This window comes from Pseudomonas sp. XS1P51 (assembly GCF_054897845.1).
On sequence record NZ_CM142707.1, the window covers coordinates 2,046,672 to 2,162,014 of the forward strand.

93 protein-coding genes, 1 tRNA gene, 1 pseudogene and 2 riboswitches (2 of these 97 cut by a window edge) are annotated in these 115,343 nt (G+C 60.0%); of the genes and pseudogenes, 47 read left to right on the plus strand and 48 right to left on the minus strand.

Going from position 1 to position 115,343, the window contains the following annotated elements; translation table 11 throughout:
* Positions 1-559: the 5' portion of a GntR family transcriptional regulator gene (locus ACYZUD_RS09390; RefSeq protein ID WP_462023731.1), read on the minus strand. Its footprint begins 113 nt before the window's first position; the window shows 559 of its 672 coding nt (coding positions 1-559); its start codon is at positions 557-559; its stop codon lies beyond the left edge, outside the window.
* Positions 560-828: 269 nt separating this feature from the next.
* Here ACYZUD_RS09390 and ACYZUD_RS09395 point away from each other — a divergent pair, with 269 nt between their 5' ends.
* The 4 genes and pseudogenes from ACYZUD_RS09395 to ACYZUD_RS09410 all read left to right on the plus strand — a co-directional run.
* A complete protein-coding gene (locus ACYZUD_RS09395; protein ID WP_462023733.1) occupies positions 829-3,015 on the plus strand; it encodes a N,N-dimethylformamidase beta subunit family domain-containing protein in 2,187 nt (728 codons plus the stop codon).
* A 49-nt stretch (positions 3,016-3,064) separates the two neighbouring features.
* Positions 3,065-4,096 carry an Ldh family oxidoreductase gene (locus ACYZUD_RS09400; RefSeq protein ID WP_462025209.1) on the plus strand — a complete coding sequence of 344 codons (1,032 nt, stop codon included), beginning with the start codon at positions 3,065-3,067 and terminating at the stop codon, positions 4,094-4,096.
* 48 nt (positions 4,097-4,144) lie between these two features.
* On the plus strand, positions 4,145-4,582 hold the full coding sequence (locus tag ACYZUD_RS09405; RefSeq protein ID WP_462023735.1) for a GNAT family N-acetyltransferase: 438 nt from the start codon (positions 4,145-4,147) through the stop codon (positions 4,580-4,582).
* Between the two features lie 286 nt (positions 4,583-4,868).
* Positions 4,869-5,291 (plus strand): annotated as a pseudogene (locus ACYZUD_RS09410) (MFS transporter); the annotation flags it as partial.
* Positions 5,292-5,471: 180 nt separating this feature from the next.
* On the opposite strand, the gene ACYZUD_RS09415 reads toward ACYZUD_RS09410, so the two are convergent.
* The 6 genes from ACYZUD_RS09415 to ACYZUD_RS09440 form a co-directional block, all read right to left on the minus strand.
* Positions 5,472-5,547: transfer RNA gene (locus ACYZUD_RS09415), tRNA-Gly, on the minus strand.
* A gap of 62 nt (positions 5,548-5,609) precedes the next feature.
* Complete coding sequence (gene pgsA, locus ACYZUD_RS09420) at positions 5,610-6,170, minus strand: CDP-diacylglycerol--glycerol-3-phosphate 3-phosphatidyltransferase (protein ID WP_008150904.1); 561 nt, start codon at positions 6,168-6,170, stop codon at positions 5,610-5,612.
* Between the two features lie 32 nt (positions 6,171-6,202).
* Positions 6,203-8,026 (minus strand): excinuclease ABC subunit UvrC, encoded by a 1,824-nt coding sequence (gene uvrC / locus ACYZUD_RS09425; RefSeq protein WP_462023736.1) that lies wholly within the window; start codon positions 8,024-8,026, stop codon positions 6,203-6,205.
* Between the two features lie 2 nt (positions 8,027-8,028).
* The gene (gene gacA, locus ACYZUD_RS09430) at positions 8,029-8,670 is read right to left on the minus strand and encodes a response regulator transcription factor GacA (protein WP_008015884.1); all 642 of its coding nucleotides are present in this window, start codon (positions 8,668-8,670) and stop codon (positions 8,029-8,031) included.
* Positions 8,671-8,796: 126 nt separating this feature from the next.
* Complete coding sequence (locus ACYZUD_RS09435) at positions 8,797-9,240, minus strand: GNAT family N-acetyltransferase (RefSeq protein ID WP_462023738.1); 444 nt, start codon at positions 9,238-9,240, stop codon at positions 8,797-8,799.
* Positions 9,240-9,998 carry a carbon-nitrogen hydrolase family protein gene (locus ACYZUD_RS09440; protein WP_462023740.1) on the minus strand — a complete coding sequence of 253 codons (759 nt, stop codon included), beginning with the start codon at positions 9,996-9,998 and terminating at the stop codon, positions 9,240-9,242. Before ACYZUD_RS09440 ends, ACYZUD_RS09435 begins: the two co-directional genes overlap by 1 nt.
* Before the next feature lie 151 nt (positions 9,999-10,149).
* On the opposite strand from ACYZUD_RS09440, the gene ACYZUD_RS09445 reads away from it, so the two are divergent.
* From ACYZUD_RS09445 to ACYZUD_RS09455, 3 genes are all read left to right on the plus strand, one after another.
* Entirely contained in the window at positions 10,150-10,278 is a 129-nt protein-coding gene (locus ACYZUD_RS09445) for a hypothetical protein (protein WP_462023742.1), read from the plus strand.
* A 335-nt stretch (positions 10,279-10,613) separates the two neighbouring features.
* On the plus strand, positions 10,614-11,699 hold the full coding sequence (locus tag ACYZUD_RS09450; RefSeq protein WP_462023744.1) for a 3-deoxy-7-phosphoheptulonate synthase: 1,086 nt from the start codon (positions 10,614-10,616) through the stop codon (positions 11,697-11,699).
* Positions 11,700-12,043: 344 nt separating this feature from the next.
* A complete protein-coding gene (locus tag ACYZUD_RS09455; protein ID WP_462023746.1) occupies positions 12,044-12,268 on the plus strand; it encodes a colicin E1 family microcin immunity protein in 225 nt (74 codons plus the stop codon).
* A gap of 2 nt (positions 12,269-12,270) precedes the next feature.
* Here the strand turns inward: ACYZUD_RS09455 and ACYZUD_RS09460 are convergent, their stop codons facing one another.
* On the minus strand, positions 12,271-13,353 hold the full coding sequence (locus tag ACYZUD_RS09460) for a colicin-like pore-forming protein (RefSeq protein ID WP_462025210.1): 1,083 nt from the start codon (positions 13,351-13,353) through the stop codon (positions 12,271-12,273).
* Between the two features lie 352 nt (positions 13,354-13,705).
* A complete protein-coding gene (locus tag ACYZUD_RS09465) occupies positions 13,706-13,963 on the minus strand; it encodes a hypothetical protein (RefSeq protein WP_462023748.1) in 258 nt (85 codons plus the stop codon).
* A gap of 346 nt (positions 13,964-14,309) precedes the next feature.
* On the opposite strand from ACYZUD_RS09465, the gene ACYZUD_RS09470 reads away from it, so the two are divergent.
* From ACYZUD_RS09470 to ACYZUD_RS09515, 10 genes are all read left to right on the plus strand, one after another.
* Positions 14,310-15,191 (plus strand): lipase family alpha/beta hydrolase, encoded by an 882-nt coding sequence (locus ACYZUD_RS09470; RefSeq protein ID WP_462023750.1) that lies wholly within the window; start codon positions 14,310-14,312, stop codon positions 15,189-15,191.
* An 83-nt stretch (positions 15,192-15,274) separates the two neighbouring features.
* The gene (locus tag ACYZUD_RS09475; RefSeq protein ID WP_262164802.1) at positions 15,275-15,556 is read left to right on the plus strand and encodes a peptidylprolyl isomerase; all 282 of its coding nucleotides are present in this window, start codon (positions 15,275-15,277) and stop codon (positions 15,554-15,556) included.
* A 135-nt stretch (positions 15,557-15,691) separates the two neighbouring features.
* On the plus strand, positions 15,692-17,560 hold the full coding sequence (locus tag ACYZUD_RS09480) for an extracellular solute-binding protein (RefSeq protein WP_462023753.1): 1,869 nt from the start codon (positions 15,692-15,694) through the stop codon (positions 17,558-17,560).
* Positions 17,560-18,621, plus strand: coding sequence for a microcin C ABC transporter permease YejB (locus ACYZUD_RS09485; protein WP_462023755.1), 1,062 nt, complete (start codon positions 17,560-17,562; stop codon positions 18,619-18,621). Before ACYZUD_RS09480 ends, ACYZUD_RS09485 begins: the two co-directional genes overlap by 1 nt.
* Positions 18,621-19,643: an ABC transporter permease gene (locus ACYZUD_RS09490; RefSeq protein WP_462023757.1), complete on the plus strand. Its 1,023-nt coding sequence runs from the start codon at positions 18,621-18,623 to the stop codon at positions 19,641-19,643. Before ACYZUD_RS09485 ends, ACYZUD_RS09490 begins: the two co-directional genes overlap by 1 nt.
* Before the next feature lie 14 nt (positions 19,644-19,657).
* Complete coding sequence (locus ACYZUD_RS09495) at positions 19,658-21,232, plus strand: ABC transporter ATP-binding protein (protein WP_462023759.1); 1,575 nt, start codon at positions 19,658-19,660, stop codon at positions 21,230-21,232.
* Positions 21,233-21,378: 146 nt separating this feature from the next.
* Positions 21,379-22,794, plus strand: a complete 1,416-nt coding sequence (locus ACYZUD_RS09500; protein WP_462023761.1) for a sigma-54 interaction domain-containing protein — start codon at positions 21,379-21,381, stop codon at positions 22,792-22,794.
* 287 nt (positions 22,795-23,081) lie between these two features.
* Positions 23,082-24,473, plus strand: a complete 1,392-nt coding sequence (locus ACYZUD_RS09505; protein WP_462023763.1) for a GntP family permease — start codon at positions 23,082-23,084, stop codon at positions 24,471-24,473.
* 7 nt (positions 24,474-24,480) lie between these two features.
* Complete coding sequence (locus ACYZUD_RS09510) at positions 24,481-25,254, plus strand: 3-hydroxybutyrate dehydrogenase (protein WP_462023765.1); 774 nt, start codon at positions 24,481-24,483, stop codon at positions 25,252-25,254.
* 120 nt (positions 25,255-25,374) lie between these two features.
* Positions 25,375-27,330 carry an acetoacetate--CoA ligase gene (locus ACYZUD_RS09515; RefSeq protein WP_462023767.1) on the plus strand — a complete coding sequence of 652 codons (1,956 nt, stop codon included), beginning with the start codon at positions 25,375-25,377 and terminating at the stop codon, positions 27,328-27,330.
* Between the two features lie 113 nt (positions 27,331-27,443).
* Here the strand turns inward: ACYZUD_RS09515 and ACYZUD_RS09520 are convergent, their stop codons facing one another.
* Positions 27,444-28,553, minus strand: a complete 1,110-nt coding sequence (locus ACYZUD_RS09520; protein ID WP_462023769.1) for a PilT/PilU family type 4a pilus ATPase — start codon at positions 28,551-28,553, stop codon at positions 27,444-27,446.
* A gap of 118 nt (positions 28,554-28,671) precedes the next feature.
* On the opposite strand from ACYZUD_RS09520, the gene ACYZUD_RS09525 reads away from it, so the two are divergent.
* On the plus strand, positions 28,672-31,209 hold the full coding sequence (locus tag ACYZUD_RS09525; protein WP_462023771.1) for a PAS domain-containing hybrid sensor histidine kinase/response regulator: 2,538 nt from the start codon (positions 28,672-28,674) through the stop codon (positions 31,207-31,209).
* A 55-nt stretch (positions 31,210-31,264) separates the two neighbouring features.
* A complete protein-coding gene (locus ACYZUD_RS09530) occupies positions 31,265-31,540 on the plus strand; it encodes a peptidylprolyl isomerase (protein WP_007898282.1) in 276 nt (91 codons plus the stop codon).
* Positions 31,541-31,676: 136 nt separating this feature from the next.
* On the opposite strand, the gene ACYZUD_RS09535 is transcribed toward ACYZUD_RS09530, so the two are convergent.
* The 8 genes from ACYZUD_RS09535 to ACYZUD_RS09570 all read right to left on the minus strand — a co-directional run bounded on the left by ACYZUD_RS09535 (position 31,677) and on the right by ACYZUD_RS09570 (position 38,337).
* Complete coding sequence (locus tag ACYZUD_RS09535) at positions 31,677-32,612, minus strand: sugar kinase (RefSeq protein ID WP_462023773.1); 936 nt, start codon at positions 32,610-32,612, stop codon at positions 31,677-31,679.
* 130 nt (positions 32,613-32,742) lie between these two features.
* Positions 32,743-33,960, minus strand: a complete 1,218-nt coding sequence (locus tag ACYZUD_RS09540) for an amino acid deaminase (protein ID WP_462023775.1) — start codon at positions 33,958-33,960, stop codon at positions 32,743-32,745.
* 39 nt (positions 33,961-33,999) lie between these two features.
* On the minus strand, positions 34,000-34,764 hold the full coding sequence (locus ACYZUD_RS09545; protein WP_462023776.1) for an IclR family transcriptional regulator: 765 nt from the start codon (positions 34,762-34,764) through the stop codon (positions 34,000-34,002).
* Positions 34,765-34,898: 134 nt separating this feature from the next.
* The gene (locus ACYZUD_RS09550; protein WP_007898265.1) at positions 34,899-35,288 is read right to left on the minus strand and encodes a RidA family protein; all 390 of its coding nucleotides are present in this window, start codon (positions 35,286-35,288) and stop codon (positions 34,899-34,901) included.
* 30 nt (positions 35,289-35,318) lie between these two features.
* Positions 35,319-36,110 carry an amino acid ABC transporter ATP-binding protein gene (locus tag ACYZUD_RS09555; RefSeq protein ID WP_462023777.1) on the minus strand — a complete coding sequence of 264 codons (792 nt, stop codon included), beginning with the start codon at positions 36,108-36,110 and terminating at the stop codon, positions 35,319-35,321.
* Positions 36,107-36,769 carry an amino acid ABC transporter permease gene (locus tag ACYZUD_RS09560; protein ID WP_462023778.1) on the minus strand — a complete coding sequence of 221 codons (663 nt, stop codon included), beginning with the start codon at positions 36,767-36,769 and terminating at the stop codon, positions 36,107-36,109. The genes ACYZUD_RS09555 and ACYZUD_RS09560 overlap by 4 nt, the downstream gene beginning before the upstream one ends.
* Before the next feature lie 9 nt (positions 36,770-36,778).
* Positions 36,779-37,441: an amino acid ABC transporter permease gene (locus tag ACYZUD_RS09565; protein ID WP_007941741.1), complete on the minus strand. Its 663-nt coding sequence runs from the start codon at positions 37,439-37,441 to the stop codon at positions 36,779-36,781.
* Positions 37,442-37,488: 47 nt separating this feature from the next.
* Positions 37,489-38,337: a transporter substrate-binding domain-containing protein gene (locus tag ACYZUD_RS09570; RefSeq protein ID WP_462023779.1), complete on the minus strand. Its 849-nt coding sequence runs from the start codon at positions 38,335-38,337 to the stop codon at positions 37,489-37,491.
* A gap of 442 nt (positions 38,338-38,779) precedes the next feature.
* On the opposite strand from ACYZUD_RS09570, the gene wecB reads away from it, so the two are divergent.
* The 4 genes from wecB to ACYZUD_RS09590 are packed head-to-tail and all read left to right on the plus strand — an operon-like array spanning position 38,780 to position 46,174.
* Positions 38,780-39,931 carry a non-hydrolyzing UDP-N-acetylglucosamine 2-epimerase gene (gene wecB / locus ACYZUD_RS09575; protein ID WP_462023780.1) on the plus strand — a complete coding sequence of 384 codons (1,152 nt, stop codon included), beginning with the start codon at positions 38,780-38,782 and terminating at the stop codon, positions 39,929-39,931.
* Positions 39,928-42,102 (plus strand): cyclic di-3',5'-guanylate-activated glycosyltransferase NfrB, encoded by a 2,175-nt coding sequence (gene nfrB, locus ACYZUD_RS09580; RefSeq protein ID WP_462023781.1) that lies wholly within the window; start codon positions 39,928-39,930, stop codon positions 42,100-42,102. Before wecB ends, nfrB begins: the two co-directional genes overlap by 4 nt.
* Positions 42,099-45,266, plus strand: coding sequence for an NfrA family protein (locus ACYZUD_RS09585; protein ID WP_462023782.1), 3,168 nt, complete (start codon positions 42,099-42,101; stop codon positions 45,264-45,266). The genes nfrB and ACYZUD_RS09585 overlap by 4 nt, the downstream gene beginning before the upstream one ends.
* Complete coding sequence (locus tag ACYZUD_RS09590) at positions 45,266-46,174, plus strand: DUF4434 family protein (protein WP_462023783.1); 909 nt, start codon at positions 45,266-45,268, stop codon at positions 46,172-46,174. The genes ACYZUD_RS09585 and ACYZUD_RS09590 overlap by 1 nt, the downstream gene beginning before the upstream one ends.
* 128 nt (positions 46,175-46,302) lie before the next feature.
* On the opposite strand, the gene ACYZUD_RS09595 is transcribed toward ACYZUD_RS09590, so the two are convergent.
* Positions 46,303-47,862, minus strand: coding sequence for a TerC family protein (locus tag ACYZUD_RS09595; protein WP_462023784.1), 1,560 nt, complete (start codon positions 47,860-47,862; stop codon positions 46,303-46,305).
* Between the two features lie 536 nt (positions 47,863-48,398).
* Between ACYZUD_RS09595 and ACYZUD_RS09600 the strand changes: the two genes are divergently transcribed.
* Positions 48,399-49,370: an IS110 family RNA-guided transposase gene (locus ACYZUD_RS09600; RefSeq protein ID WP_462019512.1), complete on the plus strand. Its 972-nt coding sequence runs from the start codon at positions 48,399-48,401 to the stop codon at positions 49,368-49,370.
* Between the two features lie 64 nt (positions 49,371-49,434).
* Here ACYZUD_RS09600 and ACYZUD_RS09605 read toward each other — a convergent pair whose 3' ends face one another.
* Positions 49,435-50,301: a LysR family transcriptional regulator gene (locus tag ACYZUD_RS09605; protein ID WP_462023785.1), complete on the minus strand. Its 867-nt coding sequence runs from the start codon at positions 50,299-50,301 to the stop codon at positions 49,435-49,437.
* Positions 50,302-50,465: 164 nt separating this feature from the next.
* On the opposite strand from ACYZUD_RS09605, the gene ACYZUD_RS09610 reads away from it, so the two are divergent.
* Positions 50,466-52,010 (plus strand): MFS transporter, encoded by a 1,545-nt coding sequence (locus ACYZUD_RS09610; protein WP_462023786.1) that lies wholly within the window; start codon positions 50,466-50,468, stop codon positions 52,008-52,010.
* Here ACYZUD_RS09610 and ACYZUD_RS09615 read toward each other — a convergent pair.
* Complete coding sequence (locus ACYZUD_RS09615; RefSeq protein ID WP_462023787.1) at positions 52,000-52,404, minus strand: MerR family transcriptional regulator; 405 nt, start codon at positions 52,402-52,404, stop codon at positions 52,000-52,002. The two genes, ACYZUD_RS09610 and ACYZUD_RS09615, sit on opposite strands and share 11 nt — an antisense overlap.
* 77 nt (positions 52,405-52,481) lie before the next feature.
* Here ACYZUD_RS09615 and ACYZUD_RS09620 point away from each other — a divergent pair, with 77 nt between their 5' ends.
* Positions 52,482-53,708: an NADH:flavin oxidoreductase/NADH oxidase family protein gene (locus tag ACYZUD_RS09620; protein ID WP_462023788.1), complete on the plus strand. Its 1,227-nt coding sequence runs from the start codon at positions 52,482-52,484 to the stop codon at positions 53,706-53,708.
* A 68-nt stretch (positions 53,709-53,776) separates the two neighbouring features.
* On the opposite strand, the gene ACYZUD_RS09625 is transcribed toward ACYZUD_RS09620, so the two are convergent.
* From ACYZUD_RS09625 to cobW, 4 genes are all read right to left on the minus strand, one after another.
* Positions 53,777-54,322 carry a vWA domain-containing protein gene (locus ACYZUD_RS09625; RefSeq protein WP_462023789.1) on the minus strand — a complete coding sequence of 182 codons (546 nt, stop codon included), beginning with the start codon at positions 54,320-54,322 and terminating at the stop codon, positions 53,777-53,779.
* Positions 54,323-54,441: 119 nt separating this feature from the next.
* Positions 54,442-55,440 carry an ATP-binding protein gene (locus ACYZUD_RS09630; RefSeq protein WP_462023790.1) on the minus strand — a complete coding sequence of 333 codons (999 nt, stop codon included), beginning with the start codon at positions 55,438-55,440 and terminating at the stop codon, positions 54,442-54,444.
* A 150-nt stretch (positions 55,441-55,590) separates the two neighbouring features.
* Complete coding sequence (gene cobN / locus ACYZUD_RS09635; protein ID WP_462023791.1) at positions 55,591-59,457, minus strand: cobaltochelatase subunit CobN; 3,867 nt, start codon at positions 59,455-59,457, stop codon at positions 55,591-55,593.
* 3 nt (positions 59,458-59,460) lie between these two features.
* Positions 59,461-60,522 carry a cobalamin biosynthesis protein CobW gene (gene cobW, locus ACYZUD_RS09640; protein WP_150634481.1) on the minus strand — a complete coding sequence of 354 codons (1,062 nt, stop codon included), beginning with the start codon at positions 60,520-60,522 and terminating at the stop codon, positions 59,461-59,463.
* A 100-nt stretch (positions 60,523-60,622) separates the two neighbouring features.
* Positions 60,623-60,835: riboswitch (cobalamin riboswitch) on the minus strand.
* Positions 60,836-61,011: 176 nt separating this feature from the next.
* Positions 61,012-61,239, plus strand: a riboswitch (cobalamin riboswitch).
* A 120-nt stretch (positions 61,240-61,359) separates the two neighbouring features.
* Here cobW and ACYZUD_RS09645 point away from each other — a divergent pair.
* From ACYZUD_RS09645 to cobM, 4 genes are all read left to right on the plus strand, one after another.
* Positions 61,360-61,566, plus strand: coding sequence for a CbtB domain-containing protein (locus ACYZUD_RS09645; RefSeq protein WP_462023792.1), 207 nt, complete (start codon positions 61,360-61,362; stop codon positions 61,564-61,566).
* An 11-nt stretch (positions 61,567-61,577) separates the two neighbouring features.
* Positions 61,578-62,285, plus strand: a complete 708-nt coding sequence (locus ACYZUD_RS09650; RefSeq protein WP_462023793.1) for a CbtA family protein — start codon at positions 61,578-61,580, stop codon at positions 62,283-62,285.
* Entirely contained in the window at positions 62,282-62,695 is a 414-nt protein-coding gene (locus tag ACYZUD_RS09655; RefSeq protein ID WP_462023794.1) for a cobalamin biosynthesis protein, read from the plus strand. Before ACYZUD_RS09650 ends, ACYZUD_RS09655 begins: the two co-directional genes overlap by 4 nt.
* 84 nt (positions 62,696-62,779) lie before the next feature.
* Positions 62,780-63,526, plus strand: coding sequence for a precorrin-4 C(11)-methyltransferase (gene cobM, locus ACYZUD_RS09660; RefSeq protein ID WP_462023795.1), 747 nt, complete (start codon positions 62,780-62,782; stop codon positions 63,524-63,526).
* Positions 63,527-63,678: 152 nt separating this feature from the next.
* On the opposite strand, the gene nfuA is transcribed toward cobM, so the two are convergent.
* The 3 genes from nfuA to ACYZUD_RS09675 form a co-directional block, all read right to left on the minus strand.
* On the minus strand, positions 63,679-64,263 hold the full coding sequence (gene nfuA, locus ACYZUD_RS09665; protein WP_007898222.1) for a Fe-S biogenesis protein NfuA: 585 nt from the start codon (positions 64,261-64,263) through the stop codon (positions 63,679-63,681).
* A gap of 57 nt (positions 64,264-64,320) precedes the next feature.
* Positions 64,321-65,355, minus strand: coding sequence for an acyltransferase family protein (locus ACYZUD_RS09670; protein ID WP_462023796.1), 1,035 nt, complete (start codon positions 65,353-65,355; stop codon positions 64,321-64,323).
* 187 nt (positions 65,356-65,542) lie between these two features.
* Positions 65,543-67,837, minus strand: a complete 2,295-nt coding sequence (locus ACYZUD_RS09675) for a fatty acid cis/trans isomerase (protein ID WP_462023797.1) — start codon at positions 67,835-67,837, stop codon at positions 65,543-65,545.
* A gap of 155 nt (positions 67,838-67,992) precedes the next feature.
* On the opposite strand from ACYZUD_RS09675, the gene metH reads away from it, so the two are divergent.
* Positions 67,993-71,703 carry a methionine synthase gene (metH, locus tag ACYZUD_RS09680; protein WP_462023798.1) on the plus strand — a complete coding sequence of 1,237 codons (3,711 nt, stop codon included), beginning with the start codon at positions 67,993-67,995 and terminating at the stop codon, positions 71,701-71,703.
* A 195-nt stretch (positions 71,704-71,898) separates the two neighbouring features.
* Positions 71,899-72,117 carry a DUF2970 domain-containing protein gene (locus tag ACYZUD_RS09685; protein WP_462023799.1) on the plus strand — a complete coding sequence of 73 codons (219 nt, stop codon included), beginning with the start codon at positions 71,899-71,901 and terminating at the stop codon, positions 72,115-72,117.
* Positions 72,118-72,124: 7 nt separating this feature from the next.
* On the opposite strand, the gene ACYZUD_RS09690 is transcribed toward ACYZUD_RS09685, so the two are convergent.
* The gene (locus tag ACYZUD_RS09690) at positions 72,125-73,210 is read right to left on the minus strand and encodes an ABC transporter substrate-binding protein (RefSeq protein WP_462023800.1); all 1,086 of its coding nucleotides are present in this window, start codon (positions 73,208-73,210) and stop codon (positions 72,125-72,127) included.
* A gap of 522 nt (positions 73,211-73,732) precedes the next feature.
* Between ACYZUD_RS09690 and ACYZUD_RS09695 the strand changes: the two genes are divergently transcribed.
* Positions 73,733-75,391: a nitrite/sulfite reductase gene (locus tag ACYZUD_RS09695; protein ID WP_462023801.1), complete on the plus strand. Its 1,659-nt coding sequence runs from the start codon at positions 73,733-73,735 to the stop codon at positions 75,389-75,391.
* Complete coding sequence (locus ACYZUD_RS09700; RefSeq protein ID WP_462023802.1) at positions 75,375-75,869, plus strand: DUF934 domain-containing protein; 495 nt, start codon at positions 75,375-75,377, stop codon at positions 75,867-75,869. The genes ACYZUD_RS09695 and ACYZUD_RS09700 overlap by 17 nt, the downstream gene beginning before the upstream one ends.
* 73 nt (positions 75,870-75,942) lie before the next feature.
* On the opposite strand, the gene ACYZUD_RS09705 is transcribed toward ACYZUD_RS09700, so the two are convergent.
* The 3 genes from ACYZUD_RS09705 to sohB all read right to left on the minus strand — a co-directional run bounded on the left by ACYZUD_RS09705 (position 75,943) and on the right by sohB (position 85,790).
* Positions 75,943-79,770 (minus strand): dermonecrotic toxin domain-containing protein, encoded by a 3,828-nt coding sequence (locus ACYZUD_RS09705; protein WP_462023803.1) that lies wholly within the window; start codon positions 79,768-79,770, stop codon positions 75,943-75,945.
* The gene (locus ACYZUD_RS09710; protein ID WP_462023804.1) at positions 79,767-84,632 is read right to left on the minus strand and encodes an NEL-type E3 ubiquitin ligase domain-containing protein; all 4,866 of its coding nucleotides are present in this window, start codon (positions 84,630-84,632) and stop codon (positions 79,767-79,769) included. Before ACYZUD_RS09710 ends, ACYZUD_RS09705 begins: the two co-directional genes overlap by 4 nt.
* 135 nt (positions 84,633-84,767) lie before the next feature.
* Entirely contained in the window at positions 84,768-85,790 is a 1,023-nt protein-coding gene (gene sohB / locus ACYZUD_RS09715; protein ID WP_462023805.1) for a protease SohB, read from the minus strand.
* A gap of 203 nt (positions 85,791-85,993) precedes the next feature.
* Between sohB and ACYZUD_RS09720 the strand changes: the two genes are divergently transcribed.
* From ACYZUD_RS09720 to ACYZUD_RS09745, 6 genes are all read left to right on the plus strand, one after another.
* Entirely contained in the window at positions 85,994-86,704 is a 711-nt protein-coding gene (locus ACYZUD_RS09720; RefSeq protein ID WP_462023806.1) for a histidine phosphatase family protein, read from the plus strand.
* A 64-nt stretch (positions 86,705-86,768) separates the two neighbouring features.
* Positions 86,769-87,083, plus strand: a complete 315-nt coding sequence (locus ACYZUD_RS09725; protein ID WP_462023807.1) for an SCP2 sterol-binding domain-containing protein — start codon at positions 86,769-86,771, stop codon at positions 87,081-87,083.
* A 294-nt stretch (positions 87,084-87,377) separates the two neighbouring features.
* The gene (locus tag ACYZUD_RS09730) at positions 87,378-89,225 is read left to right on the plus strand and encodes an amidohydrolase (protein WP_462025013.1); all 1,848 of its coding nucleotides are present in this window, start codon (positions 87,378-87,380) and stop codon (positions 89,223-89,225) included.
* 97 nt (positions 89,226-89,322) lie between these two features.
* Entirely contained in the window at positions 89,323-90,186 is an 864-nt protein-coding gene (locus ACYZUD_RS09735; protein WP_462023808.1) for a LysR family transcriptional regulator, read from the plus strand.
* A gap of 106 nt (positions 90,187-90,292) precedes the next feature.
* Complete coding sequence (locus tag ACYZUD_RS09740) at positions 90,293-91,438, plus strand: sterol desaturase/SRPBCC family protein (protein ID WP_462023809.1); 1,146 nt, start codon at positions 90,293-90,295, stop codon at positions 91,436-91,438.
* Positions 91,435-92,526: an SMP-30/gluconolactonase/LRE family protein gene (locus tag ACYZUD_RS09745; protein WP_462023810.1), complete on the plus strand. Its 1,092-nt coding sequence runs from the start codon at positions 91,435-91,437 to the stop codon at positions 92,524-92,526. Before ACYZUD_RS09740 ends, ACYZUD_RS09745 begins: the two co-directional genes overlap by 4 nt.
* A gap of 120 nt (positions 92,527-92,646) precedes the next feature.
* Here the strand turns inward: ACYZUD_RS09745 and ACYZUD_RS09750 are convergent, their stop codons facing one another.
* Complete coding sequence (locus ACYZUD_RS09750) at positions 92,647-92,889, minus strand: hypothetical protein (RefSeq protein ID WP_462023811.1); 243 nt, start codon at positions 92,887-92,889, stop codon at positions 92,647-92,649.
* A gap of 109 nt (positions 92,890-92,998) precedes the next feature.
* The gene (locus ACYZUD_RS09755; RefSeq protein WP_462023812.1) at positions 92,999-93,241 is read right to left on the minus strand and encodes a hypothetical protein; all 243 of its coding nucleotides are present in this window, start codon (positions 93,239-93,241) and stop codon (positions 92,999-93,001) included.
* A gap of 217 nt (positions 93,242-93,458) precedes the next feature.
* Here ACYZUD_RS09755 and ACYZUD_RS09760 point away from each other — a divergent pair, with 217 nt between their 5' ends.
* The gene (locus tag ACYZUD_RS09760) at positions 93,459-93,980 is read left to right on the plus strand and encodes a DUF4142 domain-containing protein (RefSeq protein WP_462023813.1); all 522 of its coding nucleotides are present in this window, start codon (positions 93,459-93,461) and stop codon (positions 93,978-93,980) included.
* 56 nt (positions 93,981-94,036) lie between these two features.
* Here ACYZUD_RS09760 and ACYZUD_RS09765 read toward each other — a convergent pair whose 3' ends face one another.
* Entirely contained in the window at positions 94,037-94,225 is a 189-nt protein-coding gene (locus ACYZUD_RS09765) for a hypothetical protein (protein WP_462025214.1), read from the minus strand.
* A 312-nt stretch (positions 94,226-94,537) separates the two neighbouring features.
* Between ACYZUD_RS09765 and ACYZUD_RS09770 the strand changes: the two genes are divergently transcribed.
* From ACYZUD_RS09770 to ACYZUD_RS09795, 6 genes are read left to right on the plus strand one after another with little or no spacing between them, the layout of a single operon-like run.
* The gene (locus ACYZUD_RS09770; protein WP_462023814.1) at positions 94,538-95,389 is read left to right on the plus strand and encodes an STAS domain-containing protein; all 852 of its coding nucleotides are present in this window, start codon (positions 94,538-94,540) and stop codon (positions 95,387-95,389) included.
* 4 nt (positions 95,390-95,393) lie between these two features.
* Entirely contained in the window at positions 95,394-95,756 is a 363-nt protein-coding gene (locus tag ACYZUD_RS09775) for an STAS domain-containing protein (protein WP_056852837.1), read from the plus strand.
* Positions 95,753-96,157 carry an anti-sigma regulatory factor gene (locus ACYZUD_RS09780; RefSeq protein WP_462023815.1) on the plus strand — a complete coding sequence of 135 codons (405 nt, stop codon included), beginning with the start codon at positions 95,753-95,755 and terminating at the stop codon, positions 96,155-96,157. Before ACYZUD_RS09775 ends, ACYZUD_RS09780 begins: the two co-directional genes overlap by 4 nt.
* Entirely contained in the window at positions 96,148-97,164 is a 1,017-nt protein-coding gene (locus ACYZUD_RS09785) for an ATP-binding protein (RefSeq protein ID WP_462023816.1), read from the plus strand. Before ACYZUD_RS09780 ends, ACYZUD_RS09785 begins: the two co-directional genes overlap by 10 nt.
* Positions 97,157-98,032 carry a sensor histidine kinase gene (locus ACYZUD_RS09790; RefSeq protein ID WP_462023817.1) on the plus strand — a complete coding sequence of 292 codons (876 nt, stop codon included), beginning with the start codon at positions 97,157-97,159 and terminating at the stop codon, positions 98,030-98,032. The genes ACYZUD_RS09785 and ACYZUD_RS09790 overlap by 8 nt, the downstream gene beginning before the upstream one ends.
* Complete coding sequence (locus ACYZUD_RS09795; RefSeq protein ID WP_462023818.1) at positions 98,022-99,965, plus strand: response regulator; 1,944 nt, start codon at positions 98,022-98,024, stop codon at positions 99,963-99,965. The genes ACYZUD_RS09790 and ACYZUD_RS09795 overlap by 11 nt, the downstream gene beginning before the upstream one ends.
* Positions 99,966-100,009: 44 nt before the next feature.
* On the opposite strand, the gene ACYZUD_RS09800 is transcribed toward ACYZUD_RS09795, so the two are convergent.
* From ACYZUD_RS09800 to ACYZUD_RS09860, 13 genes are all read right to left on the minus strand, one after another.
* The gene (locus ACYZUD_RS09800; protein WP_462023819.1) at positions 100,010-102,637 is read right to left on the minus strand and encodes an excinuclease ABC subunit UvrA; all 2,628 of its coding nucleotides are present in this window, start codon (positions 102,635-102,637) and stop codon (positions 100,010-100,012) included.
* Positions 102,638-102,789: 152 nt separating this feature from the next.
* Positions 102,790-104,901, minus strand: coding sequence for a hybrid sensor histidine kinase/response regulator (locus ACYZUD_RS09805; RefSeq protein WP_462023820.1), 2,112 nt, complete (start codon positions 104,899-104,901; stop codon positions 102,790-102,792).
* 277 nt (positions 104,902-105,178) lie between these two features.
* The gene (locus tag ACYZUD_RS09810) at positions 105,179-105,838 is read right to left on the minus strand and encodes a DUF799 domain-containing protein (RefSeq protein WP_462023821.1); all 660 of its coding nucleotides are present in this window, start codon (positions 105,836-105,838) and stop codon (positions 105,179-105,181) included.
* Positions 105,835-106,179: a DUF4810 domain-containing protein gene (locus ACYZUD_RS09815; RefSeq protein WP_462025014.1), complete on the minus strand. Its 345-nt coding sequence runs from the start codon at positions 106,177-106,179 to the stop codon at positions 105,835-105,837. The genes ACYZUD_RS09810 and ACYZUD_RS09815 overlap by 4 nt, the downstream gene beginning before the upstream one ends.
* 60 nt (positions 106,180-106,239) lie before the next feature.
* Positions 106,240-106,914 (minus strand): CsgG/HfaB family protein, encoded by a 675-nt coding sequence (locus tag ACYZUD_RS09820; RefSeq protein ID WP_462025015.1) that lies wholly within the window; start codon positions 106,912-106,914, stop codon positions 106,240-106,242.
* Between the two features lie 312 nt (positions 106,915-107,226).
* Positions 107,227-110,325 carry an error-prone DNA polymerase gene (locus ACYZUD_RS09825; RefSeq protein WP_462023822.1) on the minus strand — a complete coding sequence of 1,033 codons (3,099 nt, stop codon included), beginning with the start codon at positions 110,323-110,325 and terminating at the stop codon, positions 107,227-107,229.
* Positions 110,301-111,716, minus strand: a complete 1,416-nt coding sequence (locus tag ACYZUD_RS09830) for a Y-family DNA polymerase (RefSeq protein ID WP_462023823.1) — start codon at positions 111,714-111,716, stop codon at positions 110,301-110,303. The genes ACYZUD_RS09825 and ACYZUD_RS09830 overlap by 25 nt, the downstream gene beginning before the upstream one ends.
* 7 nt (positions 111,717-111,723) lie before the next feature.
* Positions 111,724-112,341, minus strand: coding sequence for a translesion DNA synthesis-associated protein ImuA (imuA, locus tag ACYZUD_RS09835; RefSeq protein ID WP_462023824.1), 618 nt, complete (start codon positions 112,339-112,341; stop codon positions 111,724-111,726).
* Entirely contained in the window at positions 112,341-112,958 is a 618-nt protein-coding gene (gene lexA / locus ACYZUD_RS09840; RefSeq protein ID WP_462023825.1) for a transcriptional repressor LexA, read from the minus strand. The genes imuA and lexA overlap by 1 nt, the downstream gene beginning before the upstream one ends.
* A gap of 149 nt (positions 112,959-113,107) precedes the next feature.
* Positions 113,108-113,383: a DUF971 domain-containing protein gene (locus ACYZUD_RS09845; RefSeq protein ID WP_462023826.1), complete on the minus strand. Its 276-nt coding sequence runs from the start codon at positions 113,381-113,383 to the stop codon at positions 113,108-113,110.
* Complete coding sequence (locus ACYZUD_RS09850; protein ID WP_462023827.1) at positions 113,380-114,342, minus strand: HEAT repeat domain-containing protein; 963 nt, start codon at positions 114,340-114,342, stop codon at positions 113,380-113,382. Before ACYZUD_RS09850 ends, ACYZUD_RS09845 begins: the two co-directional genes overlap by 4 nt.
* Positions 114,339-115,187, minus strand: a complete 849-nt coding sequence (locus ACYZUD_RS09855) for an ABC transporter ATP-binding protein (protein WP_462023828.1) — start codon at positions 115,185-115,187, stop codon at positions 114,339-114,341. The genes ACYZUD_RS09850 and ACYZUD_RS09855 overlap by 4 nt, the downstream gene beginning before the upstream one ends.
* Positions 115,187-115,343: the final stretch of an ABC transporter permease gene (locus tag ACYZUD_RS09860; protein WP_462023829.1), read on the minus strand. The gene runs 650 nt beyond the window's last position; the window shows 157 of its 807 coding nt (coding positions 651-807); its start codon lies off the right edge, out of view; it ends in the stop codon at positions 115,187-115,189. Before ACYZUD_RS09860 ends, ACYZUD_RS09855 begins: the two co-directional genes overlap by 1 nt.

Here is a 115,343-nt window from a genome sequence, read left to right on the forward strand (position 1 = left end):
GCTCTTTGACGTCATCGCCCGTTCCACCGGAAAGCGTGAGCTGGATTCTCAGATAGCGCTCCACCCGATCGTTCACGGAGCGTATGAGACCCAGTAGGAAAGGCCTGTTCGCGTCTTCAAAAAGGCAAGAATGAAACTGCCAATTGAGTTCCGCGTAGCGTGCTGCATCGGTTTCGTTCGCGAAGGCCTTGCAGTATTCTTCTGCTTTTCGAAATGTCTCTTCAGTCATCAAGGGTACGGAGAACTTGATCGCACTGGCCTCAAGCATCGCCCGGACCTCAAAAATTTGCGCAATTTCGGGTTCCGAAACACTTTTTACGATTGCTCCCCGGTTGCGCTGAAATTCTACTAACCCCTCAGCTTCAAGACGTTTGAGGGCTTCTCGTACAGGGATCTTGCTTACGTCAAAAAGCTTTGCGACATCATCTTGGCGAATGGGTTCGCCTTCATCAAAGTCACCCGAGATGATCGCTTCGCGAATGTGTTTGGCGATGATATCCGAGGCAGTTGGAGCGGATCCAAGAGACGGCAGGTCTACAGGGTTAAGTGGCAATTTCATCTCCAGGCGAGATCAAGATCGAATACCATATTCTATATCAGTTAGCGGTATGGCGGCATAGTCCTGTGTTCTCCCGGCTGGCCCTGGCGATCATTAGGACAGCGGAGGGCACATTCCACACTTGACAACGCCCAGATACGTATACGATATTCAATATAGATTGCGGTTTAAGGCGTGTCAAGCGCTAGCCATGGGCGGAAGGTGCGTAGATTTCGACCCGGCGGCGATACCGTCAAACCATGGCCCAACGCTATTTTGGAGGGTGAGGAATGCCAGTATCAAAAACTAAAGTGCCTGCGGTAATTGGCTATGTTTCTCCGCTCAGTGCGAAAGGGGGGCAACTGCTTGAGTTCAAGATCTCATCAGTTGGCGGGCAGGATATCAAGGCTACCGTAGCCAGACTGGACTGCTGCGACCCCAGCCCTTCAGGCCCTGGTCCAAAGCATATAGAAGTCGATTTCGGCCTAGAGAAACAGTATCCAGCGTCCGAACAAGAAGCTCATTTAGGCTCGTGCTTATTCGGACCGATATCACCTCTCCCTGAATCTGGTGACCTGCAGGTAACACTCAAGGTTAAGCCGACCTTTTTCGGGACTGCTGACCAAACCATCTTCTCGCTGCAGGATGCTGATGGCTCGAATGGCATTACGTTGCTCCATCAGGAAGGAATGCTGCTCGTCCGCAGCCTTGGCAACATCACTTTCAGCCACATCACGAATCTGAAGTTGTGCCTCAACGAATGGACCGATCTTGAACTGGTTATTGGTTCAACAGGGCTACACATCCAAACCCGCAACGAATTATCTCTGGGAAACTCAGAGTCATTTTTCGAACAAAGCGGGCTTGGGGAGGTGCTTCAGATTGTTGATCACATATGCTTTGCAGCCACCTGGAAGGGCTATCCAGTCGAGTCTTTCAACGGGCTGATTGAAGCGCCGTGCTTGAGCAGCAGTTCTCGATCAGAGAAGAATGGCAAGTCGCAGGTGCTTGCACAATGGAACTTCGGGACGGGTGCAACCAACGAGTGGGTCACGGATGAGATTGATGGCTCTCGGCGTCTTGCGCTCATAAATCTGCCTATGCGAGCCGTACGATCTTCCTCTTGGTCAGGTCGGAACATGGACTGGAAGCATGCGCCGCAAGAGTACTCAGCCATAGCATTTCACACCGATGATTTAAGTGACTGCCAATGGGATACCACCATTGCGGTGAAAGTCCCTTCGGATATGCCATCGGGTGTCTACGGCCTCAAGATCGATAATGAGGCAGGGTCAGACACCATTCCGTTTTACGTCCTTCCCAGCGGCAACCTACCCCGAAAAAGAATTATCTTCCTGGCGCCCACATTCACCTACATGGCCTATGCAAACCATGCACGCGGAAACTTTACCGGCCCACTTGAAGCTCGGGTCAAAGAATGGGGGGCCTACCCCAACAATCCCGACGTCATCGGGTCTTATGGGTATTCGACCTATAACTGCCATCCGGACGGGACAGGCGTAACATTATCGTCTCACTTGCGTCCGATTATGACGATGCGTCCTGAATATCTGGTCTATCTCGACGAAAACGGATCGGGCATGCGTGGCTTCTCAGCCGACTCCCACTTAACGGATTGGCTGACAACCAAAGGTTTTGAGTTCGATGTACTGACTGACGAAGACCTGGATCGCGAGGGTGTGAGTGCATTGACACCATACGACGTCGTTCTAACGGGCTCGCACCCTGAATACCACACCCGCAGTACCCTTGAAGCCCTGATCGCCTATAGGGATGGAGGCGGGAAACTGATGTACATGGGCGGTAACGGTTTCTATTGGAAAATAGGACGCAGTGACGAACACCCCCACTTGATCGAAGTACGTCGAGCTGAAGGCGGCATGAGGGTATGGGCAAGCCAGCCCGGCGAATATTACAACCAACTGGACGGTGAGTACGGTGGGCTATGGCGCCGCAACGGCATTACACCGCAAAGAGTTGCCGGCGTAGGGTTCACAGCCGAAGGCACGTTTGAAGGGACCTATTACCTGCGAACGCAAGAGTCCTTCCGTAGCGACTTGGCGTTCCTGTTCGAGGGCATTCCCGGCGATCAACGAATCGGTGACTTCGGACTTTCAGGGGGCGGTGCCGCTGGCTTTGAGATCGACCAAGCCTGTCCCGGTCTGGGTACTCAGGATTTCGTGACAGTGGTTGCGGTCTCAGAAGGACACGGCCCGACATTTGTTCACACCTATGAAGAGCTTCTGTTACCCGATGTCTTTGAGGGCGGTCCACGACCTTACGGCGGCATGCGCTCCAACATTGTCTTTGGTCTGGCCGAGAATGGTGGCGGTTTGTTCTCCGTCGGATCCATCACGTTTTGCGGCAGCCTCTCACACGACGACTATCGCAACAACGTTTCCAAGCTTGTGGAAAATTGCCTTCGCAAATTTCTGGAGCTATCCGGCAGTCATTAGCCTGCCCAGTCACCCATTCAATGCAATTCTAAACTCTAACTGAACTGGTATTAGTGCAATGACAGCCGAAAAAGCTGAAGTCCGTGTTGACTTCGACGAACTGAAATCCTTACTTAAAGATATTTTTGTCAGCCATGGCACCTCAGAGTTTGCCGCCGAAATCCTGGCATCAAACTGCGCGGGGTGCGAGCAGGATGGTGCATTGAGCCATGGCATATTTCGCATGCCGGGTTACATAGCTTCGTTGAAGTCGGGCTGGGTTGATGGGCACGCAGAACCGATCGTCACTTCGGTAAGTCCTTCATTTATCCGCATCGATGCACAGAATGGTTTTGCACAGCCTGCCATGGCGGCCGCTGTAGACGCGATTGAAACAGCCATTGAGACAACCGGTATTGCGGTCGTGGCGACCCGTAACTCCCATCACTTCAGCGCGCTCTGGCCTGATGTCGAACCGTTTGCTCGCAGAGGTTTGTTAGCCATTAGTTTTGTAAACGGACTAGCGAATGTCGTACCTCATGGGGGGCACACCGCTGTTTATGGCACAAACCCAATTGCTTTCGCGACACCGATAGCCAATTCGGAACCTTTTGTTGTTGATCAGGCTACTAGCGTAATGGCCAACGGTGAGGTGAAGCTTCACGCATTGGCTAACAAGCTACTACCTCCGGGCACTGGGGTAGACAAAGCAGGCAATCCGTCAATTGATCCTCATGCAGTTCTGGACGGCGGTGCTCTAAATACCTTCGGTGGTTACAAGGGCTCTTCGATCGCATTCATGGTCGAGCTGATGGCCGGGGCGCTTACCGGCGGGCAGCTGTCGTTTGAAAACGATTTTGGGGAATGCGTCGGTGCGCAGACGCCTAAAGCTGGGCAGCTCCTGATCGTTATCGATCCCATGCGAGGAGGCACCACCGATTTCGCTCAGCGTGTTGCCCTGCTATGTGACCGTCTCACGGAAGCCGGCCAGGACCGCCTTCCCGGCGAACGGCGTTACGCCAACCGTGCCGATACTCAGCGCTTTGGCATCCCTGTTCTGGAAGACACTCTTTTTAACCTGAAGGCTTTGATTGCAGGGTAAGAGCTCGTTTTCTGAAATGAGTATGGAAATATCAGTATTGGAGTCCTCATGAGTGACTATCTGCGCGACAAAAATAAGCTTGAGCTCCACAGGTCATTGCCCCCCCCACAAATTGACCAATTAGTGGACCTTTTCCAGGCCGAGTGGTGGACAAAGGGTCGCACCAAAAAGGACGTTGAAAAAGCTCTAAAATCTGGTGGGCCCGTGTTTGCCTACATAGATCCCGAGAGGGATGAGCTAGTGGCATTCGCCCGCGCGATGACGGATGGCGTTTACAAGGCCATGATCTTTGACATCATCGTCAAAATCGAATGGCGTAATACGGGTTTTGGTACAGTTTTGATGGATGCGGTGTTAAATGATCCGACTCTGATCGATATAAAACATCGTGAGTTGTACTGTCTCGAAGAAATGGTCCCCTTCTACGAAAAGTGGGGATTTACGTCAGCGTTGACAGGGCTGCATTTCATGAGGAAATCTGTTTAAACGGACTGTCGAGGTACTCGTTGATTAAACCTATCTCGGGTTACCTCGAACTGATTCGGTAATGTCTGTACCACTACCATCTCCGCTTTACCCATGCTTTTGGAGCCTGTCGCTGCTTGTCGATTAAGACCTTCGCATTTCACCGCAGCCGAGTAGCTACGGGCCTTCAACGTCTGACGCTCAATTATTTCGTGATTTGAGCGCAAATATCATTTGCTCAGTACTGTATTTTCAGCACAGATTAAAACCTCACACTCTGCTCCACACAAACATTGGAGCGGCAGCCATGCCCCTAGCCCTATTAGCTTTGACTTTAAGTGCGTTCGCCATCGATACCACCGAATTCGTGATTGTCGGACTGTTGCCGACAATAGCCAATGACCTTGGCATGAACCTTCCTTCTGCCGGTCTACTGGTAAGCCTTTACGCCCTCGGTGTCGCCATCGGCGCCCCCCTTCTCACAGCCCTTACCGGGAGAGTGCCTCGCAAGTTGTTGCTTCTGTCGCTGATGGTTCTGTTTACCCTTGGCAACCTACTTGCTTGGAAAGCGCCTAGCTACGACTCGCTGATCATCGCGCGAATCGTTACCGGTCTGGCTCTCGGAGTGTTCTTCTCGATTGGATCAACCATCGCCACAAGTCTGGTATCGAAGGAGAAGGCCGCGAGCGCCATTGCCATCATGTTCACCGGCCTCACTGTGGCCCTGGTTATCCAAGCTGCTCCAGCAACAAACCGATTCAGTGCGCATCCGAATTCAAGACTCTCATTCAGGACTTAAAAACACTGGATGGTGCTGGATTTCAGTGGTTCCCGTCGGAACGAAAAAAGGACCCGAAGGTCCTTATTTCAATCACTTACAGAATTCAGTGGAACTCTGCAGCGCAATATTTGGAGCGGGAAACGAGACTCGAACTCGCGACCCCGACCTTGGCAAGGTCGTGCTCTACCAACTGAGCTATTCCCGCGTCTTGGTGTGGCGCATTCTATAGAATCCAGATGCTCCGTCAACCCTTTGATTCAAAAAAGTTTATTTCTTTTCCACATCAGTCTTCAGATGCGGCCAGGCAGCCCGCAGGTATTGAACCATGGACCACAATGTCAGGCCTGCGGAGATGAGCAGCAAGGCATACCCCAACAGGACCCAGAACGTGAAATCCGACGGATTGGCCAGCAGGATCACCAGCGCCAGCATTTGCGCGGCGGTTTTCCATTTGCCCAGGTTGGACACGGCGACATGCGCACGAGCGCCGAGCTCGGCCATCCACTCCCGCAGTGCCGAGACGACAATCTCGCGACCGATGATCACGGCGGCCGGCAGCGTAAGCCACAGGTTGCCATGCTCCTGCACCAGCAATACCAGCGCAACCGCGACCATCAGCTTGTCGGCAACGGGATCGAGAAAAGCCCCGAACGGCGTACTTTGCTCCAGACGGCGGGCCAGGTACCCATCCAGCCAGTCTGTGGCGGCGGCAAATGCGAAGACCGAGGCGGACGCCAGGTAGCTCCATTGGTAAGGCAGGTAGAACAGTAAAATAAAGATCGGGATGAGCAGGACGCGTAGAACGGTAATCAGATTAGGGATATTCATCGGCACAACTGGCTACGAGGTGAGGTGGCATTCTACTCGCTGTGCAGATTTGCATAAATCAACTCTGCGAGCTTTTTACTGATCCCGGGTGCTTTGGCGATCTCTTCGATGCTGGCACGAGACAGCTCCTGCAATCCACCAAAATGTTTCAACAAATCGCGTCGACGTGTCGGTCCGACGCCGGCAACGCCTTCAAGTGTGGACGTTCGGCGGGTTTTCCCACGACGGGCGCGGTGCCCGGTAATCGCGAAACGGTGGGCTTCGTCGCGTATCTGCTGGATCAAATGCAGCGCGGGGGAATCGCCGCGCAAGGTGAATTCGTGGGCGGCATCGTTGAGGTACAAAGTTTCGAAACCGGCCTTGCGGGTCGCGCCCTTGGCCACGCCGAGCAAAATCAGGTCGGGCACCGACAGCTCATTGAGCACATCGCGGGCCATGGACAGCTGCCCCTTACCGCCGTCCACCAGCAGAATGTCCGGCAGCTTGCCCTCCCCGTCCTTCAGTTTGCTGAAGCGTCGGGTCAGGGCCTGGTGCATCGCGGCGTAGTCATCGCCAGGGGTGACGCCTTCGATATTGTAACGGCGGTAGTCGGACTTGATCGGGCCTTCGGGGCCGAATACCACGCAGGACGCCACGGTCGCTTCACCGCTGGAGTGACTGATGTCGTAACACTCCAGACGCTGCGGCGGCTCATCCAGGTTCAGCACTTCGGCCAGGGCATCGAAACGTGCTGCAACATGTTGACGGTTGGCCAGGCGTGCGCCCAGTGCCTGTTCGGCATTGGTGACTGCCAATTGCTGCCAGCGTGCTCGCGTACCACGGACGCGATGACTGATGGTCAGTTCACGACCGCGCAGCTCTTCAATGGCCGCGATCAGTGTCGGGAAGTCTTCGTGAACCACGTTGACGATCAGTTCGCTCGGCAAGTCGCGTTCAGGGCTACTGACGAAATATTGGCCGAGGAACGCCGCCATGACTTCGGAAACGTCTTCTTCAATACCCACCTGTGGGAAAAAGTTCTTGCTCCCCAGCACCCGACCACCGCGCACGCTGATCAAATGAACGCAGGCACCGCCCGGGTTGACGAACGCGGCGATCACGTCGACATCGCCCGTCCCACCTTCCATACTCTGCTGGTCCTGGACCCGACGCAGCAATGAAATCTGGTCCCGCAACTCGGCAGCACGCTCGAACTCGAGATTGATCGCCGCCTCTTCCATACCGGCGGACAACTCGTCCGTCAGCGCATTGCTGCGTCCCTCGAGGAACATCACCGAGTGCCGTACATCTTCGGCATACACCTCGGGTTCCACCAGGCCGACGCAGGGGGCCTTGCAGCGTTTGATCTGATATTGCAGGCACGGCCGCGTGCGGTTCTTATAATAGCTGTCTTCACATTGGCGAACGAAAAAGGTCTTTTGCAGCAGGCTCAGGCTTTCGCGAATCGCACCGGCGCTGGGGTAAGGGCCGAAATACTTCCCTTTGGCCTTTTTCGCACCGCGATGGATGCTCAGGCGTGGGAATTGGCCATCCGAGAGAAAAACGTACGGGTAGGATTTGTCGTCGCGCAGCAGGATGTTGTAAGGCGGACGCCATTCCTTGATCAGCGTCTGCTCAAGCAACAGGGCTTCGGTTTCGTTGGCCGTAATCGTCGTTTCGACCTGGGCGATACGAGCCACCAACGCAGCGGTCTTGGGCGCAAGACCGGATTTGCGAAAGTAGCTGGACAGGCGACTCTTGAGGTTTTTGGCCTTACCGACGTAAAGCAGGCGCGCCTCGCTGTCGAACATGCGGTAAACGCCGGGGCGTCCACTGACCGTCGACAGAAAAGCGCTTGGATCAAAGGCTTCAGTCATTTTCAGAGGCTGGCATCAACCATGCCGTGCCGGACCGCCAACAGCGTCAACTCGACATCGCTGCTGATCGAAAGCTTTTCGAAAATGCGGTAACGGTAGGTGTTCACGGTTTTTGGCGACAGGCACAGCTTGTCGGAAATGATCTGGACTTTCTGACAGCCGACAATCATCAGCGCGATCTGGATTTCACGCTCCGACAGGGCGTCGAAGGGCGAATCATTGGTCGGCTGGAAGGATTTGATCGCCAGTTGCTGCGCAATCTGCGGGCTGATGTAGCGTTGCCCGGCAAACACCAGGCGGATGGCCTGGACCATTTCCGGCAATCCGGCCCCCTTGGTCAGATAACCCGCGGCACCGGCCTGCAACAACCGTGTTGGAAACGGATCTTCTTCGCACACGGTGACCGCGACGACTTTGATATCAGGATGACTGCGCAACAGTTTACGCGTGGCCTCAAGACCGCCGATACCGGGCATCTTGACGTCCATCAACACCACATCGGGTTTCAACTCACGCGCCTTGAGCAAGGATTCTTCCCCTGACTCAGCCTGGCCAACTACTTGCAGGCCATCGATGTCAGCCAGCATTCGTGTAATACCTGTACGAACGAGATCATGGTCATCGACTACTAGCACCCTAATCAAGCAGACACCTCGCGATATGGTCTTATTGAGTTGTCGACACCTTAGCAAAAAGCAACTGGCAGACCTAGCGGCAAGCGTCATATAAAAAGTATCAATACTTCTTGAAAGGCTTGTCTTATGCGTGTTTCAGCGATCCGTGTCGTCAATGTCGCGCTGCATTCTCAGAAAACACTCGTCTTCGCCGACCACCTTCAGGCCCATTTTCTCGTATAGCGCCTGCGCCGGGTTGTTCTCAAAAACCGTCAAGCGCAATGCCGGGCGTCGCTCCTTGCACGCCATGGTGAATACCTGATCGATCGCCCAGGAACCGGCGCCCTGCCCCTGAAATGCGTCGAGCACGTGCAACTCACGGATGTACAAGGCCCTTGCGTCTCGACTCAGGCTCACATAACCCAGCGGCACATCATCACGCACAATCAACCAGTTCTCACGGCCCGCCCAGGCCACATCGAACGCTTCGTCCAGCCACAACAGATCGTGCTGAATATAATAGCGGAGCATGTTTTTGCGGGTCAGTTCACGAGCGAAGTCAAGGTCCTGGAACGTCGCCGGGCGTAGTTCAAATGCCATCAAGCCTCCGCAACAGCCACTACTTGCCCCTTCCAACCGCCCGCATCGCGGCGAGCAACGACCATCAGGTTGCCGGTACCCTCTGCGGCTGCAATCAGCGAACCGTCCGACGCCCAGATGGCGCTGCGCCCTGCCGACTCCCAGCCACCCGTCGCACCGCCATGGTTGGCCATCAGGACAGCCATCGAGTGAGTGCTGGCATAGCCTTGCAACAATGCGGTATCCGGGGCGTAGCCGTTTTCGGTAATCAGTACGCCGGCGGCATAAAGGTTCGCACCTTGCTGCGCCGCAGCGGCGGCATGACTGGCGTGAGAAAAGTCGGCACATACCGCCAGCGCGACCGCGTCGTCGCCGATGATCAGGGTCGAGCCGCCGGTTCCCGGTGCAAACGCCACCTCCTCGCCCGGATGCAGGTGCTGTTTGCTGTACACCCCCAGTGAACCATCGGCGCCCAACACCAGCGCCCCGATCAATACCGGCGAATCCTCCGACAGACGAATCGGCATTCCGACGACAGTCGTCACGGCAACTTCCCGCGCGAAATCCCGCAGCGGTTGCAAAACTTCAGCCTCCGGCGCAATGGCCAGCTCAGCCGCCAGCCCCCGTTCATACCCGGTCAGCGATAGTTCCGGAAACACCAGTAACTGCACGCCCTGCTCCGCGGCCACCTGCATGAAGCGTTGATGCCAGGCAACATTGGCGGCCAGGTCACCTGCGATGGAGATCGATTGAGCGGCGGCGATGGTCAGTGGCATCATGTTTCGTCCGTGTTTTTGATTAAGCTTGAAGTGTGTCACAACCTTCGACGTACTCAAGCGATAGAAAACGCCGCCGGTGATCGATAGCATTTTCTGATTGAAACCGCGTACCGGCCTCTAGTAAGCTCGGCGCATCCATCGGAGACAGACCATGTTCAACACCCTCTTACCGCTTCATACCGCCAGCGCCTTGCGCTCGGTAGCGGCTGCCCGGGTGAATGACGTTTGTGCTTCGGTCAGCTTTTATTTTGGGTATTGGTTTAGCCACTGGCGCGCCTGATACCCATACGGCGCCCACATTAAACGGGTCGCCACCAGAGAATTCTCAACCCCCGGTCGGCTTCCCGACCGGGGGTTTTGTTTTTTCAGCCCTGCACACTTTTAGCGACACCAGACAACTTGAGGATTCACAACATGAACTACGCCACTTATTACCGTTACGACAGTTTTACCGCCTGGCGATTTACCAGCCTCCGCTCGGGACAGCCTGCCGCCTCCGATCGGTCACCCACAGGTGGCAAGCACACACACGCAGCCAATCCGGCCAATTGTCGAACACCCCAGTAGGGCCGAGCGCGCGGGAACGAACCCGCCGCCAGCCCAGGAAGCCTGAATATGAACTCGTCCGTCTCTGCTTTGCCGCTGTCCACCCTGAGCCCTGCCAATGAAGCACTGACCCTGCGTCTGCCCAGCTCATTGCAACTCAAACAGCAATTGCCCCTCACCAACGCCCTGACCCGGCAAGTCGATGCCCACCGCCAGGCGGTTCGCGCGATCCTCAACGGTGAAGACTCCCGTTTGCTCGTCATCGTCGGCCCTTGCTCGATTCACGACCCAGAATCAGCCCTCGAATACGCCAGCAACCTCGCCCGACTCGCCGCCGAAGTCAGCGATGAAATGCTGCTGGTCATGCGCGCCTACGTCGAAAAACCCCGCACCACGGTCGGCTGGAAAGGCCTGGCCTACGACCCGCACCTGGATGGCAGCGATGACATGGTCGGCGGCCTGACCCTGTCCCGCGAATTAATGCGCGAAATGCTCCGCCTAGGCCTGCCGATTGCCACCGAATTGCTGCAACCGATGGCCGCCGGCTACTTCGACGACCTGCTCAGTTGGGTCGCCATTGGCGCCCGCACCACCGAATCGCAGATCCACCGGGAAATGGCCAGCGGCCTGAGCATGCCGGTCGGCTTCAAGAACGGCACCGATGGCGGCGTCGGCGTTGCCAGCGACGCCATGCGCTCGGCTGCTCATCCGCATCGGCATTTCGGTGTCGACAGCCAGGGGCATCCCGCAATTATTCAGACCCAGGGCAACCCTGATACCCATCTGGTATTGCGCGGCGGCCATCGCGGGCCGAACTACGACCGCGACAGCGTCGCCAAGGTAAACAGCGATTTGACCAGACTGAAGATCCCGGCACGGATCATGGTCGATTGCAGCCACGCCAACAGCGGTAAAGACCCGTTGCGTCAACCGGCGGTGTTCAACGATGTGCTTGAGCAGCGTCTGCAGGGCGATCGATCGTTGACCGGCATGATGATCGAGAGTCATTTGTTCGAGGGTTGCCAACCGTTGAGCTCGACGCTGCGGTATGGCGTATCGGTAACCGACGGCTGCCTTGGCTGGAGCGGGACAGAACAATTGCTAAGTCAGGCAGCGGAGCGCTTGCGAGCGCACACCAACGCTGGAAACGTTTAGACGCGGTTTACCGGAGACTTTTGGGGGCAGATTGACACACCAAGGTTTGATCGTGCTCTCAAGTCTGAAATCATGGCTACTGACTGCACAGAGTGCCTGAGCGATAAGTCGCGGGGGCGTCTGGATGATTTGCATGGATGCAAATCAGCAGACTGAGAGCAAGCGGCGCTGGCTTGATAGGAGCAGGTGCTACACCGTCGTCATTTGGTAGCAATGAGGTCAAGGATGGACAAAAAATATTTTATGAAAAACTCACGGACAGGCTTTCTGTTCCTGATTATTGCCATTGTTGCTTTCTATAACGGTGATGAGTTTTTTACCAGGATTACGCCCTAGTTATTTTCATGGTGTTAAGCACGCTTCTGTACCCGTTTTCCAGGTATTTGATATCAGTGACTGCCTACAGAATGAAACCCCGAGAATTTTGGAGAAAAGTATTCCCGGAAGGCGATATTTCTGGCACTGACGCATTGTTTATATTCGCTTGTGTCGTTCTAGCCATCCCATTGGGCGGCAGTTACTTGATGTACATAATCTGCAAAAATGGGGTGACGAAGTCACCCCAATAACATCAGAGACTCAAGATGAAGTCGTTGAACTTGCTCACTAGCGCATCATCAATGAGCGAACTTGTGACAGCCATCAGCAAAGCGAATCCCAAGATGCCCAGAGGCGTCGCTACCGTCATGCCAAACGTGAATGCCAGCAGGCCACCAACCGCACGACCAGCCATGACGCTTTCGGTCTTCACAAAAAACGGTTTCCAATCTCCGCTTTTCATCGATTTTTGAGCTTCGGTGAGTATGTTGAAAGCGTCCACGCCGATACCAACAAGACCGAAGCCTTTGCTGAACTTGTCAAGACTTTTAGCCATCATGTCCTTATCAAGGGAGTCGATAGCTTTGGCAATCGCCTCTCCATCCTTGATGCTAAACCTTTTGTTCAGTACATCTTTATATTGATCAAAGGCTTTAATTGCCTCTTCGGCACTTCTGATTTTCTTACCTTTGGCATTTTCCGAAAGCTCCTTCGCTAACGCTGAAGCTTTCTCACCAAATTTTTCAGTCACTTCCTTGTAAAAGTCCGCTGTGAATTTGATCGCACCGATGATCTGTTCTGCTTCGTCCGCACGCTCTACCAAACCACTAAACGCATTTGAAGTAGCTGTCAGATGCCGTGCTGATTCAGCTTTCAATAATGCATCGTGATAACTGAGCCACTTGGTCCCTAACCGAGTATTGTTTTGCAGGTACACCAGCTCGTTCAGCGCCTCCAACTCTGGCTTGCTTAAGGGCGCTTTGATGTTCGGGTTATCCAAGGTGAAGTTGATGGTCAGCCCATTACGCCTAAAAGGCTCGGTCGGCTGCACAGGCCTCATCTCAGCGATTTTGGTCGCTGCCATGCGGTCCAGTGTCACTTTGTAATGGGCCAAGGTTTGACTGAGTGTCAGATCCGCCAGAGAACCTGCTGCTGCAATCAATTCTGTTTGAAGAAACGCTGGAAGTTGCTGAGCGTGGATATCCCGTTCCAAACCGATGATGCCAATACGCTGGTCCTGCGCAGCCAGCTCTGCCGCATCATCTAACGGAACCTCCGACTCCGCTTCGTTTCTTTTACTGGCCAGATCTGCAAGCTTGCCGGCCAGAATATTCATCAAGAGAGAGAGAGTCTCTTGAGCTCCATTGCCGACTTATAGACATTATTGAACACGGCATACAGGTTGTAGACCCCATTCGGATCGTGACCAAGGTTATTCAAAGCCTCACGCATTTTCTGGCGCGGCAATACATTCATCAGAAAATAAGGGCTCTGTCCGTACAATCCATAGATGGATGGCGCAGTGGAGATGTACTGTGTTTTTTTGAATCGATAAGATCCAGAGCGGCCTTTTGGTCTACAGCCGCAGATTCAGCGACTGAAAGAACTTCTCCATCTTTGGCAGCCAGTTTTTTCTCCTCCAGTTCACGCTCGGTATCCGTGAAGAGCGTGTTGAATCGTGCATTGTATTAGTTATCAATCTCCATCTGGCCGTCGGTCTGTATCCCCATAAACTCAGACATGACGTTAGGCCCCGCGATGTCATGAATTCCGCTGGGCCCGCCCTCTCCTCTACGCGGCCCTTCCTGAAGCCCCCAACCGCTGCCATTTCCGATGTAACCCCCGCCACCGCCCGAGCCAAATGTCTGCTTGCGATCTGCTTCGATCCACAAGGGTTTGATGTTGTACGGCTCGCCGCGAACGAATCCTTCGTCTTTGTCAGACATGTGTAAATTCCCTTTATCTCAGTCCTTTGAAAAGACGCCACCCCGCAGGTCGGCATCGAACGAAACCCATTCAATCTCATAAAGGAAATCCGTGATGTCAGCAGAGCGCTTCGAACTGCCCGGCTAAATACACTCTGCGTGGTAGGTCATCGATCAAAACAACTACGAACCAGATAAAAAGATGTCGAAACACTCCGATTAAAGCCTCGTTCACATACGAGCTTTCGTACATTTCCTATACCGTTTTCATCAGATCACAGCGGCTTTTTCATACATCGCGCAAACGTCGGAGTGCTTTAGAGTGAGCCCCGAACACACCCACGAACTCCCGCGAAAAGGTATGAACATGCAACGGAATGCAACGACGCACTATCCCATCCTGCTGGTCCACGGGCTCTTCGGCTTCGATCGCATCGGCCCGTTCGAACTCTTCCACGACATCAAACAAGCCCTCAGAAGCGAGGGCGCCAGGGTGTTCGTCCCACACTTGTCGGCCACCCATAGCAACGAAGCACGCGGTGAGCAGCTTCTGGCACAGATCGACCGGGTTCTGGAAGGCACCGCTGCGGACAAAGTCAATCTGATCGGTCATAGCCAGGGGGCGTTAGCCGCACGCTATGCCGCAGCGATAGCGCCAGAAGCCGTGGCTTCGGTGACCTCTGTCAGCGGACCGAACCACGGCTCGGAACTGGCCGATTTCCTGCGCAAAGCCCTGACCCCCGGACGGCTGCCGGAACAGGTCGCCGAAACAGTCGTCACCTTGTTCGCCGATTTCCTGTCGTTGCTCAGTGGCGATCCTCACCTGCCACAGAACGCCATCGCGGCACTCAATGCCCTGACCACTGAAGGCGTCGGCGCGTTTAATGACAAGTACCCCCAAGGACTGCCGAAAACCTGGGGTGGCAAGGGCAGCGAGCGAGTCAACGGTGTTCACTACTATTCCTGGAGCGGCACTTTGCAGGGGAACATCCTCAATGAAGGGCTCAATGCACTCGATCCGCTGCACGGCCTGTCCCGCGCGTTTTCCCGCTATTTCACCATCGAAGCCGATCAGAACGATGGCATGGTCGGCCGCTACAGCTCCCATCTGGGCAAAGTGATCCGTTCCGACTATCCGCTGGATCATCTGGACAGCATCAGCCAGACAGCCGGTCGGGTCCGAATAGGCATCGACCCGATTGACCTGTATGTGCAACATGCCGAACGCCTGCGAAAGGCCGGTCTGTAAGCCGGACGGAACTTTGAGGAGAAATAGACTACTGAATCCGGTAGGCTCAGCACTTTACTGAACATTGAAAGGAGTATTTTTCCATGGCTAAAGCCACTGCCCGTCACATCCTGGTTGCCAGCGAAGACAAGTGCAACGAACTCAAAGCCCAAATCGAGGCTGGCGCCGATTTCGCCGACGTTGCCAAAGCCAACTCCACATGCCCTTCCAGCCGCCAGGGCGGTGACCTGGGTTCGTTCGGTCCGGGTCAAATGGTCAAGGAATTCGACACCGTGGTCTTCAGCGCACCGATCAACGTGGTGCAAGGCCCGGTCAAGACTCAGTTCGGTTACCACCTGCTGGAAGTGACCAGCCGTCAGGACTGATCGATCCGCGTAGTTTCCGCACAACGGCCCGCCTTTTGGTGGGCCGTTGTGTTTCGGTTACGTGATACGGCTGGCGAGGGACGCGCCGCTAGCGTACAAATTGCGGTTATCGACCACCCGGCTTTAAGGCTGACAATGCGACTGGCTTTCCCTACTTTGTTGTTCACTGCCGTGGCCCTGTTGTTGGGCGCCACCGGTGTGAATGCAGCACCGCAACATGCGCTGACCGTGTACGGCGAACCGGCGAAGTACCCTGCCGGCTTCGGTCATTTTGCCTACACCAACCCGCAAGCCCCCAAGGGCGGGACGATGCGTCGCTCGGCCATCGAAATCGGCCACTTCGACCATATCCTTCCTTATATAGACAAGGGCATTGGCGTTACGCAGATCGACGGCCTGATCTATTCGCCCCTGGCCCAGCGCTCGCTGGACGAGCCTTACACCGTGTACGGTCTGGTGGCGCAGCAGATGGAGCGCTCCGATGACGGCTTGTCCCTGCGCTTCTACCTCAACCCCAAGGCCCGTTTTGCCGATGGCAAGCCGATCACCGCCGAAGACGTGCGCTACACCTTCAACCTGTTGATGACCCAGGGCAGCCTGCGTTACCGCACCCAATTCGCCGACGTCAAAGGTGTCGAAGTGGAGTCGCTACGCACGGTCCGTTTTGACTTCAAGAACAACGAAAACCGCACCCTGCCCCTGGACATCGCCACCTTGCCGGTGTTTCCCGAGCACTGGTGGAAAACCCGCGACTTCGCCGGTGGCGGCGGTTACGAGCCGCCGCTGGGCAGCGGCCCGTACAAGGTGGGCAAGGTCGACTCCGGGCGCAGCATCACCTTCGAGCGCAACCCCGACTGGTGGGGCAAGGATTTGCCGGTCAGTCGCGGCCTCTACAATTTCGACCATTTCAGCATCGAATACTTCGGCGATACCGACGTGGCGCGCCAGGTGCTGCGCGGCGGTGCCTACGACTACAACCGCGAATTTTCCGCCACCGGTTATTCCATCGGGTACGAAAGCCCGGCCCTGAGCGACGGCCGCCTGCAAAAAGCCCACCTGGCCAAAGAGGCGCCGCAATCGGCCCAGGGCTTCGTGTTCAATCTGCAAAACCCGATGTTCCAGGACCGCCGCGTACGCCAGGCCCTGGTCATGCTCTGGGATTTCGAATGGAGCAACCGGCAGATGATGCGCGACCTCTATATTCGCCAGCAGAGTTTTTTCTCCAACACCGACCTCGCCGCCCGCAACCTTCCCGATGCCGCCGAACTGGCCATTCTCCAGCCCCTGCGCGGGCAGATCCCCGACGAGGTGTTCACCACAGTCTTCGAAGCACCGAAGACCGATGGCAGCGGTGTGATTCGCGACAAGCAGTTGCAGGCCCTGGGTTTGCTTGAGCAGGCCGGGTGGAAACCCGATGGCGATCAACTGGTGAACGCCGATGGCAAACCGCTGAGCTTCACGTTCCTGGTCAGCCAGAACGGCATGGACCGCTTGCTGCTGCCGTACAAGCGCACGCTGAAGCAGATCGGCATTGACCTGAACATCCGCCGCATCGACTCGTCCCAGTACGTCAATCGCCTGATGTCCCGGGACTACGACATGATCGTGACGGGCTATCCGGTCACCACGTCGCCGGGCAACGAGCTGTACAACTACTTTGGCTCGGTGGCGGCCAATGATCCGGGCTCCAACAACTACATGGTGCTGAAGAACCCGGCGGTCGATACGCTGCTTAATGGCCTGGTCCGCGCCACCACCCAGGCCGACATGTTGCGCTACGCCCATGCCCTGGACCGTGTGCTGCAATGGAACTACTACTGGATTCCCAACTATTACCCGCCAGGCAGTTCGACCGTGTGGTGGAACCGCTTTGGCATTCCCAGCGTGCAAGCCGCCAATGACGAAGCCATTGAGAGTTGGTGGGAAGTGAGTTCCGTCCCGCTGACCAACCAGCAGATGACCGCCGAGCTGATCAAGCGCGGCAAACCCGGAGGGCCGCACTGATGTGGGCTTACATTCTGCGGCGCCTGCTGCTGATCATTCCGACGCTGGTCATTATTCTTCTGGTCAATTTCGTCATCGTCCAGGCCGCGCCGGGCGGCCCGGTGGAGCAGGCGATTGCGCACCTTCAAGGCATCGGCGGCGCCAATGTCGGTGGCGGTTCCAGCGAGGTCATGAGTGGCAGCTCACGTGCCAGCCGTGGCCTTGATCCGCAGTTGATCAAGGAAATCGAAAAGCAATACGGTTTCGACAAACCGGCCCCGGAACGCCTGTGGCTGATGCTCACCAGTTACGCCCGGCTGGACTTCGGCAAGAGCTTTTTCCGCGGCGCGACGGTCACCGACCTGATCCTGGAAAAGATGCCGGTAACCATATCCCTCGGGCTCTGGGCGACGCTGATCACGTACCTGGTGTCGATCCCGCTGGGCATCCGCAAGGCCGTGCATCACGGCAGCCACTTCGATATCTGGAGCAGCACCGCGATCATCATCGGCTACGCCATGCCGGCATTCCTGTTCGCGATGTTCCTGATCGTGGTGTTCGCCGGCGGCACTTCCCTGAACTGGTTTCCGGTGCGTGGCCTGGTCTCGGACAACTTCGAGTCGCTGTCGACCGTGGGCAAAATCGCCGACTACTTCTGGCACCTGGTGTTGCCGGTGACGGCGCTGGTGATCGGCGGCTTCGCCACACTGACCATCCTGACCAAAAACTCCTTCCTCAATGAAATCACCCGCCAATACGTGGTCACCGCCCGCGCCAAGGGCATGAGTGAACGCCGTGTGCTCTACGGCCATGTGTTTCGCAACGCCATGCTGCTGGTGGTGTCGGGCATTCCCCAGGCGTTTATCAGCGTATTTTTTGCCGGCTCGCTGCTGATCGAAGTGATCTTCTCCCTCGATGGCCTGGGCCGCATGAGTTACGAAGCCGCGGTGTCACGGGACTATCCGGTGGTGTTCGGCTCGCTGTTCATCTTCACCCTGTTCGGCCTCTTGATAAAACTCGTCGGCGACCTCTGCTACACCCTGGTCGACCCGCGTATCGACTTCGCCGCGAGGAACGCCTGATGTTCAAGCTCTCGCCGTTGGGCCGTCGTCGTTTCGAACGCTTCAAGAAGAACCGTCGCGGCTGGTGGTCGCTGTGGTTGTTTGTCGGCCTGTTCCTGCTGACCCTCGGTGGCGAGCTGATCGCCAACGACAAACCGCTGATGGTCAGCTATCAGGGTTCGCTGTACTTCCCGGCGTTCAAGCGCTACACCGAGCAGGAATTCGGTGGGCAACTGCCATTCCAGGCCGACTACCGCAGTGACTATGTGCAGAAGCTGATCAAAAAGGAGGGCGGCTGGTTGCTGTTCCCGCCGATCCCGTTCAGTGACGACACGCCCAACTATGACCTGAACAAACCGGCGCCGAGCCCGCCCTCGAATGTGAATTGGCTGGGGACGGACGACCAGGCCCGCGACGTGCTGGCCAGGGTGATTTTCGGCGCTCGGGTGTCGATTCTGTTTGCGCTGATGCTGACGTTTGTCAGTGCGCTGATCGGCATCGCGGCCGGTGCCCTTCAAGGCTATTACGGCGGTTGGGTCGACCTGATCGGTCAGCGTTTGCTGGAGGTCTGGTCGGGTCTGCCGGTGCTGTATCTGCTGATCATCCTGTCGGGTTTCGTCGAGCCGAATTTCTGGTGGCTGCTGGGGATCATGGCGTTGTTTTCCTGGCTGGCCCTGGTGGACGTGGTACGTGCCGAGTTCCTGCGCGGGCGCAACCTGGAGTACGTCAAGGCCGCCCGGGCACTGGGCCTGACCGACCGCAAAGTCATCGTGCGGCACATCCTGCCCAACGCGATGAATGCGACCCTGAGTTATCTGCCGTTCATTCTCACCGGTGCGATTTCAACCCTCACGGCGCTGGATTTTCTCGGTTTCGGCATGCCGGCCGGCAGTGCATCGCTGGGCGAACTGATCGGCCAGGGCAAGCAGAACCTGCAAGCGCCATGGTTGGGGCTGACAGCATTTTTCACCCTGGCGCTGATTCTTTCTTTACTGGTGTTTATCGGCGAGGCATTGCGTGATGCCTTTGATCCCAGATCCTGACGCGGACTGTTGACATGACTAGCAACCTGATCGAAATCCGTGACCTCAGCGTGGCCTTCAGCGGCCAGACCGTGGTGTGCAATCTGTGCCTGGACATCCGCCCCGGTGAATGCCTGGCACTGGTGGGCGAGTCGGGTTCCGGTAAATCGGTGACCGCCCATTCGATTCTGCAACTGCTGCCCGAGACCGGCACTGAAACCACGGGCAGCATCCGTTATCGCGGCAAGGAACTGCTCGGTGCCTCGTCCAAGGTGCTGCGTGAGTTGCGCGGAAACCGCATCGCGATGATCTTCCAGGAGCCGATGACCTCGCTCAACCCGCTGCACAGCATCGAAAAGCAGATCGGCGAAACCTTGCTGCTGCACAAGGGATTGACCGGCAAGCCGGCGCAAGCACGAATTCTGGAACTGCTGCATCTGGTTGGCATCCAGAAACCCAAAGAGCGGCTCAAGGCCTATCCCCATCAGTTGTCCGGTGGCCAACGACAACGGGTGATGATCGCCATGGCCCTGGCCTGCGAGCCGCAGTTGCTGATCGCGGATGAACCGACGACAGCGCTGGACGTGACGGTGCAGCGCAAGATCCTGCTGCTGCTCAAATCCCTGCAGCAACGGCTCGGCATGTCGCTGCTGTTGATCAGCCACGACCTCAATCTGGTGCGCAGCATTGCCCAGCGCGTGTGCGTGATGAAGGCCGGGGAAATCGTCGAACAGGCGCCCTGCGAGACGCTGTTCACTGACCCCAAGCATCCCTACAGCTGCGTGTTGCTGAACGCCGAACCGGAAGGTGAAGCCCTGGCCCGGGACGAACGCGAAAAAGTGTTGGAAGTGGACAATCTGTGCGTACGCTTCGCCCTGAGTGGCGGGCTGTTTCAGCGCAAGACGTATTTACACGCAGTGGACGGCATCAGCTTGAATGTCCAGCGCGGCAAGACGCTGGGTATTGTCGGCGAATCCGGTTCGGGCAAGTCGACACTGGGTCAGGCGATCTTGCGCTTGCTCGACTCCGAGGGCAGCATTCGCTTTCAGGGTCAGGCGCTGGACGGTCTGACGCAAAAGCAGTTGCGGCCGTGGCGCAAGAAAATGCAGGTGGTGTTCCAGGACCCCTTCGGCAGCCTCAGCCCGCGGATGTCCGTGGCGCAGATCATCAGTGAAGGCCTTGAAGTTCACAGCCAGTCGACCGCCGATGAATGCGAGGCCCAGGTGATCCAGGCGCTGGTAGAAGTCGGTCTCGACCCGCAAAGCCGCCATCGCTATCCCCACGAATTTTCCGGCGGCCAACGCCAGCGCATCGCCATTGCCCGGGCGCTGGTGCTGAAACCGGCGCTGATCCTGCTGGACGAACCGACCTCGGCGCTCGATCGCACCGTGCAAAAGCAAGTGGTCGCCCTGCTTCGCCAGCTTCAGGAAAAACACGGGCTGACGTATCTGTTTATCAGCCACGACCTGGCGGTGGTGCGCGCCCTGGCTCACGACATGATCGTGATCAAGGACGGCAAAGTCGTGGAAAGCGGCGCCAGCCACGACGTGTTCGAGTCACCGCAGCATCCGTATACCAAAGAGCTGTTGGCGGCGGCGCATCCGCGATAGGCATATCCTGTCGTTGAACCGCGTTGCGGCCATCGCGAGCAGGCTCGCTCCCACAGGGGATTTGTGAACAACACAGATCGACTGTGGGAGCGAGCCTGCTCGCGAAGAGGCCCGCACAGACACCACACATTCTGGATATGACACCCATGAACACCACCGAAAGCCTAAAGGACTACCAGCGCGTTCGCCTGCTGGCGATCCGTTCGTTGTTCGAGATCATCGAGCAGTCGAGTGAAGGCACGGTGATTGTCGACCGCGACGCGAACATCGTCTGGATGAACGAGCGTTATGCCCGACGCTTTGGCCTGGCATCGGCGGAAGTGGCGATCGGCAAGGCCTGCGAAAGCGTGATCCCCGGCAGCCTGTTGCGCGAGGTGGTGCGCACCGGCCGGCCGATTTTGCTCGACATGCAGGACACCCCCAAAGAACCGCTGGTGGTCATGCGCCTGCCGATTCATGACGATGCCGGCGTGGTGATCGGCGCCATCGGTTTTGCGCTGTTCGACGAATTGCGCAGCCTGTCGCCGATGCTCAAGCGCTACATGAGCATGCAGGAAGAACTGGCGTCCACCCGTTCGCTGTTGCGGGCGCGGCAGACCAAGTACAACTTCGCCCATTTCATCGGCACCAGTGCGGCCAGCCTGGAGGTCAAGCGCCGTGCCCGGCGCAGCGCCAGCGCTGATTCGCCGGTGTTGCTGCTCGGCGAAACCGGTACCGGCAAGGAACTGCTGGCCCAGGCGATCCACAGTGCTTCGCCCCGTGCGCACAAAGCCTTCGTCAGCATCAACAGCGCGGCGATTCCCGAGTCGCTGCTGGAAGCCGAGTTCTTCGGCACCGCCCCCGGCGCGTTTACCGGCGCCGACCGCAAGGGCCGCGCCGGCAAGTTACAGATTGCCCAGGGTGGCACGCTGTTCCTCGATGAAATCGGCGACATGCCGCTGCCCTTGCAAAGCAAACTGCTGCGCGTGTTGCAGGAAAAGGAATTCGAGCCGGTGGGCTCCAACGAAGTGATCCAGAGCGATGTGCGAGTGATTGCCGCGACGTCTACCGATCTGGAGGCAGCGATCAAACGCGGCGAGTTTCGCGCCGACTTGTATTACCGCCTCAATGTCCTGCCGATTCAGGTTCCGCCCCTGCGCGATCGTCTCGACGACTTGCCGGCGCTCAGTGAAGCAATCCTTGAGGAACTGCGCAGCCAGCACGAGCTGAACCGCGAGGCGCTGGGGCTGCTGGGTCAACACGCCTGGCCGGGGAATATTCGCGAACTGCGCAACGTGCTGGAACGGGCGGCATTGCTCAGTGATGACCTGATGTTGAATGCCGAGGATATTCGCGCGGCGATTGGCACGTTCACGCCGGTGGAGCGTGTAGCGCCCTTGGACATCGAGCCGGTTGCCCATGAGACCTTCAGCGAGGCTCGCGAGCGGTTTGACCGGCAGTTGATTGAATCGGCCCTTGCGCAATGCGGGGGCAAGGTGATTGAAGCGGCGGCTCGGTTGGGGCTGGGGCGGTCGACGTTGTACAAGAAGATGGTGGCGTTGGGGATTGTCGAGTCTCAATAAAGAGACATTGATCTCCATAGTTAGACAGGCCATCGCGAGCAGTCTCGCTCCCACAATTGACCGCGCCCTGCATGACAACCCGATCAACCTGTGAGAGCGAGCCTGCTCGCGATGAGGCCGGTACTGTCAATGCAAGTCTCACATTGGAGACGATCAAGCAATATCCCGCCTACAAATTTTAAACTTATCCTTATATTTCAATATGTTGCATACGTGGCACAAAACTCGCTATAGCCCTCTCCCACAAAAGTTCCACCCTACAAAAATAACAATCCAGGAGACACACCATGAGTGTGATCATTGCCTTGGCAGCCCTCGCGCTGCTGATGCTCGCGGCCTACCGTGGCTACAGCGTTATCCTCTTTGCCCCGATTGCCGCCCTCGGCGCCGTTCTGCTCACCGACCCTTCCGCCGTCGCCCCTGCCTTCACCGGGGTGTTCATGGAGAAAATGGTCGGCTTCATCAAACTGTATTTCCCGGTGTTCCTGCTCGGTGCGGTGTTTGGCAAGCTGATCGAGTTGTCCGGCTTCTCGCGCTCCATCGTCGCGGCGGCGATCCGTCTGCTCGGCACCCGTCAGGCGATGCTGGTGATCGTGCTGGTCTGCGCCCTGCTCACGTACGGCGGCGTGTCGCTGTTTGTGGTGGTGTTCGCGGTCTACCCGTTTGCCGCTGAAATGTTCCGCCAAAGCAACATCCCCAAGCGCCTGATCCCGGCGACCATCGCCCTCGGTGCATTCTCGTTCACCATGGACGCCCTGCCCGGCACGCCGCAGATCCAGAACATCATCCCCAGCACCTTCTTCAACACCACCGCCTGGGCCGCGCCGTGGCTGGGTTTGATCGGCTCGATCTTCGTGGTCTTCGCCGGCATGCTGTTTCTGCAGCGCCAGCGCAACAAGGCTCAGCTTTGCGGTGAAGGCTATGGCACCGACCTGCGCAACGAGCCGGAAACCGCTGCCGACATCAAACTCCCCAATCCGTGGATCGCGCTGTCACCGCTGCTGGCCGTCGGCATCATGAACCTGTTGTTTACCCAGTGGATTCCGCAGTGGTACGGCAAGACCCACAGCCTCGCGCTGCCGGGCATGGCTGCGCCGGTGACCACCGAAATCGCCAAGCTCACGGCGATCTGGGCGGTTCAGGCTGCCTTGCTGGTCGGCATCATCATGGTGTTGGTGTTCGGCTTCCAGGCGATTCGCGGCAAGTTGGCCGAAGGCAGTCGAAGTGCGGTCGGGGGTTCGTTGCTGGCAGCGATGAACACCGCCTCGGAATACGGCTTCGGTGCGGTGATCGCCTCCTTGCCGGGCTTCCTGGTGCTGGCCGACTGGCTCAAGAGCATTCCCAACCCGCTGGTCAACGAAGCGATTACCGTGACCCTGCTGGCCGGCATCACCGGTTCTGCGTCGGGCGGCATGAGCATTGCGCTGGCAGCCATGGCCAATGACTTCATCGCCGCGGCCCACGCGGCCAACATCCCACTGGAAGTGATGCACCGCGTGGCCGCAATGGCCAGTGGCGGCATGGACACGCTGCCGCACAACGGCGCGGTGATCACCTTGCTGGCGGTCACCGGCCTGACCCACCGCGAAGCCTACAAAGACATTTTCTGTATTACGCTGATCAAGACCCTGGCGGTTTTTGTGGTGATCGGTACTTTCTACGCCACTGGCATTGTGTGAGGTATTCATGACGACTCTTTCGGGCAAGACCGCACTGGTCACCGGTTCCACCAGCGGCATCGGCCTGGGGATCGCCCTCAGTCTGGCCAAGGCAGGCGCCAACCTGATCCTCAACGGTTTCGGCGATGCCTCCAAAGTGATTGCCGAAGTCGAACAGTTCGGTGGCAAGGTCGGCCATCATCCGGCCGATGTCAGCGACCCGGCGCAGATTGCCGAGATGATCGCCTACGCCGAGCGCGAGTTTGGCGGCGTGGACATCCTGGTCAACAACGCCGGCATTCAGCACGTGGCGCCGGTGGAAGCGTTCCCGGTGGAGCGCTGGGATTCGATCATTGCGATCAACCTGTCGTCGGTGTTTCACAGCACCCGTTTGAGCCTGCCGGGCATGCGCACCAAAGGCTGGGGGCGGGTCATCAACATCGCGTCGGTGCACGGCATAGTCGGCTCGGTGGGCAAGGCGGCGTACGTCGCCGCCAAGCACGGGGTGATCGGTTTGACCAAGGTGGTCGGCCTGGAAACCGCGACCACCAACATTACCTGCAACGCCATTTGCCCGGGCTGGGTACTGACACCGCTGGTGCAAAAGCAGATCGATGACCGCATCGCGACCGGCGTCGAGCCGCAAAAGGCGCAGCATGATTTGCTGGCCGAGAAGCAGCCGTCCGGGGAGTTCGTGACACCGCCGCAACTGGGCGAACTGGTACTGTTTTTGTGCAGCGAAGCCGGTAGCCAGGTAAGGGGCGCGGCGTGGAATATTGATGGTGGGTGGTTGGCGCAGTAACCCTCCACTAGACCGCGTTATCGTTCTTCGCGAGCAGGCTCGCTCCCACATTGAAACGCGATTCCCTGTGGGAGCGAGCCTGCTCGCGAATGGATCTGCAGATAGAAGAAGAGGCAAATCATGTCCGACATCCTCTGGCAACCCGGCGCCGAGCGCATCGGCAAGACTCGCATGGACGCCTTCCGGCGCTTCATCAATCAGCGACACAGCCTCAACGTTGCCGACTACCCCGCCCTGCACCAATGGTCCATCGATCATCGGGTCGACTTCTGGCAGGCGATCATCGATTTCTTCGACATCCGTTTTCACGATCAACCGGACGCCGTGCTGATCGAAGGCGCGCAAATGCCCAGCGCCCAATGGTTCCCCGGCGCCACGTTGAACTTCGCCGAACACTTGCTGCGCCGTCGCGACGATGCCGTGGCGGTGGTCACCATCGGTGAAAACGGCCAGCGCGAACAACTGACCTGGGCCGAACTGGCGGAGCATGTCGCCGGTTTTCAACACAGCTTGCAAGCCGCCGGTGTCGGCCTCGGCGACCGGGTCGCCGCGTGCATGCCGAACACCTGGCAAACCCTGGTGGCCATGCTCGGCACCACCAGCCTCGGCGCGATCTGGTCCTGTTCGTCGCCGGACTTCGGCACCCAGGGGGTGATCGACCGCTTCGGTCAGATCGAACCGACAGTGCTGATCACCTGCGCCGGTTACCGCTATGCCGGCAAAGAGATCGACCAGCGCGCCAAGGTCAACGAAATCCTTGAGCGCCTGCCGTCGCTCAAACAGTTGATCGTGGTGCCCTACGCACGCCCACAGACGCGCATCGAAGATTTCCGCACCCAGGCCAACGTAACGCTCTGGGATGACTTCTACGACCCTGGCGGCGAGCCGGATTTCGTCCCCGTGCCCTTCGCCCATCCGCTGTACATCCTCTATTCCAGCGGCACCACCGGCGTGCCCAAATGCATCATCCACAGCACCGGCGGCGTGTTGCTGCAACACGTCAAGGAACACGGCCTGCATTGCGATCTCGGCCCCGGCGACCGGTTGTTCTACTACACCACCTGTGGCTGGATGATGTGGAACTGGCTGGTCTCGGCCCTGGCCGTGGACAGCGCCGTGGTGCTGTACGACGGCTCGCCCTTCCACCCCGGCCCCGAACGCTTGATCGACCTGATCGACGACGAGCGCATCAGCGTCTTCGGCACCAGCCCCAAGTACCTTGCGACCCTGGAAAGCAGTGGCGTGAAACCTCGGGACAGCCATGATCTGGGCAGCCTGAAAATCCTGCTGTGCACCGGTTCTGCGCTGTCGCCGCAAAGCTACGACTACGTCTACCGCGACCTCAAGGCCGATCTGTGCCTGGCGTCGATGTCCGGCGGCACCGACATCGTCTCCTGTTTTGTGAACGGCAATCCGCTGTTGCCGGTACGACGCGGGGAAATACAGGGCAAGAGCCTGGGCATGGCCGTCGAGGTCTGGAACGACGCCGGCCTTACCGTCATTGGCGAAAAAGGCGAACTGGTCTGCACCCGGCACTTCCCGGCGATGCCCATCGGCCTGTGGAACGACCCCAGCGGAGAAAAACTGCACGCCTCCTACTTCAGCCAGTTTCCCGGCGTCTGGGCCCAGGGTGATTACGCCGAACAGTTGGCGCACGGCACCATGATGATCCACGGGCGCTCGGACGCGGTACTCAACCCCGGTGGCGTGCGCATCGGCACCGCGGAAATCTACCGTCAGGTGGAGAAAGTCCCGCAGGTGCTCGACAGCGTAGCCATCGGTCAGCAATGGCTGGATGACGTGCGGGTGGTGCTGTTCGTACGTTTACGCGACGGTGTCGAACTGGATGACGCCCTGCAGCAGCAGATTCGCCAGGTCATTCGCGCCAACACCACGCCACGGCATGTGCCGGCGAAGATCGTCGCCGTGACAGACATTCCACGGACGATCAGCGGCAAGGTGGTCGAGTTGGCGGTGCGCAATGTGGTGCATGGTGAAAAGGTCAAAAACACCGATGCGCTGGCCAATCCCGAGGCGCTCGAACAGTTCCGCGACCGCCCCGAACTCAAGGATTGAAATGCGACCTGTGTAGGAGCTGCCGCAGGCTGCGATCTTTTGATCTTATGGCGTCAATGACATTGCTGAAGATCAAAAAATCGCAGCCTTCGGCAGCTCCTACGGGGAATGCGTCAGTCCATGAGTCCCCATTCACCCGGCGGTGCGTGGGACCCCGATGATGCTTCGGCATACAACTTGAGCCGCAAGCGCAAATTGTTCACCGAATCCGCATGCTTCAACGCCTCTTGCTCTTCAATCGCCCCCTCGACGACCAGCGCGTAAAGCGCACCGTCGAACGTCTGCATCCCCTGCTCTACCGACTTCTCCATAATTCCCTTGAGTTCGGCAAACTCATTGCGCTGGATCAGGTCACCAATCGTCGGCGTCCCCAGCATCACTTCCACTGCCGCCCGACGCTGACCATCGCGGGTGCGCACCAACCGCTGGGACACAAAGGCCTTCAGATTATTGCCCAAATCATTGAGCAGCTGCGGCCGGCGTTCTTCGGGGAAGAAGTTGATGATCCGGTCCAGCGCCTGATTGGCGTTATGGGCATGCAGGGTGGAAATCACCAGATGCCCGGTATCGGCAAACGCCAGTGCGTGCTCCATGGTTTCGCGATCGCGAATCTCACCAATCAGCACCACGTCCGGCGCCTGGCGCAGGGTATTTTTCAACGCGGCATGAAAACTGCGGGTATCGACGCCGACTTCGCGCTGGTTGATGATCGACTGCTTGTGCCGATGAATGTACTCGACCGGATCTTCGATGGTGATGATGTGGCCGCTGCTGTGACGGTTGCGGTAATCGATCAGCGCCGCCAGTGAGGTGGACTTGCCCGAGTCGGTGGCGCCGACGAACAGCATCAGCCCTTGTTTGAGCATCACCGTTTCGAGCAGCACCGGCGGCAACTTGAGGTCTTCGAAGCGTGGAATGTCGAGTTTGATATTGCGCGCCACGATCGACACATCGTTGCGCTGCTTGAAGATATTGACCCGAAAGCGCCCGACCCCGGCCAACGAGATCGCCAGGTTCATCTCCAGCTCCCGATCGAACTCCAGACGCTGTTCGGCGTCCATGATGGACGCCGCGATGACCGCGATTTCCCCGGGCTTGAACGGCTCAGCGGCCAGGGGTTTGAGCACACCCTCAAACCGCGCGACGGGCGGTGCGCCCGTGGACAGGTATAGATCAGAGCCGTCCTGATTGGCCAGGAGCCTCAACAGCGCATCGATTTCCATGGCAAAAAGCACCCGCGAAGCATTCAATGAACAAAATGACCCGAAAAACGGGTCATCCAGCGTCTACCGCCCTAGGATAGTAGACGCCGCCACACCGACTTAAGCGCAGGACAATTTGATGAACGCATCACCGACCGGCAGCGATGCTCAGGCCTTGATCGCCCGACTGGACTGGACACGCACCCCGCTGGGCGCTGCCAGTACCTGGCCGCAGAGCCTGCGCACCGCGGTGGACATCGTGATTCATTCACCGATGCCGATGCTGTTGCTGTGGGGCCCGCAGTTGACGCAGATCTACAACGATGGCTTCGCCTTCCTCGCCGGCAGCAAGCATCCACACGCTTTCGGACAGCCAACACACGAAATCTGGCCAGAACTCGAAGACTTTACCGACCCGATTTACAGCGCCGTCCTACAGGGCCAAGTGCGTACCTACAGCGAACAGCGCTTTACCCTGCAGCGCAACGATCATGATTCCGACTTCTGGCTGGACCTGACCTACAGTCCGATCCGCGATGAAAGCGCCGAGGTCGCCGGGATTCTGGTCACGGCCATCGAAACCAACGAACGCCGACGCATCGCCCTCGAACTCGAACAGCGCTCCGCCGCCAGCCTCAAGGCCCAGCAGGAAACCGAGGAACGCCTGCAACTGGCCCTCGCCGCCACTGACGCCGTCGGTACCTGGGACTGGGACATTGGCGAGGACCGCTTCATCGCCGACGCCCACTTCGCTCAATTGCACGGCATCGACCCGCAATTCGCCGGCCAGTTGCCCATCAGTGACTACCTGGAGGCGGTGCACCCGGAAGACCGCTCGATGGTCACCCGTGCCATCAAGCACTGCATCGCCGACGGCACCGAATACGCCGAGGAATACCGCCTGCTGCAAGCCGATGGACAGCTGCGCTGGGTGTTTGCCCGTGGTCGTTGCTATAAGGACCATCATGGCCGGCCGATCCGTTTCCTCGGTGCCGCCCTGGACCTGACCGAACGCAAACACACCGAGCAAGCCTTGCGCCAGAGCCAGACCGAGCTGCAACTGATCATCAACGCGATGCCGATCCTGATCAGCTACGTCGACAGCGAGGAACGCTTTCGCCTGAATAACGCCGCGTACCTGGACTGGTACGGCCTGACGCCTCAGGAGCTTTACGGCCGGACCATTCGTGAAGTAGTGGGCGAAGAAGCCTATGCCCTGCGCGCCGGGCACATCGCCGAAGCGCTGGCGGGCAGGCCTTGCTGTTTCAGCATCGACACACCGCACCGCGATGGCAGCATCCGCCATGCACTGATGAATTACCTGCCACGTCACGGCCCGGATGGTGCGGTGAATGGTTTCTACATTTTCGTCATCGATGAAACCGAGCGTAGAGAGACTGAAGAAGCGCTGCGCAATCTCAACGAAACCCTTGAAGAGCGGGTCGCCGCCCGCACCCAGCAGTTGGCCGAAGCCAACCAGCGGCTGCAAAACGAGATGTTCGAGCGCGAGCGTGCTGAAGACGCCTTGCGCCATGCGCAAAAAATGGAAGCGGTCGGCCAGCTCACCGGCGGTATCGCCCATGACTTCAACAACATGCTCACCGGGATCATTGGCAGTCTGGATTTGATGCAACGCTACATTGCCGACGGGCGTGCCGCCGAAATCGGCCGTTTCACCGAAGCCGCCGTGTCCTCGGCCAACCGCGCAGCCGCCCTGACTCATCGCCTGCTGGCGTTCTCCCGGCGGCAGTCACTGGATCGCAAGCCGCTGAACGCCAACGATCTGATCCACTCCCTGGAAGATCTGCTCAGCCGCACCAAGGGCGACCACATTGAGTTGAAACTGCAACTGGCCGATGAGGTGTGGCCGGTCAGCACCGACGTCAGCCAACTGGAAAACGCGCTGCTCAACCTGGTGATCAACGCCCGGGATGCGATGCCCGATGGAGGCGAACTGCTGATCGAGACCGCCAACGTTTATCTCGACGGCAATGACATCACGACCCTGGAACCGGTCAAGGCCGGTGATTACCTGATGATTGCCGTCAGCGACAACGGCACCGGCATGACGCCGTCGGTGCTGGCCAAGGCTTTCGACCCGTTTTTCACCACCAAACCCATCGGCCAGGGCACCGGCCTGGGGTTGTCGATGATCTACGGTTTCGCCCAGCAATCGGGTGGTCACGTCAGCCTATACAGCTTGCCGGGCCAGGGCACCAGCGTTCGTCTGTACCTGCCACGGCTGCACGTCGCGCCACCGGAAAATACATTGATGCCCGTCACCAGCGAGGCGCCGGCGGCGATTGCCGGTGAAACCGTGGTGTTGGTGGAAGACGATCCGGCAGTTCGCATGCTGGTGCTCGACCTGCTCAACGAACTGGGTTATCACGCCCATGAAGCCGAAGACGCGAAGACCGCCCTGCCGTTGCTGGAATCTGATCTGCGGGTCGATCTGCTGGTGACCGATGTCGGCCTGCCGGGCATGAACGGTCGTCAACTGGCAGAAATCGCGCGTCAGCATCGCCCCGATCTCAAAGTGTTGTTCATGACCGGTTATGCGGAAAAAGCCGCCGAACGTCAGGGTTTCCTCGAAGAAGGCATGGACATGGTGGCCAAACCCTTTTCCATCGACCTGTTGGCCAACAAGATTCGCACGATGATCGGCCAACCGGAATGACTTAAGGCATAATCGCGCGCCCCGCTGTCACCACCGTTGCAAGGTACCTGCCCCAATGAAAGCTCAAGCCCGCCATATTCTGGTGAAAACCTCGGAAGAAGCCGAGCAGCTCAAACAACGCATCGCCAAGGGTGAAGCCTTCGATGTGCTGGCCAAGAAGTACTCCACCTGCCCGTCCGGCAAGCGCGGCGGCGACCTTGGTGAAGTGCGGCCAGGGCAGATGGTCGGTGTGATCGATGCCGTGATCTTCAAAAAACCGCTGCGGGTGGTGCATGGGCCGATCAAGAGCAAGTTTGGCTATCACCTGGTGCAGGTGTTTTACCGGGATTGAGTAAATTGGAAAGTGTGAATGGCTCCCTGTAGGAGCTGCCGAAGGCTGCGATCTTTTGATCTTGCTCTTTTCGGTACCGCTGAAAATCAAGATCAAAAGATCGCAGCCTTCGGCAGCTCCTACAGGGTATTGCATTTCAGTTTTTCGGGATCAGTGCCCCCGGCACCTGAATCACCCGGCCCGCCAACCGATGCCCGGCCTCAGCGGCCTCGACCGGGCTTGCGCCCTTGAGCCGACTGGCGAGATAAGCCGCGCTGAACGAATCCCCCGCCGCCGTGGTGTCCACCACTCGCTCAACGACCTGGGCCGGCACTTCAAACGACTCCCCATCACAGCGAATCAGGCACGCCTCGGCACCCCGCTTGAGCACAACCTCAGGCGTGCCGATCTGCTCATAAGCCGTAAACACAGCCTCACAATCCGAGAAATGAAACAACGCCTGCTCGTCATCAACGGTCAGCAACGCCAGATCGACATACGGCAGAACACTGCGATAAGCCGCCCGCGCGTCCTCAATCGAGGCCCACAAGCGTGGCCGATAGTTGTTGTCGAACACGATTCGCGCATCCCGCTGCCGGGCCTCGATCAGGGCTTCCAGCAATGTCTCCCGCCCCTGCACACCGAGCACCGCCAGGGTGATGCCGCTGAAATACAGCACGTCGTAATCCGGCAGCGCAGCCAGGATCGGCGCGGCGGCCGGGGTGGTGAAGCAATCGCGGACCGCCGCCTCATTGCGCCAGTAGAGAAAACGCCGCTCACCGGCAGCGTCCGTCTGGATGCAATACAAACCGGGCAACCGGCCGGGCAAGCGCTGGACCATGCCCAGGCCGATGTTTTCGTCGGCCCAGCTCTGGCACATGGCATCGCTGAAACTGTCGTCGCCCAGGGCGGTAACGTAATCCACCGCGCCACCCTCGCCCAGCTCCCGGGACAGGTAGACCGCCGTGTTCAAGGTATCGCCACCGAAGCTCTGTTGCAGGCTGCCGTCGGCGCGTTGCTGCAACTCGATCATGCATTCGCCGATCAGGGCGATGCGCGGGGTGTTGGGGCCGAGGGTGCTGATGGTGTTCATGTTGTGGGGTCTCTGGTGTTTCTGTGTTGTCTGGCAGGGCCCTATCGCGAGCAGGCTCGCTCCCACAGTGGAATCGATTCCCCTGTGGGAGACCGGCTTGCCGGCGATGGCCGCGCCGCGGTCTCAAACCTTAGAAACAGGTTTCCATGGTTTCGATGACGTTCAGTTGCTCATCCACCAGGCACCCCGTGCGCCACTTGTCGAACGTCAGGCACGGGTGCGAAGTACCGAACGAAATGATGTCGCCCACCCGCAATTCAACCCCCGGCGCGACGGTCATGAACGCGTGTTGGTCCATCACCGCCGTCACCTTGCAGGCACTCACGTCGTCGCCCGTCGCCGGCACCACACCGGCCTTGTAACGCAGCAACGGCACGGGCAAACCGGCGTCATAGGCCACGTCGCGTTTACCGAGGGCGATCACCGCAAAACCCGGCTCCGGCAACGATTGCACGTGAGCCCAGACTTCCAGCGCCGGGCGCAGGCCTTCGTGCAGGTCGCTGCGGCGGTCGAGCACACAGCATTGCGCTTCTTTATAGATGCCATGGTCGTGGGCGACATAGCTGCCCGGACGCAGCACGCTGAGGAAGCGCCCTGCTGCGTTCTGCGCTTCGAACTCCTCGGCGATCAAGTCGTACCAGGCCGATCCCGACGCGGTGATGATCGGTTTGGGGATGGCGAACGCGCCGCTGTCCTGCAACTGCACCGCCAAACGCACCAACGACCCGGCAAATGCTCGGATGCCAGTAACCGCATGATCACCGTGGATCACGCCTTCGTAGCCTTCGATCCCGGTCAGCGCCAGGGCCGGTTGCGCGGTGATGGCCTTGGCCAGTGCGAGCACTTCCTCTTCCGTGCGGCAACCGCAACGACCGCCGACCACGCCGTACTCGATCATCACGTTCAGCCGCACGCCGCGCGAGGCGAAATACGCCCCCAGGTCAGCGACGTTGTCCGGGTGATCGACCATGCAATGGAAATCGAACGTCGGGTCCGCCAGCAGATCGGCAATCAGCGCCATGTTCGGCGTACCGACCAATTGGTTGGCCATCAGCACCCGATGCACGCCATGGGCATACGCCGCGCGGGTCTGCGTGGCGCTGGCCAGGGTGATGCCCCAGGCACCGGCGTCCAGTTGGCGACGGAACAGCGCCGGTGTCATGCTGGTTTTGCCGTGGGGCGCCAGTTCCGCGCCGCTGTTGCTGACAAAGTCCTGCATCCAGCGAATGTTATGTTCCAGCGCCTCGCGATGCAGCACCAGCGCAGGCAGGCTGACGTCGCGCACCAGGTTGGCGCCCGTGTGGGCAAAGCCCTTTTCCACGGCAGCAGTATTCTTGGCAGAAGACATGGTCGAACTCCTCACATTCGCGGCCGCAGGCAGCCGCTGTTATTCGTTGATACGACGGGCCAGGCTGTTGGCGTTATCAATCAGCACCCGGCGATAGTCGTTGTAGTTTTTCTTGGCATCGGCCCGTGGGGCGACGATGCACAGCGTCGCAATGGCCACGCCGTTCGGGTCTTTGACCGGGGCGGCAAAGCAATGGGTAAAGGTGTCGGCGACGCTATCGAAGGAAAAGAACCCATCGATACCGGCCTGACGGATTTCCTTGAGAAACTGCTCCAGCGGCAAGCGTTCGCCATTGGGCAGGATGAAGTCGTCGTGGTCGATCAGGTCGACGATTTCCTCGTCGCTCAAATGCGCCAGCAAGAGGCGCCCGGAAGCGGTCCAGGGAATTGGCGCGTTCTCACCGATGTCCGACGAAATGCGGAAATGCCGCTCGCCCTCCTTCATCAAGGCCACAGTGTATTTGCGTCCGTTGAGCAGGCACATCTGCGCGGTTTCGTGGGTCTGGCTGACGATGTCCTGCAAGGCATGATCGGCCTCGCGTGTCAGGTCGAAATGACGCAAATGCGCCTGTCCCAGGAAGTACAGCTGCCGGCCAAGGTAGACGTGACCTTCCTTGCCCACGGGTTCGAGAATCCGTCGTTCCAGCAGCGAGGCCACCAGTTCGTAGACCGTGGATTTCGGGCTGCCGATGCCGCTGGCGATTTCATTCGGGCGCAGGGGCTGGCCGATTTCCTTGAGGAAATCGAGGATATCGAACGCCCGGTCCAGACCGCGAGCCCGGCGTTTGATGGTGTCTTCGGTCATGTCAGTGGTTCCCATACAAATTCGACCTGTAGGAGCTGCCGCAGGCTGCGATCTTTTGATCTTGCCCTTGCGGCATGTCCAAAAAACGGCAAAAGATCGCAGCCTTCGGCAGCTCCTACAAGAGCCATCGAGAATCAGGCCTTTTTCTTGTACGCGATGCAGTCGATCTCGACCTTGCAGTCGACCATCATGTTCGCCTGCACACAGGCCCGCGCCGGTGCGTGTTCGCTTTTGAAGTACTCGGAAAATACCTTGTTGAAACTCCAGAAATCCCGCGGGTCTTCCAGCCATACGCCAGTGCGTACCACGTCTTCCAGGCCATAACCGGCCTCTTCGAGAATCGCGATCAGGTTCTTCATGGTCTGGTGGGTCTGCTCGACGATGCCACCGACGATGATCTCGCCATCCAGCGCCGGCACCTGGCCGGACACGTGCAGCCAGCCATCGGCTTCAACGGCGCGGGCGAAAGGACGGGGCTGACCGCCACCGGCGGTGCTGCCGGTGCCGTAACGAGTAATGCTCATGAGTGTTTCTCCTGATTGAAAAGTGAAAGGTCAAAAACGAGTGTTCTTGAGAAATTCCGCCAGACGCGGCGATTGCGGACGCTCGAAGAGTTCCTTGGGTGGCCCCTGCTCTTCGATCCGCCCCTGATTCATGAAAACAATCTTGTCCGAAACCTCGAAGGCAAAACGCATTTCGTGGGTCACCAGCAGCATGGTCATGCCTTCGTCGGCCAGGCCCTTGATCACGTTCAGCACTTCGCCCACCAGTTCCGGGTCGAGGGCCGAGGTGACTTCGTCGAACAACATCAGGCTCGGGTTCATCGCAATGGCACGGGCAATCGCCACGCGCTGTTGCTGACCGCCGGACAACTGGCCGGGGTAGTGATCGCGCCGCTCCAGCAGGCCGACCCGCTCCAGCCATTTTTCCGCCAGCGCCACGGCCTCGTCCTTATGCAGCTTCTTGACCTTGAGCAAACCGAGGGTGACGTTCTGCAACGCCGTGAGATGCGGGAACAGGTTGAACTGCTGGAACGCCATGCCGGTCATGGCGCGGTGGCGAGCGATGACTTTTTCCGCGTGCCGTACGCGCTTGCCGTTGACCTCGTCATAGCCGATGGATTCGCCATCGAGCATGATCTGCCCGCCCTGGAACTCTTCGAGCATGTTCACGCAACGCAGCAGCGTGGTCTTGCCCGAACCGCTGGAGCCGATCAGCGTGACCACGTTGCCGCGCTGCATCGTCAGGTCGACGCCCTTGAGCACTTCGAGCTGACCGTACTTTTTGTGCAACCCGCGAATGTCCAGCAGGGGCTGACCGTTTTGAGCGTTGTTAGATTGAGTCATGGCAAGGCCACCCGCTTTTCAATGTGCCGGCCGAGTAATTCGATGGCGTAGTTGATGACGAAAAACAGAAATCCGGCGAACAGGTAAAACTCCAGGGTCATGAACGTCCGGGCGATGATCTGCTGGGTGCTGAGCAGCAACTCGGCGACACCGATCACCGACAACAACGTCGAGGCCTTGACGATCTCCGTGGAGGAATTGACCCAGGTCGGCAGGATCTGCCGCAACGCCTGGGGCAACAACACGTAACCGAGCGATTGGAAAAACGTCAGGCCAATGGCCTTGCTCGCTTCCATCTGGCCACTGGGCAGCGCTTGCAGCGCGCCGCGGACGATCTCGGCCACATGGGAGCCGCAAAACAGCGTCAACCCCAGGGCACCGGCCTGGAACGCACTGATCTGCCAACCCAGCGCCGGCGCCATGTAGAAGCACGCCAACACCAATACAAACACCGGCGTGCCGCGAATCAGGTCAACGTAAAAACGAAACGGCGCGCGCATCCAGAACTTGCCGTAGGTCAGCACCAGACCGGCGACAATGCCAACCATCGTGCCCAATAGAATCGCCAGGGCCGAGACCTGCACACTGGTCAAGAAGCCTTGCCACAACATTTCGCGGGCGACCCACAATTCATGCAACCAACTGGGTGATTCGTACATGTGGGCCTCCTATCGGCGAATCGCCAGACGCTGCTCGAGGTAACGCAGCATCATGGCAATGAGGTAACAGGCCGCAACATAAAGCGCTGTGGTCACCAGCCAGGTTTCAATCACCCGGTAGCTCTCGACATTGATCTTGCGCGCGTAATAGGTCAGCTCCGGCACGGCAATCGCCGCCGCCAGCGAGGTGTCCTTGAACAGCGAAATGAAGTTGTTCGACAAGGCCGGCAGCACATTGCGCAGCATCACCGGCACGGTGACATACGCCTTGACCTGCCACTCACCGAGCCCGATGGCCAGGCCGGCTTCGCGCTGCCCCTTGGGAATGCTCAACAGGCCGCCGCGGAACACTTCGGTCAGGTACGCCCCGGCGTATAGCGACAGGGTGATGATGAACGACGGGATCTTGTCCAGACGAATCCCCAGACTCGGCAGGGCGAAATAGATCAACAGAATCAACACCAGAATCGGCGTGTTACGGATCACCGTCACATACACCGACGCCAGCACCCGCAACGCGCGGTGCTTTGACAGCAAGGCAAACGCCATCAGCAGGCCGATCACGCAGCCGATGGCGATCGACACCAGCGCCAGCTCAAGGCCCAGACCGAGCCCCGCCAGCAAGGTGTCGAAATCGCGCCACACGGCGGCAAAGTTCAACTGATAGTTCATGGTCAGCAGTACCTTGAACGGGGCGCGAACGCCCCGCTCTCACGGGATCATTTGAATTCGACAGGGAAGCCGATGGCGGGTGTTGGCAAGTCGACACCGAACCACTGCTTGAACGACGCCGCGTAAGTCGGGAACTCAACGCCGGTCATGGCTTCATGCAGGGTGGTGTTGACGAAGTTCAGCCAGTCCTGATCGCCACGTTTGACGGCGCAGGCGTAGGTCTGCGGGCTCCACGCGTAGGCCGGGCTGCGATAGCGGCCAGCGTTCTGCACCATCAGGTATTTCACCGAAGACTGGTCGGTGGCTGCGGCGTCGGCACGGCCGGAGTTCACCGCCTGATACATCAGGTCCACGCTGTCGTACTGATCGACCTTGGCTTTAGGCAACGCCTGATGCACCAACTCTTCGGCGTACACGTTCTGCAGCACGGCCACGGTCACGCTGTCGCCAGCGGCCTTGAGGTCTTCGATTTCCTTGTACTTGCTGTTGGCCGGCAGCAACAAGCCGACACCTTCGCGGTAGTACGGCAGCGTGAACGCCACCTGCTGGGCACGGCTGGCGGTCACGGTGATGAACTGGCAGCTCATGTCGACTTTGTCGGTCAGCAGGTTGGGAATCCGCGCATCGGACGACTGCACCACGAACTCGACTTTGCTCGGGTCGTTGAACAACCCTTTGGCAACCATGCGCGCGATATCGATATCGAACCCCTGCAACTTGCCATCCGCACCCTGGAAGTGCCACGGCGCATTGGTACTGCCCGTGCCCACGATCAATTTCCCGCGGGCCAGCACGCTATCGAGCTTGCTGTCCGCGGCTTGGGCGACACCCATGGCAGCAGCCGAAGCCGCGAAGAGAAAAACACACGCTTTAAACAAGGAAGGTCGGCGATGCATGGCAAGCACTCCAGGATGATGTGTATTCCGTTATATCGGAATCAAGTATGTAACAACGGAATAGACAGCAGAAAGTGTGCCACAGGTTGCGAAGGAAATGCTGGGGAAATTGAAAAGTGTTTTGAATCAGAGGGATGCGCAATTCGGCGCAGAGGGTGTTACGAAAGGTGCAGATGAAGAAACGCTACCGTTGGCTACGGGGCGCGGGTATCAGGTTCACAAACGGTGCGCTTTTGCCGAGAAATGAAACATCTTGTGCAGCCGCGCCGTATCAGCGCTCGACGGTGTCTTGGTAAACTTATCCATCGTCTTTGATCGACATCAATCAGGCGTTAAACCGTATTGGACAACCCTCGATGCGGCTGCTTTGATTCACATTCCAGCAACAGAAGTAACGCTACCGGCCTTGAGCCAGAACCTTGCAGCACCCCAGGAGAGGTCAATGTCTTTCAACGTCATGATGGTTTTCGGTACTCGGCCGGAGGCCATCAAGATGGCCCCACTCGCCAGGGTGCTGCGTCAATGGCCCGGGGTCGAATTGAACATCTGCTCCACCGGTCAACACCGGGAGATGCTCAAGCAAGTGCTGGACGCCTTCGAACTGACGGTCGACCAGGACCTGCAGGTGATGACTCAGGGCCAGACTCTCAATGGTCTGTCACAGCAACTGCTGCTCCACCTCGACCAGGCCTACGAACGGGTGAAACCTGACATCGTGCTGGTCCACGGTGATACCACCACCAGCTTCATCGCCGCCCTCGCCGCCTTCAATCGCCAGTTGCCCATCGGTCACGTCGAGGCAGGCCTGCGTACCGGCAACCTGCGTGCGCCCTGGCCGGAAGAAGCCAACCGACGCTTGACCTGCGTCCTCGCCGACCTGCATTTCACACCGACCACCAAGGGCGAAAACAACCTGCTGCGTGAAGGCGTGCCCATGGCCACTATTGAAGTCACCGGCAATACGGTGATCGACGCGCTGCTGTGGATGCGCACTCACCAAGAGGAGATCAACTGGCATCCGGCCGCCGACTCGCCGCTGGCGGTGCTCGACGATAATCGACGCATGGTGCTGATCACCGGCCATCGCCGGGAGAACTTCGGCGACGGTTTTCGCAACATCTGCCTGGCCCTCGCCGACCTCGCGCTGCGTTACCCCGATGTGCAATTCGTCTACCCGGTGCACCTCAATCCGCAGGTGCAGAAAGCGGTGTATGGCGTGCTCTCGGACAAGCCGAATATTTACCTGGTGGCGCCGCAGGACTATCAGCATTTCGTCTGGCTGATGGGCCGCGCACATTTCATCCTCACCGATTCCGGCGGTGTCCAGGAAGAAGCGCCGGCCATCGGCAAACCGGTGCTGGTGCTGCGGGACGTCACCGAGCGGCCGTCCGTGCTCGAAGGTGGGACCGTGTTGCTGGTGGGCACCGACACCGACCGTATCGTCAAGGAGTCCAGCCAGTTGCTGGATGACCCGGCGCACTTCGAGCGTATGAGTCGTGTCCACAGCCCCTACGGCGACGGCCACGCCAGCGAACGCATTGCCACCCGTCTCTGCGAATGGCTGGGTCAACGCTCGGCGGTCAAAGCTGTATGACTCTGGACCTGGTCGATTTCTTTGCCTATGTGCTGTTCGGTCTCAAATACCTCGCGATCACCCTGGCCCTGTTGATGTTCATCCTCGGGCTCGATGATCTGTTCATCGACATCGTGTACTGGGGTCGCAAGCTGATCCGTCGCTGGCGGATCTACGAAAAATTCAAGCGCGCCGATGAAGAACGCCTGTACGCCATCGCCGAAAAACCACTGGCGATCATGGTCCCGGCGTGGAACGAAGTCGGTGTGGTCGGTGAGATGGCGCGCCTTGCGGCGTCGACCCTCGATTACGAGAACTATCAGATTTTCGTCGGCACTTACCCCAACGACGCCGAGACCCAGGCCGACGTCGATGCAGTCTGCCGGCACTATCCCAACGTGCACAAAGTGGTCTGCGCCCGCCCCGGCCCCACCAGCAAGGCCGACTGCCTGAACAACATCATCGACGCGATCCTGCGTTTTGAAAGCGAAGCGAAAATCCAGTTTGCCGGGTTCATTCTGCACGACGCCGAAGACGTGATTTCGCCGATGGAGTTGCGCCTCTTCAACTACCTGCTGCCGGCCAAGGACCTGATCCAGATTCCGGTCTACCCCTATGCGCCGGAATGGCGAGGCTTCACCGCCGGGCACTACGTCGATGAGTTCGCCGAGAACCACGGCAAGGACGTGATCGTGCGCGAAGCCATGACCGGCCAGGTGCCCAGCGCCGGCGTCGGCACCTGCTTCAGCCGTAAAGCCATCAGCGCCCTGCTGGAAGACGGCGACGGCATCGCCTTCGACGTGCAGAGCCTGACCGAAGACTACGACATCGGTTTTCGCCTCAAGCAAAAAGGCATGAAGTGCATCTTCGCCCGTTACTCGGTGACCGACCCGAAACTGGCGCTCGAACAACCCTGGGCGTTCGGCATGGACCGCGTGTTTTCCCAGGTGATTTGCGTTCGTGAGCATTTCCCTCGGGACTTGAAGCACGCGATCCGGCAGAAATCCCGCTGGATCGTCGGTATCGTTTTCCAGGGCACCAAGAACCTCGGCTGGAGCCCCACGGGCGTGCTCAACTATTTCCTGTGGCGTGACCGTCGCGGCATGATCGCTTACCTGCTGAGTTTCCTTGTGAACCTGCTGTGCCTGGTGCTGCTGGCGATGTGGCTGATGACGGTGATTGCACCGACCGCCTGGCGCTATCCGTCGATCCTGTCCAACAGCCCGGTGCTCGCGACGCTGTTGTGGCTCAACGGTTTGATGCTGATCAATCGGTTGTTTCAGCGCGGCTGGTTCGTCACGCGTTACTACGGACTGGTCGAAGGCCTGTTGTCGGCGCCGCGCATGATATGGAGCAACTTCATCAACTTCTTCGCCAACGTGCGGGCGCTGCGCCAGGTCATGGAAATGGGCGATTCGCGCCGCGTGGCCTGGGACAAGACCACCCATGAATTCCCGGCCCTGACCAAGGCCCAACGCACCCCGCTGGGTCATCGCCTGGTGGAAAAAGGCCTGCTCACCGAAGAGCAACTGGAAGCGGCGATCACCAACCCGATACGGCGCCGTCTGGGCCACGAATTGCTGCTGCGCGAACACATCAACAGCACGCAACTGGTGGAAACCCTGGCCGAGCAACTGGACCTGGAATGGGCGCCACTGAACCCGTTCAAACTCGACAAGCACCTGATCGATGCCGTGCCGCGCAAGATCGCCTCCCACTACGGCGTGCTGCCGGTGGCCGAGGAAGGCAAGACGCTGGTGCTGGCCTCCGAAGGGCCGGTGAGCCAGGTGTCCCTCGGTGCCATCAGCCGTCAATTGAAACGCCCGGTGCGCTGCCGCCTCGCGCCCCAGGGCCGGGTCACGCTGGGTATCCGTTACTGGTACGCCAGCCCCCGTCAGAACGAGGAAGTCCACCACATGCTCGAAGTGCTTGAGCGTCATCAGGACGATGAAGCCTTGCTCGAACGCGTCAGTCATCACCAGGTGCTACTGGGCAATCTGCTGCAAGTGCGCGGCATGGTCCCGCCAAGCCTGTTCAATCAGGCGTTGATCGACTTTGATTCCGAACACATGTCCCTGGGCGAACACCTGATCTCGCGCGGCATGATTACTCAGGAAGTGCTCGAACAGGCCCTGGCAGACCAGGCGAGTGAACAGCACGCCGCCTTCCGCATTGTCCGGGAGGTGGCATGAAGCCTGTCAAGCGTCATGCCCTCCTCCTCGGCAGCCTGTTGCTGAGCTTGAGTGCCACCACGTGGGTGCAGGCAGAGCCGCTGACCGAGTTCGAACAGTTCCGCAGTTTTCCCTACATGGATCGCAGCTACCGTGAAGCGAAAAAAGGCAACTGGGCCGAAGTCGAGCGGCTGATGCGCCACTTGCTGACCAAAGTGCCGAAAAACGATGAAGCCCGGGCACTGCTGGTGGAAGCGCTGGCCAAGCAACGGCGTTACAAGGATGCCGTGCAAGCGCTGCCGGACAACCCGGACAACAACGACGCCCTGCTCAACCTGCGCCTGACCTGGATCGAACAGGATCCGCCGGGCAGCGGGCAGGTGGAAGAATGGCTGGCCACCAGCAACCTCAGCCAGCGTGTACGCCTGTGGCAGGCCTACAGCCTGAGTCTGGCCAAGTTCGGCGGAGCAGGCCGCGCCCACGACTGGCTGGCGCAACTGTCGCCCAAGGGTGACGATGAAATCCTGCACCTGGCCCGCTCCAATTGGTCCGAGCAGTTGCGCGACTGGAACGGCACCATCGAGCAACTGGCGCCTCTGGCCGCCAGCCATCAACTCGACGCCGAAGGTTGGCAGCGACTGGCCAATGCTTATGTGCAACGTCTCGACGAACAGCCTTTGCAGCAATTGCTGCAACAGGCACCAACGCCCGAAGCCGCGCGCAAGACCCGGCTTGCCATGGTCGATAGAGCGATCGCCATGGGTCAGGTTCAGCAGGCCCAACGCTGGATTCAATCGTTGCCGGCCAGCGACCTGGCAGATCCGGCGCAACGTCAACGCTTGTGGGAACTGGCGCGACAGGCCGGCGACGTGCCGACCGTACAGCGCCTGAGTGGCGAGTTGCAGCGTCCGTGCCTGGAGACGGCCGAATGGCTGTCCGGTCGCGATCAGGAAGCCGCACTTACGCAGTTGCGTGGCTGCCAGCCGAACGACGATCCGCAAACCTGGCTGATCTTGGCCCAGCGTCTGCAAGCCACCGAACTGCTGCAAAGCACGCGCCTGCCCGCCCCCTGGGATAGCCGTCGGCAGGCACGCCTGCTGGACATCTGGCAGGAACAAGGCCAGAGCGACAAAGTCATGGCCTGGCTCGCCGGCCAGCCACAGACCCCGGAGGTCGTGAAACGTCGGGCCGAACTGGTTCAGGCCTTGGGGCGCAATACTGAAGCGGCGACACTTTGGGAGCGGCATTACCAGCAGACCGGCAACTTCGGCTCGCTCAATCAGGCGACTTATCTGGCGCTGAACGCCGGTCAGCGTGAACACACGCGACAGTTGCTCGAAAACGCTTATGACCGTCGCGGAGGTCAGTTGCCCGTCGCCCTGCTGCAGCGGCTGGCGGGGCTCTATGCGTCGTCGACGCCAACCCCCGCGCAGCAGAAACGCATGGTGTCGTTGCTCAATCGCGTCGATCCCGCCACGCGCGGCCAACTGCTGGCGCAACTGGCCGAAAAGGGCCAGTGCGATGCCGTGCAGCAAGCCATTGGCAACCACCCGCAAGTCGCAGGCGACTATCGCGCCCTGGGCCGTTGCGCCATGCCGGATCGACCGGGTGAGGCCGTTGTCTATTACCAGGCGGCGGAAAAACTCGGCGACCGTGGCAGTCGTCTGCCGCTGGCTTATGCCCTGGAGGCGGCCGGAGATTCGCCCGGTGCCCTGGCAATCTGGCGCAGCCTTGCGGATGCCGAACTGAGCGATAACGCCAAACTGACGGCCAGTCGCAGCGCTCTCACCGCGGGCGACCCTCAGGCCGCGGAACGTTACTGGCAAAATAGCCACGCCCGTGGTGCCAATGAGTGGGCGCTCGGCGCGGCCATTGCCGACGCTCGCGGCGATTATCCAGAGGCGTTGCAGCGTCAACGTTCAGCCTTGCAGCAGGCGCCGGATGCCGGGCATTTCTATGCGGCCTCGGTCACCGCGCAAAAGGCCGGTAAGCGGGAGCAAAGTACAACATGGCTCGCCGAAGCCGTGCGCCGCGAGCCGGACAACCCGCGTTATCGCGCCGACTACGGCATGCGTCTGGCCGGGGCCGACACCAAGGAACAGCGCTCCGCAGCCATCCCGTATCTGCAAAGTGCCACCCGGAATTTCCCGGAAGACTATCGCCTCGGCGAAACCCTGGCCTTGCGTTATGACGAAGTCGAAGACAGCGCTCAAGCGCGCAAGGAACTGCGTCGGGTCATCGACCTGGAACAGCACCCGGTGGCGGCCGACGATGAGGACGGCAGCATGGAGGCCCGGCGTTATCGCCAGCGCCGCGCTCACGAAACCCTGTCCCGCCGCGACAGCCGCACACTCGCCAGCACCTGGTCACCGGCCGGGGTCTCGACCAACGACAGCTTCCGCCCCGACGGCAACCGCAGCGACACATCACGGCGCGCCACCTCGCAGAACGTGCAAGTGGCGATCTGGGACCACGCGCTCGGTGATGAACCGACTCGCGCCGGCAGCACGCTGTCGGTCTATGGCCGCGTGTTGCTCGGCGGTCAGGGCCGATCGAGCTACGCCGAGTCCATCGGCACGGGCGTGGGCCTGCGTTACAAGCCCTGGGGCACCGCAAACATCAACTTCTACGGCGAGGTCTACAAGCAGAGCTCGTTCGATGACAACGACAATCAGCGTCTGAGCCTGGGTCAAATGCTGATCCCCGAAAAACTCTCGGACCAGTTCAACGATCACCGCCAGGACGGTCATACCAGCACCGACTACCTGCTGCGCAGCACCGCGTCATTCCTCGACCAGGGACGGTTCCGCAATGACTGGCGCGTCGATGAAAACGATTGGGAAGAACGCTTCCTCTATCTGGATGCGGCGTGGTGGACCAAGGCCGGTGATCACCAATGGCTATCGCGGTTCCAGCAAGGTCACACCTGGAAGCTGCCGTTCAACGGCGCGCAAACCATCATGCCTTACGGCTTTCTCGAGTTCGCCACGCAAGACCCGGGCAATGACTGGCGCCAGGACCTGCGCACCGGTATCGGCCTGCGCTGGCAATGGTGGTTCGACGACGACATCTACAATGCCTACCGTGCGCACCTGACAGTGCGCACCGAGTATCAGCAATCCCTGGGCGGCAATCTGTATGAAGGCGGCAACGGTGTGCTGCTGGGTGTGGAGTTGAATTTCTGATGACTCGACTTCTATTGGTTTTTTGCCTGTTACTGAGCAGCGCCATGGTTCGCGCCGATGAGCGAATTTTCTATCAACCGCTGAACGTCGACGCCAGCGTCAGCCCGGCGCAATGGCAGCGGATCTGGCAAGACACGGCCAAACAAGGCGTGCAGACCGTCATCGTGCAATGGACGGCCTACGGTGATTCGAACTTCGGCGGCGCCAATGGCTGGCTCGCTGGCAGCCTGAAGCAGGCCCATGCGCAAGGCCTGAAACTGGTGCTGGGCCTGAGCATGGACCCGGCCTATTACCAGCGTATCGATGAACTGGACAGCGCCGGGCTCGGGGCCTATTGGCAGGCGCAACTGGGGCAGTCGCTGGCTCAGCAACAGAGACTGCGCAAGGAGTGGAAGCTGCCGGTCAGCGGTTGGTACCTGCCGCTGGAACTCGACGACTTTCACTTCCTGGCCGTCGATCGGCGGGAAACCCTGCACCGCCAGCTCAAAGACTTCGCTGGCAAACTGGACGCACCGTTGCACGTCAGCGCCTTCAACGCCGGAAAGCTTGCCCCGCAGGTGAGCGGACAGTGGCTGGGTGGATTGGCGAGCACGGGGATTCAGGTGTGGTGGCAGGATGGCGCCGGCACCGGACGTTTGCCGCCACTGGTGCGCAACAGCTACGCCAGTGCCCTGCCCTGCCCGGTCGGCATCGTGCGCGAAGCGTTCCGGCAGGTCAGCGCCGAGGGCCAGCCGTTTCGCGCAGAACCGGCAACCCCGGACACCACGTCGGCGGGCTGCCATCCGACAGCGGTGTTTTCCCTGCGCTATCGGCCATGGGGCAAAGTGATTCTCGACAACCAGCGCAAGCACCAGGTCGGCAATGTTTCAAAACATACGGGGAAGGATCGGTATGCCTTTCATCAATAGGATCTGAGTCGTCTGACAGTCAGCCATCGCGAGCAGGCTCGCTCCCACAGGTAACTGAGTTGTCCAGACAGGCACAGTCAAATGTGAGCGAGCCTGCTCGCGATGGGGCCCTTACACGCCGCGCAAAATCACCTGCCGATCCGCACCAGAAACACCCGCTTCACCCGCCGTTCTTCAACCGCCATGACGGTCATCCGCCAGCCTTCCCACTCATGGCTGTCGCCGATCATCGGCAGACGATCCAGCAAGCTCACCACCAACCCGGCCAGGGTCTGATAGTCGTCGGTAGGTTCGGCAGCAAACCCGGTTCGCTGACGCACCCGCGCCAGATTCAAGGCGCCACTGACCGTAAACCCGTCTTTCTCCTCGACCACATCCGGGCCTTCGATTTCGCTGGCGTCGGGCAGCTCACCGGCAATCGACTCCAGAATGTCGGTCATGGTCAACACCCCCACGAAATCACCGAATTCATTGACCACAAAGGCAATGTGGGTCGAGGCCTTGCGCATCTGTTCCAGGGCATTGAGGATCGAATAACTGTCCAGCAAGTTAATGGTCTTGCGCGCCAGGTGTTCGAGGTCGGGTTCGTTGCCGGCCAGGTACTCCTTCAACAGCTCCTTCTTGTGCACGAAGCCCAGCGGCTCATCCACCGCACCGTCGCGAATCAGCGGCAGACGCGAGTAGGACGAATGCATAAGCCGTGTACGAATGGCTTCGGCATCGTCGGCCAGATCGATGTGATCGATGTCGGCGCGCACGGTCATCAAGCTGCGGATCGGCCGCTCGGCCAGTTGCAGCACACCGCTGATCATCACCCGTTCACGACGGTCGAACAGCTCCTCATTCGGCGCCTCACCGTTGTCGAGCAGGTCGGCAATTTCCTCACCGACTTCCTCCACCGCCAGTTTGCGCCCGCCCAGCAGGCGCATCACGGCATGGGCGGTGCGCTCACGCATCGGACGCAGGCCCTGCATGGACCTCCTGCGACGAGCCCGGGCGATCTGGTTGAACACCTCGATCAGAATCGAGAAACCGATGGCCGCGTACAGGTAGCCCTTCGGAATGTGAAAGCCCAGGCCTTCAGCCGTCAGCGCGAAGCCAATCATCATCAGGAAGCCCAGACAGAGCATGATCACCGTCGGGTGGGCGTTGACGAAACGGGTCAGCGGTTTGCTGGCGACGATCATCAGGCCGATGGAAATGATCACCGCGATCATCATCACCGCCAGCTCATCGACCATGCCCACGGCAGTAATCACCGCGTCCAGGGAGAACACCGCGTCGAGCACCACAATCTGCGCCACGATCGGCCAGAACATCGCGTAAGCCGCGTTGGACGAGTGCTGGCCGACATGGCCTTCGAGTCGCTCATGCAGTTCCATCGTGGCCTTGAACAACAGGAACACACCCCCGAACAACATGATCAGGTCACGGCCGGAGAAGCTCTTGTCGAACACTTCGAACAGCGGCTGGGTCAGGGTCACCAGCCAGGAAATACTCGCCAGCAGGCCCAGGCGCATCAGCAACGCCAGGGACAAACCGATGATTCGCGCACGGTCACGCTGCTCGGGCGGCAGTTTGTCCGCGAGGATCGCGATAAACACCAGGTTGTCGATGCCCAGCACCAGCTCCAGCACAATCAACGTCAACAGGCCCAGCCACGCGGTGGGGTCAGCAATCCATTCCATAAAAATGTCTCGATCTCTTCAGTGAATTCAGAATGCCGGGCACGGCAAGGCGCGGCGCAGAGGCCGTGGAGTTGCAATGACAAAGGAATCAGGAAGTCGGAAGACCGGGTGTTTTGCGTGTATCAGCCGCGCGCGGTAGCGCGAAGAGGAAGGATAACTGGGGGGCTCCGAGAGGGTGTTCATGCACGTCCTGAAAGGAAAAAGGCCTTGGAGCCTACAGGCGAAAGCGACATTTCCTACAGCCAGAAATCATTACAAAATCTGTAGAAGAGCAAAAGATCGCAGCCTTCGGCAGCTCCTTGTATCTCGACTATCGCTCCGTCAGGAGCGATAGTTCTCGACTGATCATCGAGGGAGGGATCTGGAAGACGCGCAGCTCCTTAGGCGTTATGCCTGCAATGTAGATGGTGCTCCAACCCTCCACACTCACTCGTATAGTTCGAACGGTATCTTGGGCCCGTCTTCGGCGAGAGCCCGCATTTGCAAGGTTGGACAGAGTGCAGTGATGATCGCAATTGATCTGATTGGAGGTATTCATGTCCAGTTTCGTTGGCGTCGATGTCGCAAAAAATACTTTTGATATCGCCACTCATCTGCCTAATGGCAAACACAAAACCAAGGCCAAACTCGCTAACGATGCCAAGGGCTTCAAGGAACTTGAGGCTTGGTTGCACAAGCAGGCCGAGCCTTCGGCCCTGATCGTGATGGAAGCCACCAGCGTCTACCACCTGGCGCTCGCCGAGTTTGTTTACAACAAGGGTTATCGGGTCTGTGTGGTCAACCCGGCTACGACCCATGCCTATGCCAACAGCGAACTGCGTCGAGTCAAAACCGATAAAAGCGACGCCAAGCTGATCGCTGACTTCGCCAGAGAAAAACATGAAAAACTGTCGCTCTGGGCCCCGGAACCGCTGAAGTTTCGCCAACTGAAGGCGATGGTTCGCCGCCTCGATGATCTTCAGGAAATGCAGCAAATGGAGCGTAATCGTCTGGACGTGTCCGACGAAAGCGTCAAAGACTCGATCCAGTCGGTACTGCGCCACGTCGAAAAAGAGATCGCTGAGACGCACAAGGTAATCAAGCAACACATCGATGACGACCCCGACATGCGTCAGATGCGCGACTTGATCGTGACCATCGATGGCATCGGCGAAAAAACACTTGAGAGACTACTGGCCGAACTGGGCGACCTGCGCAAATACGACGATCCGCGCAAACTGGTGGCTGCTGCGGGACTCAACCCGAAGCTGCATGACTCGGGCATGCTCAAGGGCCGCACCCCGATCTCGAAAATCGGCTCGGTACGACTGCGCGCCAGCCTCTACATGCCAGGAATCGTGGCGCTGAAACACAACGAAGCAATCATCGCTCTCAAAGACCGCCTGAAGGCCAACGGCAAGGCTCCCAAGCAAATCATCTGTGCCGCGATGCGCAAGCTGCTGCACTTCGTCTATGGCGTGCTCAAGTCGGGTCAACCCTTCGACCCGAAACTTGCGCTTGCTCGGTGAGAGTCAAGACGGTATCTACATACGTACGACAAGCCCTGTAGGAGCTGCCGGAGACTGCGATCTTTTAGCGATTTTTGACCCGTTCGATATACCGCGCCACCGCCGGTGATTTCTCGAATCGCCGATAAATCAATGACAGCCACGAACTCGCCTCGCACCCCTTGATCGACCGGTACAACACACCCGGCAAACCGACATGCCCGACCACCGATTCCGGCACCACCGCCACGCCCTGCCCCAACGACACCAGCGCCAGCACCGCCACCAGCCCGCCCGGTTGCGCCCCCAGTTTCGGCGCAAACCCGCCCTCGGCAGCGACTTGCAAGGTGCCGCTGATTTGCTCCGGCAGGATGAACGTCTCTCCCTGCAGATGCTCGGGGCTGATCTGCGGCAAACGACACAGCCAGGATTCGGCCGACAGCGCCAGCACAAAGCCCTCGGCGTCCAGGCGAATGGCCTCCAGACCTTCGGGCAAGGTCATGGGCGAGCGGACATAACCAATGTCGAATCGCCCCTCGACCACCATGACCGGCAATGACGCCATGGGATTTTCCCGCACGTTGAGGCTGACGTCCGGACACTCGCGACTGAAGGCCTGCACCTGTTTTTGCAGTAACCCCGAGTACACCGCCGAGGCCACGTAGCCCAGTTCGATATGACCGATGTCCCCGCGTCCGGCGCGCTGGGCGTTGCACTGAGCGTATTCGAATTGCCGCACCGTCGCCTCGGCCTCGATCACCAGCGCGGCGCCGGCCTCGGTCAGGCTGACTTCACGTGTCTGGCGCACGAACAATCGCGTGCCGAGTTCGTTCTCCATGTCCTGGATCTGTCGAGTCAAGGTTGGCGGTGCGATCCCGAGTTGTTCGGCGGCGCGGGTGAAGTTGCCTTGCCGGGCAACGGCCAGAAAGTAGCGGAAATGGCGTATGTCCATCGGTGGATTAGCTCAAAGGTAATGAAGTAGCGGTTACCGGCTAACGAAGCCACTATTTGGCCGCGATAAGCTCGCGGGCAATCACAGTAGAGAGCCCTTCTCATGTACGTCAAACCCATTCTCAACGCAACGGTCAACGGCCTTGCTCAAAAGGCAATCACACCATGAGCCGGGTCAGTCCGCGCCTGACGTTGCTGACAGCCTCCGGCGTCTGTTCACTGATTGTCCTCGACACCAACATCGTCGCCGTCACGTTGCCTACGATCGCCCGGGACCTGGGGGCGAACTTTGCCGACATCGAATGGGTAGTCAGCGCCTATATGCTGGCCTTCGCCGCCTTGCTGTTGCCGGCCGGGAGCATTGCCGACCGCTTCGGCCGGCAGAAAACCCTATTGTGTGGCCTGGGCATTTTCATCCTCGCCTCCATCGGTTGCGGCGCCGCGCCCAATGCGTTGGTCCTCGACATCGCCCGGGCGATCAAGGGGGTCGGCGCGGCATTGCTGCTGACCTCGGCCCTGGCCTCCATCGGCCACACCTTTCACGACGAAGTGGAGCGGGCCAAGGCCTGGGCGTTCTGGGGTGCGTGCATGGGGGTGGCGATGACCGCGGCGCCGACGGTCGGCGGGCTAATCACCGAATTCATGGGATGGCGCTGGATCTTCTATCTCAATTTTCCGGTTGGGTTGTTTCTGATGTTCATGGTCTGGCGCGCCGTCCCGGAATCCCGCGACACGCAATCGGCACGCCTCGATCCCTGGGGCAGCCTGGCATTCAGTGCGAGTTTGCTGTGCTTGATCTGGGGCCTGATCGAAGCCAACCGGATCGGCTGGAGCAACCCGCTGACCTACGCCCGACTCATCGGCGGCGCCCTGCTGCTGGGGCTGTTTGTGGTGATCGAGCGGATGCAGCAACGGCCGATGGTCGACCTGCAATTGTTCAAGCACCCGCGCTTCATCGGCGCGCTGCTGGGCATGTTTGCCTACGCCGGTTGCGCCCAGGTGATGATGACCCTGCTGCCGTTCTACCTGCAAAACGGCCTGGGTTTCTCGGCCATCGCGTCGGGCCTGGGGATGTTGCCGTTTGCCCTGACCATGCTGATTTGCCCGCGCATCGGCGTGCGCCTGGCCAGTCGATTTGCCCCGGCTACGTTGATGGCCGCCGGTTTAACCCTGGTCGGCAGCGGCAACTTGCTCAGTGCCTGGGCCGTCAGCAGCGGCGGCAGTTACCTGGCCTTTGCCCTGGCGATTGCCGTGACCGGTGCCGGTGCCGGGCTGCTCAACGGCGATACGCAAAAAAACATCATGGCCTGCGTGCCTCGGGAGCGCACCGGGATGGCTTCGGGCATGAGCACCACCATGCGCTTCAGCGCGATTGTGTTGGCCATCGGCGTGTACGGTGCGCTGCTGTCCAGTCACACCGAGCAGTTGTTGCGCAGTGGCCTGTCGGAGCAAAGTGCGCAATGGCTCGACCAGACCCAGGGCATCGCCTCGCGGGTGGTGGCCGGCGACATGACGGCGGCGATGAGCCTGCTGCCGGAAACCGCGCGCACCGTGGTCGAACCGTTGGCCCGGCAAGCCTTCGTCGGTGGTTTCAGTCTGCTGCTTTGGGTTGCAGGTTTGCTGGCACTACTGGGTGCGCTGGTGGTGGGCACGCTGATGCGCAATCCGATCCCCGCTCCGTCGACCGCAGCTATCGGCGCTAAGGCTTGAACGATGCCAATACCCGCTGGGCATTCGCTTCGCAGCCCATGCCCTCGGGTCGCGACTGAATGTTGTCGATCACCTCCAACAGCTGCGCCTTGCTATGCGCCAAGTGCAGCTGCATCTCTTCAATCTGTTCGACTTTGCGCGTAAGACCCGCCAGCAATTCGTCCTGCTTGAACTCACCGGTCGCGCTGTCCGGCAACAACTGTTTCAACTCTTCCAGGCTGAACCCGGCTTGCTGGGCGCAAAGGATGATTTTCAGGGTTTGCAACGCTTGGTCGGGATAATGCCGGTAACTGTTGGCCCGGCGTTCCACCTGCCGAATCAAACCCTGAGCCTCGTAAAACCGAATGCGCGACGCGCTCAACCCGCTTAACTGCGCCAATTCACCAATCTTCATCACGGCCTCATTTGCCTGCTTGACATTAAAGTTAACTTTAAGCTTAGCCTCTACGCTTCACTGATGAGGAGTCAAGCATGTCGCCCTTCCAAGCGTTGAATTTGCCCAACGGCCAGACCATCGGCAATCGCATCGCCAAAGCCGCGATGGAAGAGAACCTCGCCGATACCGGGCAAGCGCCCTCCGGCGCGTTGTTCCGCTTGTATCAGGCCTGGGCCGGGGGCGAAGCGGGTCTGTTACTGACCGGCAACGTAATGATCGATCACCGCGCCATGACCGGCCCCGGTGGCGTCGTGCTGGAAGATGAGCAACACCTTGAGCGCTTTCGTCAGTGGGCCAGCATCGGCCGCTCCGGTGGCGCGCAGTTCTGGATGCAGCTCAATCATCCCGGCCGCCAGACCATGGCCAACCTCGGTCAGCAAGCCTTGGCGCCGTCCGCGGTGGCGCTGGACCTGGGCGCGTTCTCAAAGATGTTTGCCGAGCCCAGCCCCATGACCGAGGACGACATCGAAGACGTCATCCAACGCTTTGCCACCAGCGCTGCCCTCGCGGAAAAAGCCGGCTTCACTGGCGTGCAGATACACGCCGCCCACGGTTACCTGATCAGCCAGTTCCTCTCCCCCTTGACCAATCGCCGAACCGACCGCTGGGGTGGCTCCCTGGAGAATCGTGCGCGTCTGCTGATCGCGGTGGTCAGCGCCGTGCGCAAAGCCGTGTCGCCGACCTTTTGCGTGGCGGTGAAGCTCAACTCGGCGGACTTCCAGCGCGGCGGCTTCGACGCCGACGATGCCCGGCAAGTGATCCAGTGGCTCAACGATCAATCGATCGATCTGCTGGAACTCTCCGGCGGCAGCTACGAAGCCCCGGCCATGCAAGGCGAGGCCCGGGACGGCCGGACCCTGGCGCGTGAAGCCTACTTTCTGGAGATGGCTGGAGAATTGGCCGGTGTGGCGAACATGCCGGTGATGGTGACGGGCGGGATTCGACGTCTGGCCATTGTCGAACAGGTGCTCGACAGCGGCATCGCCATGGCCGGAATCGGCACGGCGCTGGCCGTTGAACCAAACCTGGTCAAACACTGGCGCGAAGGCCAGAACAGCCATCCGCAACTGCCGCCGATTCGCTGGAAACGCAAACCCCTGGCAGCGCTGGCGAACATGGCCGTGGTGAAATTCCAGCTCCATCGCCTGAGCCGTGGACGCAAGACCCGGCCCGAGGTTTCGGCGATCTGGGCATTGATCCTCGACCGCGTGTACATCGCCCGGCGTACGCGTCAGTACCGCCAGGCCATGGGAATAAAGTAATCGAGCTGACGAAGATCCCTGTGGGGGCGAGCCTGCTCGCGAAGAGGCTCAAACAAACAACGACGAACTCAGCCCGAAATCAGCTCATCAATATGCCGATAATCTGCCTGCAGCTCTGCCGCCAACAACTTCGCCCGCCCAAGCCGGATCGGCCCTCTTTCGATGTCGATCAACAGCCCCGGACAATCCAGTGCCGGCAACATCGACCAGTCTTTCAACCGTCCATCCGTCACCAGCAACAGTCGTTGCCGTTCCGCCGGGAAGCGCTTCTGCCGTGTCCCCAGCCATCGCCCCGCCTCACCCAGCGCTGCCAGCAACGGCGTACCACCGCCCGCTCCCAGGCCATCAAGCCAGTTGCGTAAACCCGCGGAGGCTTTCAACCCTTGCACGTGCCACTTCGGTACATGACCGCTGGCCGTCAGCAGCGCCAGCCGTGCACGCTGGCGATAGGCGTCGTCGAACAGTTGCGTCAGCAGGCCCTTGGCATCGCTCAATGCCTGGTGGCGGCGAGTCGAGGCCGAGGCATCGACGATCACCAGCCACAGCTCATGGGGCGAACGGGTGCGCAGGTGAAACAGCACATCCTCGCGCAGACGCGGGCGACCATTGAGCAAAGTCCCGGGCCAGTTGATCGAGCCGATGCGCGCAGCATGACGCTTACCCTGTTTGCCGTTGGCCAGCCGTCCGGCGCGGGGTCTGGCATTCGCCCCCGCGTCAGATCGAGGGCGAATGCCTAGGGCTTTTTTGGCCAGCTCGGCACTTCACGTCGGGCACCGACCGGCAACGCCTGGGCAGGCATTTCACCCCATTGGCCCTGACCTTCGCCGGGATTGGAGTGTTGGCTGGTTGGCGCCTGACTTTGTTGCGGCGCCGGTGGCGACTGTTCGCGTCGACGATGACGCAAGGCGAACTCGGCGACCGCGTCGATATCGTCCTCGGCGATGGCGCTCGCCCCTCGCCATGCGGCATGAGCACGGGCGGCTCGTAGCCAGACCAGGTCGGCGCGCAAGCCGTCGACACCGGCGGCAAAGCAGCGCTCGGTAATCTGCGCCAGCGCTTGATCGTCGAGGGGGATGCTCGCCAGTGTGTTGCGTGCCTTCTGGCAACGCTCGCGCAGGGACTGCTGCTGGCTTTCCCATTCGGCGCAGAAGCCTTGGGGATCGCTGTCGAAATCCAGTCGCCGACGGATGATCTGCCCACGCTCGGCCGGTGCCGTGTGGCCACTGAGGGCGACGTTCAGGCCAAAACGGTCGAGCAGTTGCGGACGCAGTTCACCCTCTTCCGGGTTCATGGTGCCAATCAGCACGAACCTCGCCGGATGACGATGGGAAATGCCGTCGCGCTCGATCAGGTTGGTGCCGCTGGCGGCCACGTCGAGCAACAGATCCACGAGGTGATCGGGCAGCAGATTGACTTCATCGACGTAGAGCACGCCGCCGTCGGCCTTGGCCAGCACACCGGGGGAAAATTGTGCGCGGCCTTCGCTCAGGGCGGCGTCCAGGTCGAGCGTGCCGACCAGGCGTTCTTCGGTGGCGCCCAGGGGCAAGGTGACGAATTGACCGCTGGCCAGCAGGTCTGCCAGACCTCGGGCCAGAGTGGATTTGGCCATGCCGCGCGGGCCTTCGATCAATACGCCGCCGATTTTCGGGTCGATGGCGGTGAGGTAGAGGGCGAGTTTGAGATCGTCGGCACCGACCACGGCGGAGAGCGGGAAATGGGGGGTGTCGGTCATTATAAAATCTCGGTCTTGGTCGGTGATCCATCAGCAGCCACTTCATCCCTGTGGGAGCGAGCCTGCTCGCGAAGCGGCGTGTCAGCCAACATCAATATTGAATGATCTGCCGCATTCGCGAGCAGGCTCGCTCCCACAGGTTCAGGTGCATTAGCCATCTTCTTCGATGTCCAGCAACAAATTCTCCAACGCCTCGCGGTACTCGCCCGGTTCCTTCCACATGCCCCGCTGCTGCGCTTCCAGCATGCGTTCGGTCATGTCGCGCAACGCGTGAGGATTGTGCTCACGAACAAAATCCCGGGTCGCCGGGTCCAGCAAATACGCATCCGCCAGCAACGCGTATTGGTGGTCGTCGATCAACTGCGTGGTGGCGTCGAAGGCGAACAGGTTATCGACCGTGGCCGCCAGTTCAAACGCGCCTTTGTAGCCGTGGCGCTTCACGCCGTCGATCCACTTCGGATTGGCCGCCCTGGAGCGAATCACCCGGTTCAACTCTTCCTTCAAGGTACGGATTTTCGGCAAGTCCGGCTGACTGTGGTCGCCATGATAACTGGCCGCCGCTTCACCGCTGAGGCTTTCCACGGCGGCGAGCATGCCGCCCTGGAATTGGTAATAGTCGTTGGAATCAAGCAAGTCATGCTCGCGGTTGTCCTGGTTTTGCAGCACCGCTTGCACCTGGCTCAGGCGCTGGGTGAACTGCTCGCGGGCGGCGGTGCCTTCGTCGGAACCGCCGTAAGCGTAGCCGCCCCAGTTCAGGTAAACCTCGGCCAGATCCTCGCGACTCTGCCATAGACGACCGTCGATGGCGCCCTGCACACCCGCACCGTAAGCCCCGGGTTTGGCGCCGAAGATACGCCAACCGGCCTGACGCCTGGCCCCGTCTTCATCAAGGCCCGATTGCAGCAGCGCTTCACGCTCGGCGCGAACCTTGGCGGCCAACGGGTTGAGGTCGTCCGGTTCGTCCAGCGCGGCAACCGCTTGCACGGCGGCGTCGAACAGGCGGATCAGATTGGCAAAGGCATCGCGGAAGAAGCCGGACACGCGCAAGGTCACATCCACCCGCGGACGGTCCAGCAAACTCAGCGGCAGAATCTCGAAATCGTCGACCCGCTGACTGCCTGTGGCCCAGACCGGGCGCACACCCATCAGCGCCATGGCCTGGGCGATGTCGTCGCCGCCGGTGCGCATGGTCGCGGTGCCCCAGACCGACAGGCCGAGCTGGCGCAGGTGATCGCCGTGGTCCTGCAGGTGCCGTTCAAGAATCAGGTTGGCCGACTGGAAACCGATGCGCCACGCGGTGGTGGTCGGCAGGTTGCGCACGTCCACCGAATAGAAGTTGCGCCCGGTCGGCAGCACGTCCAGACGACCGCGACTCGGCGCACCACTGGGGCCGGCCGGGACGAAACGGCCGCTCAGTGCGTCGAGCAGACCGCGCATTTCTGCCGGGCCGCAGGCGTCCAGACGCGGTGCGACGACTTCGCGCAGGTGGTCGAGGATGGCGCCAACCTCAGACCAATTCGCCTCCTGTGGGAGCGAGCCTGCTCGCGAAGCGGTTGATCTTTCAACATCATTATCGATTGACCCACCGCTTTCGCGAGCAGGCTCGCTCCCACAGGGGTCGGGGATGGTTCGGGGTTGGTTTAGTGCCTGCGAGATCAGTTGCGCGGCGAACAGTTCCAGGCGTTCGCGGGTATCACCTGCGGTGCGCCAGACTTCATCGTTAAGCAATTGCAGTTCAATTGGACGCGGCCCGGCCCAGGGCTCGGCCAAAGCGCAATCCAGCGGATCGAAGCCCAGCGTGAACGCCTTGGCCAGCGCCCGCAGTAAACTCGATTGCGCCCCTCGCCCATCGCCACGGGGAATCCGCAACAAAGCCAACAAGGTGTCGATGCGCAAACGCCCGGTCGGCGACTCGCCGAACACATGCAGACCATCGCGGATCTGCGACTCTTTCAAGTCGCACAAATAAGTGTCCAGACGCGGCAGCCAGATTGCCGCATCGGCGTCGCTGTCGAGTTTTTCGTCCAGTTGCAGTTCACGGTCGATGTGCGTGTCGCGCACCAGTTGCAGGATGTCGCGCTGCAATTCCCGGGCGCGGCGTGGATCGAGCAATTGCGCTTCGTAATATTCGTCGGCCAACAACTCAAGATTGCGCAGCGGACCGTAGGTTTCGGCGCGGGTCAGCGGCGGCATCAGGTGATCGATGATCACCGCTTGCGTGCGACGCTTGGCCTGGGCGCCCTCACCCGGGTCGTTGACGATAAACGGATAGATATTCGGCAACGGCCCGAGCAACGCATCCGGCCAGCAGTTTTCCGAAAGGCCGACGCCTTTGCCTGGCAGCCATTCGAGGTTGCCGTGCTTGCCGACGTGGATCACACCGTGGGCGCCATAGGTGTTGCGCAACCAGAAGTAGAACGCCAGATAGCCGTGGGGCGGCACCAGGTCCGGGTCGTGATAGACCGCGCTCGGGTCGACCTGATAACCCCGGGCCGGTTGAATGCCGACGAAGGTCAGGCCGAAACGCAGCCCGGCGATCATCATTCGCCCGCCCCGGCACATCGGGTCGCTTTCAGGTGCGCCCCAGCGTTCCAGCACAGCCTGGCGGTTGGCTTCGGGGAGCGCGTTGAACATCAGCAGATAGTCGTCCATCGCCAGGCTTTGCTGACAGGGACGCTGGTCGAGGGTGTCGAGGTCGTTGCTGACACCGCCGAGCAATTGCTGGATCAGCGCGGTGCCGCTGTCCGGCAGTCCGGCCGGTAGCGGATAACCCTCCTCATGAAGCGCACGCAGGATATTCAACGCGACGGCCGGCGTATCGAGGCCAACGCCATTGCCGATACGACCGTCGCGGGTCGGGTAGTTGGCGAAGATCAGGGCGATGCGTTTTTCAGCGTTGGGACGCCGCGCCAGATCGATCCAGCGCCGCGCCAGTTCAGCGACAAAGTCCATGCGTTCCGGTTGTGGCCGGTAGCAGACCACATCGGACTGACTGCGCTCGCTGCGCCACGCCAGGTCCTTGAAGCTGATCGGCCGGCTGATGATCCGCCCGTCCAGTTCAGGCAGCGCGATGTGCATCGCCAAATCTCGCGGCCCGAGGCCCTGCTCGCTCGCTCGCCAACCGGGTTCGTTGTCCTGGGCGCAGATGGCCTGGATCACCGGGATGTTGCGGCGAAACGGCCGCAGGTGCGGCGCTTCTGGACTGGACTGGGCAAAACCGGTGGTGTTGAGAATCACCCCGGCCTCAACCTCGTCCAGCCAATCCTCGACCACCGTCAGGCAGCCGGGTTCTTTCAAACTGGCCACGGCAATCGGCAACGGGTTCAACCCCGCCGCTTGCAAACGCTGGCAGAAAACATCGATGAACGCGGTGTTCGCCGCCTGCAAATGCGAGCGGTAAAACAGCACCGCCGCCACCGGCTGATCGGCCTGCCAGTCGGCGTGCCAATCGCTCAGTGCCGCCGGTTTTTTTTGTGGATGGTAAATCGCCGTGCGTGGCAGGGTTTGCGGCTCGGCCCAGGCGTAGTCGCGATCCAGCCAGCGATTGGCGAGGCAGCGAAACAGGTCAAGGGCATTGGCCATGCCGCCCTGACGCAGGTAATGCCAGAGCCGGTCGCGGTCCTCGGCAACCACCGTGCTCAGGTCGCTGAGCTCCGGGTCGGGGCGATCATCGCCGGGCACCAGAATCAGCTGCACACCGCGCTCGGACAACTCCACCAGACGCTCGACGCCATACCGCCAATAAGCGATGCCGCCGTGCAGTGAAATCAAGATCACCTTGGCGTGGCGCAGCACTTCGTCGACATACAGGTCGACCGACGCGTGATTCTGCACCTGCATCGGGTTGGCCAGACGCACGCTCGGGTAATCGTCGGGCAACTGCTGCGCCGCTTCGGCGAGCAGCGCCAGGCTGGAATCGCCGCTGCACAGGATCACCAGCTCGGCGGGGGTTTGTCCAAGGTCGGCGATGTTGTCATCCGACACGAAACCGCCGGGCTGGGTCCTGAGCAGGTGCATGGCTTAAACGCTGAGTGCAGCGCGCAATTGCGCTTCGAGTTGAGCGGCGTCCAGCTCCTGACCGATCAACACCAGGCGGGTGGTACGCGCTTCATCGGCGCCCCACTGACGGTCAAAATGCTTGTCGAAACGCGTGCCCACGCCCTGGATCAACAGGCGCATCGGTTTGTTCGGGATCGCGGCGAAACCCTTGACGCGCAGGATGCCGTGCTTGACCACCAGTTGGGTCAGCGCGTCCATCAGCAGGCTTTCGTCGGCTTGCGGCAGTTCGATGGAGATCGAATCAAATGCATCGTGATCGTGATCGTCTTCACCTTCATGGTGGTGATCGTGATGGCTGTGACGGCTGTCGATGTGTTCTTCGGAGCCGGCACCAAGGCCGATCAGTACGTCCAGTGGCAGGCGACCGCTGCTGGCTTCGATGACTTTTACCGCGGGTGGCAGCTCTTCGGCGACTTCCAGGCGCACGCGGGCCAGGTCTTCAGGGCTGATCAGGTCAGCCTTGTTGAGGATCACCAGGTCGGCGCTGGCCAGTTGATCGGCGAACAGCTCGTGCAGTGGCGATTCGTGATCCAGGTTCGGGTCGAGCTTGCGCTGGGCGTCGACCTGGTCCGGGAATGCGGCGAAGGTGCCGGCGGCGACGGCCGGGCTGTCGACGACGGTGATGACCGCGTCAACGGTGCAGGCGCTGCGGATTTCCGGCCACTGGAAGGCTTGAACCAGCGGCTTTGGCAGGGCCAGGCCCGAGGTTTCGATGAGGATGTGATCGAGGTCGCCGCGACGGGCGACGAGTTCGCGCATCACCGGGAAGAATTCTTCCTGAACGGTGCAGCACAGGCAGCCGTTGGCCAGTTCATAGACGCGGCCGTTGGCTTCTTCTTCGGTGCAGCCAATGGAGCACTGCTTGAGGATTTCGCCGTCGATGCCCAGCTCGCCGAACTCGTTGACGATCACCGCAATGCGACGGCCTTGAGCATTGTCGAGCATGTGCCGCAGCAAAGTGGTTTTGCCCGAGCCGAGGAAGCCGGTAACGATGGTGACGGGAAGTTTGGCCAGTGTTTTCATCGGATGCCCTTTGGCAAGGTGGCGGGCATACGGGACGACAATCGCTGCGACGGATGCGCGCGCGGGAGAGTTCGCCACCGGATCACCCCGCCCGGTTGTAGTGAGAATCTGTGTCGAGGCAGGTCTCCTGGCTGACGGCTTGCCAGTCGTTGGACTGGCGTTGGCTGCGCCTTCCCGCGTGCCCGATCGATAGGGCTTGCAGTGGCGTGGCAGCGAACATCACCGTTCACAGTTGCGGGGGCAGCCGCGGCATCGACCGCGTTCCCTTCTTAGCTTCGGCAAACGCCGAAGAACCTCGAAAGCGCAAGGCTACGCATCGCTTGGGGGCGGGTCAATGTCTTGTAGCGTCGTCACCGGCCCCTTCGCGAGCAGGCTCGCTCCCACAGTTGGCCGCAATCGAATGTGGGAGCGAGCCTGCTCGCGATGAAGTCACTTCAGTGCCGAGTTGAGAACCCATGCCAATTGACGCCCAGCCCCCGGCCATGCTCTCCTACACGCCTTGTTACGGGTGCCCTTCACAGGGTGAAACGGGAAACCGGTGAATCATGTGCTTTACTCAAAGCCATGTCAGTCCGGTGCTGCCCCCGCAACGGTAAGCGAGCGAAGGATCAAATCCACTGTGCCAGCAGTTCGGCATGGGAAGGTGATTCTTGCAGGTTTCGGCGTCAGCCCAAGCCCCTCGTGAGCCCGGAGACCGGCCCGCAACACACAGTGACCGTTACGTTCACTGAATAACAAACCCGCGGTGGGCGGGCGCTGTTTGAGCCTCTGCGTGCGCGATTCGCAGGGGTCCTCCATGCGCTCTATTCACCCGCTGACAGACCAGAGGGAAGCGCCATGTCGATCATCAGCAGTACCGGCCCCAGCAACACCGATAAGAGCACCGCCAGCAGCACCACGACCCAAACTCAACGCCTGACCGCCGCCGTGTGTGCGTCGATCCTGGGCGCGTGCCTTGTGTATTTCGCCGGTTTCTCGCACATCGAAGCGGTGCACAACGCCGCTCACGATACCCGTCACAGCGCCGCATTCCCGTGCCATTGAGACCTGCCGACATGATCAAGCGTATTGCGCAAACCGCAGGTTTCACCGGGCTGCTGGCCGCCCTGTTGCTGACGCTGCTGCAAAGTTTCTGGGTCTCGCCACTGATTTTACAAGCCGAGACCTACGAAAAATCCGAGCCGGCCGCTGTTGAAATCCACGAACACGCCGCAGGTGCCGTCGCCGCTCACACCCACGATGCCGAAGCCTGGGAGCCGGAAGACGGCTGGCAGCGCGTGCTGTCGACCACCGGGGGTAATCTGGTGGTTGCCGTGGGTTTCGCCCTGATGCTCGCTGGTCTCTACACCTTGCGCGCACCGACTAAAACCTCTCAGGGCCTGCTCTGGGGCTTGGCCGGTTATGCGACGTTCGTACTGGCGCCGACGCTGGGCCTGCCACCTGAGCTGCCGGGCACTGTCGCTGCCGATCTGGCGCAACGGCAGATCTGGTGGATCGGTACAGCCGCCTCCACCGCTGTCGGTATCGCCCTGATCGTGTTCAGCCGCCACTGGCTGATGAAAATCCTCGGCGTGGCGATCCTGGCCGTTCCCCATGTGATCGGCGCGCCGCAACCGGAAGTCCATTCGATGCTCGCTCCGGAAGTGCTGGAATCGCAGTTCAAAATCGCTTCGCAGCTGACCAACGTGGCGTTCTGGCTGGCCTTGGGCCTGATCAGTGCCTGGTTGTTCCGCCGCAAAAGCGATGGCCAATACCACGCATGACTGATGTCAGCGCAGCGCCGACCCTGGTGGTCGGCCTGGGCTGCCAACGCGGCTGCCCCGTCAGCACGCTGCGGGCGTTGCTCGATCAGGCGTTACAGGCTCATCAAATCGAACTGCACCAGATCAAGGCGCTGGCCAGCATCGAACTGAAACGCGATGAACCTGGCTTGATCGAGCTCGCCGAACAACTCGCGCTGCCGCTGATGTACTTTAGCAGTGAACAATTGGCTGGCTATCAACCGCAACTCAGCCATCATTCGGACATCGCGTTCGAACGCACCGGCTGCTACGGCGTAGCGGAAAGTGCCGCGCTGGCCCTTGCTGAGCAACTGGCCCAGGCCCCGGCAAAACTGCTGATTCCACGACAAAAATATGCCCAGGCAACCTTGGCATTGGCCTGTGCTGCGTAAAATCCCCGATAATCCCCGCCTTCGATCATGAGCATTCTTCATCTGAAGCCTGCCCTGCCCCCTTTTTTCTGACAGGAAACGACGATGACCGTCTACTTCATTGGCGCAGGTCCCGGCGACCCGGAACTGATCACCGTCAAAGGCCAACGACTGATTCGCAGCTGCCCGGTGATCATCTATGCCGGATCGTTGGTGCCCGCCGCCGTGCTGGAGGGCCATCAGGCCGAACAGGTGGTCAACAGCGCCGAACTGCACCTGGAACAGATCATCGAGCTGATCAAGACCGCCGATGCCAACGGCCAGGATGTCGCTCGGGTGCATTCCGGCGATCCGAGCCTGTATGGCGCCATTGGCGAGCAGATTCGTTATCTGCGTGAACTCGGCATTGCGTTTGAAATCATTCCCGGTGTGACCGCCACGGCCGCCTGCGCGGCGCTTCTGGGGGCGGAACTGACCTTGCCGGACGTGTCGCAGAGCGTGATTCTGACTCGCTACGCCGACAAGACCGCGATGCCGGCCGGCGAAGAGTTGGGGAGTCTGGCGCAGCATGGGGCAACCATGGCGATTCACTTGGGGGTCAATCATCTGGAGAAAATCCTGGTCGAATTGCTGCCGCATTACGGCGCGGATTGTCCGATCGCAGTGATTCACCGGGCGACCTGGCCGGATCAGGATTGGGTCGTAGGGACGCTGGCGGATATTGCCGGGAAGGTAGAAGCCAAGGGGTTTCGGCGTACGGCGTTGATTCTGGTGGGCCGGGTGCTGGGTAGCGATCACTTCAGTGAGTCATCACTGTACCGCGCTGGGCATGCGCATTTGTATCGCCCATAAGATCAAAAGATCGCAGCCTTCGGCAGCTCCTACAGGGGAATTGCATACACCCGTAGGAGCTGCCGAAGGCTGCGATCTTTTAGGCTTCAACCGATCACCCATAAAAAAACGGCGCTCACGGGGCGCCGTTTTTTCATGTCGCAGCGAACACCTTAGTAGTAGGCGTTTTCTTTCTGCGTGTGGTCGGTGACGTCACGAACACCCTTGAGCTCGGGAATGCGCTCGAGCAAGGTACGCTCGATGCCTTCGCGCAGGGTGACGTCTGCCTGGCCGCAGCCCTGGCAACCGCCGCCGAATTTCAGAACGGCGATGCCGTCCTCGACCACATCGATCAGGCTGACCTGACCGCCGTGGCTGGCCAGCCCCGGGTTGATCTCGGTTTGCAGGTAGTAGTTGATGCGCTCGTTGACCGGGCTGTCGGCATTGACCATCGGCACTTTGGCGTTTGGCGCCTTGATGGTCAGCTGGCCGCCCATGCGGTCGGTGGCGTAGTCGACTACCGCATCGTCCAGGAAAGCTTCGCTGAACGAATCGATGTAAGCGGTGAAGCTTTTCAGCCCCAGCGCCGTGTCTTCAGGTTTTTCTTCGCCCGGCTTGCAGTAGGCAATGCAGGTTTCGGCGTACTGAGTGCCAGGCTGGGTGATAAAGACGCGGATGCCGATGCCCGGGGTGTTCTGCTTGGAGAGCAGATCAGCCAGATAATCATGGGCGGCGTCGGTGATGGTAATAGCGGTCATGGAAACTCCTCGCAGGCTTGGGCGCAGTTTACGCCAATCATCGCGCCGTACAAAGTCCTAGTATTTTTGTCGGGAAAGCGCCAGCTCGGCATGATCAGACGGTTCGCCGTCAATCCAGGCTTTAAGCCACCGATAGCTGCATTTTTCCACCCATTCGTAACTTGCCCACGACGCCAGACCGATTGTCGCGACACAAACGGCGAACATCACGTAGGAATTGATGCCATAACGCTGAGCGACAAAGCCACCGGCGGATAGCACCAACACATGCATCAGGTAAACCGAGTAGGAACAATCGCCGAGCAGCTTGAACAGCCGGCTGTTCTCGAAGAACCGCTCCAGCGCCATGCAGGCCACCACCAACACTGCGCTCGGAACGCCCCAGGCCAAAAATCGTGGTTCAGGCGCCAGGAGATAAATCGCCAGCAACGCGCCGCCAACGCCCAGCAATGGCAGCCACAAACCGGGTTTGATCCAGCCACGACGGTAGATCATGCCGATCGCGATCCCCAGCAGAAACTCATAGACGATGTCCGAACGGTAGAACTCGCTGACCCAGCCATAGCCGGTCCACGCCTGGCACACGGCGAACAACAGTGCCGCGACGATCAGCAGCCGAAGCTGCAAACGAAACAGCAGCGCCCAGGCAAACAGCACGTAGAACAGCATTTCGTAGTTGAGGGTCCAGCCGACATTGAGCGTCGGATAGATCCCGTAACCACCGGGGTTTTCAGTAGGAATAAACAACAGTGACCGCAGGAAATGCGACCAGTCGACCGTCTGATCCGGCAATACGGGTTGCGCGAAGACCACCACCAACGCCATCAGCACCGTATAGAACCAATACGCCGGAACGATACGGAACAGCCGATACAGCAGAAAACGACCCGGCGGCAGTGACTTGCCCTCAGTGGACAGGAAAATCACCAGACCGCTGATGACGAAGAAGATATCGACGCCCACCGCGCCCTTGTCGATGAACATCTGCCCCACCGGGCCACGAGCCTGGAAGTCGAAAAAAATCTGCATGAAATGGTGGCAAACCACGGTCCAGGCCGCGAGCGCGCGCAGTGCCTGTACGGAAATCAACATCGATGCCCCTCCCGATCGCAATCCTGCAAACCACCACAAATCCCTGTGGGAGCGAGCCTGCTCGCGAAGGGGGCCATCACATTCAACATCGATGTCGACTGTCAGACCGCTTTCGCGAGCAGGCTCGCTCCCACAGGAGGTCAGTGGTGTCTATGGATTGGGACACCGGGCATGCATCAAAAGTCGATCAAAGATTCTCGTACCGGTTCATGTCCAGCACGCCCTCTTCCTCCGGGTCGGTCTCGTGGACATACCGGCTCAAGTCATGGAAGTAAAACCAGAACTGCGGATGACTGAGGCGAACGCCCCAGCGCTCGACGATTTTCTCGAAACGGTTAGCGTCCCTGGCGTTTTCCATGGCGCCCACGAACGCCGGCACTTGCTCGGCCGGAATGTTGAACATGAAGTTAGGATAGCTGCTGAGCACACCCGGGAAAATGGTGATCGTGTCCAGCCCCGGCTGATAACGCAGCGACTCGCCGAGCAGGAACGCCACGTTGCTGTGAGCGCGATTGCGCAGCAGGCTGTAGACCTCGCGCTTGCCGCCCGCGGTTTCGATGCGCAGCATCGTCGCCTCCGGCAACTGATCAATGACCTTCAGCCCGGCCGCCGGGCGCGATGCCAGACGGCTTAGGGCCTGTTCGGCACTCTGCAACGCCGGATCGATATTGGGCCGCGAGCAATAAGCCCCATCGCAACGATTGATCGGGTCGGGCTTCGCATTGAGGTCGCCGTAACGGGCGAGCAACTGCATGGCGAAGTCGCGCTTGGGGTCTTTCTCGTCGAGTTTCAGTGCCGTCGGTTTGTCGTTGTCGATGGCCTCATAGTCCAGCCACATCTTGAACTTGCCACCGTTCTGGTACCAGTCGTCGAGGTAACCGTCCCGGGAATCGGCGGGCATCAGGCGCAGGAAGTTCTGCTCGGCGCCGTTGCGGATCAGGTCGAAATACAGGCGCGTTTGCGCCTGATGGGAGACGTTGCCGAACACGTCGAAGTTGACCGCCAGTTGATAGTAGGTGCGCTCCAGCAGCGGGAAGTCGAACAGCCACATCGTTTGCGGTACGTCGCCGATCAGGCCCTTGTTCACCGAAGCGCTATCGAAATGCCTGAAGATGGTCAGCAACGCATTGTCGTTACCGGCCCACAAGGTCGACCAGCTTGGCGCCGGCGTATCGGCGTAACTATCACGGCGTAGCGCCTCGTACTCGTTACGCTTGTCGCGATAGTCATGCCACAGGCTCAGGACACTGCCGACATCGTCGTTCTGCCCCGGCATCGCCAGCAATGGCGTGGCCTGGCCACGGTAGTTCGGATCGATGATGTAGAGGTCGTGCTCAGGGGCCTGGAACAGCGCCCAGAAGTTATCGCGGATCACGTCCGTGGCGATCTGGCCGCGACACACCGGCCCGCGAATGAAGGTGCGCACGAAGTATTCGGCGTTGTCGAGCATGAACTGGTAGCGCGCCTGCGCCGGGATCGCCTCGAACGTGGTGAACGGATTGGCCCGGCGTTCCGGTCCATAGCCCGGCAAGGCGTCGACCTGCCAGTTGCCGTTATAAAAGAGGGTTTTGATCCGCGCCATTTTCGCCGCGCTCAGCGGGTACGTGAGGTGGGTCTTCTGCACAATCACGCCTTGCACCGGCCACAGACGGTAATACACCTGAGTACCCGGGTCGTCATTCGGGCGACGGGTGTTGATCAGGTCGATGGGCTGGCCGGTCGGCGTGCGCGAACGCACCCACTGAAAGAAGTGCCCCGGTTCGCCATCCTTGAAGTAGATATGGGCGAGGAACCAGTGTTCGAACAGCCAGCGCCCCACCAGGCTTTGCCGGGCGCCCGGCGCGTTGAGCAGGTTTTCCCACTGCACCACCTGCAAGGCTTCCTTCGCGGAAGGCACCAGACCTTGCTCATCAATCGGTGCGCCCGAGGCCAGCCAGCGTTGCAGTGTCTGGTATTGCTGATCGGTCAGGCCGGTGACCGCCAGCGGCATGCCTTCCTTCGGATGAGCGCTGGCGTAACCACCGAACTCCGACGGCATGGCGCACATGTTTTCCCGATTCAGGCCCAGCACAATCTCTTCCGGTAATTTGGCGTTGGGTTGCAGCGGCGTTTTATGGCCCAGCTCCAGCATCCGCGCCATCAACGCGGCCTGACTGCCCTGGGCGTCGAGCACCGAATAGAAATCCTTTTGCTGCCAGGCTCGTTTGCCGAAGGCGTCGTAAAACAGCCGGGTCGGCGCCGCGGCTTGACTGCGTTCGCCGTCGTAGACCGGGGACTTGGTCGCACCGCGCGCCGCGCCTTCGCCACTGCCCAGATTGAGCTGACAGGCGGCGTCATAGCAGGCATGGCAGGCCACGCACTTTTCGGTGAAGATCGGTTGAATGTCGCGGCTGTAGGAAATGGAAGAAGAAATGGCCGGATCCTGCGCGGCAGCGCCCCAGCTTAAAAGCAGCAAAACAATGCTGATGACGCGATAAGACATGTACTTGGTCCCAATCATGAAAAAACGCGGCGATTCTACCGGTCCGGCACCCCGGCCAACATGAGCGATATTCATGCAAAAACCGGACATGCTCTAAAAGCGCACAGGTTTGCTATGATCCCGGCCCTTCGTCATGGTCTTTCCGAGTAGTCCAAATGTCCGATCGCAGTATTCGCCTTCAAGCTCTCAAGCACGCCCTCAAAGAGCGCATCCTGATTCTTGATGGCGGCATGGGCACGATGATCCAGAGCTACAAGCTCGAAGAGCAGGATTATCGCGGCAAACGCTTCGCCGACTGGCCGAGTGATGTCAAGGGCAACAACGACCTGTTGGTGCTGACGCGCCCGGACGTGATCGGTGGCATCGAAAAAGCCTACCTGGATGCCGGCGCTGACATTCTGGAAACCAACACCTTCAACGCCACCCGGATTTCCATGGCCGATTACGGCATGGAAGAACTGGCCTACGAACTGAACGTAGAAGGCGCTCGCCTGGCGCGCAAGATCGCCGACGCGAAAACCCTCGAGAACCCGGACAAGCCGCGCTTCGTCGCCGGCGTCCTGGGCCCGACCAGCCGCACCTGCTCGTTGTCGCCGGACGTGAATAACCCCGGCTACCGTAACGTGACCTTCGATGAACTGGTGGAAAACTACACCGAGGCCACCAAAGGCCTGATCGAAGGCGGCGCTGACCTGATCCTGATCGAAACCATTTTCGACACCCTGAACGCCAAAGCCGCAATCTTCGCCGTGCAAGGGGTTTTCGAAGAACTGGGCGTCGAACTGCCGATCATGATTTCCGGCACCATCACCGATGCCTCCGGCCGTACCCTGTCGGGCCAGACCACCGAAGCGTTCTGGAACTCCGTGGCCCACGCCAAGCCGATCTCGGTCGGCCTGAACTGCGCCCTCGGCGCCAGCGAATTGCGCCCGTACCTGGAGGAGCTGTCGAACAAGGCCGGCACTCACGTTTCCGCCCACCCGAACGCCGGTCTGCCGAACGAATTCGGTGAGTACGACGAACTGCCATCGGAAACCGCCAAGGTCATCGAAGAATTCGCCCAAAGCGGCTTCCTCAACATCGTCGGCGGCTGCTGCGGCACCACGCCGGGCCACATCGAAGCCATCGCCAAGGCCGTGGCCGGTTATGCGCCGCGAGAGATTCCGGACATTCCCAAGGCCTGCCGCCTCTCGGGCCTGGAACCGTTCACCATCGATCGCAGCTCGTTGTTCGTCAACGTCGGCGAGCGGACCAACATCACCGGTTCCGCCAAGTTCGCCCGTCTGATTCGCGAAGACAACTACACCGAAGCCCTGGAAGTCGCCCTGCAGCAGGTCGAGGCCGGCGCCCAGGTGATCGACATCAACATGGACGAAGGGATGCTCGATTCGAAGAAGGCCATGGTGACCTTCCTCAATCTGATTGCCGGTGAACCGGACATCTCCCGTGTACCGATCATGATCGACTCCTCCAAGTGGGAAGTGATCGAAGCCGGCCTGAAGTGCATCCAGGGCAAGGGCATCGTCAACTCCATCAGCATGAAGGAAGGCGTCGAGCAGTTCATTCATCACGCCAAACTGTGCAAACGCTATGGCGCTGCCGTCGTCGTGATGGCCTTCGACGAAGCCGGCCAGGCCGACACCGAAGCGCGCAAGAAAGAAATCTGCAAACGCTCCTACGACATTCTGGTCAACGAAGTCGGCTTCCCGCCGGAAGACATCATCTTCGACCCGAACATCTTCGCCGTGGCCACCGGCATCGAAGAACACAACAACTACGCTGTCGACTTCATCAACGCCTGTGCCTACATCCGCGACGAACTGCCGTACGCCCTGACCTCCGGCGGCGTGTCCAACGTGTCGTTCTCGTTCCGTGGCAACAACCCGGTGCGCGAGGCGATTCACTCGGTGTTCCTGCTGTATGCGATCCGCAACGGCCTGACCATGGGTATCGTCAATGCCGGCCAATTGGAGATCTACGACCAGATCCCGGCCGAACTGCGCGATGCCGTGGAAGACGTGATCCTCAACCGCACCCCGGAAGGCACCGACGCCCTCCTCGCCATTGCCGACAAGTACAAGGGCGACGGCAGCGTCAAGGAAGCCGAGACCGAAGAGTGGCGCAACTGGGACGTCAACAAGCGGCTGGAGCATGCGCTGGTCAAAGGCATCACCACCCACATCGTTGAAGATACCGAAGAGTCGCGTCAATCCTTCACCCGCCCGATAGAAGTGATCGAAGGCCCGCTGATGTCCGGCATGAACATCGTCGGCGACCTGTTCGGCGCCGGTAAAATGTTCCTGCCGCAAGTGGTGAAATCCGCCCGTGTGATGAAGCAGGCCGTGGCCCACTTGATCCCGTTCATCGAACTGGAAAAAGGCGACAAACCGCAAGCCAAGGGCAAGATCCTGATGGCGACCGTAAAAGGCGACGTGCACGACATCGGCAAGAACATCGTTGGCGTGGTGCTGGGCTGTAACGGCTACGACATCGTCGATCTCGGCGTGATGGTGCCGGCGGAAAAAATCCTGCAGGTGGCCAAGGAGCAGAAGTGCGACATCATCGGCCTGTCCGGCTTGATCACGCCTTCGCTCGATGAAATGGTTCACGTCGCTCGCGAGATGCAGCGTCAGGACTTCCACCTGCCGCTGATGATCGGTGGCGCGACCACCTCCAAGGCGCACACGGCGGTGAAGATCGAGCCGAAGTACAGCAACGACGCGGTCATCTACGTCACCGACGCCTCCCGCGCCGTGGGCGTGGCGACCCAGTTGTTGTCCAAGGAATTGAAGCCGGCGTTCGTCGAGAAAACCCGCCTGGAATACATCGAGGTCCGCGAGCGCACCGCCAACCGCAGCGCCCGCACCGAGCGCCTGAGTTACCCGGCTGCGATCGCCAAGAAGCCGCAGTTCGACTGGAGCACTTACACGCCTGTCAAACCGACCTTCACCGGCGCCAAAGTGTTGGACAACATCGACCTGAAAGTCCTGGCCGAATACATCGACTGGACGCCGTTCTTCATTTCCTGGGACCTGGCCGGCAAGTTCCCGCGCATCCTTGAAGACGAAGTGGTGGGTGAAGCCGCCACCGCGCTGTACGCCGATGCCCAGGAAATGCTCGCCAAGCTGATCGACGAAAAACTCATCAGCGCCCGTGCAGTGTTCGGTTTCTGGCCGGCCAACCAGGTGCGCGAAGATGACATCGAAGTCTACGGCGATGACGGCAAGCCACTGGCCAAGCTGCATCACCTGCGTCAGCAAATCATCAAGACCGATGGCAAGCCGAACTTCTCCCTGGCCGACTTTGTGGCACCCAAGGACAGCGAAATCACCGACTACGTGGGCGGTTTCATCACCACCGCAGGCATCGGTGCCGAAGAAGTGGCCAAGGCTTATCAGGATGCCGGCGACGACTACAACTCGATCATGGTCAAGGCCCTGGCCGACCGTCTGGCCGAGGCCTGCGCCGAGTGGCTGCACCAGCAGGTACGTAAAGACTACTGGGGATATGCCAAGGACGAGACGCTCGACAACGAGGCGTTGATCAAAGAGCAATACACCGGCATCCGCCCTGCTCCGGGCTACCCGGCGTGCCCCGATCACACCGAGAAAAGCACGTTGTTTGCGTTGCTCGACCCTGAAGCGAGCGAAATGAAAGCGGGCCGCAGCGGCGTGTTCCTCACCGAGCACTACGCGATGTTCCCGGCAGCGGCCGTCAGCGGCTGGTACTTCGCTCACCCGCAGGCGCAGTACTTTGCCGTGGGCAAGATCGACAAGGACCAGGTGCAGAGCTACACGTCGCGCAAAGGTCAGGAGTTGAGCGTGACCGAGCGGTGGCTGGCGCCGAACCTCGGCTACGACAACTAAGCTGCCCTCTTGGCCACAGTTCTGTGGCCAACAGCCCACCCCTGTGGGAGCGAGCCTGCTCGCGATGAGTACCGTTCAGTCAACCTTGATGTCGACTGTCAGTACGCTATCGTGAGCAGGCGCGCTCCCACATTTGGTTTGTGCATGCCGTGGATTGTCTATGCTTACGGCTCACACATTCGTGACGAGGGGTTTATGAACGATCCAGTCGACAACAAGCCACCCACTTTCTGGCAGATGCTGCACAGTGTCATGGCGGCGGCGTTCGGGGTGCAGAGCGGAAAGAACCGGGCCCGGGACTTCACTCACGGCAAGCCCAGTCATTTCGTGATTCTGGGGATTCTGTTCACGGCGGTGTTTGCCCTGATGCTGTTCGGCATCGTGAAACTGGTGCTGCACCTGGCGGGAATCTAGACCGGGTTCAATGCATCAGGGTTTGCAGGCTGAACGGGTAGCGATACGACGTCGGTCGTCCCTTTGCCGAGAGCTTGTGAAAATCGACACCGTAATCCTGCCGGGCGCCCAGGGTCAGCAGTCGTCTGGCCTGTTCCCGATCGATCAATTGAAATATCGGAATCTGCCGGTCACGACCGCCGTACTGGCTGACGTCCACGCCCTGGTCGTAGTCATGCAACTGCACCATGGCCCAACCACCAAGACTGAAGTGCCCGCCCAGCACCACGCTCAGCCGGCCGTCCAGCAGCGCCTGCAATGCACTGGGTGAATTGTTGATGGTGCCGAACAACGCGTCCTTGCCAGGCTTGCCGCCATTCTCGGCGTACGCTTGCATGGCGCCAAAGGCCATTTCATCGTTGGCCGTCCAGATCAGCGACGCCCGCGGATAGCGCTTGAACAACAACCGGGCCTGTTCGTAGGCGCGTTGACGCGTCCAGCCGCCGTACACCAGCTGCCGCAATCGCACTTCAGGATGTTCGGCGAGGGCCCGCATCATGCCCCTCTCGCGCAACTGCGCAGCGGGCGTGATCTTCAGGCCGGAAAAGGCCAGCAGCTCAATGACCTGCCCCGGGGCGACCGGACCGTGCAGCCGGATCATTTCCTTGAGCATCAGATACCCACCCTCCTCATCGTTGGGCACCAGGCTACCCACCCAATCGGGATACTTGTCAGGCTGCGAGCCGAGCAGGCGGATCTGGTCCGGGGTCAGGGCGTTGTTGACGATGAACAGCTTCACGCCACTGCCTTGGGCCAGGCGCAGGATTTCGGGAGCGATGTACTCCTCGTTGGCGAAAACCAGATAGTCCGGCCGGTCGGGTCCCTGCAGGGCTTCACGCGCTTGCAAGAGGGTAGATTCGGCCTTGCGCTCGGCATACAGAATGCGCAAATCCATGCCCAGGTCCGTGGCTGCGGCCTGCATGAACTGCGAGTAGCTGACCCAGAATGCTTCGCGAGTGGTTCCCGGATTCAGGAACAACACCGACGCCGCTTGCGCGCACGGTCCCAGGACCGTAACCAGCGTCAGCAAAACACCACAGAAGAACTTCAACATTGATCGTCCGAGCCCCCGGAAATTCGCCGCGCATTATAGCCAGCGAACGCCCGTAAAACGGCGTTTATTCCGGTTTTTGTCCGACAATAGTCGGAACCGGGCCCGGACGGGGTCGGTTATTGATGGCTGACCCAGAATACCGTTGTGCCCACGACCAGAATGATCAGAAACAGAATGGCCCAAGCATCGACCGTACTGTCAGGCTTTGAAGCTTTGGTAGGGTTGCTCATTGCATCGCCTCTTGTCGGTTTTATCGGTGATTGCATAAAGACTCGACCACAGTTAAGACGATGATTGCCCACACCACAAATGCGGGTTTAGCAATAACGATTCTCGTTAGTCGTTTTGGTTCTTTACATATACTCAAACATCACTTTTGCGCATAACTGCAAACTGGTATCTTTCCCCGGCTCCGTAGGGAGTGCGCGGCCGTGCGCGCAGAATTGCCGAGGCAGTATCGGAGACTTCCAGGCGAAAAACGCAACTGGAACCGACCGGCCCAAGCCTGAGAACAGGACTTATATGTACGTATACGACGAGTACGATCAGCGGATCATCGAGGACCGCGTCAAGCAGTTCCGTGATCAGACCCGACGCTATCTGGCAGGCGAGCTGAGCGAAGAAGAATTCCGCCCCCTGCGCCTGCAAAATGGCCTTTATATCCAGCGCTTCGCGCCGATGTTGCGGGTCGCGGTGCCTTATGGCCAACTCACTTCGCGCCAGACGCGAATGATGGCCAAGATTGCCCGCGACTATGACAAGGGCTATGCCCACATCAGTACCCGGCAGAACGTGCAGTTCAACTGGCCGGCGCTGGAAGACATCCCGGACATCTTGGCAGAACTTGCCACCGTGCAGATGCACGCGATCCAGACCAGCGGCAACTGCCTGCGCAACGTCACCACCGACCAGTTCGCCGGTGTCGCTGCCGACGAGCTGATCGATCCACGCCCATGGTGCGAGATCGTCCGCCAGTGGACGACATTCCACCCGGAATTCGCCTACCTGCCACGTAAATTCAAGATCGCCATCAACGGTTCGACGTCCGACCGTGCCGCCATCGAAGTCCACGACATCGGCCTTGAGCCGGTGCACAACGCCGCTGGCGAACTGGGTTTCCGTGTGCTGGTCGGTGGTGGCCTGGGCCGTACCCCGGTGGTCGGTGCGTTCATCAATGAGTTCCTGCCGTGGCAGGACCTGTTGAGCTACCTCGACGCCATCCTGCGGGTCTACAACCGCTACGGTCGTCGCGATAACAAGTACAAGGCACGGATCAAAATCCTGGTCAAAGCCCTGACGCCGGAAGTCTTCGCGCAAAAAGTCGACGCGGAAATGGAGCACCTTCGCGGTGGCCAGACCACCCTGACCGACGCCGAAGTACATCGCGTCGCCAAACACTTCGTCGACCCGGACTACAAGGCCCTGGAGAACCAGACGGCCGAATTCGCCGAGCTCGACAAGCAGCACCCGGGCTTTGCGCGCTGGCGCACCCGCAATACCCTGGCCCACAAAAAGCCGGGCTATGTCGCCGTGACCCTGTCCCTGAAGCCGACCGGCGTTGCGCCGGGTGACATCACCGACAAGCAGCTCGACGCCGTGGCCGACCTGGCCGATCGTTACAGCTTCGGCCAACTGCGCACCTCCCATGAGCAGAACATCATTCTGGCCGACGTTGAACAGAGCCAGTTGTTCACCCTGTGGGGCGAATTGCGCGAGCAAGGTTTCGCCACGCCGAACGTCGGTCTGCTGACCGACATCATCTGCTGCCCGGGCGGTGACTTCTGCTCCCTGGCCAACGCCAAATCGATCCCGATCGCTGAATCGATCCAGCGCCGTTTCGAGGATCTGGACTACCTGTTCGACATTGGCGAACTGGACCTGAACATCTCCGGTTGCATGAACGCCTGCGGTCACCACCACGTCGGCCACATCGGCATTCTCGGGGTGGACAAGAAAGGCGAAGAGTTCTACCAGGTGTCCCTGGGGGGCAGCGCCAGCCGCGATGCCAGCCTGGGTAAAATCCTCGGCCCGTCCTTTGCCCAGGAAGCCATGCCTGACGTGATCGAAAAGCTGATCGACGTGTACATCGAACAACGTACCGAAGACGAGCGCTTCATCGACACCTATCAGCGTATTGGCATCGACCTCTTCAAGGAGCGCGTCTATGCAGCGAATCATTAAGAACAACAAGGTCGTCGACGAAACCTGGCACTTGCTGCCCAAGGACTTCAACATCGACGAGATCAGCAACTGCGACGACCTGATCGTCCCGTTGCAGCTGTGGCGCGAACACAGCCGCATGCTCAAGGCCCGCGATGGCGGCTTGGGTGTTTGGCTGGATGCCGACGAAGAAGCCGAGGAAATCGGTGAGGACGTGGCGAACTTCCAGGTCATCGCCTTGAATTTCCCGGCCTTCACTGATGGCCGCAACTACTCCAACGCCCGCCTGCTGCGTGACCGTTATGGTTTCAAAGGCGAATTGCGGGCAATCGGCGATGTGTTGCGCGACCAACTGTTTTATATGCATCGCTGCGGTTTCGATGCGTTCGCCATTCGCGCCGATAAAGACCCGCACGAAGCCCTGGAAGGTCTCAAGGACTTCTCGGTGACCTATCAGGCCGCCACCGACGAACCGCTGCCGCTGTTCCGTCGCCGCTGATCGTCAAACCTTGAACCCCTGCGCGGGGTTCAAGGTCCCCTTCCTGTCATCACACCATCGACAGCCGGTCCACTTAAAACCCGGCGCGCTCCTCCAATGCCTCGAAAGCCGCCAGCGGATTTTCAAACCGGCCGCTACCGTGGCTCAATCGGCTCCATAATTCGTCCGATGCATCCGCCTCCTGCAAGAGTCGCCAGACCCGCGCCTGAAGCGACAAATAACTGACCTGGAAGTCTGCCGTCAGACTCAACCTGTCCATGACGCCTAAAACCCGGGTACCGGACGGCTTGGCTATCAGTCGCTCCCAAAGGTTTTGTCTGGCCGCCCGAACCTCTTCGTCAACGTCTCGTAGCCAGACAATCGGTTTGCCATAGTCTGAACCCGGCTGGTTCAACCAGAGATTTATCCCCGTTCGTTCACGGTGACTGACAACTCGTTGCAGCGTGTCCTCGTCTGTCAGCGGGTTCCCCCACAGTTGCACGCTATCCTCGGCGACGGCCTGATCGAATACGGCCGGTGGAACGCGGGTGATCCGGTTATCACGCAAATTCAGCAAAGTCATGCAGGGCTCATCCTTGATACCGATCGGGCAGCGGGTAATTTGGGTATTGCTCAGGTTCAACTGTCGCAAGTCATTCATCCCGAGCAACATTGGCGGCACACCTAAAGGGTTTTCACTCAGGTCCAGCGTGTGAAGCCTCTGCAACCCGCTCAGTTGCGCTGCCGTCTCCTGGGTGAACTTCAGACCGGTGGCCTTGAGATTCAGCGACGTGAGATCGGTCAGACTGAAAATAGCCGGAGGCAAAACGACCTGAGCCTCACCATCGGCATCGAACCGAGTCAGTTCGGCATGCTCCAGATTCAAGGTTCGCAGGTTCGGAAAACATTCGAGAAACCCATTCAAGGTTTCACGCTCAGCCACATGGAAGTTTGGCATCGACAACTCGACGACCTCATTGAACCGCACGTTCATGACCGGCAATCGGTGATAGTCCTCAAACCCCATGTCGAGTTTGAACCCCACAAACTGTCCGCCTGAATAGACGCGCAAGTCTGACAACGCACGCTTTTGCCAAATAGCAGTCAGGTCGGTCGCCAGTTCAGTCCTGGTTTCCCGCTCGTAATCCAAGACGTTTTCGGCCAACCCGGCGTTATGTTCGTTGATCTGCTCATCGTCCAACCCCTCTGCCTCGTCATCGGTTTCGATCAGAAACGGGATATCCATGTCCTCGATATCTTCCGCCACCTGATCGACCCAGCCACTCAGGTCGGTATTGAGCTGCTGAAACTGCTGCTTGAGCAAATCGATGTGTCCCTGAGCGTTGCCACCTGCACGCTGTAGCAGTTCATCGGCTTCAGCATCCGAGAAATCCGGATAAATCTCCTTGAGCTGCAACCTCATCATTGCGTGCGTCAGCGCTTCGGCCTGCGGTGTACCGGGAAAGCCACCACCTCGCAGTCCTTGCGTCTCGAAGGGCAGACCGGAATCAATCCTTCCCAGCCCGAGCCTCAACTCCGATCGGGACAATGCGCGATCGCTGATTTTCAACCGCAACTCGCGGGCCGGATCAAGCGATGCAAGGTCCAACGCCGAACGCTCTTCTTCGGACAAGAGGCCAAGGATTGCCTCGTAGAAATCCGTCTGCCCATCAGGGTGCTGATAATGATCCCCCACCTTGATCAGTTGTCGGGACACGGTGGAGTCAAACGCACCGCTTCGGTCCACAACTCGTCCTGCGGGAAAGCTGTCGAGGACTTCGATTCGAAAGCTTTTGGGCCATGCGGGCAGATTTTTGAGCGAGTGCAGGGCCAGTGTGTCCGACTCCGGATTCACCATCGAGCGCAGGTACAACCCCTCATACGATCGATTGAGCCGCACATGCTGCTGGTACTGCCGGGCCTTGCTATTCAAGTGCTTGAACACCTGCCGGACCCGGGCAGCGTCGACAGGCCCCTGAATGTCCACGCCATAGCGGTCGAGCATTTGCTCAATGGCGCTCCTGGGCAGGCCCGGGTATTGCCGCTGGAGCAACCGGACCCACTCATGTTCCGAGCGCTGAAGCGCTTCGTACCGGGTGGCGAACAGCTCGGCTCGCTTGCTTTGGGGCACTGCCGCTTGCCCCAGTTCCTGATCGATCCGGAAGCGGCTGATGGTATCGGCCAGCAAGGGCGTCGGTGGGCGTCCGCTCTGCATCAGGCGCAGCATGTCGTCATCGACTGCACTGACCTTGCCGATCTGCGCCAGTACTTCATCACTGAAAGACGCCACCGACAGGCCGATTCCGCGGATCAGTTGCACACGATTCGGCAGTGCGAGTGCCGATGACGTTTCAGGGCCAACGACCTGACCCGGTGTCGGTCTGCCCCCCTCCGGCGCCGGATCGATGCCGGGTTCGCGGACCCGCTCGGCAATGGCGCCCGCCTGCGCAGTGTCATCCTTGAGCACCGCCCCTGCGCCTGCCAGCGGTAGCGCATTAAGCAAGCCAAATACCGTGCGCGTCACGCCCGCAGCTCGATCGCTCGAAGTTTCACCGTTGATGGCCTGATCAAGGCCGTACCCGGCGTCGATGATGCCTGCCAGCGCCAACAATCCTTCGCCACCGGGCACGAACAGCGCCAGAGGACCGAAACGGTTGATCCACAGCACCACCGGTTCGACGACAGCACTCAAGTTATCCCGGTTGACCTGCGCGTCGTCTCGAATGGTTTTGACACTGGCCAGCGAGGCCTCCTTCATGGTCAGCACCAGCCGGGCAAACGGATCGGTGCCTGATGGCGAGTCATCGAAACCGATGTATCGGGCAGGCTCCCAAAAACCGTCGTCGTTGAAGAAACCCGCCTCTTTGGTCAGCCAGTGTTCCTTCGGGTAAACCGCCATGCCGTCCAGCGCTGTCAGTACACCAGCCTGGAAGGAGCCATCCTTGCGATCATCCTCGGCAAAGTGGGCGGCCAGGGCCTGTTTCGTCGCATCACTTCTGCCCTGCTCCACCACCCATTCATGCAATTTCCGGGAGTCGCTGAACAGGTGAAGTGGCGAAGAGTTGCCGGGGATGTACAACCCCATCCTGCCGTCGGGGTCACGCCAGCCCCAGATATCCTTCGAGCTGTAGCGATAAAGCTTCAGGCGTCCAATCCTCAGCTTTGTTGGCACCTGGGTCGGCGCCTGCAACTGTTCGATCTTTAGCGTTGGCCAAGTCTGATCAGCCGGCAGCCCTGCCACTTGCATGGCGAGTTCAAGGTCCTTTGAGGTCAGGCTGTTCTCATGCCGTTGCAAGAAAGCAGCCATGACAAAGGCAGCTTTGGCCGACGTTTTCAGGGCATGCGGCCTGGATGAGACGATCACTTCATCCGATGGCCAGGCCTGATCAAGATAGCGCTGATACCGCCCTTGGAGATCCAGCTCCCAGACCCACTTCTTGAGGTCGGCGGGCCTCACCGCGACTTGGGTGGCGGGCCCGTAGAGTTGCGGAACGGTTCGGCGATAAATGCCTTCGTAGGTGTAGTGATAGTCGTTGCCAGGCTTGGTCAAATCATCGATGTGTTCCACAACGCGGATGGACGGCCCAACGTCCGGTGGCGTGTAAAACCCGAACGCTGTTTCCCCGAAGCGCCCGTCACCCACGGTCTGATAATTGGACAGCAATGCCTGCACCAAGGACATGGAATTCGCCACCCGCCCCAGATGAACGCCGTTCTGTTCCGGGCGCCCCTTGAAGTCGTAATCGAGCGTCACCAACTGCGCAGTCGTCGGGTCTATGTCCTGGCCCCATTTTTCCTTGATCATGTGTTCGCCAAACCGGGCGGGCGTCTGTGGCAGCGCGCCATCCACGACGAACCTCAGCTCCTCGCGCATTTCTGGAAAGATTGGTGCAGCGCCTTGATTGCCTGCGTGGCTGTTCATTGTTCGGCCCCGCTGGAGCTGGTACCGGGCACTTCGGGCGCGGGATTGCGGCCCAGAGCCTGGGACGTCAGTTGCCTGATCAATTCCCGACGCTCGTTTTTAAAGTTATCAAGGATGGCATTCATGCGCTCGGAGGCGGTCTCCCGCGACAGTTCGACCTGGCCTTCGAGTTGCGCAAAGCCTTGTGCCGTCCGGTCCGTGATAGCCGTGAAACGGTCACGATGGGCCGCTTCCAGATACTCAACCCAAAACCCTAGATGGACGATCCAGTCTTGCAAGGCGCTGGTGCGCTCGGTTTTCAAGATAGCCTGACAGGCCTTGTCCAGCGTTGCCGCCGTCACCTCGACATTCAATCGGGGCGCCATCTCCCGTGGCTGCGCCGGCAAGTCCAATCGTTCGGCCAGCCCCACGCGATACGCCAGACTGATCTCCAGTGCATGATCGTAAAGCTTCGGTTGAGAACCGCTGCGGGTGTTGATATCCGCCAGCGCCAATCCCTCGACCTCTTGCAACCGGAACAAGCCCCGGAGCAGATTGATGAATTGCCCCTCCAGTGTCGCCAACCCCGTGGTGGCCGCTGCCATGGCCCTGAAACACAACACCTGCACTTCCATTTCACTGAACAGCGCCGAGTAACCATCGGCGCTGATCCGTCCGGTGCGGGCGGCACTAAAAAGCGAGCGTCGTAAACGGTCATCTTCACTGGCCGCTTCCAGAACGTTCCACACCCGCTGGCTGAATTGCGGGTACAGCCGCTTGAAATCCGCCGTGTTGTGCAGGCGCGAGAGCACGTTGAAAAAATCCCTGGAGCCTGGACAGGCCAGCAATGAATCCCACAACGCGCTTCTGGGCACGGATTCGGCAAGGGTTGCCCCGGCCAGCCATAGCGCGCTTTGAGTCTCTTGGGCCACAGTCGGCGAGACCTGCCGACGGTAATCCGAGGCAATGACCCCAAAACTGACCCCGTTCTTTTGCTGATACGCAATGATCTGTTTAAAGGTCTCGGGTGATAACGGGTTTCCATGAAGGCTGGTTTCCCGGTTTAACGCCAAAGCGTCCTTGAAGAACGCCTCTGGAAGACGTTCTATTTGGTTGTCACGCACGTCGAGGACGCGCAGCTCGGGCAGATCGGAGGCGCCCGGTGGCCACTGGTCGATTCCGCTCCCCCTCAGGTTCAGCTGTTGCAGGTGCCGCAGTTTGCTGACGTCCGGCACTCGCGAAAGGTTCGGGTTGTAGGCGAGGTTCAGCGTCCGCAAACGGGTCATGCCAGCCAACTGGCTGACCGAGTCCGCCGTCAGTTGAATCCGGTTGTCGTTCAGATCCAGATGCATCAGCCTGGGCATGCTTGTCACGGCCAGCGGCAGTCGGGTCAGGTGGTTACCGCCCAAGGACAGGCTTTGCAGGTTGCTGAAGTTATGCAGGAAAGTGTTCAAGCCGGCACTGGCCCCCACGCCCTCCATCACCAGACTGCCGATGTGGCTGAAATCGCCGGTGATCACGGGCAGTTCACCCAATGGCTGCGGGGCAAATGTCAGCGCGCTGTACAGCCCTTCGCTTGTCTGAACAATGCCGGAATCCTTACGCCAACTGCGAATGATGGCCTGCGCCGCGCGAACCTTGCTGAGCTTCGAGACCTTCAGCCTCGGACCATCGGGCGCCTGATGCCAGGTCGACTGATCCACCCAGCGTGCCAATGCCTTCCTGATAGTGACGAATTCAAGCCTGAGCGACTCCAGCTTCTTCAGCACCAGAATCTCGTTCGTACCGAGGGTCGTCAGTAGTCTGTGGATTTGCGCGGGGGAATGCATCGGATAAAGCTCTTGCGCCCGGCGCATCAACACGTCGGAGCTGCTGACGATGGCCGTACTGCCCGAGGGGTTCGCTGAATGTCCAGCGGTCGACCTGTCGGCCAACCCCATCGGCGAGCGGTAACCCGGCCGACCCGCGGCACCAATCAACTGCGTAATGGCAGCGCGGCGCTGCAAGGCGAGCTGCGTGATCTTCTGTCGCAACGCCGCCCCGGCGTCGTCGGCTTGCACACCCAGCGCCGTTCTGCGCGATGTCGAAAGCCCGTGCCAGAGTGCCTGAAAATAGTGTTCGCGGGTTCGGTTGAAGAATGAGGTAGTTGGCCCGTCTTTGCCGTCGAAGACACTGTATCGGTCAGCATGAGCGTTGATGACCAGCTTCTCCGATGCTGACTCCGCTCCGATACTGGCCGCCTCTTCCTGCCCGCTCGCCCACTCCAGTATCTGAACCCGCAAGTTGCTGCTCCAGCCAGGCAAATGCTCAAGGGTATGGAGCACCAAACGGTCAGAATCGATGCTCTCGGCTCCGTTCAGGTACAAACCTTCGTAGGCTCTGGCGACACGTATTACCTGCAAGTAGCGACGCGCCTCCTCAGCCAGGCGTAAAGGCACCCGTGCCGCATCCAGTTCGCCCCACTCTGCGGACAAAGCATTGCGTTCTAACTCCTCGGCCACGCTGGCCGGCAACCCGGTGAATTCCCCGAGCAAAACAGCCACGCGAGTATTGCCTGGCGTCTCGATGCGCTGATAAATCCGTGTGAATAGCGCCAGTCTTTTACGCTGCGCCTCCTCACCAAGGACTCTCATCAATTCACTGACTTCGACCACCTGGTTATTGATGACCAGCCCCACCAGTTTCTCGCGTAGCGGGCTGCCAAGCGCTGACAGCAACGAAGTATAGAAGCGTCCATTACTCAGCGACTCCTGGCGGAGCTTGACTGTCTTGGCAGCCTCTACGGTGGACAGCCCATAAAAGCGCACCTGTTCATCCGCCGCATTGACGACACTGACGGCGGTATCGGCCGGCCAGTTCCTGGAGGTCGTCAGCAGATGCAACTGCAGATCGTGATCCGCCAGGGAGGCCGATGATGGCGTCTGTATCTGCTCGATAAACCGGGTGACCGCGGCATCCGCGCGAAAGCGCCGAACCGAATCTATCAGCAATGCCGGCGGGCTGCGTCGGTCAATGTGGGCCTGACGCAGAACGCTGTCGTCGATCCCGCTGACTGCCAGAATCTGCGTGGCGGCGACATCGGAAACGTCATCGGCGGTATAACCAAAACGGCGAAACAGCGTGAGCCGATCCCACTCTTGTGGCAGTTCCGTGTCATGGCGCCAGGCGCCGCGGCCATTCGTTTCGAGCACTGGTGAGTACCTGCCGACGGCACCATTGGGAGGAAGGACTTCCCACAGATCGGTTTCAGGCTTGGGCTGCACAGCGTAAAGTTTTGTGCTGATGGCCAAGTAAGCTTGACCGTCTACCCAGCGCAGCCCCCGATCATCAGTCGCAAGCCCGGAGGGCAACGGCCGGTTCTGATGATAGGCCGCCAGATCAGGTTTCCACAGGCGGGTCTGGGAATCCGCCAGGTTGACGGTCTGCAGGCGCTCGATGAACGTCGATGTCCTGATGGTTTTAAAGGCGCTGCCAGCGGCGGCCGTACCCGCCGCAAAAGCCGCCATCAGGATCAGGTTTTCCACCGTATCGAACAGGTAATCCATGGCCTGTTCCTCTTCGCCTCTGGACCAGCTGTCGATACCTTCATAAACCAGCGCCAGCAGTTGCGCACCGGTCACTACCAGCAGGACCTCACCCACAACAGGTAGAAAGGACGCTGCAATCAGCAGGAAATCGAGACCGGCAGCCTTCCAGATTTCCAACCGTGCGAGCCGGGATTTTTCGTCTTCATCATCCGTGGGAACGACCAGAAGCCGAGCATCCGTCATGACCCGGCTCGAATACTGACGGAACATCTCCTGAAACAAATCGCCTTGTATGTCGACACCGGACAACGAGACGTAGACAGTATTCGGAGGCAGTGATGAAGCATGGGGCGACAACAATTTAGTGTTCAACGCATTCAGGAAAGCGGAGCGCTCGCCCAGTTGGATGTAGCGCATGAAGAACTGGCGAAACGCGGCGACTTTCAATCGCGCACTCAACTCCACTTCAAAGTCGGTGAAGGACGAATACTCCTTCAACGGATGAAGTGGGTCGCCCGGCAGATAGACCACACAACGGTAATCATCATCGTCATGCTCACTGACCGGGCCGATGAACATCGCCCCCGTGAGTGTCACGTCGAACATTTTCAAGGCTTGGTAGCCCAGCGTATTGGCGCCTAGCCTGATGGATTGCTCGTTGTTTCTGACCGCCTTCAACATCTGGTGAACTTCGACGCTGACATGTTTTTTCATCAGCGCCAGATGCCTGTCTACTTCAAAGCAATTCTGCGAATGACTAATGCATTTGTCCCGCAGCTCGTTCACTTTTGATTTGGGTTCAAACAACGATTGAAGATGGGTTTGGTACTGTTTCCCCAAGTCCAGTGAGCGGCACAGCGTGGCAAATTCATGGGGTTTGATCGACAGTATCCGGTTTTTTTTGCCTGTCACTTTTTCAGGGATATAAATCAATGAACTGTCGTGATAGTTCCCCTCAAGCATTTCGCTTGACTCGAAATTCTCACAGGCAGCGGTCAACAGATCCCGATCGATCGGCAGCACCAGTTTCTTTCGCAGCCCCAGCAGACTCGAGGTCGAACGCACGTGCTGAAATATAACGCCCGCCACGTCAATCGGCGTGCCCAGCTTGTCGGACATCGCCTTGGCCAATAACGGCGCACAGAACGCATGCGGAGACTTGAGGCTTTCCAGGAGGCTGCCGGCTGCGGTTTTTGAGCGATGACTGGCAATCAGACTTTCGTGGAGCTCACGTCGTAACTCAGCCGAGGCGGACAACAGCCAGGAGGGAACGTTATTTTTGACAAGCTCAAGAAAAACGCCTTGTTGATCTGGCGTTAACACTGGAATGTTTTTATTGGCGGATAGGGTAGACATACTTGAATAACTCGAAAACTGACAAGAACCGTCAGCTTACCGAGCATCTTTTTTAGCAAGCGCTACATATATACCGCCACAAAAAAACGGGCCCTTTCACTGCCTGGCGGTGAAAGGGCCCATTGTTTGAAAGTATTACCAGAAGCGTTGCTGGGTCAACCGGCTCCACCCGTTCAGCAACACGCGATCCACCGAACCGCTGGCCGCCATGCCGATGCGCTCCTGCAGGCTTTTGCGTTCGGCATAATGCAAGTGATAAAGCTCGGATTTCTTCGCACGTTCGGCGAGGTATTCATCACTGGTCTTGAGTTCGTCCACCAGTTGCTTGTCCAGTGCCGCGACGCCGAGCCAGATTTCACCGGTGGCCACTTCGTCAATGGCCAGTTGCGGGCGGTAGCGCGAGACAAAGTTCTTGAACAGTTGATGGGTAATGTCCAGGTCTTCCTGGAACTTCTCCCGGCCCTTCTCGGTGTTTTCGCCAAACACGGTCAGCGTGCGTTTGTATTCGCCAGCCGTCAGGACTTCGAAGTCGATGTCGTGTTTCTTCAGCAGGCGGTTGACGTTGGGCAACTGCGCCACCACGCCGATCGACCCGAGGATCGCGAACGGCGCGCTGATAATCTTCTCGCCGATGCACGCCATCATGTAGCCACCGCTGGCCGCGACCTTGTCGATGCACACGGTCAACGGCACGCCAGCGTCACGGATGCGCGCCAGTTGCGAAGATGCCAGCCCGTAGCTGTGAACCATGCCGCCGCCGCTTTCCAGACGCAACACCACTTCGTCCTTGGGCGTGGCCAGGGTCAGCAGCGCGGTGATCTCGTGGCGCAGGCTTTCAGTGGCCGAGGCCTTGATGTCGCCGTCGAAATCCAGCACGAACACCCGGGGTTTGGCTTCGGGTTTTTTCTTTTGTTTTTTCTCGGATTTAGCCTCGACCTTGCGCAAGGCCTTGAGCTGATCCTTGTCGAGCAAGGTTTGCTCCAGGCGTTCGCGCAGCCCTTTGTAGAAATCATTGAGTTTGCTGACCTGCAACTGGCCGACCGACTTGCGCCGACCTTTGCTGCGCAACGCCGCGAAACTGGCCAGGACCACCAGAATGGCGATCACCAGTGTCACGGTTTTAGCCAGAAAAACTGCGTACTCGGCAAAAAACTCCACAGGGACTCCTTCAATACGATGCGCTGCATAAACGCGCGCGGGATACCTCCAGCATACCCATGCGCCGGCCCGGCGACCAGCCGTGAAACCTCTGGCAACAGGCCTGTAACGGGCATTTCAAACAAGCGTATGTTTTTTCATTGACAGCTCACCGCCATCCTCATAACCTCGCCGAACCTTCAACGTACCGGGATGACGCGGACGTGGGCAGTATCTATTTGATTCGACATGGCCAGGCCTCCTTCGGTGCAGACGACTATGACGTCCTGTCACCGACCGGTGTTCGCCAGGCAGAAGTGCTCGGCCAGCACCTGGCCGAGCTCGGTATCAGCTTCGATCGCTGCCTCTCGGGCGACCTGCGCCGCCAGCAGCACACGGCCAACAGCGCGCTGGAACAGTTCGCTGCCGTGGGCCTGCCGGTGCCGATCCTGGAAATCGATTCCGCCTTCAACGAATTCGACGCCGACGCGGTGATCCGCGCGCTGCTGCCGGCCATGTTGCCGGACGAGCCCGAAGCGCTGGACATTCTGCGCAATGCCGCGCAAAACCGTGCCGAGTTCCAGCGCATCTTCGCCCTGATCATCGATCGCTGGCTGGCCGGCACCTATGACACTCCAGGCCTGGAAAGCTGGCTGGGGTTTGTCGAGCGGGTTCAGGCCGGTTTGCACCGTCTCCTCGAACAGGCCGACAACACCCAGAAAATCGCCGTGTTTACCTCCGGCGGCACCATCACCGCCCTGCTCCACCTCATTACGCAAATGCCGGCAAAACAGGCCTTTGAATTGAACTGGCAAATCGTCAACACCTCGCTCAACCTGCTGAAGTTTCGTGGCCGCGAGGTGGCGCTGTCTTCTTTCAACAGTCATGCACATTTGCAACTGTTGAAGGCACCGGAACTCATCACGTTTCGTTGAGTCCGGATTATTGTGACCCTGGCTGTAATCACCCAGCTCTTATTACCCAAGAAAGGATCGAACCATGACCTCCGTAGCTGATGCCGTACAAGCAATGAAAGCCAAGTTCAACCCAGCCGCTGCTGCCGGTCTGGACCTGGTATTCGGTTTTCGCATCGACGACACCAAGAACTTCTCGCTGATCGTCAAAGACAGCACCTGCGAGCTCAAGGAAGGCGAAAACCCGGACGCCCAGGTCACTCTGGTGATGGACGGCGAAACCCTGGAAGGCATCGTCAGCGGCGAAACCGACGGCATGCAGGCATTCATGGGCGGCAAACTGCGCGCTGAAGGCGACATGATGCTGGCCATGAAACTGTCCGAGCTGTTCCCGGCCTAAGCGCGCCGCTCCCAATCGCAGGGAGCACACCTGGCTGCAAACGAATCCCGCCCCTTGTGGCGGGATTCGTCGTTTTTCGCCCTCGGAAAACGGCTACCGGCGCATTTGCCGTCTATATTCCTTCTGGCCGCATGCGTCAGACATCGGCTGCTTGCCCCCGACCAATTTGTGCGGAGCACTGCCATGAGCCCACCTGACGACCACGACGGTTTCAATCGCCGACGTGTACTGCAAGGCCTTTCGGCGGGCGCCGTCGGTGCCTGGATCAGTCCGCTAATCGCAGGGAGTAAAACCATGCCCGATACCCCGGCCGACCTCATTCTGTACAACGGACGCCTGCACACCGTCGATCGCAAGAAACCCCAGGCCAGTGCCGTCGCAATCAAGGACGGACGCTTCGTGGTGGTCGGCAGCGATGCCCAGGCCATGGCGCTGCAAGGCCCCGGCACGCAAATCATCGACCTGCACGGTCGCACGGTGATTCCCGGCCTCAACGACTCGCACCTGCATTTGATTCGTGGCGGTTTGAACTACAACCTCGAACTGCGCTGGGAAGGCGTGCCGTCACTGGTCGATGCCTTGCGAATGCTCAAGGGTCAGGCCGACCGTACACCCACGCCGCAATGGGTGCGGGTGGTGGGTGGCTGGAACGAGTTCCAGTTCGCCGAAAAACGCCTGCCGACCATTGATGAACTGAACAAGGCTGCCCCGGACACTCCGGTATTCGTCCTGCACCTCTATGACCGCGCCCTGCTCAACCGCGCCGCGTTGAAAGTGGTCGGCTACACCCGTGACACGCCGAACCCGCCGGGCGGTGAAATCCAGCGCGATGCCAATGGCGACCCGACGGGCATGCTGATCGCGCGCCCTAACGCGATGATTCTGTACTCGACCCTGGCCAAGGGGCCGAAGTTGCCGCTGGAGTATCAGGTCAACTCGACCCGCCAGTTCATGCGTGAACTCAATCGCCTCGGCGTCACCAGCACCATCGACGCCGGCGGTGGTTATCAGAATTACCCGGACGACTACCAGGTCATCCAGCAACTGGCCAAAGACCAACAGCTCACGGTACGCATCGCCTACAACCTGTTCACCCAAAAACCCAAGGAGGAGCTGACCGATTTCAAGAACTGGACCAGCACCTCCCACTACGGCCAGGGCGACGACTTTCTGCGACACAACGGTGCCGGGGAAATGCTGGTGTTCTCGGCGGCGGATTTCGAAGACTTCCTCGAACCACGCCCGGACCTGCCACAAACCATGGAACAGGAACTGGAGCCGGTGGTCCGGCATCTGGTTGAGCAACGCTGGCCGTTCCGCCTGCACGCCACGTACAACGAATCCATCAGTCGCATGCTCGACGTGTTCGAGAAGGTCAATCGCGACATCCCGTTCGACGGTTTGCCGTGGTTCTTCGACCACGCCGAAACCATCACCCCACAGAACATCGAACGGGTCAAAGCGTTGGGTGGCGGCATTGCGATTCAGGACCGCATGGCGTTTCAGGGCGAATACTTCGTCGACCGTTATGGCGCCAAGGCCGCCGAACACACGCCACCGATCGCGCGCATGCTCGCCGAGGGCCTCCCGGTGGGCGCCGGCACCGATGCCACGCGGGTGTCCAGTTACAACCCGTGGACCTCAATGTATTGGCTGGTCAGCGGCCGTACCGTCGGTGGGCTGGAGTTGTATCCGCAGGGTTTGAGCCGCGACACCGCGCTGGAACTCTTCACCCACGGCAGCGCCTGGTTCTCCTCCGAGCAAGGCAAGAAAGGCCAGATCAAGGTCGGGCAACTGGCGGACTTGATTGCGCTGTCGGCGGACTATTTCCACATCGAGGATGAAGCGATCAAATGGATCGAGTCGGTGCTGACCATTGTCGACGGCAAGATTGTCTACGGCGCCGTCGAGTTCGAGAAACTCGGGCCGCCTCCGGTGCCGGTGGTGCCGGAATGGTCGCCAGTGGTTAACGTGCCGGGGCACTGGAAACCCCTGGCGCCACTGACGGCGCAGGTTCATCAGTGTGTTGGGGCCTGTGCGGTGCATGCCCATCGCCATGAACGGGCGCGATTGTCTTCGGCGCCGGTTAGCGACTTTCAGGGGTTCTGGGGAGCGTTTGGCTGTTCGTGTTTTGCGTTCTAGTGCAGACGCCGGGGGCAAGCCCCCTCGCCACAAAAAGCTCCCTCGCCACGGGTGAGCGGTGCTCTTACAATGGCGCACCTCTCGCACCGGCCTCCCCATGGACATCGATCTCGCCCGTACCTTTCTGGAAATCGTCCGCCACGGCAGCCTTGCCGCAGCCGCGGAAAAACTCCACGTCACCCAGACCGCGATCACCGCACGCGTGCAGAAACTCGAAAGCCAGCTAGGCAGCACGTTGTTTGTGCGCAACCGTGCCGGCGCCCGCCTGACCCCGAACGGCGAAGCCTTTGTGGTCTATGCCAATCAGTTGGTAGAAACCTGGGAAGCGGCGCGCCGGGACTTGCCGTTGCCCGAGGGTTACCACGATGTGCTGCACATCGGTGGCGAGGTCAGCCTGTGCAACCCGTTGATGCTCAGTTGGGCCACCGAGTTGCGCGAGAAGATTCCCAGCCATGCCCTGCGCATGGAAATCCGTGACGGCGAAAACCTGCTGCGCCAACTGGAGCTGGGAGTGCTGGATGCGGCGCTGGTCTATCAGCCCGAATACTGGCCACGCTTGCAAGTCGAGCAGGTACTGGAAGAGAAACTCATCCTCGTACGGCTGGCCGGACAACCCGATCCCTACGTGTACATCGACTGGGGCCAGGACTTCCGGCGCCAGCACGATGCCGCATTGCCGGAAAAGGCCAAGGCCGCCCTGAGTTTCAACCTCGGGCCGCTGGCCTTGCAGTACATTCTGGAGAACGGCGGCAGCGGCTACTTCCGCACCCGGGTGGTCCAGAGCTATCTGGAAAACGGCGTGCTGGAGCAAGTGCCCAAGGCCCCGGAATTCAGCTACCCGACCTATCTGGTTTACTCTCGCGACCGCGACTCGGAAACCCTGCAACGCGCCTTTGACTTGCTGCGCGAAGTCATCAAGACCGACGATGACTGGTCACAACGCTGGAACCCGCTGACCTGAGTCCGGTATGCACCGGATCATGGCGCTTGTGTCCTCAAGGTTTGGCCTGCCGAAACGGCGGGATCGGCTAATCTGCTGGTTATAACAATAACGACAGGTGACCGCAGTGAGGCAGACCACCGAAGCATTTCGCACCCGCTACCGCGCCGCCATTCATCCGCTCTACAACCCATGGCTGCATGGCGCCTTTGTGCTGCTGTTCGGGGGGCTGGCCATCGCCGGTTTCTGGAGCACCGTGCATCAGGTACAACCCCTGGAATGGCTGGCGGTGCCGCTGACCTTGTTGTTCTTCAACTTCGGCGTGTACATGGTGCATCGCCACCTCGGGCACCACAAAAAAAGCTTCGCGCGGATGTTCTATGCCCGCCATGCCGGCGACCATCACAGTTTTTTCGCCCCTGGCCACATGACCTACGACAGCGCCCGCGACTGGCGGGTAATTCTGTTTCCGGCCTGGCTGATCGTGTTGCACACGGTGGTCATCACCCTGCCCGTCTGGTGGCTGCTGGAAAAGATCGATGCCAACGTCGCCGGGTTGTTCGGTGGCGGCCTGGTCCTCGGTTACCTGATGTATGAAGTGTTCCATGCCTGCGAGCACCTGCCCCCCGAAAACCCGGTCACCCGTCTGCCATGGATCCGCCAGATGCGTCGCCTGCACGCACTGCATCACCGCCGCGAGCTGATGCAGGAACGCAACTTCAACATCGTTTTTCCGCTGATGGACTACCTGTTCGGCACCCTCTACTGGGAGCCGGAGCACCTCACCCCGCACCCGACGAGAACGCCCATGACCCGCATGCAGCATCAGATCGACATTGCCGGAAATCCGATTGACGTGCTCGCCTACGCCAGCACCGTGACCCGGTGGCCGGAATGGCATCCATCGTCGCTCAAAGTCGATGGCCAGGGCGGCCCGCTACATGCCGGGTCGCGATTTGAAGAAGACATTCGTGCCGGTGGGCGTGAGGGGCATCTGAGCTGGATCGTCGGTGAGTATTTGCCGGGACGCCGTTGGAGTGCTCGGGCTTCGGGCGATCATGGGTTGTCTTTAGTGGTGACTTACGAATGCGAGGCCGAGGCTGACGGCACACGGTTTGTCCGCACACTGGACTATCAATTCAGCGGCCTGGGGATGCGCGTCGCCAACCAACTGCTGCTCAAGCGCCGTATTGAGCGTGAATCGGCCGCGTCGATGCTGGCGTTGCGCGCAATGGCGCAAAAACACCTGGCCCCGGCAGGAGTCACCGCGTGAGTCGAACCGTCAAGTTCCGCCATGTCGTGTTGCTGGTGATCGTTGCCATCGGCGCCTTCCTGCTGCTGATGCCGACCAGGGTTCAACCGGTGGCGTGGACACCGCCACCCGCGCCCTCGCTCACCAGTGGGCCCTACGCCGACAACCAGCGTCTCAAAGACGTCGAGCGGGTGGGCGCCGCCGATATCGACGGGCCGGAAGCGTTGCTGCTTGAGAATGACGTCCTGATCACCGGCCTGCATGACGGCCGGTTGATTCGCACCAGCCTCGACGGCAAGGTCACCAAAGTCCTGGCCGATACCGGCGGCCGGCCGTTGGGTCTGGCCCGCCACCCCAACGGTTTGCTGGTGATCGCCGATGGGATCAAGGGCTTGCTGTCCCTGGACGCCCAGGGCCGATTGATTCCGTTGACCACCGCAGCCAACGGCGTGCCCTTCGGTTTCACCGACGACGTGGCCATCGACAAGTCCGGGCACTACGCCTATTTCAGTGATGCTTCCAGCCGCTTTGGCTATGGCAAGGATGGCGAGGCGATCATCGAACACGGCGGTGACGGCCGGTTGCTGCGTTATGACTTCCAGACCGGCAAGACTGCGGTCCTTCTGGATAAGCTGGAATTTGCCAACGGCGTGACCCTGGGACCGGACGACCGCTTTGTGCTGGTCAATGAAACCGGTGCCTATCGCATCAGTCGTTACTGGCTGAGCGGGCCGAAAGCGGGCACCCACGATGTGTTTATCGACAACCTGCCGGGGCTGCCGGACAACCTGGCGTTCAATGGCCGGGATCGCTTCTGGGTGGCACTTTATGCGCCGCGCAATGCCCTGCTCGATGCCACGGCGCCGTATCCATTCGTGCGCAAAATGATCGTGCGAGCAATGACCGTCCTGCCCAAACCGGTGGAGAAACGCGCGTTTGCGTTGGGCCTGGACGTCGAGGGTAAGGTGATCGCCAATCTGCAGGACGGGAGCAGCGGCAACTACTCGCCGATCACGACGGTGCGCGAGTATGGGGACTGGCTGTATTTCGGGTCGCTGAAGGCGAAACACATGGCGCGGTTGCCGCTCAGCAAGGCGTTGCAGCAGTAACGTAAATCAAATGTGGGAGCGAGCCTGCTCGCGATGAGGCCATGTCAGTCAGCGCTGATGGTGACTGATACACCGCTATCGCGAGCAGGCTCGCTCCCACAGGATTTGTGTCGGGCGAAATCAGCGCGGATCCATCTCGCCATCGCGAACCGCGTTATCGGTTTCTTCAAGCACGCGCTCCGGGTCCATGGCGGTGGTGTCATCGTCGTCAATCGGACGCACGCCTTCATTGTCCGGCAGCTCATCGATGCCCGGTTCATCTTCGGGGTTGAGGGTGGTGCGTCCCGGGCTCAGAGGCTCAGGATGTGTCGGGATGGGGTCGTAGCCACCCTGCTCTTCACTGGGAAATTCGTGATTGCTCATGGGGCACCTCGCATGGAGCCGTACATTCGGACTCTGATCATTCGAGGTGCCGGGATTTATCACCGTTCCAATTTTTCAGTCACCAGTCGTCGGTGGCTTGATACGGAGGTCAGGAGCGCGCCTGGAGTCGGTCAACAATCTTATTCTTGACCTGCACGCGCGCCTCCTTGAGCTTCTTCAGGGCGTCATCGCTGGGCGCATCCGATTGGGCGGTTTCAGCCTTTACCACCTCGGCGTCCGCCTGGGTATATTTATTGATCAGTGAATCCAGTAACGGATCCTTGGTGCGTTTTTGCTGGATATCTTCCTTTGAAAGTTGCAGGTCCTGATAAAGGTCGTGTGGCACCGGCATGGAACACCTCCGTTTGTTGATCGGTGGCAAACGCGATCGATTGCGCTCACCAACTATCAGAATGGCCTTGGTTTACGGGTTCTGTCGACCGCCTATCAGACCAGCGGTGTCCGTTCGTCGCCCTGCCGCAAACGCGATAAAACCTTTGTCCGCCCGTCGGCCTCCACAGATTAACGATCACTCGATCGCCCATGAAAACCTGTGTGGAGAATAACCAATGGACGGATTTACCCTGCGCCACCTCACGCTGGCTGTTGCCTTGAGCACTGGCATGGGCACGGCGTTCGCTGCCACTTCCAATGATTTCGTCGACAGCGCCGCCGCAGGCGGCATCGCGGAAATCGAGACCAGCCGGCTGGCCCTGGAAAAAAGCTCATCGGCGGACATCAAGGCATTCGCCAACATGATGATCACCGATCACTCCAAGGCCAACGATGAACTGGCGGCATTGGCGAAAAAGAACGACATCGAGGTGCCGGACAGCACGACGCTGGTGAAGCAGGCCAAGGAAAAAATCCTCGATCTGCGCGATGAGTCTTTCGACGCAGCCTATGCCAACAATCAGGTGAAAGCTCACGAGGAAACCATCGAGCTGTTCAAGAAAGAAGCCAACACCGTGACGGACGACAAGGTCAAAGGCGCCACGGAACTGAAAGGTTTCGCGCAAAAAATGCTGCCGGCGCTGGAAAAACACCTGGAGATGGCGAAACAACTGCAAGCCGCCCATCCGGGCAAATAACCCCCTGACGCAAAGAAGCCGCATCACGGGATGCGGCCTCTGTGTTTGAGTCCAAACTAACCGCCATCGGTATCAATGTCGGCGTCGGTGTCATCACCGGGCTTCGGCCGATCCGGATGTGGCTTGAAACCCGGACTGAACTCATTGTCGTTATCGCTGTGCAGGTTTTTCTGGTCGACCGCTTCGTCGGCGCTTTCCGGTTCGGCGGTTTTTGCGTTTTCCTCTGGACCACTTTCATCTTTCATAAGTACCTCGATCATCGCTGCAAGTGCGCGGCTGAAACAGTCGGCCTTGCAGATTCGAAGCTTTCCAGCAAGCAACGTTCCATTGGATGGATCGCCGCACTTGTAGGAGCTGGCGATCTTTTGGCGATTTTCAGACGTTGCCGAAGATCAAGATCAAAAGATCGCAGCCTTCGGCAGCTCCTACTAGAGTCCATGTGCACCGGATGACAAATTCCTGCCAGGGCGATCAACTATTTCGTACGGCAAATGTCACTGATTTTGTGTCGATCAAATTTTGAGGTATCGGCAACCACGTCGAAGGAGTCAAGGCACATGGCGGCATTGCAAACCAGCACCCTCGATGCAATGAAAACAAACCAGACACAACTGCTTGCCGAATGGGCAAACGGCCTCGAAGCCAGCGGTGCCACGCGCAACCTGAAAGAACAGGACCTGAAACAGCAGACAGCAGATTTTTTGCAGTTGGTCATCTCGGGTCTTGAACGAGGCAATGGCCAGAGCGTTGTGGCTCCCGGCTGGGACGAAATCCGCCAGTTCCTCGAAAAACTGTCCCATAGCCGTGCCCTGCTCGGCCAGGATTCGCACCAGACCGCCAGTTTCATCTTTGCGTTGAAAGGCCCGCTGTTTGCGCTGCTGCAAAATCATTACCAGGACAATCCGGCACTGCTGGCCGAACAGATTTGGGAAGTCTCCGAACTGCTCGACGCCCTGGGCATGCACACCATCCGCACGTTCCAGAAGTCCCGCGAAGCCGTCATCAAGCGTCAGCAGGAAGAACTGCTGGAACTGTCGACCCCGGTGGTCAAGCTCTGGGATGGCGTGCTGGCGCTGCCGATGATCGGCACCCTCGACTCACAACGTACCCAAGTGGTGATGGAATCGCTGTTACAGCGGATCGTCGACACCGGTTCGGAAATTGCCATTATCGACATTACCGGCGTGCCGACCGTCGACACCCTTGTCGCTCAACACCTGCTTAAAACGGTGACCGCGATTCGCCTGATGGGCGCCGATTGCATCATCAGCGGCGTGCGTCCGCAGATTGCCCAGACCATCGTGCATCTGGGGCTGGACCTGCAAGGCGTGGTCACCAAGGCGAACCTGGCCGATGCCCTGAAACTGGCCCTGACCCGGCTGGGAATGACTGTCAGCAGGGCGGTCTGAGCCGATGGAACGCATTCCGATCTTGCAAATGGGCGACTTCCTGCTGGTGACCATCCAGGTCGACATGCATGACCAGTTGGCCCTGACCCTTCAGGACGACCTGTCCGAGCGCATCAGCCGGACCTCGGCCCGCGGCGTGCTGATCGATATCTCTGCCCTGGACATGGTCGACTCGTTTATCGGCCGGATGATCGGCACCATCTCCGGGCTGTCGAAAATCATGGATGCCCAGACCGTGCTGGTCGGCATGCAGCCGGCGGTGGCCATCACTCTGGTAGAGCTGGGCCTGACCCTGCCCGGTGTCAGTACGGCGTTGAATGTCGAGCGCGGGATGAAACTGCTTCAGGAACGAGTACGCGAGCAATGACCGTGCGCAGTAGCGGCACTCATCCGATTCACATCGAGCAAGACGTGGTGCTGGCCCGGCAGTTGGCGCGCAAGCTCGCCCAGGAGTGCGGCATGCGCCTGATCGACCTGACCAAACTGGTGACCGCCGTCAGTGAGCTGGCGCGCAACACCATGGTCTATGGCGGCGGTGGTGACATGGACTGGCAAATCCTCGACGAGAACCCCCGTACCGGTTTGCGCCTGACCTTTCGCGACGAAGGGCCGGGCATCCCCGACATCAAACTGGCGATGACCGACGGCTGGACCTCCGGCAGCGGCCTGGGGCTGGGCCTGACCGGCGCGAAGCGGCTGGTGGAAGAGTTCGAACTCGATACCGCGCCCGGCAAAGGCACTCGTGTCATGATCACCCGATGGACGTGAACATTGGCGGCTCAGTGACGTGCATGCTGCCGATTGAAGACAGCAGCCAGATCGGTCATGCGCGGCGCACCGCGCAGAAGCTCGCGGAGGAAAACGGCTTCGACGCCACGGATGCCGGGCGTGTCGCGCTGGTGGCCACCGAGCTTGCCAGCAACATTCTCAAGCACGCCACCCGAGGCGAACTGCACCTGAGGGTCTTGCCCAGAGTCTCAGGCGCTGGGATCGAAATGCTCGCCATCGACCGCGCCCATGGCTTTGATGTGCAGGCGTGCCTGACTGACGGCTTTTCCACCGGCGGCACCCAGGGCATCGGGCTTGGAGCGGTGGCGCGCCAGACTGACGTGTTCGATGTCTATGCCGACGCCCGGGGCGCCGTGCTGCTGACGCGGATGTATCCGCGCAGCGACAAGGCACCGGACCGACGCATCGGTGTCAGCCAGCATGCGTTGCACAACGACCCCGCCTGCGGCGATGTCTGGCACCTGGCGTTTGATGGGCCACGCCTCAGCGCGCTGGTGATCGACGGCCTGGGTCATGGCGAAGAAGCCGAGCGTGCCGCCCGCGCCGGCGAAAAGGCCTTCGCCCTGTCGCCGTTCGCTTCGCCGGTGCCGTTGCTGGAAGACATTCATCAAGCCATGACCGGCACCCGTGGCGGTGCCCTTGCCATCGCGCAGTTCGACAGCGACAACAATGCACTGAAGTTCGTCGGTATCGGCAACATTGGCGCCTGCCTGATTGCACCGGACAAATCCCGTGGCCTGGCCTCCCACCCCGGCATCGTCGGCGGCCAATACCGGAAGGCGCAACCCTTTGACTATGCTCAGGTGAACGGACATCTATTGATCATGTACAGCGACGGCCTGCAGTCCCGTTGGAACCTGCAAGATTACCCCGGCCTGGTGCACCGCCATCCCGCCGTGATTGCCGCCATTCTGCACCGCGATTTCTGCCGTGGACGGGACGATGTCACGGTGTTGGTCATTGCTCTGGAGGCAGCCCATGGCTGATACACCCATGAGTCAGATTGACGAACACGCCGCGCTGGTCGCGCAGTTGCAAGGCGAAGCCAGTGCCCTGCGCGACGAACTGGATGAAACCAACCAGGGTGTTCTGGCGCTGTACGCCGAGCTCGACACCCAGGCAGAAGAGTTGCGCCAGGCCTCGGACCTCAAAAGCCGTTTCCTGTCGTACATGAGCCATGAGTTCCGCACGCCACTGGGCTCGATCCTGAGCATCACCGGCCTGTTGACCGATGAACTCGACGGGCCATTGAGCCCCGAGCAGCACAAGCAGGTGGCCTTCGTCAGCAACGCCGCACGCGAACTGAGCGACATGGTCGACGACCTGCTGGACCTGGCGAAGATCGAAGCCGGTCGAATCACCATTTCACCCGCCTGGTTCGACATGTTCGACCTGTTCGCCGCTCTGCGCGGCATGTTTCGACCGATTGTCGATGCCAGCGCCGTGGACCTGATTTTCGAAGAGCCGGTGGGTTTGCCGAGGCTGTACACCGACGACAAGAAACTTGCACAGATCCTGCGCAACTTCATTTCCAACTCGTTGAAGTTCACCACCCGCGGGGAAGTCCGTGTTTCGGCGCGTCTGGAGGGCAACGACCATGTGCGCTTCGCGGTCAGCGACACCGGAATAGGTATCGCACCGCAGCTACATGGCGCATTGTTCGAGGACTTCTCTCAGGTCGACTCACCGTTGCAAAAACGCCTGCGCGGAACCGGGCTCGGACTGTCCTTGTGCAAACGCTTCGCGGTGCTGCTGGGCGGTGAAGTCGGGGTTCAGAGTACGCCGGGCACGGGCTCGACCTTTTTCGTGATCATCCCGCTGGCCATCGCCATGGAGCCCGCCGATGAAACGTGACATCCGCTTGCTGATCGTCGACGACAACGTCGCTACGCGCTACGCCCTGCGGCGACGCCTGGAACGCCACGGCTATGAAGTGCTGGAAGCCGGCACCGGCGGCGAAGGCCTGGAACTGATCGACAGCGTCGTCATCGACGCGCTGATCCTCGACGTTAACCTGCCGGACATGAGCGGCTTCGACATCGTGCGCAAACTGCGCGCCGACGCCACCACTGCCCTGCTGCCGGTGATTCACGTGTCGGCGGCCTCGATCCAGACCGGCGACATCATCACCGGCCTCGACGCCGGCGCCGATGCCTACCTGATCCATCCGGTGGACCCGGATGTGCTGCTGGCGACCCTGCGCACCTTGTTGCGGGTACGCGAGACCGAAAATGCCCTGCGCGAAAGCGAGGCGCGGTTTCGGGAAATTTTTGTCAATGTGTCGGCGCCTATTGCGGTGCTGGATGCCGAGCTGAAAGTGCACGAGTGCAACCATGCCTTCGCGCAACTGATTCAGGACAACTTCGACCCGGACACCCTGCGCGAATGCTTTGCCGAAGACCAGGGCTCGATCATCGAGGAACTGCGCCTGCGCCTCGCCTATGGCGAACGCTGGAAAGGCACCCTGAGCATGCGGGTCCAGGGCGATGTTCGCGAAACCGAGTGGCAGATTTCGCCCTACCGCACCCCGGAATTGAGCCTGGTGTTCGTCGAAGATGTCACCGAACACCGACACCGCGAACGCTCGCACCTGGCCCGGCTTGACGATGCCACCACGCAGTTGGCCAAAGAAGTCGCCGAGCGCGCGCGAACCGAGGCTCAGCTGTTGCAAGTGCAGAAGATGGATGCACTGGGCAAGCTGACCGGGGGCATCGCCCATGACTTCAACAACTTGCTGACCGGCATCATCACCAGCCTGGAGCTGATCCAGAAACGGATCGCCGCTTCACGCACCGACAAGGTCCAGTTTTATGCCGAGGCTGCCTTGAGCTCGGCCATGAGCGCGGCGTCCCTGACCCATCGCCTGCTGGCCTTCGCGCGCCAACAGCCGCTCGATACCCGGCCCGTCGACATCAACGAGCATGTCCGTTCCCTCGAGGAACTGCTGGTGCGCACCATCGGCGAGCGGATTGCCCTAAAACTGGAATTGACCTCCAAAGCCGCCATCGCTCTGGTCGATCCGATTCAGCTCGAAAGCACCGTGCTCAATCTGGTGATCAACGCGCGCGATGCGTTGCCCCAGGGCGGCAACATCTGGGTCAATACCTATGCGGCCTATTCCCATGGCGATCCCAATCTGGCCGATGGCGCGTATGTCGCCCTGTCGGTACGCGATGACGGCACCGGCATCGACCACAGCGTGATCGACAAGGTGTTCGACCCCTTCTTCACCACCAAGCCACTGGGCCAGGGCACCGGGTTGGGGTTGTCGACCATCTACGGTTTCGCCCGGCAATCGGGGGGCGATGCGCACATCCGCAGCGTGGCCCGGCGCGGCACCGAAGTGACCATCATGCTGCCGGCCAGTTCCGACCTCTCGGCCAGCGAAACCGGGGCAGCCACCGTCGACGCCCAGGGTGCCGGCGAGCACGTGTTGATCGTCGAGGACATGCCGTCGGTGCGCATGTTCGTCGCCGAAGTGCTGGTCGATGCCGGTTACCGCTGCACGCAAGTGGGCGACATTGAAGGTGCCCTGGAGCGCTTGCAAAACGACGACTCCATTGACCTGCTGCTGACTGACGTTGGCCTGCCGCGCATGAGCGGCCGCGAGCTGGCTGATGTTGCGCGGGGCTGGCGCGCAAAGTTGCCGATCCTGTTCATGACCGGCTATGCCGAAACCGCGATCAACCGTCAGGTGTTTCTCGGCGAAGGCATGGAGATGCTGGTCAAACCGTTCCAGATCAATGAATTGCTGGACAAGGTTCGGCGCACGCTCGACAGCGCCTGAAGATCAAAAGATCGGGCCGCGTTCGGACGATCTTTTGATTCACCTCATAACAAGACTCTGGCCAAAAACGGTGCGGTCCGGCTCTTTTTGCTTTTGGCGACTTTCTGCGGCGTACCGGCGACGACAATCTTCCCACCCTGATCCCCAGCCCCCGGCCCGATATCGATCACCCAGTCACTCTGCGCCACCACGCGCATTTCATGCTCGACGACGATCACCGTGTGCCCCGCCGTCACCAGCGTATTCAACTGTTCGAGCAAGCGATCGACATCCCGTGGGTGCAAACCGGTCGTAGGTTCGTCCAACACATAAAGCGTCGCCCCACGCTGGTTGCGTTGCAGTTCCGTGGCCAGCTTGATCCGCTGGGCCTCGCCACCCGACAGTTCGGTCGCCGGCTGGCCGAGGCGCAGATAACCCAGGCCGATATCGCGCAGTACCTCCAGCGAGCGGCGAATGCCCGCTTGCTCGACAAACACCTCGACCGCTTCATCCACCGTCAGTTGCAACACCTGGGCGATATTCAAACCTTGCCAGGTAATCGCCAGCGTCTCGGGGTTGTAGCGGGCGCCATGGCAGGTCGGGCATGGTGCGTAGACGCTGGGCATGAACAGCAACTCGACGCTGACAAAGCCTTCGCCTTCGCAGGTCGGGCAACGCCCCTTGGCGACGTTGAAGGAGAACTGGCCGGCGTCATAACCCTCGGCCTGCGCCTGGGGTGTGGCGGCGTAAAGCTTGCGCACGTTATCGAACAGCCCGGTGTAGGTCGCCAGGTTCGAGCGCGGTGTGCGGCCAATGGGTTTCTGATCGACTTGCACCAGGCGCTTGATCGATTCCAGCCCGCCGGTGACCTGACCGCCGCTGACTTGCGGCGCATCGTCCTCAAGGCTCAACTCTTGCGGATCGCTGTCACTCGCCGCACGTCCGAGGTGCGCGCCGACCAGTTCCAGCAACGCCTGGCTGACCAGACTCGATTTACCGGACCCCGAAACACCTGTCACCGAGGTGAAACAGCCCAGTGGAAACTCGGCGCCGAGGTTGTTCAGGTTATTACGGGTGATGCCTTCCAGTCGCAGCCAATCGGTCGGCTTGCGGCTGGCTCGCGACTGGGTGACCTGCTCGGCGAACAGGTAGGCGCGCGTCTGTGAATTCGTCACATCAGCCAAGCCTGGCGGCGGTCCGCTGTACAGGATCCGGCCGCCATGCTCGCCCGCCGCCGGGCCGACGTCGATCAACCAGTCGGCACGGCGCATGGTTTCCAGGTCATGCTCGACCACGAACAAGGTGTTGCCGGCGGCTTTCAAGCGTTGCAGCGCTTCGAACAGCGCTTCGCCATCCGCCGGGTGCAGACCGGCCGACGGTTCATCCAGCACGTAGATCACGCCGAACAACTGCGAACCCAATTGCGTCGCCAGGCGCAGACGCTGCAACTCGCCGGACGACAGCGTCGGCGTGCTGCGCTCCAGCGCCAGGTAACCGAGCCCCAGATCGGTCAGGGTGCTGACCCGCTCCAGCAAATCCTGGGCGATCCGTTGCGCGGCCAGGCGTTTTTCCACCGATAGGTTCGGCGTGTGGCGCACATCCGGCGCATTGGCGTGACCACTGGCGCCGTGGGCCACTCGTTGCTCACGGGCCTCGCGGGTCTGGTCGTGCGTCAAGACCTCACCCGCTTCGTCGGCCTGTTCGAGGTAACGGTGAGCGGCCACCGGTTTCAAGACCTCGGCCACTTGCAGCAACGGCATTTGCGACAGTTCACCGATGTCGTAGCCGGCAAAGGTCACCGACAACGCTTCGCGCTTGAGCCGTTTGCCGTCGCACACCGGGCATGGGCTGCCAAGCATGAATTGCGAAACGCGCTTCTTCATCAGCGCGCTTTGGGAATGGCTGAAGGTGTGCAGGATGTAACGTCGGGCGCCAGTGAACGTGCCCTGATAACTCGGTTCCATTTTGCGCTTGAGGGCGACTTTGGTTTCTTCAGGGGTGAGCCCGGCATACACCGGAACCGTCGGTGTTTCTTCGGTGAAGAGGATCCAGTCGCGCAGTTTTTTCGGCAGATCGCGCCAGGGCTTATCGACGTCGTAGCCCATGGTCACCAGGATGTCGCGCAGGTTTTGTCCCTGCCAGGCAGTGGGCCAGGAAGCGACGGCGCGCTGGCGGATGGTCAGGCTCGGGTCCGGGACCATCAGTGCTTCAGTGACTTCATACACCCGACCCAAGCCATGGCATTCGGCGCACGCACCCTGGGGCGTGTTGGGCGAAAAATCTTCGGCATACAGCATTGGCTGCCCCGGCGGATAGCTGCCGGCCCGGGAGTAGAGCATGCGGATCAGGCTCGATAACGTCGTCACGCTGCCCACCGAAGACCGCGTGCTCGGCGTACCCCGCTGTTGCTGCAAGGCCACCGCGGGGGGCAAGCCTTCGATCGAATCGACATCCGGCACGCCGACCTGATCGATCAGGCGCCGCGCATAGGGCGCCACGGATTCGAAATAGCGGCGTTGCGCTTCGGCGTAGAGGGTCGAGAACGCCAGCGAGGACTTACCCGAGCCGGACACGCCAGTGAACACCACCAGGGCGTCCCGGGGGATGTCGACGTCGATGTTCTTGAGGTTGTGTTCCCGGGCACCGCGTACCCTGACCATGCCTGAGGGAGGGTTGGTGCGCTTGTTCGTCATGGCAGCCTTAAAATAATGTGAATGAACGCGGTACAAATGTAGGAGCTGCCGAAGGCTGCGATCTTTTGATCTTGATCCTGGCAATTTCAAGACTGCCAAAAGATCAAGATCAAAAGATCGCAGCCTTCGGCAGCTCCTACGTGGATATGTGTTCAGCCATTGAGTACGGTGCGAACCATTTGGGTGAGCGCCTCGGGGCCATAAGGTTTACTCAGCAAATAGGTGTCGCGGCTGAGCTGGTGGTTGCGCGAGATAATGTCACGGGTGTGGCCCGAGGTGAACAGCACGGCCACCGGTGGCATCTGCACCTTGGCCCAAGCGGCAAGGTCCGAACTTTTGATCAGGCCGGGCATGACCACGTCGGTGAAGATCAGGTCCACAGCGCCCCCTTCCAGCAACATCTGCATGGCCGTGTCGCCGTTGGCGGCCGTCAGGACCTGATAGCCCTCTTCGCGCAGTAATTCCACGGCGGAAACGCGCACCGCTTCGTTGTCCTCGACCACCAGAATGGTTTCGTGCCCGCCGCGCTGCTGCGGATCATGGAGTGTTGTTTCGCTGGGTATCGGGCGCAGGCTGCGAGGGAAATACAGCTGCACCCGAGTGCCCTGCCCCTCGACGCTGGATATCTCGATATGCCCGCCGCTCTGTTTGACGAAACCGAACACCATGCTCAGCCCCAGTCCCGTGCCCTGGCCATCGGCCTTGGTGGTGAAAAACGGTTCGAACGCCTGCGCAAGCACCTGCGGTGGCATGCCGACACCCGTGTCAGTCACCGTGACACACACATAGTTGCCGGCGACGATGCCCTTGCCCGCACAAAACGTGCGGTCGAGGGCAACGTTCTCGGCGCTGAGGCCAATGGTCCCCTCGCCTTTCATGGCGTCTCGGGCATTGATCGCCAGGTTGAGAATGGCATTTTCCAGTTGATTGCGGTCCACGTGGATGTGCCACGGGTCATCAGGAGCGCTGACGTTGATCTGGATGGTTTCCCCAAGCGCCCGCTGCAGCAATTCCGCCAGCCCCTCAAAGATCTGCTGCGGAGTGCAGACCGCTGGCGACAGCGGCTGGCGACGGGCGAACGCGAGCAATTGCGATGAGAGTTTCGCGCCACGTTCGACCGCGGCAATCGACGCGCTGACCCGGCGCTGCACATTGGCGTTGTCCGGCTCATGCCGCGCCAGCAAGTGCAGGTTGCCGGCGATCACCTGCAACAGGTTGTTGAAGTCATGGGCCACGCCGCCGGTGAGGCCGCCGATGGCTTCGAGCTTCTGTGATTGACGCAGTTGTTCTTCAGCCGCCAGCCGTGCTTCGACTTCATCCGCCACGCGCTGCTCCAGGTTGCGGGTGAACTTGAGCAAGGACTCTTCGGCGGTCTTGCGCTCGTGGATGTCGATCAACACTCCGGGAAAACGAAACGGTTCGCCCTGCCCATTAAACTCGCAGCACCCGCTGGCCTGCACCCACGTATAACTGCCATCCGGGCGCAAGACCCGGTACTCGGCATTAAAGGGCTCGCCGGTTTCCACCGACTGAGTGACCTGTTCCTGAACCCAGCTACGGTCGTCGGGATGGATCTGCGCTTCGGCGATGTCCGTTGGCAGGTCGGCCAGGCACTGCTCGGGCGGGTAGGAAAACGTGCGGGCGAAGCGCTCGTCGCCGGAGAGTACATTGCCCTTGATGTCCCACACGAACGAGCCGAGCAAAGCCCCGGCGTTCAGTGCCAGGCGCACCCGTTCGTTGTCGGCGCGGTAGGCATCTTCCGCGGCCTGACGTCGGCGTTCGGAAATCACATGCTCAGTGGTGTCGACCACCATCGCCATGACCCCGGCGGGCTTTCCGTCATCATCAGCCACCGGGCTGTAATAGAGATCCAGCCAGACGTCTTCCGGTACGCCGTCACGCAGCAACACCAGCTCTTTGTTGCGATAGGACAACGTGCCACCGGCCAGACAGGTATCGACCACCTGTCGATTGAACTTGGCGACTTCCGGCCAACCCAGTTCCACCGGGGAACCCAACAGGTAAGGATGCCGGCCACCGGCAAACTTCGAGTAGGCATCGTTATAGATCATGTAACCCGGGCGGCCCCAGAGCATCACCATCGGCAGTGGCGAGGCCAGCATCAACTGCACCGCGCCGCGCAGGCTTCGGGGCCAGGTGTCCATGCCCCCCAGCTCGGTCAGGCTCCAGTCGAACGCGCGGATGCGCCCGGCCATTTCACCGTTCCAGCCGGCACACCCGTGGCTATCGTCTAGAAACTGCATCGGCTGACCCTGTGTCCCTGTAAATGACATGGCTTAAGGGATCGCAACGGCATGAGGTCGGTACGTGCCCGTTTGTTTCGAGCTTCACCGACGCCAATGGTTTCATAGAGGTTAGCTGATTCACATCTTCCAGGTTTTTGTGGTGAGGGGGCTTGCGCCCGTCGGGCTGCGAAGCAGCCCTGAAAAACTCACCGCGTTGAATAGTCTTGCGACTGCTGCGCAGTCGAACGGGGGCAAGCCCCCTCGCCACAGAAGCTCCTTCCTCACAGGGGAGGCTTCAGTCCGTGCCGTACTTCGGCGAACGCGGCCCGTACAGCAACCCCGCCGGTTGCCCTGCCGACAGCAGACGTGCACTGGTCACACCGGCAATCGGGTGACCGGCGTCGGTGGCACTGTTGATGATCTGCTTGACTGCCGCAGTGATCAGCATGCCGATCAAACCACCGCCACCGTTGTTACCGCCCTCTTCGCTCGATGCACGCGCCGAGCCGGTCCACAGCGTGGTGCCGGTCTTGAGGTCCACCAGTTTTGCACTAGCGGTCACCACGGTTTCGCTGCTGATGATGATGTAGCGCGTGCCGTAGTCAGTCACGGTGATGTAGAGCGCAGCATCGGCACCGAAGATCTCTTGCAGTTTGTTGGCCGGTGCCTGGTGAATATCCGCCGGGCTGGTCAGGCCATTCTGGCGGAACGTCTCATCGACCAAGGCGATCGGCAGCACGTAGTAACCTGCCTCAGCCAACGGATAGGTGACTTGCGACAGCATGCTGTACGACGCCTTCACGTCCGGCGAATTGTTCAGCGGCGGCAGCACCAGAATGGTTTTCGGACGGCTTTGCTTGTACGCCGAATAGTCCACGGTCTTGGGGCTGACGCAACCACCGAGCACCGCCAGGGCCAGCAGACCGGCCATCAGTTTCAATGAGCGCGCGATCATTGGGTGTCTCCGGTCTTGGCGTTTTTAAGCAGAAAGTCCATGTACGGTGTCGACTCGGGAAACAGCGTCTTCTCGGTTCTGAACTGCTGCACCATCTGATCGTCCTTGCCCATGCTCAGGTACAACAGGCCCAGGTGCGCGTGGTAGCCAGGTGGCGGCGTGCTGCCGGTGGACCTGATCTTCTGCAGGTCGCGTTCCAGGGCTTCGGCCTGAGCTTCCTTGGGTTGCTCACCCTTGAAGTACTCATAGACTTCCGGCTGATAACTTTCCCACTGGTACAGCGTTTTCGGACCACTGTTGCAGCCGGTCAACAGACCACTCACCAGCAACATGGACGCCATCAACGCCCACGACAAATAACGTTTGAACATGCGTGTACCGCTCCTTGTCATCGACCTTGATCAGTTGCCCGGTTTCCATGCACCGGAATTCATGCCATCCACCAGACGATTGATCGCTTCGCGCATCGCCAGGTCGAGTACTTTGCCGTTGAGGGTCGAATCGTAGGCAGCGGTGCCGCCGAAACCGATGACTTCACGGTTGGACAAGGCGTATTCGCCGGCGCCCTGGGTGGAGTAAACAACTTCCGACGTGCTGATGTTGACGATGTTCAGGTTGACCTTGGCGTAGGCCACCTGGGTCTTGCCGCGTCCAAGGATGCCGAACAGCTGGTGATCCCCGGTTTCTTTGCGACCGAACTCGGTGACATCGCCCGTCACCACAAAGTCGGCCCCCTTGAGGCGCTGGGATTGCCCCTTGATTGCCGCTTCTTGCTGGATCTCGCCCATGTTGTCGCGGTCCAGCACGCTGAAGCGGTTGGTCTGCTGCAAATGAGTGATCAGGATGGTCTTGGCCTGACCGCCGAGGCGATCCACGCCGTCAGAGAAGATTCCGCGCATGTAGCTTGAACGGTTATCGAACTTGCCGACCGCCATTGGCACTCGAACACCCGCCCAGGCCTGGGTGGCGCTGGCGACTTTTTCTACCGGCAATGCGCGGGAGCTTTCGGTTGCACACCCGGCAATCATGCTCAACACGGCAATCGCTGCCCCTGATACCAACATCCGAGAGATCATTCTCACTGTGCACTCCTTCTGAAAAACTGTTGATCCCGGCACGGCAATGACCAGCCACTGCAGGTTGCAGCGACGAAAAGCGATGGGGGTATTTAAATCGGCAATCGACGTGCAGGACGTCGGCGGGCGTCATTATGCCAAAGTGCCATCACTGAAGACAGGGCTAATTCATTTTTGACGTCAGCTCATTGGCTTGCACTCCCCTGTAGGAGCTGCCGCAGGCTGCGATCTTTTGACCTTCTGCGATCTCTCAAGGTCACCAAAAGATCGCAGCCTGCGGCAGCTCCTACAGGGATTGCCTATGACGGGGGGTCAACGGAAATCCCGACTGCGTACGCTGATGCCATCGAGCAAGGCACTCAGGTCGCTCAAGCGTCCGGCAATCAGGTGTCGCACTTCGCCTGCCTTTTCCCAGCGCCCATCGACCTTGAGCAATTGCGAGCCGACCAACACCTGTCGCTGCCGGTCAGCGAGGTCGCGCCAGACCACCACGTTGACGTTGCCGAACTCGTCTTCAAGGGTGACGAAGGTCACGCCACTGGCGGTGCCTGGACGTTGCCGACCAGTCACCAGCCCGGCGACGCTGACCGGGCGCCCATGCTCGACATCGAGCAGTTCTTTCGAACTGCGACAGCGCCGGGTTTTCAATTCGCCCCGCAGCAAGGCCAGCGGATGCGGGCCGAGGGTGGTGCCGACACTGTTGTAATCGGCCAGCAGGTCTTCGCCCACCGTGGGTTTGGGCAACGACACCGCGTCCTCCTCCTGACTCGGCAAACCGGCAAACAAGCCGAGCTGCTTCTGTACACCTGCCACTTCCCAGCGCGCCCGATGTCGGTCACCGGCCAACCCGCGCAACGCACCGGCGTCGGCCAATTGCTCCTGGGCACGGGCATCCAGTTGCGCCCGCTCGCCGAGGTCGGCAACGTCGACAAAGATGCCTTTGGACCTCGCTGCCTCGATGCGCCGGGCATCGTCCTCGCGAAAACCCTTGATCATCCGCAACCCCAGGCGAATCGCCGGTTGCGCGCCGATGATCGGTTCAAGGCTGCAATCCCAGTCGCTGGCGCGCACGTCTACTGGACGGATCTGCAAATGATGCCGGCGAGCGTCCTGCAGAATCTGGTCCGGGCTGTAGAAACCCATGGGCCAGCTGTTGATCAGCGCACAGGCGAAGGCCGCTGGTTCGTGGCATTTCAACCAGCAACTGGCATAGGTCAGCAAGGCAAAACTGGCGGCGTGGGACTCGGGGAAACCGTAGCTGCCAAAGCCTTTGATCTGTTCGAAGATCTGCGCGGCGAACTCGGCCGTGTAGCCGTTTTTCTTCATCCCGGCGGCCAGGCGATCCCTGTGGGGCTCGAGGCCGCCGTGGCGTTTCCAGGCTGCCATGGAACGGCGTAACTGATCGGCTTCGCCGGGGCTGTAATTGGCGGCGACGATGGCGATTTGCATCACTTGTTCCTGGAACAGTGGCACGCCCAAGGTGCGTTCCAGCACCACCTTCAGTTCTTCCGAGGGGTATTTCACTTCCTCCTCACCTTTGCGGCGGCGCAGATACGGATGCACCATCCCGCCCTGAATCGGCCCCGGACGGACGATTGCCACCTCGATCACCAGATCGTAAAACTTCCTGGGTTTGAGCCTTGGCAGCATCGACATCTGCGCCCGGGACTCGATCTGGAACACGCCGATGGTGTCCGCATGGCCAATCATGTCGTAAGTTTGCGAATCTTCGGAGGGCACAGTCGACAGACTCAAGTCCAGATTGCGATGACGGCGAAGCAAATCGAAACAGCGACGAATCGCACTGAGCATGCCCAGCGCAAGGATATCGACCTTGAGCAAACCGACCGCATCCAGATCGTCCTTGTCCCACTGGATGATGGTGCGCTCGGCCATGGCGGCGTTCTCCACCGGCACCAGAGTATCCAGGGCCTGCTCGGAAATCACGAAACCACCGGGGTGCTGGGACAGGTGCCGGGGAAAACCGATTAATTGTCCCGTCAGGCTCAGCACCCGGCGCAACACCGGACTGTCGGGGTCGAAGCCGCCTTCACGCAGGCGTTCCACCGGGGGTGTTTCGTCGCTCCAGTGGCCGCAGCAATCGGCCAGGGCATTGATCTGGTCGGGCGGCAAACCCAAGGCCTTGGCCACATCACGCACCGCGCCAGCCGAGTGATACGTGCTGACCACCGCGGTCAGCGCGGCGCGGGTCCGACCATAACGCTGGAACACGTACTGCAGGACTTCTTCGCGGCGTTCATGCTCGAAATCCACATCAATATCCGGCGGCTCGTTGCGCTCTCTGGAGAGAAAGCGCTCGAACAATAATGTGGTGCGATCCGGATCGATTTCCGTGATCCCCAAGGCAAAGCACACCACCGAGTTGGCAGCAGAACCGCGGCCCTGACAAAGGATTTTTTGATCACGGGCGAAACGAACAATGTCGTGGACCGTCAGGAAATAGCTTTCGTAGCCCAGTTCGGCGATCAGTTCCAGTTCATTGTCGATCTGCACCAGCACCTTGGCTTGCGGACCTTTCGGCCAGCGCCACTGAATGCCCTGTTGAGTCAGGGCACGCAGCCAGAACGTGGCCGTGTGACCTTCGGGCACCAACTCGCGGGGATACTGATAACGCAACTGGCCGAGGTCGAAAGTGCAACGTCGGGCGATGGTCAGGGTTTCGTCGAGCAAGGCTTGCGGATAAAGATCGCGCAAGGCGTCGAGACTGCGTAAATGCCGCTCGCCATTGGGGTGCAGGCGCAATCCGGCCTCGGCCACCGGCAGGTGATGACGGATCGCGGTCATGGTGTCCTGCAAGGCGCGCCGCCCGCGCGCGTGCATGTGCACATCACCGCTGGCCACTGCCGGTATCCGCAGCTCCCTGGCCAGCATCAACAGCTCGCTCAACCGCCGGGTATCGTCCTGACCGCGATGCAACTGGACTGCCAGCCACAGGCGTTCGGCGAAGGTCTGCTTCAGCCAATGGCCCTGCTCGAAGTCATCGACAGCGTCTGGCACCCACAACGCCAACAGCCCCCGCAAGGATTCGCTGAAGTCCTCTCGCAGCACCTGATACTGGCCTTTCTGCGTGCGGCGCCGGGCTCGGGTAATCAGTCGGCACAGGTTCTGGTAACCCTCGAGGTTTTCCACCAACAGCACCAGTTTCGGACCGCCTTCGATCCGCACTTCGCTGCCGATGATCAGCGGCAGCTCAACGGACCTGGCCGCCTGCCAGGCCCGGACGATCCCGGCCAGGGTGCATTCGTCAGTGATCGCCAGCGCTTGATAGCCCTGCTTTTTCGCCCGTTCAAAGAGCTCGAGCGCACTGGAAGCACCGCGCTGGAAACTGAAGTTCGACAGGCAGTGCAGTTCGGCGTAGTCGCCACTCATGCAAACCAGCCCTGCAACCACAACGGGCCGTCCTCACCGACCGTGCGATAGGCCCAGCCCTGCTGGCCGGAACGGGTTTCGATCAGGTAGTAATCCCGGCGCACGTCGCTTCCGTCCCACCAACCGGACTCGATGCGTTCCGGCCCCATGAGAATGCGCGTCGAGCCTTCGTGTACCGCGTGCGGTTCCGTCAGCAGCCAGCCCGGACGTCGCATGGCAGGCATCACCCCGCAGCGCTGGCTGTCGACACTGGCCTGCCACGCGCACTCCGGTCGGTGATCGGCCTGGAACCGCAAGCCATGCACCGCGTCATCCCCCAACCGTGCGCGCAAGCGCTCGCGCAGTTGCTCCCAGGGCAAGGACTGCTGCGGGCGATCGTCGAACAGTTCCTGGTACTGGGGAACAAAGGCCGGCAAGTCTTCGGCGCGCAAACGAAAACCACGCACCGGCGCCTCGACCTGAACCTGTTCGAGCCGCCCCCGGGCCAGTTCGAAGAGCATCGCCGGATCGCGCTCGGCGCTGAGCAGGCCGACCTTGATGACGGTGTCCGACAACCCGGCGTGCTCCAGGTGCAAGTCAAAGCGCTGCACACCGCTGTCCCGACCGCAAAGAAACGTCGACAGGTCGCCGGTCAGCCTGCGTAACGGAAACAGCAGCGCCTGATGGGACTGCACATCGAAATTGAGTTCGATGCGCACGTCAAACCGGTCCGGCGGCAGATAGAACGCCAGCGCCAGTCGCCGCGCACCCAGCAAGGTGTCCAGATGCTTGAGCACCTGAGCCTCGAAACGCCGGGCCAGACTCTGCCGGGGCAACGCCTGCACCTGATTCAAGGTGCGCAACCCCATGCGTGACAACGCCGTGGCGACGGTCGCCTCCAGCCCGATCCGGTCGATGGGCAACTGCCCCAGATGATGTTGCAAGGCTTGATCGTCAGGCACCACCAGACCGTCATAGGTATTGGCCAATACCCGTGCCGCCACCGGATTGGGCGCGGCAACAATCCGATGGCGAAACCCAAGCTCGCCGAGTTCGGCCCGCAATCGCGCCTCGAATGGCGACCAGCCCCCGAACAACCCCAGGCTGGATTCGATTTCAAACACCACCGCACGCGGATAATGCACGCTGACCTGGGAGCTGAAGCGGTAGGCCCACGCGGCGAGAAACTGCTGCCAGTGCTCGATCTCGGCAGCGTCGTACTCAGCCGTGACAAACCCTTTGCTCAGGGCCTGCGCGGCGGTCATGGACTGGCCCGGACGCAAGCCCAATGCCCGCGCCGAAGCGTTGACCGCCTGCAACACCCGACGCTGAGCAGGGCCGGTCAGCAGCGCCAGGGGCTCATCGGGGTTGGAGCGCTGACGCAGTACTGCGTCCAGCGCCAATTGCGGGAAAAGAATGCACACCCAGCGCATGGCAACCTCAATGCCCCACGGTAAAGGCAATCGGTGCCGAACGGGCCAACCCGCCCCGGCACTTGAGCACTCGTAGTTGCGCAGGCCGGGCATCGATGGCAATGCGCAGGGCCGCAGGCGAAGGGTTGATGGCCTCGCTGATCGAGCGATAGGCGAACGCCAGGGTCTGACCGGTTTCCGCCGCCACCTGCAAGCGGCGCAAGGCGCGATCATCGGCCTTGTGCGGCCAGCACAGCACCGCGCCGCAACTGCCCGAACGCAGGCACTGTTCCGCCGCCCACAGCGCATCACGCTCGCTGGCCTGGATGATCGACAATTGCCGCAGATCGATCCCGGCGTTCTGCCACGCCTGGGGATACGGCACGCAAGGCGGTGCCACCAGCACGATACGCTCACCCGCTACGGACAACCGCGCCAGTGCTGGCCATACCAGTTGCAACTCGCCAACGCCCTGCCCGGCCAGCAGGATTTCAGTCAGCGCCGCTTCCGGCCAGCCACCGGTGGGCAACGCCGCATCCAGTGCCGCATGCCCGGTGGGTTGCGGGCTGACGGCCGGCGGCGCAGGCCGCCCCTTCCAGACCTGGCCGCCATTGAACAGCGTGTCCAGCGCAACGACGGCCCCCATCACCCTTGCCTCACCAGACCGCAGAACACCCCTTCGATGGCCAGGTCCTGATCGGCGCGAACGATGATCGGCTTATACGCCGGGTTGCGCGGCAGCAAGCGCACGGCATCGCCAACCCGCTCGAAACGCTTGATCGTGACTTCGCCGTCAAGCCGCGCGACGACGATCTGGCCGTTGAGCGCCTCGGGGTTGCGGTGCACGCCCACCAGATCGCCGTCGAGAATGCCATCCTCGATCATCGAATCGCCCTGGACCCGCAGCATGTAATCCGGCACTCGCGAGAAGATCGACGGGTCGAGCAGCAAGCGGCTGTGAACCTCGGCATCGGCACCCATCGGCGCACCGGCCGCCACCCGACCGAGTACCGGAATGTCCAGCAGTTCGGGCCGCACCGGCTGCCCGAGCAAGCGAATGCCACGGGCCTGATGCGGGTTGACCTCGATGAAACCGGCTTCGGTCAGCGCCAGCACATGCTTGCGTGCCACGCTACGGGAGGCGAAACCGAACGCCTCGCTGATTTCAGCGAGGCTCGGGGGCTGACCGTGTTCGGCGATGCGATCGCGGATAAAGGTCAGGATGGCGGTGCGGCGGGGAGTGAGAGTCGTCATGGAGTACATTTGTACTCTTTTGGCGATTTCCTGACAAGGACTTGTAGGAGCCATGTAGGAGCTGTCGAGTGAAACGAGGCTGCGATCTTTTGATCTTGCTCTTTAAAAACAACATCAAAAGATCGCAGCCTCGTTTCACTCGACAGCTCCTACAGGTTTCAGGTGAGTCCTGAGAGGTAGGGCCACGGGTAGATCCCGCGCTCATGGCCATCGCTGAAGATTAGTTGCAGGCCATAGCCCTGGGAGTTGAGTTCGACGACACGGATGCGCTCATCGACTCTCACCGTCAGCCCTTGCAATCGAAACGCCCGGCATTGCGAACACGGGCACTGACGACGCAACTCGGCGTGGTCGAGCAACTGCTCACGCCCATCCGGCCAGTTCAGGCGCAGTTGCTGTTTGCTCCGGGAATTGCCAATCGCAACCGGGTTCATTGCAGCTGACTCAAGGCGATGCGCACGGCTTTGCGCACTTCCGGGTCGCCGTCATCCTGAGCGGCCTGCAACGGCGCGATGGCGCCTTTATCGTTCAGTTCGCCAAGGGCCAGGGCGGCTTCCTTGCGCAGGTTGCTGATGCGGTGGCCAAGGGTTTCGATCAGTGCATCGAGGGCCGGGACGTAACGCAAACGGCCGAGGCTGCGGGTAGCACGCAGGCGCACTTGCCAGTAATCGTCGCTCAAGGCTTCGACCAATGCCGGGCCTGCGTCGGTGTGTCCGACCTTGCCCAGCGTGGTGGCGGCTTCTTCGCGCACTTGCCAGGCTGCGTCCTGTAATGCCAGGCGCAGGGCCGGCAGGACCTGTGCGTCAGACGCCAGGCCCAACGCCCCGGTAGCGGCGCGGCGGACTTCGGTGTCCGGGTCATCACTGGCCAATCGGGCCAGGGCCGGCAAGGCATCAAGTTGCTTGAGCCAGCCGAGTACGCCGACGGCTTCGCGGCGAACGCTGGCGTCTTCATCGTTCAAGGCCCCTGAAGCAGCCGCGGCAGCATCGGGAAAGCGCAACTCGCGCAAGGCCCTGAAAGCGGCAATGCGCACGTTGATGTCGGCATGCCCGGTCCACGGCAGAATCACCCTGCCCGCCGCTTCACTCTTGAGCAGACTCAGGCTCTGCGCGGCGGCGGCTTGCACGGCCAATGAAGGATCGGTCAGTGCCTGGCACAGCGCTTCGACCACCGGCTCATCTTCCCAGGCCTCCAGCAGCCGCGCGGCTTCGGCGCGGACCTCTTCGGTCGGATCTTCAGCCAGGCGATTGACCAGCCAAAGCAAGCCATCCGGCTCTTCAAGATCAGCCAGTTCGATCAGGGCAATCCGGCGAACGCCAGGGTCTTCATCAATCAGACGCGGTTGCAGGGCAAGGATGTCGTCGTTATCGGTTACATCGAATAGAGAGGTCATAGGGCAAATCGCGGCAGTTTGTTTTCAGGGGGAAGTCCGAGAGGGTTCAGGCGTGGCAACTGCCGACCGTCTTCGTGACGCAGCAACTCGAGGCAATGACGCTTCAAGCGGGAGAATTCGTGGCGGGTGACCAGTTCGGTGGTGCGTGGCCGAGGGAAGTCGAGGTGCAGGTCTTCGATGATCCGGCCCGGTCGCGTGCTCATGACCAGCAGCCGGTCGGCGAGGAACAGCGCTTCGTCGATGTCATGGGTGACAAACACTACGGTGGTGCGAATCCGCGTCCAGATGTCCAGCAGCAGCTCCTGCATGTTCAGTCGGGTCAGCGCGTCGAGGGCGCCGAAGGGTTCGTCCATCAGCAACAGGCGTGGACGGTTGATCAGCACCCGGGCGATTTCCACCCGCTGTTGCATGCCGCCGGAAAGCTGATCCGGCCAGCGATCGGCGAAACCTTCGAGGCCCACCAGGGCAAGGATTTCGTCGGCGGCCTGGTGCCGTTCGGTTTTACCGATGCCGCGCATTTTCAAGCCGAAAGCAACGTTGTCGCGCACGGTTCGCCAGGGGAACAGCGTGTGGTGCTGGAACACCATGCCGCGCTGCGGTGATGGGCCCGAGACTTGAGCGCCGTCGACGTTCAGCGTGCCGGCGCGGGGTTGCAGGTGTCCGGCCAGCGCGCCGAGCAAGGTGGATTTGCCGCAGCCGGAAGGCCCGAGGATGCAGACAAACTGCCCCGGTTCGATTTGGCAATCCAGACCTTGCACCGCTTCAAAAGCAGCGCTGCCCTCTCCCAGGCTGATCGACAATCCGCGAATATCGATTCGCCCCTTAGGGTGTTGAAAAACGCTCATCAGGCTTTTCCTCGTGGTCGATGCCAAGGCGTGAACAACCCGCCCAGGCGTTTGATCAGCAGGCTGCTGCCCATCCCGAGCACGCCGATCAGCAACATGCCGACCACAATGTCGGCGTAGTTCTGGATGGTGTAGGACTCCCAGGTGTAATAGCCG

Coding starts and splice junctions, on each gene's coding strand:
- ACYZUD_RS09395 (WP_462023733.1), top strand. CDS start 829: ATGCCAGTATCAAAAACTAAAGTGCCTGCGGTAATTGGCTATGTTTCT.
- ACYZUD_RS09405 (WP_462023735.1), top strand. CDS start 4,145: ATGAGTGACTATCTGCGCGACAAAAATAAGCTTGAGCTCCACAGGTCA.
- pgsA (WP_008150904.1), bottom strand. CDS start 6,170: ATGAATATCCCTAATCTGATTACCGTTCTACGCGTCCTGCTCATCCCG.
- uvrC (WP_462023736.1), bottom strand. CDS start 8,026: ATGACTGAAGCCTTTGATCCAAGCGCTTTTCTGTCGACGGTCAGTGGA.
- ACYZUD_RS09435 (WP_462023738.1), bottom strand. CDS start 9,240: ATGGCATTTGAACTACGCCCGGCGACGTTCCAGGACCTTGACTTCGCT.
- ACYZUD_RS09440 (WP_462023740.1), bottom strand. CDS start 9,998: ATGATGCCACTGACCATCGCCGCCGCTCAATCGATCTCCATCGCAGGT.
- ACYZUD_RS09445 (WP_462023742.1), top strand. CDS start 10,150: ATGTTCAACACCCTCTTACCGCTTCATACCGCCAGCGCCTTGCGCTCG.
- ACYZUD_RS09450 (WP_462023744.1), top strand. CDS start 10,614: ATGAACTCGTCCGTCTCTGCTTTGCCGCTGTCCACCCTGAGCCCTGCC.
- ACYZUD_RS09455 (WP_462023746.1), top strand. CDS start 12,044: ATGGTGTTAAGCACGCTTCTGTACCCGTTTTCCAGGTATTTGATATCA.
- ACYZUD_RS09460 (WP_462025210.1), bottom strand. CDS start 13,353: ATGAATATTCTGGCCGGCAAGCTTGCAGATCTGGCCAGTAAAAGAAAC.
- ACYZUD_RS09465 (WP_462023748.1), bottom strand. CDS start 13,963: ATGTCTGACAAAGACGAAGGATTCGTTCGCGGCGAGCCGTACAACATC.
- ACYZUD_RS09470 (WP_462023750.1), top strand. CDS start 14,310: ATGCAACGGAATGCAACGACGCACTATCCCATCCTGCTGGTCCACGGG.
- ACYZUD_RS09475 (WP_262164802.1), top strand. CDS start 15,275: ATGGCTAAAGCCACTGCCCGTCACATCCTGGTTGCCAGCGAAGACAAG.
- ACYZUD_RS09480 (WP_462023753.1), top strand. CDS start 15,692: ATGCGACTGGCTTTCCCTACTTTGTTGTTCACTGCCGTGGCCCTGTTG.
- ACYZUD_RS09485 (WP_462023755.1), top strand. CDS start 17,560: ATGTGGGCTTACATTCTGCGGCGCCTGCTGCTGATCATTCCGACGCTG.
- ACYZUD_RS09490 (WP_462023757.1), top strand. CDS start 18,621: ATGTTCAAGCTCTCGCCGTTGGGCCGTCGTCGTTTCGAACGCTTCAAG.
- ACYZUD_RS09495 (WP_462023759.1), top strand. CDS start 19,658: ATGACTAGCAACCTGATCGAAATCCGTGACCTCAGCGTGGCCTTCAGC.
- ACYZUD_RS09500 (WP_462023761.1), top strand. CDS start 21,379: ATGAACACCACCGAAAGCCTAAAGGACTACCAGCGCGTTCGCCTGCTG.
- ACYZUD_RS09505 (WP_462023763.1), top strand. CDS start 23,082: ATGAGTGTGATCATTGCCTTGGCAGCCCTCGCGCTGCTGATGCTCGCG.
- ACYZUD_RS09510 (WP_462023765.1), top strand. CDS start 24,481: ATGACGACTCTTTCGGGCAAGACCGCACTGGTCACCGGTTCCACCAGC.
- ACYZUD_RS09515 (WP_462023767.1), top strand. CDS start 25,375: ATGTCCGACATCCTCTGGCAACCCGGCGCCGAGCGCATCGGCAAGACT.
- ACYZUD_RS09520 (WP_462023769.1), bottom strand. CDS start 28,553: ATGGAAATCGATGCGCTGTTGAGGCTCCTGGCCAATCAGGACGGCTCT.
- ACYZUD_RS09525 (WP_462023771.1), top strand. CDS start 28,672: ATGAACGCATCACCGACCGGCAGCGATGCTCAGGCCTTGATCGCCCGA.
- ACYZUD_RS09530 (WP_007898282.1), top strand. CDS start 31,265: ATGAAAGCTCAAGCCCGCCATATTCTGGTGAAAACCTCGGAAGAAGCC.
- ACYZUD_RS09535 (WP_462023773.1), bottom strand. CDS start 32,612: ATGAACACCATCAGCACCCTCGGCCCCAACACCCCGCGCATCGCCCTG.
- ACYZUD_RS09540 (WP_462023775.1), bottom strand. CDS start 33,960: ATGTCTTCTGCCAAGAATACTGCTGCCGTGGAAAAGGGCTTTGCCCAC.
- ACYZUD_RS09545 (WP_462023776.1), bottom strand. CDS start 34,764: ATGACCGAAGACACCATCAAACGCCGGGCTCGCGGTCTGGACCGGGCG.
- ACYZUD_RS09550 (WP_007898265.1), bottom strand. CDS start 35,288: ATGAGCATTACTCGTTACGGCACCGGCAGCACCGCCGGTGGCGGTCAG.
- ACYZUD_RS09555 (WP_462023777.1), bottom strand. CDS start 36,110: ATGACTCAATCTAACAACGCTCAAAACGGTCAGCCCCTGCTGGACATT.
- ACYZUD_RS09560 (WP_462023778.1), bottom strand. CDS start 36,769: ATGTACGAATCACCCAGTTGGTTGCATGAATTGTGGGTCGCCCGCGAA.
- ACYZUD_RS09565 (WP_007941741.1), bottom strand. CDS start 37,441: ATGAACTATCAGTTGAACTTTGCCGCCGTGTGGCGCGATTTCGACACC.
- ACYZUD_RS09570 (WP_462023779.1), bottom strand. CDS start 38,337: ATGCATCGCCGACCTTCCTTGTTTAAAGCGTGTGTTTTTCTCTTCGCG.
- wecB (WP_462023780.1), top strand. CDS start 38,780: ATGTCTTTCAACGTCATGATGGTTTTCGGTACTCGGCCGGAGGCCATC.
- nfrB (WP_462023781.1), top strand. CDS start 39,928: ATGACTCTGGACCTGGTCGATTTCTTTGCCTATGTGCTGTTCGGTCTC.
- ACYZUD_RS09585 (WP_462023782.1), top strand. CDS start 42,099: ATGAAGCCTGTCAAGCGTCATGCCCTCCTCCTCGGCAGCCTGTTGCTG.
- ACYZUD_RS09590 (WP_462023783.1), top strand. CDS start 45,266: ATGACTCGACTTCTATTGGTTTTTTGCCTGTTACTGAGCAGCGCCATG.
- ACYZUD_RS09595 (WP_462023784.1), bottom strand. CDS start 47,862: ATGGAATGGATTGCTGACCCCACCGCGTGGCTGGGCCTGTTGACGTTG.
- ACYZUD_RS09600 (WP_462019512.1), top strand. CDS start 48,399: ATGTCCAGTTTCGTTGGCGTCGATGTCGCAAAAAATACTTTTGATATC.
- ACYZUD_RS09605 (WP_462023785.1), bottom strand. CDS start 50,301: ATGGACATACGCCATTTCCGCTACTTTCTGGCCGTTGCCCGGCAAGGC.
- ACYZUD_RS09610 (WP_462023786.1), top strand. CDS start 50,466: ATGAGCCGGGTCAGTCCGCGCCTGACGTTGCTGACAGCCTCCGGCGTC.
- ACYZUD_RS09615 (WP_462023787.1), bottom strand. CDS start 52,404: ATGAAGATTGGTGAATTGGCGCAGTTAAGCGGGTTGAGCGCGTCGCGC.
- ACYZUD_RS09620 (WP_462023788.1), top strand. CDS start 52,482: ATGTCGCCCTTCCAAGCGTTGAATTTGCCCAACGGCCAGACCATCGGC.
- ACYZUD_RS09630 (WP_462023790.1), bottom strand. CDS start 55,440: ATGACCGACACCCCCCATTTCCCGCTCTCCGCCGTGGTCGGTGCCGAC.
- cobN (WP_462023791.1), bottom strand. CDS start 59,457: ATGCACCTGCTCAGGACCCAGCCCGGCGGTTTCGTGTCGGATGACAAC.
- cobW (WP_150634481.1), bottom strand. CDS start 60,522: ATGAAAACACTGGCCAAACTTCCCGTCACCATCGTTACCGGCTTCCTC.
- ACYZUD_RS09645 (WP_462023792.1), top strand. CDS start 61,360: ATGTCGATCATCAGCAGTACCGGCCCCAGCAACACCGATAAGAGCACC.
- ACYZUD_RS09650 (WP_462023793.1), top strand. CDS start 61,578: ATGATCAAGCGTATTGCGCAAACCGCAGGTTTCACCGGGCTGCTGGCC.
- ACYZUD_RS09655 (WP_462023794.1), top strand. CDS start 62,282: ATGACTGATGTCAGCGCAGCGCCGACCCTGGTGGTCGGCCTGGGCTGC.
- cobM (WP_462023795.1), top strand. CDS start 62,780: ATGACCGTCTACTTCATTGGCGCAGGTCCCGGCGACCCGGAACTGATC.
- nfuA (WP_007898222.1), bottom strand. CDS start 64,263: ATGACCGCTATTACCATCACCGACGCCGCCCATGATTATCTGGCTGAT.
- ACYZUD_RS09670 (WP_462023796.1), bottom strand. CDS start 65,355: ATGTTGATTTCCGTACAGGCACTGCGCGCGCTCGCGGCCTGGACCGTG.
- ACYZUD_RS09675 (WP_462023797.1), bottom strand. CDS start 67,837: ATGTCTTATCGCGTCATCAGCATTGTTTTGCTGCTTTTAAGCTGGGGC.
- metH (WP_462023798.1), top strand. CDS start 67,993: ATGTCCGATCGCAGTATTCGCCTTCAAGCTCTCAAGCACGCCCTCAAA.
- ACYZUD_RS09685 (WP_462023799.1), top strand. CDS start 71,899: ATGAACGATCCAGTCGACAACAAGCCACCCACTTTCTGGCAGATGCTG.
- ACYZUD_RS09690 (WP_462023800.1), bottom strand. CDS start 73,210: ATGTTGAAGTTCTTCTGTGGTGTTTTGCTGACGCTGGTTACGGTCCTG.
- ACYZUD_RS09695 (WP_462023801.1), top strand. CDS start 73,733: ATGTACGTATACGACGAGTACGATCAGCGGATCATCGAGGACCGCGTC.
- ACYZUD_RS09700 (WP_462023802.1), top strand. CDS start 75,375: ATGCAGCGAATCATTAAGAACAACAAGGTCGTCGACGAAACCTGGCAC.
- ACYZUD_RS09705 (WP_462023803.1), bottom strand. CDS start 79,770: ATGAACAGCCACGCAGGCAATCAAGGCGCTGCACCAATCTTTCCAGAA.
- ACYZUD_RS09710 (WP_462023804.1), bottom strand. CDS start 84,632: ATGTCTACCCTATCCGCCAATAAAAACATTCCAGTGTTAACGCCAGAT.
- ACYZUD_RS09725 (WP_462023807.1), top strand. CDS start 86,769: ATGACCTCCGTAGCTGATGCCGTACAAGCAATGAAAGCCAAGTTCAAC.
- ACYZUD_RS09730 (WP_462025013.1), top strand. CDS start 87,378: ATGCCCGATACCCCGGCCGACCTCATTCTGTACAACGGACGCCTGCAC.
- ACYZUD_RS09735 (WP_462023808.1), top strand. CDS start 89,323: ATGGACATCGATCTCGCCCGTACCTTTCTGGAAATCGTCCGCCACGGC.
- ACYZUD_RS09750 (WP_462023811.1), bottom strand. CDS start 92,889: ATGAGCAATCACGAATTTCCCAGTGAAGAGCAGGGTGGCTACGACCCC.
- ACYZUD_RS09755 (WP_462023812.1), bottom strand. CDS start 93,241: ATGCCGGTGCCACACGACCTTTATCAGGACCTGCAACTTTCAAAGGAA.
- ACYZUD_RS09760 (WP_462023813.1), top strand. CDS start 93,459: ATGGACGGATTTACCCTGCGCCACCTCACGCTGGCTGTTGCCTTGAGC.
- ACYZUD_RS09765 (WP_462025214.1), bottom strand. CDS start 94,225: ATGAAAGATGAAAGTGGTCCAGAGGAAAACGCAAAAACCGCCGAACCG.
- ACYZUD_RS09770 (WP_462023814.1), top strand. CDS start 94,538: ATGGCGGCATTGCAAACCAGCACCCTCGATGCAATGAAAACAAACCAG.
- ACYZUD_RS09775 (WP_056852837.1), top strand. CDS start 95,394: ATGGAACGCATTCCGATCTTGCAAATGGGCGACTTCCTGCTGGTGACC.
- ACYZUD_RS09780 (WP_462023815.1), top strand. CDS start 95,753: ATGACCGTGCGCAGTAGCGGCACTCATCCGATTCACATCGAGCAAGAC.
- ACYZUD_RS09785 (WP_462023816.1), top strand. CDS start 96,148: ATGGACGTGAACATTGGCGGCTCAGTGACGTGCATGCTGCCGATTGAA.
- ACYZUD_RS09790 (WP_462023817.1), top strand. CDS start 97,157: ATGGCTGATACACCCATGAGTCAGATTGACGAACACGCCGCGCTGGTC.
- ACYZUD_RS09795 (WP_462023818.1), top strand. CDS start 98,022: ATGAAACGTGACATCCGCTTGCTGATCGTCGACGACAACGTCGCTACG.
- ACYZUD_RS09800 (WP_462023819.1), bottom strand. CDS start 102,637: ATGACGAACAAGCGCACCAACCCTCCCTCAGGCATGGTCAGGGTACGC.
- ACYZUD_RS09805 (WP_462023820.1), bottom strand. CDS start 104,901: ATGCAGTTTCTAGACGATAGCCACGGGTGTGCCGGCTGGAACGGTGAA.
- ACYZUD_RS09810 (WP_462023821.1), bottom strand. CDS start 105,838: ATGATCGCGCGCTCATTGAAACTGATGGCCGGTCTGCTGGCCCTGGCG.
- ACYZUD_RS09815 (WP_462025014.1), bottom strand. CDS start 106,179: ATGGCGTCCATGTTGCTGGTGAGTGGTCTGTTGACCGGCTGCAACAGT.
- ACYZUD_RS09820 (WP_462025015.1), bottom strand. CDS start 106,914: ATGATCTCTCGGATGTTGGTATCAGGGGCAGCGATTGCCGTGTTGAGC.
- ACYZUD_RS09830 (WP_462023823.1), bottom strand. CDS start 111,716: ATGCGCTGGGTGTGCATTCTTTTCCCGCAATTGGCGCTGGACGCAGTA.
- imuA (WP_462023824.1), bottom strand. CDS start 112,341: ATGGGGGCCGTCGTTGCGCTGGACACGCTGTTCAATGGCGGCCAGGTC.
- lexA (WP_462023825.1), bottom strand. CDS start 112,958: ATGTACTCCATGACGACTCTCACTCCCCGCCGCACCGCCATCCTGACC.
- ACYZUD_RS09845 (WP_462023826.1), bottom strand. CDS start 113,383: ATGAACCCGGTTGCGATTGGCAATTCCCGGAGCAAACAGCAACTGCGC.
- ACYZUD_RS09850 (WP_462023827.1), bottom strand. CDS start 114,342: ATGACCTCTCTATTCGATGTAACCGATAACGACGACATCCTTGCCCTG.
- ACYZUD_RS09855 (WP_462023828.1), bottom strand. CDS start 115,187: ATGAGCGTTTTTCAACACCCTAAGGGGCGAATCGATATTCGCGGATTG.